The 115,343-nt window shown below is 36.3% G+C and carries 95 protein-coding genes and 2 tRNA genes (2 of these 97 only partly in view); 28 read left to right on the forward strand and 69 right to left on the reverse strand.

Annotated elements, in window-relative coordinates; all coding sequences use genetic code 11:
* The 3 genes from AC5P2S_RS12480 to AC5P2S_RS12490 all read right to left on the reverse strand — a co-directional run.
* On the reverse strand, positions 1-631 hold the 5' portion of the coding sequence (locus AC5P2S_RS12480) for a TIGR02757 family protein (RefSeq protein WP_494557032.1). The gene continues 134 nt to the left of window position 1, outside the view; only the first 631 of its 765 coding nucleotides appear in the window; it begins with the start codon at positions 629-631; its stop codon lies off the left edge, out of view.
* 161 nt (positions 632-792) lie between these two features.
* Positions 793-2,439: an alkaline phosphatase PafA gene (gene pafA / locus AC5P2S_RS12485; protein WP_494555078.1), complete on the reverse strand. Its 1,647-nt coding sequence runs from the start codon at positions 2,437-2,439 to the stop codon at positions 793-795.
* Between the two features lie 280 nt (positions 2,440-2,719).
* On the reverse strand, positions 2,720-4,843 hold the full coding sequence (locus AC5P2S_RS12490) for a TonB-dependent receptor domain-containing protein (protein WP_494555079.1): 2,124 nt from the start codon (positions 4,841-4,843) through the stop codon (positions 2,720-2,722).
* Positions 4,844-4,957: 114 nt separating this feature from the next.
* On the opposite strand from AC5P2S_RS12490, the gene AC5P2S_RS12495 reads away from it, so the two are divergent.
* The 3 genes from AC5P2S_RS12495 (at position 4,958) to AC5P2S_RS12505 (ending at position 6,604) form a co-directional block, all read left to right on the forward strand.
* On the forward strand, positions 4,958-5,533 hold the full coding sequence (locus AC5P2S_RS12495) for a YdeI/OmpD-associated family protein (RefSeq protein ID WP_494555080.1): 576 nt from the start codon (positions 4,958-4,960) through the stop codon (positions 5,531-5,533).
* A gap of 115 nt (positions 5,534-5,648) precedes the next feature.
* Positions 5,649-6,212, forward strand: a complete 564-nt coding sequence (locus AC5P2S_RS12500; protein WP_494555081.1) for a DUF4256 domain-containing protein — start codon at positions 5,649-5,651, stop codon at positions 6,210-6,212.
* A 14-nt stretch (positions 6,213-6,226) separates the two neighbouring features.
* A complete protein-coding gene (locus tag AC5P2S_RS12505) occupies positions 6,227-6,604 on the forward strand; it encodes an MmcQ/YjbR family DNA-binding protein (protein WP_494555082.1) in 378 nt (125 codons plus the stop codon).
* A gap of 4 nt (positions 6,605-6,608) precedes the next feature.
* Here the strand turns inward: AC5P2S_RS12505 and AC5P2S_RS12510 are convergent, their stop codons facing one another.
* On the reverse strand, positions 6,609-6,983 hold the full coding sequence (locus tag AC5P2S_RS12510) for a Fur family transcriptional regulator (RefSeq protein ID WP_494555083.1): 375 nt from the start codon (positions 6,981-6,983) through the stop codon (positions 6,609-6,611).
* A 106-nt stretch (positions 6,984-7,089) separates the two neighbouring features.
* Here AC5P2S_RS12510 and AC5P2S_RS12515 point away from each other — a divergent pair, with 106 nt between their 5' ends.
* Both AC5P2S_RS12515 and AC5P2S_RS12520 read left to right on the forward strand, forming a co-directional pair.
* Positions 7,090-7,998: an NAD(P)/FAD-dependent oxidoreductase gene (locus AC5P2S_RS12515; RefSeq protein WP_494555084.1), complete on the forward strand. Its 909-nt coding sequence runs from the start codon at positions 7,090-7,092 to the stop codon at positions 7,996-7,998.
* A 40-nt stretch (positions 7,999-8,038) separates the two neighbouring features.
* Positions 8,039-8,599: a hypothetical protein gene (locus AC5P2S_RS12520; RefSeq protein WP_494555085.1), complete on the forward strand. Its 561-nt coding sequence runs from the start codon at positions 8,039-8,041 to the stop codon at positions 8,597-8,599.
* A 67-nt stretch (positions 8,600-8,666) separates the two neighbouring features.
* On the opposite strand, the gene AC5P2S_RS12525 is transcribed toward AC5P2S_RS12520, so the two are convergent.
* Positions 8,667-9,593, reverse strand: coding sequence for a malate dehydrogenase (locus AC5P2S_RS12525; protein ID WP_494555086.1), 927 nt, complete (start codon positions 9,591-9,593; stop codon positions 8,667-8,669).
* Between the two features lie 216 nt (positions 9,594-9,809).
* On the opposite strand from AC5P2S_RS12525, the gene pfkA reads away from it, so the two are divergent.
* The gene (gene pfkA / locus AC5P2S_RS12530; protein WP_494555087.1) at positions 9,810-10,796 is read left to right on the forward strand and encodes a 6-phosphofructokinase; all 987 of its coding nucleotides are present in this window, start codon (positions 9,810-9,812) and stop codon (positions 10,794-10,796) included.
* A 48-nt stretch (positions 10,797-10,844) separates the two neighbouring features.
* On the forward strand, positions 10,845-11,849 hold the full coding sequence (gene gap, locus AC5P2S_RS12535; RefSeq protein WP_494555088.1) for a type I glyceraldehyde-3-phosphate dehydrogenase: 1,005 nt from the start codon (positions 10,845-10,847) through the stop codon (positions 11,847-11,849).
* 51 nt (positions 11,850-11,900) lie between these two features.
* Here gap and AC5P2S_RS12540 read toward each other — a convergent pair whose 3' ends face one another.
* The gene (locus AC5P2S_RS12540) at positions 11,901-14,390 is read right to left on the reverse strand and encodes a T9SS type A sorting domain-containing protein (protein ID WP_494555089.1); all 2,490 of its coding nucleotides are present in this window, start codon (positions 14,388-14,390) and stop codon (positions 11,901-11,903) included.
* A gap of 173 nt (positions 14,391-14,563) precedes the next feature.
* Between AC5P2S_RS12540 and recA the strand changes: the two genes are divergently transcribed.
* Positions 14,564-15,565, forward strand: coding sequence for a recombinase RecA (gene recA, locus AC5P2S_RS12545; RefSeq protein ID WP_494555090.1), 1,002 nt, complete (start codon positions 14,564-14,566; stop codon positions 15,563-15,565).
* 31 nt (positions 15,566-15,596) lie between these two features.
* On the opposite strand, the gene AC5P2S_RS12550 is transcribed toward recA, so the two are convergent.
* The 8 genes from AC5P2S_RS12550 to AC5P2S_RS12585 form a co-directional block, all read right to left on the reverse strand.
* Complete coding sequence (locus tag AC5P2S_RS12550; protein ID WP_283416730.1) at positions 15,597-16,250, reverse strand: porin family protein; 654 nt, start codon at positions 16,248-16,250, stop codon at positions 15,597-15,599.
* 95 nt (positions 16,251-16,345) lie between these two features.
* Positions 16,346-17,218, reverse strand: coding sequence for a succinate--CoA ligase subunit alpha (gene sucD, locus AC5P2S_RS12555; protein WP_283416729.1), 873 nt, complete (start codon positions 17,216-17,218; stop codon positions 16,346-16,348).
* Between the two features lie 110 nt (positions 17,219-17,328).
* Positions 17,329-18,231 (reverse strand): LpxD N-terminal domain-containing protein, encoded by a 903-nt coding sequence (locus AC5P2S_RS12560; protein WP_494555091.1) that lies wholly within the window; start codon positions 18,229-18,231, stop codon positions 17,329-17,331.
* Positions 18,232-18,428: 197 nt separating this feature from the next.
* Complete coding sequence (gene efp, locus AC5P2S_RS12565) at positions 18,429-18,992, reverse strand: elongation factor P (RefSeq protein ID WP_120214691.1); 564 nt, start codon at positions 18,990-18,992, stop codon at positions 18,429-18,431.
* A gap of 28 nt (positions 18,993-19,020) precedes the next feature.
* Complete coding sequence (gene lpxA, locus AC5P2S_RS12570; protein WP_283416727.1) at positions 19,021-19,809, reverse strand: acyl-ACP--UDP-N-acetylglucosamine O-acyltransferase; 789 nt, start codon at positions 19,807-19,809, stop codon at positions 19,021-19,023.
* Between the two features lie 3 nt (positions 19,810-19,812).
* Positions 19,813-21,207, reverse strand: a complete 1,395-nt coding sequence (locus AC5P2S_RS12575; protein ID WP_283416726.1) for a bifunctional UDP-3-O-[3-hydroxymyristoyl] N-acetylglucosamine deacetylase/3-hydroxyacyl-ACP dehydratase — start codon at positions 21,205-21,207, stop codon at positions 19,813-19,815.
* Positions 21,208-21,252: 45 nt separating this feature from the next.
* Positions 21,253-22,272 carry a UDP-3-O-(3-hydroxymyristoyl)glucosamine N-acyltransferase gene (gene lpxD, locus AC5P2S_RS12580; RefSeq protein WP_494555092.1) on the reverse strand — a complete coding sequence of 340 codons (1,020 nt, stop codon included), beginning with the start codon at positions 22,270-22,272 and terminating at the stop codon, positions 21,253-21,255.
* A 64-nt stretch (positions 22,273-22,336) separates the two neighbouring features.
* Positions 22,337-23,560: an HD domain-containing protein gene (locus AC5P2S_RS12585; protein WP_283416724.1), complete on the reverse strand. Its 1,224-nt coding sequence runs from the start codon at positions 23,558-23,560 to the stop codon at positions 22,337-22,339.
* A 137-nt stretch (positions 23,561-23,697) separates the two neighbouring features.
* Between AC5P2S_RS12585 and AC5P2S_RS12590 the strand changes: the two genes are divergently transcribed.
* Positions 23,698-23,892, forward strand: a complete 195-nt coding sequence (locus AC5P2S_RS12590) for a hypothetical protein (RefSeq protein ID WP_494555093.1) — start codon at positions 23,698-23,700, stop codon at positions 23,890-23,892.
* Between the two features lie 171 nt (positions 23,893-24,063).
* On the opposite strand, the gene AC5P2S_RS12595 is transcribed toward AC5P2S_RS12590, so the two are convergent.
* The 7 genes from AC5P2S_RS12595 to AC5P2S_RS12625 all read right to left on the reverse strand — a co-directional run bounded on the left by AC5P2S_RS12595 (position 24,064) and on the right by AC5P2S_RS12625 (position 33,165).
* Entirely contained in the window at positions 24,064-24,912 is an 849-nt protein-coding gene (locus tag AC5P2S_RS12595; RefSeq protein WP_494555094.1) for a diacylglycerol/lipid kinase family protein, read from the reverse strand.
* Positions 24,913-25,022: 110 nt separating this feature from the next.
* A complete protein-coding gene (locus AC5P2S_RS12600) occupies positions 25,023-25,469 on the reverse strand; it encodes a DUF6526 family protein (RefSeq protein WP_494555095.1) in 447 nt (148 codons plus the stop codon).
* A 1-nt stretch (position 25,470) separates the two neighbouring features.
* Entirely contained in the window at positions 25,471-26,268 is a 798-nt protein-coding gene (locus AC5P2S_RS12605) for an RsiV family protein (RefSeq protein ID WP_494555096.1), read from the reverse strand.
* 85 nt (positions 26,269-26,353) lie between these two features.
* The gene (gene gyrB, locus AC5P2S_RS12610) at positions 26,354-28,288 is read right to left on the reverse strand and encodes a DNA topoisomerase (ATP-hydrolyzing) subunit B (protein ID WP_120214683.1); all 1,935 of its coding nucleotides are present in this window, start codon (positions 28,286-28,288) and stop codon (positions 26,354-26,356) included.
* Between the two features lie 180 nt (positions 28,289-28,468).
* Entirely contained in the window at positions 28,469-30,169 is a 1,701-nt protein-coding gene (gene lysS / locus AC5P2S_RS12615; RefSeq protein ID WP_283416719.1) for a lysine--tRNA ligase, read from the reverse strand.
* A gap of 376 nt (positions 30,170-30,545) precedes the next feature.
* The gene (locus AC5P2S_RS12620) at positions 30,546-32,684 is read right to left on the reverse strand and encodes a glucoamylase family protein (protein ID WP_494555097.1); all 2,139 of its coding nucleotides are present in this window, start codon (positions 32,682-32,684) and stop codon (positions 30,546-30,548) included.
* A 100-nt stretch (positions 32,685-32,784) separates the two neighbouring features.
* On the reverse strand, positions 32,785-33,165 hold the full coding sequence (locus tag AC5P2S_RS12625) for a c-type cytochrome (RefSeq protein ID WP_283416717.1): 381 nt from the start codon (positions 33,163-33,165) through the stop codon (positions 32,785-32,787).
* A gap of 174 nt (positions 33,166-33,339) precedes the next feature.
* On the opposite strand from AC5P2S_RS12625, the gene dusB reads away from it, so the two are divergent.
* Both dusB and AC5P2S_RS12635 read left to right on the forward strand, forming a co-directional pair.
* Positions 33,340-34,326: a tRNA dihydrouridine synthase DusB gene (gene dusB, locus AC5P2S_RS12630; protein WP_494555098.1), complete on the forward strand. Its 987-nt coding sequence runs from the start codon at positions 33,340-33,342 to the stop codon at positions 34,324-34,326.
* A 163-nt stretch (positions 34,327-34,489) separates the two neighbouring features.
* Positions 34,490-36,115 (forward strand): M1 family metallopeptidase, encoded by a 1,626-nt coding sequence (locus AC5P2S_RS12635; protein WP_494555099.1) that lies wholly within the window; start codon positions 34,490-34,492, stop codon positions 36,113-36,115.
* A 71-nt stretch (positions 36,116-36,186) separates the two neighbouring features.
* On the opposite strand, the gene AC5P2S_RS12640 is transcribed toward AC5P2S_RS12635, so the two are convergent.
* The 14 genes from AC5P2S_RS12640 to AC5P2S_RS12705 form a co-directional block, all read right to left on the reverse strand.
* A complete protein-coding gene (locus AC5P2S_RS12640; RefSeq protein WP_494555100.1) occupies positions 36,187-36,549 on the reverse strand; it encodes a hypothetical protein in 363 nt (120 codons plus the stop codon).
* 83 nt (positions 36,550-36,632) lie between these two features.
* The gene (guaA, locus tag AC5P2S_RS12645) at positions 36,633-38,162 is read right to left on the reverse strand and encodes a glutamine-hydrolyzing GMP synthase (protein WP_494555101.1); all 1,530 of its coding nucleotides are present in this window, start codon (positions 38,160-38,162) and stop codon (positions 36,633-36,635) included.
* 18 nt (positions 38,163-38,180) lie between these two features.
* A complete protein-coding gene (locus AC5P2S_RS12650; RefSeq protein ID WP_494555102.1) occupies positions 38,181-38,945 on the reverse strand; it encodes a methyltransferase domain-containing protein in 765 nt (254 codons plus the stop codon).
* A gap of 266 nt (positions 38,946-39,211) precedes the next feature.
* Positions 39,212-40,450: a phosphoribosylamine--glycine ligase gene (purD, locus tag AC5P2S_RS12655; protein WP_283416711.1), complete on the reverse strand. Its 1,239-nt coding sequence runs from the start codon at positions 40,448-40,450 to the stop codon at positions 39,212-39,214.
* Positions 40,451-40,553: 103 nt separating this feature from the next.
* Positions 40,554-41,273 carry a pirin family protein gene (locus AC5P2S_RS12660; RefSeq protein WP_494555103.1) on the reverse strand — a complete coding sequence of 240 codons (720 nt, stop codon included), beginning with the start codon at positions 41,271-41,273 and terminating at the stop codon, positions 40,554-40,556.
* Between the two features lie 159 nt (positions 41,274-41,432).
* Positions 41,433-42,815 (reverse strand): MFS transporter, encoded by a 1,383-nt coding sequence (locus tag AC5P2S_RS12665; protein WP_494555104.1) that lies wholly within the window; start codon positions 42,813-42,815, stop codon positions 41,433-41,435.
* A 22-nt stretch (positions 42,816-42,837) separates the two neighbouring features.
* The gene (locus AC5P2S_RS12670) at positions 42,838-43,353 is read right to left on the reverse strand and encodes a nuclear transport factor 2 family protein (RefSeq protein ID WP_494555105.1); all 516 of its coding nucleotides are present in this window, start codon (positions 43,351-43,353) and stop codon (positions 42,838-42,840) included.
* Between the two features lie 7 nt (positions 43,354-43,360).
* The gene (locus AC5P2S_RS12675) at positions 43,361-43,834 is read right to left on the reverse strand and encodes a DUF1572 family protein (RefSeq protein WP_494555106.1); all 474 of its coding nucleotides are present in this window, start codon (positions 43,832-43,834) and stop codon (positions 43,361-43,363) included.
* Positions 43,835-43,911: 77 nt separating this feature from the next.
* The gene (locus AC5P2S_RS12680; protein WP_494555107.1) at positions 43,912-45,765 is read right to left on the reverse strand and encodes a glycoside hydrolase family 13 protein; all 1,854 of its coding nucleotides are present in this window, start codon (positions 45,763-45,765) and stop codon (positions 43,912-43,914) included.
* Positions 45,766-45,950: 185 nt separating this feature from the next.
* Entirely contained in the window at positions 45,951-48,107 is a 2,157-nt protein-coding gene (locus AC5P2S_RS12685; RefSeq protein WP_494555108.1) for a glycoside hydrolase family 97 protein, read from the reverse strand.
* Positions 48,108-48,277: 170 nt separating this feature from the next.
* A complete protein-coding gene (locus tag AC5P2S_RS12690; protein ID WP_494555109.1) occupies positions 48,278-49,717 on the reverse strand; it encodes a SusE domain-containing protein in 1,440 nt (479 codons plus the stop codon).
* Positions 49,718-49,729: 12 nt separating this feature from the next.
* On the reverse strand, positions 49,730-50,860 hold the full coding sequence (locus AC5P2S_RS12695; protein ID WP_494555110.1) for a SusE domain-containing protein: 1,131 nt from the start codon (positions 50,858-50,860) through the stop codon (positions 49,730-49,732).
* A gap of 20 nt (positions 50,861-50,880) precedes the next feature.
* A complete protein-coding gene (locus tag AC5P2S_RS12700) occupies positions 50,881-52,455 on the reverse strand; it encodes a RagB/SusD family nutrient uptake outer membrane protein (protein WP_494555111.1) in 1,575 nt (524 codons plus the stop codon).
* Positions 52,456-52,466: 11 nt separating this feature from the next.
* Positions 52,467-55,217, reverse strand: a complete 2,751-nt coding sequence (locus tag AC5P2S_RS12705; protein WP_494555112.1) for a SusC/RagA family TonB-linked outer membrane protein — start codon at positions 55,215-55,217, stop codon at positions 52,467-52,469.
* Positions 55,218-55,786: 569 nt separating this feature from the next.
* Here AC5P2S_RS12705 and metG point away from each other — a divergent pair.
* Positions 55,787-57,823 (forward strand): methionine--tRNA ligase, encoded by a 2,037-nt coding sequence (gene metG / locus AC5P2S_RS12710; RefSeq protein ID WP_494555113.1) that lies wholly within the window; start codon positions 55,787-55,789, stop codon positions 57,821-57,823.
* A 185-nt stretch (positions 57,824-58,008) separates the two neighbouring features.
* On the opposite strand, the gene AC5P2S_RS12715 is transcribed toward metG, so the two are convergent.
* Positions 58,009-58,713, reverse strand: a complete 705-nt coding sequence (locus tag AC5P2S_RS12715; RefSeq protein ID WP_494555114.1) for a class I SAM-dependent methyltransferase — start codon at positions 58,711-58,713, stop codon at positions 58,009-58,011.
* A 190-nt stretch (positions 58,714-58,903) separates the two neighbouring features.
* On the opposite strand from AC5P2S_RS12715, the gene AC5P2S_RS12720 reads away from it, so the two are divergent.
* Positions 58,904-60,043, forward strand: a complete 1,140-nt coding sequence (locus AC5P2S_RS12720) for a vWA domain-containing protein (protein WP_494555115.1) — start codon at positions 58,904-58,906, stop codon at positions 60,041-60,043.
* Positions 60,044-60,157: 114 nt separating this feature from the next.
* Positions 60,158-61,612 (forward strand): sigma 54-interacting transcriptional regulator, encoded by a 1,455-nt coding sequence (locus AC5P2S_RS12725; protein ID WP_494555116.1) that lies wholly within the window; start codon positions 60,158-60,160, stop codon positions 61,610-61,612.
* Positions 61,613-61,790: 178 nt separating this feature from the next.
* Here AC5P2S_RS12725 and AC5P2S_RS12730 read toward each other — a convergent pair whose 3' ends face one another.
* From AC5P2S_RS12730 to AC5P2S_RS12740, 3 genes are all read right to left on the reverse strand, one after another.
* Complete coding sequence (locus AC5P2S_RS12730; protein WP_494555117.1) at positions 61,791-63,194, reverse strand: efflux transporter outer membrane subunit; 1,404 nt, start codon at positions 63,192-63,194, stop codon at positions 61,791-61,793.
* A gap of 18 nt (positions 63,195-63,212) precedes the next feature.
* Positions 63,213-66,359, reverse strand: a complete 3,147-nt coding sequence (locus AC5P2S_RS12735; protein WP_494555118.1) for an efflux RND transporter permease subunit — start codon at positions 66,357-66,359, stop codon at positions 63,213-63,215.
* An 84-nt stretch (positions 66,360-66,443) separates the two neighbouring features.
* A complete protein-coding gene (locus AC5P2S_RS12740) occupies positions 66,444-67,592 on the reverse strand; it encodes an efflux RND transporter periplasmic adaptor subunit (RefSeq protein WP_494555119.1) in 1,149 nt (382 codons plus the stop codon).
* Between the two features lie 284 nt (positions 67,593-67,876).
* Here AC5P2S_RS12740 and AC5P2S_RS12745 point away from each other — a divergent pair, with 284 nt between their 5' ends.
* A complete protein-coding gene (locus AC5P2S_RS12745; RefSeq protein WP_494555120.1) occupies positions 67,877-68,716 on the forward strand; it encodes a DUF4886 domain-containing protein in 840 nt (279 codons plus the stop codon).
* Positions 68,717-68,728: 12 nt separating this feature from the next.
* Here AC5P2S_RS12745 and AC5P2S_RS12750 read toward each other — a convergent pair whose 3' ends face one another.
* From AC5P2S_RS12750 to gpmI, 7 genes are all read right to left on the reverse strand, one after another.
* The gene (locus tag AC5P2S_RS12750; protein WP_283416691.1) at positions 68,729-69,496 is read right to left on the reverse strand and encodes a class I SAM-dependent methyltransferase; all 768 of its coding nucleotides are present in this window, start codon (positions 69,494-69,496) and stop codon (positions 68,729-68,731) included.
* Positions 69,497-69,518: 22 nt separating this feature from the next.
* On the reverse strand, positions 69,519-70,328 hold the full coding sequence (gene map / locus AC5P2S_RS12755; RefSeq protein WP_283416690.1) for a type I methionyl aminopeptidase: 810 nt from the start codon (positions 70,326-70,328) through the stop codon (positions 69,519-69,521).
* Between the two features lie 91 nt (positions 70,329-70,419).
* The gene (locus AC5P2S_RS12760) at positions 70,420-70,851 is read right to left on the reverse strand and encodes a BT0820 family HAD-type phosphatase (protein WP_283416872.1); all 432 of its coding nucleotides are present in this window, start codon (positions 70,849-70,851) and stop codon (positions 70,420-70,422) included.
* A gap of 107 nt (positions 70,852-70,958) precedes the next feature.
* Positions 70,959-71,936, reverse strand: coding sequence for an acyl-ACP desaturase (locus AC5P2S_RS12765; protein ID WP_283416689.1), 978 nt, complete (start codon positions 71,934-71,936; stop codon positions 70,959-70,961).
* 133 nt (positions 71,937-72,069) lie between these two features.
* The gene (locus tag AC5P2S_RS12770; protein WP_494555121.1) at positions 72,070-73,452 is read right to left on the reverse strand and encodes a T9SS type A sorting domain-containing protein; all 1,383 of its coding nucleotides are present in this window, start codon (positions 73,450-73,452) and stop codon (positions 72,070-72,072) included.
* Positions 73,453-73,596: 144 nt separating this feature from the next.
* A complete protein-coding gene (locus AC5P2S_RS12775) occupies positions 73,597-75,066 on the reverse strand; it encodes a helix-turn-helix domain-containing protein (RefSeq protein WP_494555122.1) in 1,470 nt (489 codons plus the stop codon).
* Between the two features lie 89 nt (positions 75,067-75,155).
* Positions 75,156-76,682: a 2,3-bisphosphoglycerate-independent phosphoglycerate mutase gene (gene gpmI / locus AC5P2S_RS12780; protein ID WP_494555123.1), complete on the reverse strand. Its 1,527-nt coding sequence runs from the start codon at positions 76,680-76,682 to the stop codon at positions 75,156-75,158.
* A gap of 122 nt (positions 76,683-76,804) precedes the next feature.
* Between gpmI and AC5P2S_RS12785 the strand changes: the two genes are divergently transcribed.
* Together AC5P2S_RS12785 and AC5P2S_RS12790 are read left to right on the forward strand one after the other, a co-directional pair.
* A complete protein-coding gene (locus tag AC5P2S_RS12785; RefSeq protein WP_283416684.1) occupies positions 76,805-77,128 on the forward strand; it encodes a translation initiation factor in 324 nt (107 codons plus the stop codon).
* A 118-nt stretch (positions 77,129-77,246) separates the two neighbouring features.
* On the forward strand, positions 77,247-78,101 hold the full coding sequence (locus AC5P2S_RS12790; protein ID WP_120214643.1) for a nucleoside phosphorylase: 855 nt from the start codon (positions 77,247-77,249) through the stop codon (positions 78,099-78,101).
* Positions 78,102-78,155: 54 nt separating this feature from the next.
* Here the strand turns inward: AC5P2S_RS12790 and AC5P2S_RS12795 are convergent, their stop codons facing one another.
* Positions 78,156-78,716 carry a DNA-3-methyladenine glycosylase I gene (locus tag AC5P2S_RS12795; protein WP_494555124.1) on the reverse strand — a complete coding sequence of 187 codons (561 nt, stop codon included), beginning with the start codon at positions 78,714-78,716 and terminating at the stop codon, positions 78,156-78,158.
* 144 nt (positions 78,717-78,860) lie between these two features.
* Here AC5P2S_RS12795 and AC5P2S_RS12800 point away from each other — a divergent pair, with 144 nt between their 5' ends.
* The 5 genes from AC5P2S_RS12800 to argS all read left to right on the forward strand — a co-directional run bounded on the left by AC5P2S_RS12800 (position 78,861) and on the right by argS (position 85,311).
* Entirely contained in the window at positions 78,861-79,199 is a 339-nt protein-coding gene (locus AC5P2S_RS12800) for a hypothetical protein (protein ID WP_283416682.1), read from the forward strand.
* Between the two features lie 93 nt (positions 79,200-79,292).
* Positions 79,293-80,456, forward strand: a complete 1,164-nt coding sequence (locus tag AC5P2S_RS12805) for a M28 family peptidase (protein WP_494555125.1) — start codon at positions 79,293-79,295, stop codon at positions 80,454-80,456.
* 262 nt (positions 80,457-80,718) lie between these two features.
* A complete protein-coding gene (locus AC5P2S_RS12810; protein ID WP_283416680.1) occupies positions 80,719-81,903 on the forward strand; it encodes a sigma-54-dependent transcriptional regulator in 1,185 nt (394 codons plus the stop codon).
* 118 nt (positions 81,904-82,021) lie between these two features.
* Complete coding sequence (locus tag AC5P2S_RS12815) at positions 82,022-83,386, forward strand: MATE family efflux transporter (RefSeq protein ID WP_494555126.1); 1,365 nt, start codon at positions 82,022-82,024, stop codon at positions 83,384-83,386.
* Between the two features lie 161 nt (positions 83,387-83,547).
* The gene (argS, locus tag AC5P2S_RS12820) at positions 83,548-85,311 is read left to right on the forward strand and encodes an arginine--tRNA ligase (protein WP_494555127.1); all 1,764 of its coding nucleotides are present in this window, start codon (positions 83,548-83,550) and stop codon (positions 85,309-85,311) included.
* A 119-nt stretch (positions 85,312-85,430) separates the two neighbouring features.
* Here the strand turns inward: argS and AC5P2S_RS12825 are convergent.
* Positions 85,431-85,501, reverse strand: a tRNA-Gln gene (locus AC5P2S_RS12825).
* A 100-nt stretch (positions 85,502-85,601) separates the two neighbouring features.
* Between AC5P2S_RS12825 and AC5P2S_RS12830 the strand changes: the two genes are divergently transcribed.
* Both AC5P2S_RS12830 and arfB read left to right on the forward strand, forming a co-directional pair.
* Complete coding sequence (locus AC5P2S_RS12830) at positions 85,602-86,690, forward strand: AMP-binding protein (RefSeq protein ID WP_494555128.1); 1,089 nt, start codon at positions 85,602-85,604, stop codon at positions 86,688-86,690.
* 199 nt (positions 86,691-86,889) lie between these two features.
* Positions 86,890-87,282, forward strand: a complete 393-nt coding sequence (arfB, locus tag AC5P2S_RS12835; protein ID WP_494555129.1) for an alternative ribosome rescue aminoacyl-tRNA hydrolase ArfB — start codon at positions 86,890-86,892, stop codon at positions 87,280-87,282.
* Here the strand turns inward: arfB and AC5P2S_RS12840 are convergent.
* Positions 87,272-87,799 (reverse strand): hypothetical protein, encoded by a 528-nt coding sequence (locus tag AC5P2S_RS12840; RefSeq protein WP_494555130.1) that lies wholly within the window; start codon positions 87,797-87,799, stop codon positions 87,272-87,274. The genes arfB and AC5P2S_RS12840 overlap by 11 nt on opposite strands.
* A 78-nt stretch (positions 87,800-87,877) precedes the next feature.
* Here AC5P2S_RS12840 and cdd point away from each other — a divergent pair, with 78 nt between their 5' ends.
* Complete coding sequence (gene cdd / locus AC5P2S_RS12845; protein ID WP_283416674.1) at positions 87,878-88,357, forward strand: cytidine deaminase; 480 nt, start codon at positions 87,878-87,880, stop codon at positions 88,355-88,357.
* Between the two features lie 152 nt (positions 88,358-88,509).
* Here the strand turns inward: cdd and recF are convergent, their stop codons facing one another.
* Genes recF through AC5P2S_RS12870 form a run of 5 tightly spaced genes read right to left on the reverse strand, consistent with a single transcriptional unit; the run spans position 88,510 to position 92,744 of the window.
* On the reverse strand, positions 88,510-89,589 hold the full coding sequence (gene recF, locus AC5P2S_RS12850) for a DNA replication/repair protein RecF (RefSeq protein ID WP_494555131.1): 1,080 nt from the start codon (positions 89,587-89,589) through the stop codon (positions 88,510-88,512).
* The gene (locus AC5P2S_RS12855) at positions 89,586-89,894 is read right to left on the reverse strand and encodes a type II toxin-antitoxin system RelE/ParE family toxin (RefSeq protein ID WP_494555132.1); all 309 of its coding nucleotides are present in this window, start codon (positions 89,892-89,894) and stop codon (positions 89,586-89,588) included. The genes recF and AC5P2S_RS12855 overlap by 4 nt, the downstream gene beginning before the upstream one ends.
* Positions 89,882-90,121 carry a hypothetical protein gene (locus AC5P2S_RS12860; RefSeq protein ID WP_120214621.1) on the reverse strand — a complete coding sequence of 80 codons (240 nt, stop codon included), beginning with the start codon at positions 90,119-90,121 and terminating at the stop codon, positions 89,882-89,884. Before AC5P2S_RS12860 ends, AC5P2S_RS12855 begins: the two co-directional genes overlap by 13 nt.
* 43 nt (positions 90,122-90,164) lie before the next feature.
* Entirely contained in the window at positions 90,165-91,964 is a 1,800-nt protein-coding gene (locus tag AC5P2S_RS12865) for a hypothetical protein (protein ID WP_494555133.1), read from the reverse strand.
* A 9-nt stretch (positions 91,965-91,973) separates the two neighbouring features.
* A complete protein-coding gene (locus tag AC5P2S_RS12870) occupies positions 91,974-92,744 on the reverse strand; it encodes a UbiA prenyltransferase family protein (RefSeq protein ID WP_494555134.1) in 771 nt (256 codons plus the stop codon).
* A gap of 54 nt (positions 92,745-92,798) precedes the next feature.
* Here AC5P2S_RS12870 and AC5P2S_RS12875 point away from each other — a divergent pair, with 54 nt between their 5' ends.
* Both AC5P2S_RS12875 and AC5P2S_RS12880 read left to right on the forward strand, forming a co-directional pair.
* Positions 92,799-98,828 (forward strand): alpha-2-macroglobulin family protein, encoded by a 6,030-nt coding sequence (locus AC5P2S_RS12875; protein WP_494555135.1) that lies wholly within the window; start codon positions 92,799-92,801, stop codon positions 98,826-98,828.
* A 149-nt stretch (positions 98,829-98,977) separates the two neighbouring features.
* A complete protein-coding gene (locus tag AC5P2S_RS12880) occupies positions 98,978-101,230 on the forward strand; it encodes a zinc-dependent metalloprotease (protein ID WP_494555136.1) in 2,253 nt (750 codons plus the stop codon).
* A gap of 61 nt (positions 101,231-101,291) precedes the next feature.
* Here AC5P2S_RS12880 and AC5P2S_RS12885 read toward each other — a convergent pair whose 3' ends face one another.
* From AC5P2S_RS12885 to lpdA, 5 genes are all read right to left on the reverse strand, one after another.
* Positions 101,292-101,882: a porin family protein gene (locus tag AC5P2S_RS12885; RefSeq protein ID WP_494555137.1), complete on the reverse strand. Its 591-nt coding sequence runs from the start codon at positions 101,880-101,882 to the stop codon at positions 101,292-101,294.
* Between the two features lie 91 nt (positions 101,883-101,973).
* On the reverse strand, positions 101,974-102,654 hold the full coding sequence (locus AC5P2S_RS12890; protein ID WP_494555138.1) for a porin family protein: 681 nt from the start codon (positions 102,652-102,654) through the stop codon (positions 101,974-101,976).
* A 159-nt stretch (positions 102,655-102,813) separates the two neighbouring features.
* Positions 102,814-103,860, reverse strand: coding sequence for a 3-dehydroquinate synthase (gene aroB / locus AC5P2S_RS12895; RefSeq protein ID WP_494555139.1), 1,047 nt, complete (start codon positions 103,858-103,860; stop codon positions 102,814-102,816).
* Positions 103,861-104,008: 148 nt separating this feature from the next.
* Entirely contained in the window at positions 104,009-104,932 is a 924-nt protein-coding gene (locus AC5P2S_RS12900) for a proline and serine-rich protein 1 family protein (protein WP_494555140.1), read from the reverse strand.
* Between the two features lie 246 nt (positions 104,933-105,178).
* Positions 105,179-106,582: a dihydrolipoyl dehydrogenase gene (gene lpdA, locus AC5P2S_RS12905; protein WP_494555141.1), complete on the reverse strand. Its 1,404-nt coding sequence runs from the start codon at positions 106,580-106,582 to the stop codon at positions 105,179-105,181.
* A 208-nt stretch (positions 106,583-106,790) separates the two neighbouring features.
* Between lpdA and AC5P2S_RS12910 the strand changes: the two genes are divergently transcribed.
* Positions 106,791-107,447, forward strand: a complete 657-nt coding sequence (locus AC5P2S_RS12910; protein ID WP_494555142.1) for a YggS family pyridoxal phosphate-dependent enzyme — start codon at positions 106,791-106,793, stop codon at positions 107,445-107,447.
* 79 nt (positions 107,448-107,526) lie between these two features.
* Here the strand turns inward: AC5P2S_RS12910 and AC5P2S_RS12915 are convergent, their stop codons facing one another.
* The 10 genes from AC5P2S_RS12915 to amaB all read right to left on the reverse strand — a co-directional run.
* Complete coding sequence (locus AC5P2S_RS12915) at positions 107,527-108,621, reverse strand: glycosyltransferase family 4 protein (RefSeq protein WP_494555143.1); 1,095 nt, start codon at positions 108,619-108,621, stop codon at positions 107,527-107,529.
* Complete coding sequence (locus AC5P2S_RS12920; RefSeq protein WP_494555144.1) at positions 108,621-109,409, reverse strand: polysaccharide deacetylase family protein; 789 nt, start codon at positions 109,407-109,409, stop codon at positions 108,621-108,623. The genes AC5P2S_RS12915 and AC5P2S_RS12920 overlap by 1 nt, the downstream gene beginning before the upstream one ends.
* Positions 109,410-110,339 (reverse strand): glycosyltransferase family 2 protein, encoded by a 930-nt coding sequence (locus AC5P2S_RS12925; protein ID WP_283416657.1) that lies wholly within the window; start codon positions 110,337-110,339, stop codon positions 109,410-109,412.
* Between the two features lie 12 nt (positions 110,340-110,351).
* A complete protein-coding gene (locus AC5P2S_RS12930; protein ID WP_494555145.1) occupies positions 110,352-111,539 on the reverse strand; it encodes a glycosyltransferase family 87 protein in 1,188 nt (395 codons plus the stop codon).
* 49 nt (positions 111,540-111,588) lie between these two features.
* Complete coding sequence (locus AC5P2S_RS12935) at positions 111,589-112,401, reverse strand: 2,3,4,5-tetrahydropyridine-2,6-dicarboxylate N-succinyltransferase (RefSeq protein WP_494555146.1); 813 nt, start codon at positions 112,399-112,401, stop codon at positions 111,589-111,591.
* Positions 112,402-112,627: 226 nt separating this feature from the next.
* A complete protein-coding gene (locus AC5P2S_RS12940; RefSeq protein WP_494555147.1) occupies positions 112,628-113,167 on the reverse strand; it encodes a C40 family peptidase in 540 nt (179 codons plus the stop codon).
* Positions 113,168-113,496: 329 nt separating this feature from the next.
* A tRNA-Ala gene (locus AC5P2S_RS12945) sits at positions 113,497-113,570 on the reverse strand.
* A 127-nt stretch (positions 113,571-113,697) separates the two neighbouring features.
* Positions 113,698-113,925, reverse strand: coding sequence for a putative signal transducing protein (locus tag AC5P2S_RS12950; RefSeq protein WP_283416653.1), 228 nt, complete (start codon positions 113,923-113,925; stop codon positions 113,698-113,700).
* A 66-nt stretch (positions 113,926-113,991) separates the two neighbouring features.
* Positions 113,992-115,311: an L-lysine 6-transaminase gene (gene lat / locus AC5P2S_RS12955; RefSeq protein WP_494555148.1), complete on the reverse strand. Its 1,320-nt coding sequence runs from the start codon at positions 115,309-115,311 to the stop codon at positions 113,992-113,994.
* An 8-nt stretch (positions 115,312-115,319) separates the two neighbouring features.
* Positions 115,320-115,343 carry the end of an L-piperidine-6-carboxylate dehydrogenase gene (gene amaB / locus AC5P2S_RS12960; RefSeq protein ID WP_283416651.1) on the reverse strand. 1,515 nt of this gene lie beyond the right edge of the window, so 24 of the gene's 1,539 nt are visible here — the last part of the coding sequence; the start codon falls outside the window, past its right edge; the stop codon is at positions 115,320-115,322.

The raw sequence follows: 115,343 nt of genomic DNA on the forward strand, positions 1-115,343 counted from the left end.
TTCCTAATTTTCTGGAAATATTTGCCGTGTGAACATCCAAAGGAACAGAAAGATATTTTGCATCAATTTTTTCCCAAATTCCAAAATCAACGCCTTTTTTATCTTTCCGAACCATCCATCGCAAAAACATTATTAACCTTTTGGAAGCCGAATTTTTGTAAGGCGAACTGACGTGTTTTTGTCCACGATGTTTTTCAGAAATGAAATGATTACGGAAACGTTCAATCGAATGAGAAAAATTGGTTTCATTTTCAATAATTAGAAATACATCTTCCAGACTTTCAAATTGGTTATAAATTCTTTTAAAATTCTTCAGGAAGAAAATAAAATCTTCGTGATTGAAAGTTCTGTGAATAGCTTTTACAGGAATTTTATTCAAATCAGAATCTGTAAAATTCATTACGAAATCGTATGGTGAATTCCCCATCAATTCCATCATTTTATTGGCATCATTGATAATCGATTTTCGGTTTCCCCAGGCAATGCTTGCAGATAGAAACCCCGAAATTTCGATATCCTGCTTCAAAGAAAAACGATGCGGAATCTGAATGGGATCATTGGTAATAAAATCCGGTGAATTGTAGAGTTCTGCTTTTTCATTCAGCAAATCGAAGATGTCTTTTTCTTTCAAATTCATTATTCAAAAATACGAAATTGTTATATCGCAAAGTCGCAGGAAATTATTGTTATTATGCAAAAAAGTCGCAAAGTTCTTATTGAAAACATTTGCGACTTAATAAATTAATGATTTAAAATCTAATATCTAGACTCTAATACCTAACTTCTCTTTGTCTATCTTCCAATCACTTCAGTAATTGGTTTTCCAACGGCACCACTTGGGAATTCGATGTGAAGTAATGCGGAGATTGTTGGCGCAATATCTGTCATATAATAATCACCATTGCTCTCGCCATGTTTGATTCCCCAACCCATAAAAATCAATGGAATATGTGAATCGTAGGAATTCCAAACGCTGTGTGTTGTTCCTTTTTTAGCATAAGTCGGCAACATTCCATCGTGAGAAATGATTTGTATATCACCGCTTCTCTGCCAGTTATAACCATTAATCGCTCGGGATTTTATCGGTTCCGGAATCGCTGACGAACCAATCTTCTTCAAATCCACAGCGTACAAAACTCTTGGATCTTTGTTAAGATTGTCTATAATTGTAGCCTTGATAGCTTCTTCATCCAGATTTTTTTCTTTGATGAGACTCTGATTCAAATAGATCTGATAATTATCGATTCCGAGAATCAATTTAGAATTGGCATATTTCTTTTCCAATTCTGCTCCCAGATTTTTTTCCATTCCTTCATCAAAGAAACCGCCTAGAATTTTGTTGGCTCTCAGGAACCCTTCCGCATTTGCTCCACCATGATCAGCAGACAGAAAAATCAAATAATTGTTCTTACCAACTTTCTCATCCAACATTTTGAAAAACACCGCCAAATCTCTGTCCAATCTGATGTAAGTATCTTCCACCTCGATGGAATTTGGTCCATAAGAATGTCCTATATAATCCGTTGAAGCCAGGTTAATAGCCAGAAAATCTGTTTCAGTTCCTTTTCCTAAGGCATAATTATCCAAAGCCGCTTCAGCAAATTTTAGTGTCAAAGTATTTCCAAAAGGTGTCGTTCTGATAACGCCTTTTTTAGTCGCATAATCTGATAAAAGATTTTTATAAGGAAAAACCGGTTCTTTTGCCGTTCCTACAGGAAATTCCCACTCGACATTATCAACCGTACTTTCAGTATATTGATTAATTGGCAAAGCTGTTTCCCAACCGTTAGCCAATAATTTTTCCGGAACTTTCTGGTCGTTGAAAACTTTTACCCATTTTGGCAACTCATTCATATAATAAGAACTTGTGATGAAGTTTCCGGCAGAATCGTCAAACCAAAAAGCGCCAGTCGGATTGTGACCTGCCGGCAAAATCGATGCGCGGTCTTTCAAAGAAACGCCAACGACTTTTGACCTGAAATTACTTGCGATTCTTAGCTGGTCTGTAACTGTAGTTGACCAAAGATTTTTCGGAGAATGACTTCCATTTCTTCTATTATCCGTTCCAACGGGATTGACACTGTCATCGGTTGTACAATAAACGTTTTTTCCTGTCGCTTTATCCGTCCAGTCGTTCCCGGCAATCCCATGAATGGAAGGCACAGAACCTGTATAAATGGAAGTATGACCGATAGCTGTAACAGTTGGAATATAAGGAATATGAACATTATTGAATGAATAACCTTCTCCCAATAATCTCTTGAAACCGCCTTCTCCAAATTTCTTTTCAAAACGGTAGAGATAATCCCAACGCATCTGGTCGACGACTAATCCTACAACTAATTTTGGTCTTTCTCCCGAATTTAATTTTGATTTCTGAGCATTTATATTTCCAATTGTGGCCACCGCCAAAACGAAAATCTGAATTTTCCTGAACATTGATTTACTTTTAATTGAGTCCCAAATTTACATCTTTCAAAAGTTTTGGGATGTGAAATTTTATTAAAGTTTAGTTGAAAGTTTTACACAAAGGCACAATGCATCATCTTAAATCAAATGTTTTAAGGCACAACGGACTCCAACTTCGCTCAGTCTGACAGCTTTGATACAATTTAATTCTACATTTTATCAATCTGAGCGGAGATGGAGATTTTACAATAGTCCAAAAATAAAAAGAACGAGCAATTGCCCGTTCCATTAAATATAAAATTTAACAATTCTATTTTCCGCCGCCTGAGTTTTTCTCGACATCGGTTTTAGTATTTTCTTTTACCTTTTGATTTCCGAAACGTTTTACAAAGGTGAGCGAGAATCCATACCAATCCCATTTGTTGTAATTTCGAATCATCCCTGTTGAACTGTAAGTCGTATTGTCTACACTTGGCCTTTTAAAAATGTTCATCAACTGTAAGCTGGTTTCGATTTGAGAATTCGGGAAAATCTTGGTTACAGAGATGTTATGAAAGAAATTGTATTTATTCGCAACAGAGTTTCCGTAATTCTGATTATCAACACTGAACCATCCACTGATATTGATGTTCTTATTGAATAGATTAGTATAAGAAAGATTGGTAGAACCACCGATATAACTGATATAGTTGTTTTCCTGATTCAGTTCATTTTTTCTATTGAAATCGCTGTTATCAATATAATACCAACCGATTCCGAAATTGACATTCAGTTTATTTTTGAATAGGTTCTGATTCGTATTGGCAAAAAGATAAAATTTCTCAACCTTTCCTTTGAAATTTTCCGAGACTGAAATTGTTTTTCCGTCTTCTTCTACAAATTTGTTCCAATAATCCTGGTCTGTAAACATATATCTTGCTGATAAAAAATACTTTTTGAATAAACCGAACTTCAGTACTACTCTATCACTTGGATTAGGAAGCAAGTCCATATTTCCTCGGTAGTACATCCCATTATTTCCGGGCAAAACAAACGGGTTGAATTCCGAATACCAAGGTCTCCAAAGGCTGTGATTGTATGTCAGACTCAAATCATAGTTCGGTGAAAAAGCATACTTCAGTAAAAGATTGGGCATAAAAGTTCCGTAAGAATTTTTTCTTTCATTAGCATTTTCACTGATTTTGTAATCAATATGCTCATATCGCAAACCTACCCGTGTCTCAAGCTTTTCAAAAAAGGTTTTGCTATAAGTGAAATAAAGTGAATTGATATTGTCTTTATATTGGAAATCACTGATTGCATTATTAGTATTATTCAAAAAATCAAAATAATTATTTGGAATTACATTATTATTAAAATCAATTTTCCCACCAACTTCCAGGGTTCCGCCATTTTTCCCCAAAGGTGTTGTATAATCTACCTTTACGTAATAATTCCTGGTCTGATTATAAGAATCGATTCTATAAAAATTTGGAATCAAAGCTGTTTCATTGAAAATAGTATTTCCGTTATCAGAATCATAATTGATTCCTAAGTTGACATCCAGAATTTTATTTTTCTCCTTGTCGTAATATTTGTAGAAGAGATTGGTACCAAGCGTTTTCGCAACTGAAGATTTTGTTAAATCCTGAACAAAAGTATCTTGTAAAACATTATCTACATAAGTTGTACCTCCGGAATTGGAAGTAGAGTTTCTTTTTCCCTGATAATATTCCAGCACAAGCCCTACATTATTTTTATCATTGAGCTCAAACTCTGAAGTTGATGATACCGAAGGATTTTTATTTTTAAAGATACTTTCTGCATCAATATTTTTTACTGTTTTGGTATCATAAATAGTATTGACTGAAGAATTTTGTGTGATAAAAATATTGTCTCCATAACTTCCTCCAAACGTCTGGGTGAAATTCTTTTTATGGTAATTAAGATTCAAACTTCCGTATTGGTTGTTTTTCGTATTCTGAGTATTGGTCAAGGAAATACTTCCCTTCATACCTTCATCATCGCGTTTTTTCAGAACGATGTTGATCACTGCGCCGGTCGCTTCATAACGGGAAGAAGGACTTGTAATGACTTCAATTTTCATTAGGTTGTCTGCAGGAATTGTTTTGAGATATTCCTTCAGTTCCTTACCTGTAAAAACCGATTTTCGGTCGTTGATGTAAACCGTCACAGATTCTCCTTCCGCTCTCACATTATCATTGTTATCGATGCTAACCAGCGGCGTCATTCTCACAATATCCCAAGTGGTATTTCCTGCCAGAATAGAACTGTTTTCGACATTAAACACGGTTCTGTCGGCTTTACTTTGGACAGTCGGTTTTTTGGCGATAACGGTGACAGCTTCTATTTCTTTGGATTTGAGAGTATCTTTGTTTTGTGCGAAAGAAATTGTAATTGATAATAATCCTAATAAGGATAAGGCTGACTTCATTGTTATTTTGTTTTAGTTATAAGACAACTACTTTACCATATTTGTTACATCTAGAATCAATTAAATTTATATTAATTCGAATTTTAATTAAATTTGGAAAAACATATTCTTAAAATGAATTCAAAAGTTGACGAACACATCAATCAGTCCAAACAATGGAAAGACGAGATGAAGGCATTGAGAACTATTATCCTGGATTGCCAATTGACAGAGGATTTCAAATGGGGAAAACCCTGTTATTCTTTTCAAGGTAAGAATATTGTAATTATACAAGGCTTCAAAGATTACTTTGCACTTTTGTTCTTCAAAGGCGGATTAATGAAAGATTCCGGACATCTTCTTGTGAAAATGGGAGAAAATACGCAAGCTGGAAGACAAATGCGGTTTCAAAATGTTCAGGATATTTTGGATAAAAAGTCAATTATTAAAGATTATATTTTTGAAGCTGTTGAAATTGAAGAACGTGGCGAAAAAGTGGAAATCAAAAGAGAAGCAACACCAGTTCCCGAAGAATTTCAAATCAAACTAAATGATAGCCCCGAGCTGAAATCTGCGTTCGAATCTTTGACACCCGGAAGACAACGAGCTTATCTTTTTCATTTTTCCGCACCAAAACAATCCAAATCAAGAGAATCCAGAATAGAAAAATCAATCCCAAATATATTGAAAGGTAAAGGGATGAATGATTGACAATATTTTAAGTCTCGCTGATTTTTCAAATTTTGCAGATTTACAAAAAACTAAAGTTTTGCTTAATTCATTAAATCTGCGAGAGAAATATTTTTATCTAACACAATTAATCAATATGAAAAATAAACCTCAGCTTTCAGCAGAAGAACAGAAAGAATTAATCAAAACATTGAAAACCCGTTTTGAGAAAAATCCGAAGCGCCACGAAAATATCCAATGGGAAAATGTTCAGAAAAAACTAGAATCTAATCCCGGAAAATTGTGGTCACTTAACGAAATGGAAAGAACCGAAGGCGAACCAGATGTTGTTGGTTACGATAAAAAAACAGACGAATATCTTTTCATAGATTGTTCTGCAGAAAGTCCAAAAGGCAGACGAAGTCTTTGCTATGACCGAGATGCGCTGAATTCCAGAAAAGAACATAAACCTGTGAATAGTGCAATAGATATGGCCAATGAAATCGGAATCGAAATTTTAAATGAAGAACAATATCGCCAATTACAAACGCTTGGCAATTTTGATTTGAAAACATCGAGCTGGCTAAAAACACCTGACAACATCCGAAAACTAGGTGGTGCTGTTTTCTGCGACAAACGCTATGATACAGTTTTTCTCTATCATAATGGTGCAGAATCTTATTACGCTGCGAGGGGTTTCCGTGGGGTTTTGAAAGTTTGAAACTAATATAAATTATGAAGCCGTTTAATTATAATTATTCTGATTTCGATCTTGTAAAAACTATTGCGCTCACTTTTCCCGGCACCGAAGAAAGTATTTCTCACGAAGCAACACCTTCGGTAAAAGTGAAAGGAAAACTAATGTGCCGGCTTCACGACAGCGGTCAATTTATTCCTATCCGTATCGGCTTTGATGCAAGAAATCATTATCTGGAAAGATTTCCTGAAATTTTTCATTTGCCTGATCATTTTAAAAATTACCCATATATATGTATGTGGAAAGATTGTCACGATAAGAAACTTATCGCAGAAGTTTTGGAAATTTCGTGGCGATCTTTGGCTACAAAAAAGCAGGTTAAGGATTTTGACACAAGCAAAAATTCGCTTGGCTAAATCATTAAGCACAATCCTTACAAACTCCTGTCAAAATACAGTTCACACTTTCCACAGAATAGCCTTTTTCTACAGAAAACTGAACAGCGACCGGCAAGCATTCTATCGTTTCGCATTTTGTACATCTAAAATGAAAATGGTGATCTGCAAGCTTTTTTTCATCACATTTGATGCAAACTGCGAAATACTGTTTCCCATCTTCAGCGACAATTCGATGGAGAATTCCGTCTTCGCAAAATCTATTTAAGACACGATAAACCGTTGCTCTGTCGATATTAATATTGACATTTTTCATAATAGCTTCCTGACTCATTGCTTTTTTCGAATCTGCTAGAACATTTAGAACGGCATCTTTTGTTGGTGTATTTCGTCTTTTCATCTTTATTAATGCGATGTGGTTGCAATAATAAAAATTAATCCTAACTTTGACAAGAAATAAGCATTTAAATTTTCATCCCGAAAAATATTTACCATAAAATCAAAATATGAAACAGGAAAATTCATTCGATGTCATTATAGTTGGCGGAAGTTATGCAGGTCTTTCTGCAGCAATGTCTTTGGGAAGGTCATTGAGAAAAGTTTTGGTCATCGATAGTGGAAAACCTTGTAATATACAGACACCATATTCTCACAATTTTCTGACGCAGGATGGAAAAACGCCAAAAGAAATTTCAACCATCGCAAAAGAACAAGTAAAAAAATATGATACTGTTGAGTTTTATGAAGGACTCGCAACAGAAGGCAAGAAGACAGAAAATGGATTTGAAATCAGAACAAAACGAGGTGAAGCATTCGAAGCTAAGAAACTCATTTTTGCAACAGGAATTGTAGATGATGTTCCTAATATCAAAGGATTTTGGGATTGCTGGGGAATTTCTTTAATCCATTGCCCTTACTGTCACGGTTACGAATTCAGAACTAAGAAAACCGGAATTATTGCTAACGGCGACCGTGGTTTTCATATCGCATCATTAGTTAATAATCTGACCAATGATTTGACAATTTTAACAAGAGGAAAAGCCGAATTCTCGGAAGAACAAACTCAAAAACTGAAACAAAATAACATCAATATCATCGAAACAGAAATAGATGAAATCCAGCATCAGAAAGGATATATAGAAAATTTGATTTTATCAGATGGCAAAAAACTGAATTTCGATGCAGTTTATGGTGCATTTCATTTTAAACAACATTCTGATATTCCCGGTGCTTTGGGCTGTGAATTTACTGAACACGGACATATTAAAATCGATAACTTGCAAAAAACAACTATTCCCGGAATTTTTGCCTGTGGTGATAACTCCTGTCCGATGCGTTCCGTTGCCAATGCTGTTTACACAGGCAATCTCACAGGTGCGATGGTTAATATGGAATTGACAAATGAAGGTTTTTAGTTCGGGACATTTGTGTAAATTTGGATTCAAACAATATTGAATGAAAAATACATTTTTATTTATCGCAGTTTCTATTGCTTTCACATTTTCTTGCAGTAAGGACAATAAAGAAACAATTGAAAATCCCAGAACCAATCCAGACAACAAAACAGAATTAAAAGCTGTAGGAAAAGCAAATTTAAAAGAAGAACCAACGATTAACTTATCAGAATACAGCAAGCTTACACCGATTGAAATCAAAGATTCTAAACAGAAAAATGTCTTCAAAAAATACGGAATAGAGTTCGGTGGCGTTTGTTATTCTTGCGACCTTGCTATTTTTAAAATTAATAAGAAGAGTTTTGATATTGTGGAACTTTGTGATGAGAAGAATGTCCACAGTTATAAGGATTTCAGTTATGAAAAGAAAGGAAATAGTTTAAAAATCAAAACACCGGAATCTACTTTTATTTTTACACAAGTTGAAAACGAACCTATTTATCAGCTAAAAATTGAAGGTCAAAAACCTGAATTCAAAAATATGAGAATCTCAGAATTTTATACTCAGGAAAGCCTGATTGAAAAATTTGAAGAACACGATTGTGGCGATTTTCAAGGATAATTGAATTAATTAAAAATAAAAAACCATCTCAAATTGAGATGGTTTTAATTTATCTGGAATCTTAAGATTAAAACTTAAGATCTCCGTTAACTTCTCTTACAGCTTGTGCTGCTTCAGCAAATTTCAATTGCTCTTCAACAGTCAAAGTGATGTTTACGATTTTCTCAACCCCGTTTTTCCCAATGATCGCTGGAACACCAAGACAGATATCATTCTGTCCATATTCTCCCTCAAGCATCAATGAGCAAGGAATCATTTTCTTTTGGTCACAAAGAATAGACTGAACCATTACAGAAACAGCCGCACCTGGTGCATACCAAGCAGAAGTTCCTAACAATTTTGTCAATGTAGCGCCGCCAACTTTAGTTTCTTCAATCACAGAAGCTCTTTGCTCATCAGTCAAGAATTCGGAAACCGGAACACCGTTTCTTGTCGCTTTGCTGAATAGTGGCAACATTCCTGTATCAGAATGCGCAGCGATTACCATTCCGTCAACATCAGAAATTGGACTTTCCAACGCTTCCGCTAATCTGTATTTGAATCTCGCTGAGTCCAAAGCACCTCCCATTCCGATGATTCTTTCCTTTGGAAGACCTGATGTTTTGTGAACCAAATACGCCATTGTATCCATTGGGTTAGAAACCACAATGATGATGACATCTGGCGAATGTTTTACTAAGTTTTCTGTTACTTCTTTTACAATTCCGGCATTGATTCCGATTAGTTCTTCTCTTGTCATCCCTGGTTTTCTAGGAATCCCGGAAGTGATCACCGCTACTTTTGAACCTACAGTCTTGGAATAATCTCCGGTAGTCCCTGTGATTTTGGTATCGAAGCCATTAAGGGAAGCTGTCTGCATCAGGTCCATTGCTTTTCCTTCTGCAAATCCTTCTTTGATATCCACCAAAACAACTTCTGAAGCGAAGTCTTTCATCGCGATATATTCTGCACAGCTTGCTCCTACTGCACCAGCTCCAACTACGGTAACTTTCATAATGATAATGTATTTTTTATTAGTTTAAAATTCTGTTTTGTATTGCTCGTAAATATAATAAACTTAATTATTTCCTTAATCATATTCAGTTTGATTTTTGTCATATTACCGTATTATTAATTCTGTTATCCTATGATATATTTATCCATCAAGACCATTATGAGTGTTAAAATATGGTTGATTTTTCGTAAATTTGCTTAGAAAAAAATTAAAAATATGTCAGAAAACAACATAAAATCTATTGCGGTTTTGACCTCAGGAGGAGATGCTCCGGGGATGAATGCCGCTCTTAGAGCAGTTGTAAGAACAGCAAATCATTTTAACATAGACTGTTACGGAATTCGTGAAGGTTATAATGGATTAATTGCAGGTGATGTTACGAAAATGGGACCTCGTTCCGTAAAAAATATAATCAATCAAGGAGGAACAATTCTGAAATCTGCAAGATCAAAAGAATTTATGACAGCGGAAGGAAGAAAAAAAGCTTACGAACAATGTCAGAAACTCGGTATTGACGCTTTGGTTTGCATTGGTGGAGACGGAAGTTTTACCGGTGCCAAGATTTTCAATGAAGAATTCGGGATCAAAGTAATCGGCATTCCGGGAACTATTGACAATGATATTTTTGGAACTGATAACACAATCGGTTACGATACAGCTCTTAATACAGCTATGGACGCTATTGACAAAATCCGTGATACAGCCACTTCTCATAACCGAGTGTTTTTTGTGGAAGTAATGGGCAGAGATGCCGGATTTATAGCGCTTAACAGTGGAATCGCGACAGGAGCTCTTGACATTCTGATCCCTGAAAGAAAAGACAGTATGGAAGACCTTTTCAGCACTTTCCGAATGGCGGAAAAAGTGGGTAAATCATCCAGCATAGTCGTTGTTGCTGAAGGCGAAGAATTAGGAAGTATCTATGATCTTGCCAAAGCAACAAAAGAAGAATTCCCATCTTATGACATCCGTGTGACTATTTTGGGACATATCCAAAGAGGCGGTTCTCCAAGCTGCGCAGACCGAGTTCTTGCCAGCAATCTTGGTTACGGAGCAGTTATAGGACTAATGCAAGGCCGAAACAAAGTAATGGTTGGGATGCAGTCAAACAAAATCACCTATACCCCAATAGAAGAAGCTATTAAAAAGCATAACGAAATCGACAAAAACTTACTTCAGATCGCTGAGATTTTGGCGATGTAATTTTTAATCAAAACAATAATAAAACAAAACCTTAATTTTTTAAATCATATGTCAACAATTAAAGTAGGAATCAACGGATTCGGTAGAATCGGACGTTTAGTTTTCAGAGCAATGGCTGAAAGAAGCAACATCGAAGTTGTAGGTATCAATGACCTTATCGATGCTGAATATATGGCTTATATGCTAAAATACGATTCGGTTCACGGAGCGTTCAAAGGAGAAGTATCAGTACAAGGAAACAACCTTGTGGTTAACGGAAAAACAATCCGTGTAACAGCTGAGAAAGATCCTAACAACCTAAAATGGAACGAAGTTGGTGCAGAATATATCGTAGAATCTACAGGATTATTCCTTTCAAAAGATTCGGCTCAGGCTCACATCAACGCTGGTGCTAAGAAAGTGATCCTTTCTGCTCCTTCAAAAGATGATACGCCAATGTTCGTAATGGGTGTAAACCACAAAGAACTGACTGACGATATTAAAATCTTCTCAAACGCATCTTGTACGACTAACTGTCTTGCACCTTTGGCAAAAGTAATCCACGATAACTTTGGTATCGCTGAAGGTCTTATGACAACTGTACACGCAACTACTGCTACCCAGAAAACGGTAGACGGACCGTCTGCAAAAGACTGGAGAGGTGGTAGATCTGCGCTTAACAACATCATCCCTTCTTCTACAGGTGCTGCAAAAGCGGTAGGAAAAGTAATCCCTTCTCTTAACGGGAAATTGACCGGTATGTCTTTCAGAGTTCCAACTGCTGACGTTTCTGTAGTGGACCTTACTGTAAAGTTGGACAAACCGACTTCTTACGAAGAAATCTGTGCTGCTATCAAAACGGCATCTGAAGGTGAATTGAAAGGAATTCTTGGTTATACAGAAGATGCTGTAGTTTCTCAGGATTTCGTAAGCGATGCAAGAACTTCTATCTTCGACAAAGAAGCTGGAATTATGTTGAATCCAACTTTCGTTAAACTAGTATCTTGGTACGATAACGAGTGGGGTTATTCTAACAAATTAGCAGATATGCTTGTTCATTCAGCTTCTTTGTAATCTGAAACTGAATCAAAATAAAAACCTCTGAATTTCTTCAGAGGTTTTTTATTATTCAATTATGAATTTAACAGTTTGAACTTTTTGATTCTTGTCAATTAATTTCAAAATGTAAATTCCTTTTTTTAGATGATTAACTTCTATACTCTTATTTTTATTATAAAAGGATTTGTCCAATAATTTTTTCCCAGAAAAATCAAAAATCTCATATCTTATTAGCTCCAAAGATGATGAAACAAATAATTTGTCCGATGTTGGATTCGGATAGATTTTGATTTTGGAATCAATAAGGTTATTAGTTGTCAGATGTTCTTCTTCTCCTCCAAAAATTCTTGTAATCCTGTTTCTGCCGACATCATTATAAGAAGTAAAATCTCCAACTGCAATGAATTTCTCATTCTGATTAATAATTTTATACACTGCTTTATTGGCTCCGGCCGCTGTCTTATTGAATGTATCATCCAAAGTTCCGTCAGCTTTAAGTCTGGCAATATAATTTCTATTGATATTATTGAATTTGGTAAAACTGCCTCCGATTAGAATTTTACCATTGGCTTCAAGTGCCAAAGTTTCTACAGAAGCATTAGCTCCAGCGCCGCTTGTAAAAGTCGTATCTCTACTACCATTGGCATTAAGTCTGGCAATTCGATTTGAAGAAGCACCTGCAATAGTTGTAAAATTGCCACCAATAATGATTTTCCCATCTTCCTGAATCAATACACTGCTTATTGTATTATTAGCTCCGGTTCCGATTGTAAAAGTTGTGTCCAAGGTTCCATCAGAATTTAATCTGGCAATCCTGTTTCTTGCAACGCCATCATAAGTTGTGAAAGTTCCTGCTATTACAATCTTATTATCAGGTTGTAACCTCATAGAATATATTGCATTATTAGCACCGCTTACGGGAGAAAAACTGCTATCGATAGTACCATCAGGATTCAATCTAATAATTCGATTAGCCGTTTTCGTATTAAAAACAGTGAAATCCCCGCAAATCAAAATCTTACCGTCTGGCTGAACCAAAATTTCCCTTACAGGATCTGTTGGCCCAAAACCGATTGCAAAAGTATTATCCAGACTTCCAGTAGAAGTCAATCTTACCAAGTATGATTTCTGAAGATTATTAAACGTTGAAAAATCTCCCCCTACAAGAATTTTTTCATCAGGTTGCAATGCAACGGTCCGAACTAACTGATCCGGGCCAATCCCAACCTGCAAAGTTATATCTACATTACCATCTGCATCAATCCTGGCAATTCTATTATTGAGATTATCATTAAAACTATTGAAGTTACCTACAATAACCATCTTTTTATCCGGCTGGACTGTAATAGATCTAACTGTTCCGTCGGCAGCATTTCCGGGATTGAAGCTTAAGTCCAGACTTCCATCAGAATTAATCCTTGACACATATCGCTTAACATTATTATTAAAAACAGCATAGCTTCCGCCGATAATCAATTTTCCGTCCGTTTGTTGCTGAAAACTTGTTGTGCTTCCTCCAAAACCTTTCCCAGGATTAAAGCTAGTATCAATTGTCCCATTTTCATTAATTCTGGCAATGTAATTCCTAGTTACATTATTATAAGAGATAAAATCTCCAGCAAGTAAAAGTTTATTATCATTGAGAATTAAAATATTTCTCACAATATTATTAGCACCAGTACCAATTGTAAAGCTATTATCTATTGTACCGTCATCATTCAGTTTTACAATTGAGTTTTTAGTAACGTTATTATATTTAGTGAATTTACCTCCCAAAAATATCTTTGCGTTATTTGCAATTAATATTTTGTAAATGATATTATTAGCGCCTGTTGAAGCAAAAGATTCATCAATACTCGCATCAGAATTCAGCCTGATAAGATAATTTTTTGTAACGGAATTATATGTGGTAAAATTACCTCCAGCTAATATTTTTCCATCAGTCTGAACAGCCAATGAGTAAACATGAGAATTGAAGCCTGAACTTGTATCAAAATCCATATCCAAAGATCCGTCCGGATTAAGCCTTGCCAGATATTTCCTGTCAACACCGTTATATTTTGTAAACTGTCCACCGATAAGGATTTTACCATCATTCTGTAAAGTGACACATTCGATAATTCCATCTGCGCCGGTTCCAATCACAAAGCTGTTATCCGTACTTCCATCAGCATTCAATCTTACAATTCGATTCTTTGAAATTCCATTGAATGTTGTAAAATTTCCGCATACAATTATTTTTCCGTCCGGCTGAAACATTAGGGAAGAAACGTAATTATTGGCGCCCGAACCTATAAGAAAAGTATTATCGAAACTTCCATCTGCATTAATTCTTGCAAGTGATTTTGCATTATTACTATTATATGTTGTAAAATCACCGCCAATAATGATCTTACCGTCCGGCTGAATCAAAACATCTTTTACATAGTCATTAGCGCCGTCGCCCCACCCGAATCCGAGGTCTGAAGTATTAAAAGTTGTATCTACACTCCCGGGCTGCTGAGCATAAAGAACAAATACAAAAAAAGAAAATATAATTGATAAACTTTTTTTCATCCTTAAAAAATATCTACAAATTTAGTTGATAATTTGGAGATTAGAGCATTTTATTATTTGTAAGACATTAAGAAAATTTTAAACTTCATCTCTTTATTTTAATTTTTATAAGAGAAAAAAATTAGGCTTTCATGTTTAAAATGATTATTTTTGAGAATAATTTTTTTCAAACAATGAGTAGTACAGACGATAAGAAAAAAGCACTGCAGCTGGTGCTTGAAAAACTAGATAAAACCTACGGAAAAGGAACCGTAATGACCTTGGGAGAAGACTCTGTGGACACGACTATCGAAGTAATCCCTTCAGGATCTTTGGGAATTGATTTGGCTCTAGGAGTTGGTGGATATCCAAGAGGGAGAATCATAGAAATCTATGGTCCCGAATCTTCCGGTAAAACAACACTTACGCTTCATGCTATTGCGGAAGCTCAGAAAGCTGGCGGTATTGCTGCATTTATAGACGCAGAGCATGCGTTTGACAGAAGCTATGCAGCAAAGCTTGGAATTGACCTGGAGAATTTGATTATTTCTCAACCTGACAACGGTGAACAGGCTTTAGAAATTGCAGACAACCTGATTCGTTCAGGAGCGATCGATATTGTTGTAATTGACTCCGTTGCAGCCCTGACTCCAAAAGCAGAAATAGAAGGGGAAATGGGTGATTCCAAAATGGGTCTTCATGCAAGATTGATGTCACAGGCTCTTAGGAAACTAACTGCTACAATATCAAGAACGAAATGTACTGTGATTTTCATCAACCAACTTCGTGAAAAGATTGGCGTAATGTTCGGAAATCCTGAAACTACAACAGGAGGTAATGCTCTTAAGTTTTACGCTTCCGTAAGAATCGACATAAGAAAAGCCAGTGCTCCAATCAAAAACGGAGACGAAGCTATCGGTAGCCGGGTGAAGGTAAAAGTCGTGAAAAATAAAGTAGCGCCGCCTTTCAAACAAGCAGAATTTGATATTATGTACGGAGAAGGTGTTTCCAAAGTTGGGGAGATCCTTGATACTGCCGTGGATCTAGATGTTGTTAAAAAAAGCGGATCCTGGTTCAGCTATGATGACACAAAACTGGGACAAGGTCGTGATGCTGTAAAAGATGTTTTGAGAGATAATCCTGAATTATCCGAAGAAATCGAAAATAAGATCAAGGAACTGATCAAACAAAAATAAAAAAAGGCTGTGAAAATTTCACAGCCTTTTTTTATTTAAAGAAATAAGTTAAACCTAAACTTAATACCTGTTCCGATTTTTTCTTTGCAGTCCCGGCGTAACCAATTTCGGACGGACTGTTTTTAAGATTCGGATATGTATTTGATAATCCAATATCATATTTCAAAGCAAGTTCCAATTGCCTTTTGTAGCTGTAACCGACACCTGCTCCTACTCCAAAATTAAATGAATTAGCTTTTCCATAGCTATCCTTTTCATATTCCGGTTTATTGGTATTCTTAACCGTTTGATTAATCAGAAAATTAAATCTGGGACCTATTACTCCAAAAAACTCAGATTCGGCCTCAGAAAAATAGCCTTTGAAATTAAATGGTACACTCAGATAGTTATTAGCATAAACAGCATCATAGCCAGGCCTACCTTTAGCATCTTTCGCCTTTCCGGATTCGCCTGCTCCAAAATATAAAGCTTCTACCTGGATGTAAAACTGCTCATCAACACCAATTGGCACCTGCGCTGTAAGACCTCCCAAAACAGAAAATCTCGGTCCTGAAGGATTGTGGGCATTTCTCACTCTGGAGTAAGTTCCTCCTGCAACCAGACCAAATTCTGTAGATCTAAAATCAATCTGTGCCTGAGATAAAAAGGATAACAAAAATAGAGACCCGAAAAGGATTTTTTTCATATTAGTGTGTTTACAAATTTCGTTCAAATTTAGACAAAAAAAATGAGAAGCTCAGACAAGAGCTTCTCAAAAATATATTTTAATAAGGTAATATCTTATGCTAAAACTGAAGCAACAGTTTTACCGATCTCTGCCGGAGAATCAACAACATGGATACCGTTCTCCTTCATAATAGCCATTTTTGCCTGAGCCGTATCATCAGCACCTCCAACAATAGCACCTGCATGACCCATAGTTCTACCTTTTGGAGCCGTTTGCCCGGCGATGAAACCTACAACAGGTTTTGTCGAACCACTAGCTTTGTACCATCTTGCAGCTTCTGCTTCCAGAGATCCACCAATTTCTCCAATCATTACAACGGCTTCCGTTTCAGGATCGTTAATAAACAATTCCAAAGCTTCTTTTGTAGTTGTTCCAATGATTGGATCTCCACCAATTCCGATAGCTGTAGAAACTCCGAAACCAGCTTTCACAACCTGATCAGCTGCTTCGTAAGTTAAAGTTCCAGATTTGGAAACGATACCAACTTTTCCTTTTTTGAAAACAAAACCTGGCATAATTCCAATTTTAGCTTCGTCAGAAGTAATGATACCAGGACAGTTTGGACCGATTAAACGAACGTCTCTGTCTTGGATATAATCTTTTACTTTTACCATATCAGCAACAGGGATACCTTCTGTAATACAAACGATTACTTTGATACCTGCTTCAGCAGCTTCCATCACAGCATCTGCCGCAAATGCAGGCGGCACGAAGATAATACTTACATTAGCTCCCGCTTTTTCTACAGCTTCAGCAACCGAATTGAATACCGGCTTACCCAGATGCTCAGTGCCTCCTTTTCCCGGAGTTACACCGCCAACAACGTTGGTTCCGTAATCTATCATCTGACCTGCGTGAAAAGTACCTTCGTTACCTGTAAACCCTTGTACGATAACTTTAGAATCTTTGTTTACTAATACTGACATTTTTTATTGTAATTTATTGATTTTGCAAAAATTTTGTTATTCGCAAAAATAACGATAATAATTCAAAACTTTCTCGCTATTGTAATTTTTTTGAACGTTAAAAATATGATTTACTTCAGATTTTTGACTTTAACTTCTTTTCTGAGATAATCTCTGAATTCTTCTGCAATTGGTCCAAAATAAGTTCCTTTTTTGAGATCTCTGTTCACGCCTGTTTTTGCCAATAGAATCGTACCTGTTGCGATCCTCACTCCCGAAGCCATACCAACTTGTCCCCAAATCGTTACTTCGTCTTCTATGGTACAGCATCCTGCAATTCCGGTTTGGGAGGCGATGAGACATTTTTTACCAAGAATTGTATCGTGTCCAATCTGGATCTGATTATCCAGGATACTGCCTTCGCCAATGATAGTAGAAGCGGTTACTCCTCTGTCTATTGTGCAGCAGTTCCCGATTTCTACATTATTTTCAATAATAACATTACCCACGGAAATCAATCTGTCAAAATTGCCATTCAGTTTTCTGTAATAGAAAGCATCACCTCCGATTACTGTATTAGCCTGTATCACAACATTATCGCCGATTACTGTTCTATCACCGATTACAACATTGGGGAAAATGTGGCAATTCTTTCCTATTTTAACGTCATTTCCGATAACAACGGAAGGATGAATAAAAGATCCGTCTTCAACTTCGAGATCATGAAGTTCTTCTTTGAAATTCGAAATCCTGGTAAAATGCGTATTGATTTTATTAAAATCCCTGAAAGGATCATCGGAAACCAAAAGCGCTTTGCCTTCCGGGCATTCTACTTCTTTATCAATTAATATAATGGTTGCAGCAGAATTAAGTGCTTTGTCGTAATATTTTGGATGATTGACAAAAACGATATCTCCGGGACGAACCATGTGGATCTCGTTGGTTCCAAGAACCTGGAAATTGTCATCTCCTATATATTTTGCGCCAATAATATCTGCAATTGTTTTTAGATTTTGTGGCTGATTAAAAGTCATAACTAGATATAAAATTTAGATATTAGATCGATTTGTAAATTGGTAATTTTGAAAATACGAATTACAAAGCAGCCCGACCTGAGTGGAGCTCTTTTTCTTTTTTTGCAAAAAAAGAAAAAAGCGGGAACGGAGGGCGGATAAAGCTGCCCAAATAAAAAATGGAAGTGTGAAGATCAACTCCAGACTTCCATCTTATATTATTTTACTCTTTCCAGATAAGAACCGTCTTCTGTATTAACTTTGATCTTATCTCCCGGCTCAATGAAAAGCGGAACCATAACTCTTGCGCCTGTTTCCACAATTGCATTTTTAAGAGCGTTGGTTGCTGTATTTCCTTTTACACCAGGATCAGCTTCGATAACTTCCAGATAAACTGTTGGCGGGATTTCAGCAGATAAAGGCACTTCATCAGCTTCTTTCAGTATAATAGTGACTTCTTCCCCGGCTTTCATAAATTGTGAGTTCTCAATCATCTCTTTGTTCAAGTAGATTTGAGAAAAGTCATCATTATTCATAAAGTGAAATCCGTTATCATCCTCATATAGGTATTGGAATTTTCTGGTAATTACTTTTACTTCATCGATCTTGTGACCTGCAGAGAATGTATTATCTACAACTTTCCCGTTGGTTACAGATTTTAGTTTTGTTCTCACGAAAGCAGGACCTTTTCCTGGTTTTACGTGCAAAAATTCGATCACTTTGTAAATGTCATTACTAAATTCTATACAAAGTCCTTTTTTGATATCGTTGCTTGTTGCCATTAGCTATTTATAAACTTATATTATTTTATTATTCTTTTGAAGAGCCATATCCTTTTACGATACCTCTTGGTGAATTCTGGATAAAAGTGATGATCTCATCTCTTTCCATGGTTGGAAGCATCTCTTTCTCGATATATTCTATCGCCTGAGAGACATTCATTTTCATCTGGAAAATATAACGGTAGATCTTCTGTATCTCAAAGATTTTATCATTGGTGAAGCCTCTTCTTCTTAATCCTACAGAATTAATCCCGGCATAAGAAATAGGTTCTCTTCCCACTTTGATGTAAGGCGGAATATCTTTTCTGATTAATGAACCTCCGGAAATCATCGTGTGCTTTCCTATTTTTCCAAATTGCTGTACTGCAGACAAGCCGCCCATAACTGTAAAATCTCCGATCTCTACGTGACCAGCGATTCCGCAACCATTTGCAATGATGACATTATCTCCGATGATGCAATCGTGTGCAATATGGGAAGTTGCCATAATCAAACAGTCACTTCCTACTTTGGTATAACCAAGTGCTTTTGTACCACGGTTGACAGTTACACATTCTCTAAGCGTAGTATTATCGCCAATGATAGTCTGGGTATCTTCTCCGTCAAATTTCAGATCCTGAGGAATTGCAGAAATTACAGTTCCGGGAAAAATCTTACAGTTCTTTCCGATTCTCGCACCATCCATTATCGTAACGTTAGAACCAATCCAGGTTCCTGCGCCAATAACAACATCCGAAGAAATGGTAGTAAAAGGTTCAACAGTTACATTTTTACCAATTTTCGCACGTGGATCTATTGCCGTAAGTTGGTGAATCATAAATTAAATTTTAGTTTTTGCGACCTGAGCCATCAATTCGGCTTCTACAACTACACTGTCACCAACATATCCATATCCTTGCATATGCACGATTCCTCTTCGGATCGGTTCGATCAGTTCAATTTTAAAAATCACCTGATCACCCGGAACTACTTTTTTCTTGAACTTAACATTATCCATTTTCACAAAGTAAGTAGAATAATTTTCCGGATCCGGAACATTAGCCAAAACCAAGATCCCTCCAACCTGAGCCATTGCCTCGATTTGTAAAACGCCCGGCATTACCGGTTCTTTTGGAAAATGTCCTACGAAGAAAGGCTCGTTCATAGAAACATTTTTAAGTCCAACCACGTGAGTGTCAGAAAGCTCCAAAATCTTATCTACCAGCAAAAACGGAGGTCTGTGCGGCAATAGTTTCATAATTCCATTGATATCGAAAACCGGCTCTGCCTTTAGATCGAAATCGGGAACATTTTTTCTTTTTTGCAATTTGTATTGTCTGTTTAGTTTTTTTGCAAACTGAGTGTTCACAAAGTGTCCTGGTTTGTTGGCTATAATTCTTCCTTTGATTCTGACACCTACCAAAGCTAAATCCCCAATCACATCAAGCAATTTGTGCCTAGCAGCTTCGTTGGTAAAGTTAAGTGTAAGATTATCAAGAATACCATTAGGACGGATAGAAACTTCATCCTTACCAAAAGCAACCTTCAGTTTTTCCAGAGTATCTGCCGTCAATTCTTTGTCAACATAAACAATCGCATTGCTGATATCACCACCTTTGATAAGGTCAGCATCCAAAAGCTGCTCAAGCTCGTGTAAAAAGCTAAATGTCCTTGCCGGAGCAATCTCTTCCTTGAACTCAGAAAGGTTTTTCATACTGGCATTTTGAGTTCCCAATACTTTGGTTCCAAAATCCACCATTGTAGTGATCTCGTAATCGTCAGCAGGAATTACAGTCAGTTCTGATCCTGTAGCAGGATCGATGTAATTCATCACTTCTTTAATCACCAGATATTCTCTTGGAAGATCCTGTTCTACAACACCTACTTTCTCGATTGCTTCAACAAAATATTTGGAAGAGCCGTCTAAAATTGGCGGTTCTGCGCTGTTCATTTCCAGAATAGCATTGTCAATATCCATCCCGACAAGAGCAGCTAAAAGATGCTCACAAGTATGGATTTTAACGCCCAGTTTTTCCAGAGTTGTACCTCTTTCTGTGGTTGTTACGTAGTTTACATCCGCTTCAACTTGCGGACGTCCTTCGAGATCTGTTCTTACAAATACAAATCCGGTGTTTTCTTTTGCCGGCTTGATTGTCAAATTAACTTCTCTCCCTGTGTGAAGACCTATTCCTGAAAGGTTGATATCTTCTTTGATTGTTTTTTGTTTATCGCTCATTGTATTAGTTTTGAGGTGGAAGAATTGCTTCTTTTCCTGATACTTTTACTCTGATTTTTTATTTTCTAAATCGTTTATTCTTTTGACTATATCTGTAAAATTACGGAAATGAACGTAGTTCCTTCTGTAATCGCTATAGTTGATTGCCGGCGAGCCGTACAATGTTTCACCATCTTTTGCGGATGAATTAACACCACTTTGCGCCTGGATTTTCACCTGGTTTCCTATTTTGATATGACCAACAATTCCTACTTGTCCACCAATCTGATTCCAGTCTCCAATGATTGTAGATCCTGCAATTCCAGCTTGTGACGCAATAACATTGTGTTGACCAATCTTTACGTTATGAGCAATCTGGATCAGATTATCAATCTTAGTTCCTTTTCCAATAATTGTAGAACCGATTGTTGCACGATCTATACTACAGTTGGAACCAATCTCAACATCATCTTCAATAATCACATTTCCTAATTGAGGAATCTTCTTAAATCCGTCTGCTGTTGGCTGGAAACCAAATCCGTCGCCGCCAACAACTGTATTGGAGTGGATCACACAATTATCACCAACTATGCAATAATCATAGATTCTTGCACCACTGTCAATTTTACAATTTTTCCCTATTTTAACACCTTTCCCGATGTAAACATGAGGAAAAATCTGTGTGTTGTCTCCAATTTTTGCTTTTTCAGAAACGTAAGTGAACGCGCCAATATAAACACCTTCACCAACCTGTGCAGTATCATGAAAGAATGAGCCTTCTTCTATTCCTGTTTTCCGTCCCTGCATCTCCTGATAAAGATTCATCAGAACCTGAAAAGAAAGATAAGCATCTTCAACAGCAATAATAACGGGTTTGTAGTCCCTGTCCTCCAAAAGATTTTCAGAAACGATCAAAACGGCACATTCTGTTGTATCTATATGATTAGAAAAACGACTTTGACCAACAAAAGACAAATGTCCTTGCTGTCCGTTTTCTATCGGAGAAACGCCTGTTATAACAGTCTTTCCGTCTCCAATGATTCTCCCGTTTATCAATCCTGCAATCTGTTCTGCACTAAATTCCATAGTTTGCAAAGATAAATATTTTATTAATTAAGTTTTAATTTTTTATGACGAATCAAAACCGCTTTTACTTTAATGATTCTATTTCTCTTGGATAATAGATAATATATTTTTTGGTCGCGTTCTCCATACAACCGAATAGAATTTGATTCTCAGACTCTTCCAGTTTCAGCTTTCTACCCGATTTTTCCAACAGATAAATCGGTTGTTTCTCTGTATCATAAGGCAATAATGACCTAGAGATTTGTCCGACTAATTCTTCTCCGTTTTCTATATTGAAATATTGGTTGACTTTTTCTACTTTTTGTTTCAAAACTTCTTCAGAAAATGGTTTGGACGAAATAATACTTTTCGGAAATTCTCTGTAAATAACCGTTCTGCAAAGCCTCGCCAAAATGAAATCATCATTTTCTGTCCAGACTTTAATTGCCTGAAAAACATCCATATCATCAAGCATCGTAAATCTTCTGATATCTTCTTCTGTCGCTTCATCAAACTTATTTTTAACCAAAAAATATTTAAGGTTTGAAGGCGCTTCCAGATCAATATTCTGTGAAACCAGATATTTAGCACGATTAAGAATCTGAACCAAAATGTGTTCGCCCAAAGCGGCTGTTTTATGGTAATAGACCTGCCAATACATAAACATTCTGGCAGTCAGATAATTTTCTATCGAGTAGATTCCTTTTGCATCGATCACCAACTCATCATCGCTCACATTCATCATCGAGATGATTCTTTCTACATTCACGCTTCCCTCTGAAACGCCTGTGTAAAAGCTGTCGCGTTTAAGATAATCCATCCTGTCAACATCCAATTGTGATGAAATCAACTGATTGAAAAACGGCCTGTGATATTTCCCCTGGAACATCTCGATTGCCAAATTCAACTTACCTTTGAACTCTTTGTTCAATCGGTTCATTAGCAGAATCGAAATTTTCTCGTGGTGCCAGTCATCCATCAGCATATTTTCCAAAGCGTGTGAAAACGGACCGTGACCAATATCGTGAAGTAAAATCGCCAGCATTGCCGCTTTCTCTTCTTCTTTTGATATTTTTACACCTTTCAGTTTCAAGGTTTCCAATGCTTTGAACATGAGATTCATTGCACCAAGAGCGTGATGAAACCTCGTATGTTTTGCGCCGGGAAATATGAGTGATAAAAGTCCTGTTTGTGAAATCCTTCTGAGTCTTTGGAAGTAAGGATGTTCTATAATATCGAACAAAATCTCATGGGGAATTTTGATAAAACCGTGAACTGGGTCGTTGATAATCTTGAGTTTATTCTGCACCTTTTATAGTTGATGATTGATACAAAAATAAGGAATTTTAATTGGTTTTTATGTCAGAAATAATATGTCAGAAAATTATATTTTAAGATTCATTTGTACATTTGACTAAAGAGCTTCTGAAATTTAAATATTAAAAAATGACAATAGAACAAATAATGACAGGAATTGGTTTAATTGGAATTGGTGGACTTTTAAAGAGTTCATTTGATTATTTAATATCAATTCAAAGACAAAAAATTGAGGCAAAAAATAATTTTAAAGAAATTAGGTACAAATCAATCGTTTTACTTTGTTATGCGTTAGCAAATTTTGAAAAAGAAAAACATCTTTAATAATAAATAGGCCTGATTTGACTTCTAAAAAAACTTTAGAAAAAATGAACTTCACGCAGAATTTATAAATATGTCATTATTTGCTTCAGATAAAGTAATTCTAGCTATGAAATTATTTCTTGAAAATCCTTGAAATTGTAAAACCGAAGAATTAAAAATCAATTTCATAAACTAAACCAAAATCCTCAAACTTTTAGGCAAAACTTTGATATGAATCGGTGATTTGATTTTCTTGAATTCCCCATCGATGTGCCAGGTTTTCGTGTTGACTTTGAATTCGATTTCTGAAACCGGGAGATAAGTCACATAATCATCATCCTTCAGACGTTTGGTGAACATCCGGAACGCAAAAAAAGGCGAATAGGTCAATGGAAACTTCTTAACCAAAACCAAATCTACCAAACCGTCACTTTTGCTCGCCATTGGTGCAATGTAAGCGTTGTTACCGAACTGTCGCGTGTTGGCGATATTCAGCATTAGGTATTTGCCATTATATTGTTTGTAATTTTCTTCTGAGAATTTGATTTTTATCGGTTTATAATTGAAAAAAGTTTTGATAGAAACTTTGATGTAATTCTTAAAACCGCGATTGGTTTTCTCAAATTCTTTTACCACTTTTCCGTCAAATCCTGTTCCTGAAACATTAATAGAAAAATGTTCATTTACCATAAACGTATCAATCTCACGGGATTTTTTAGCTTCGATTTTTTCTAAAAGACGGGAAATATTTTTGTTAAAATTAGTTTCATTAGAAAAACCATTACCCGAACCCGCAGGAAAAACCGCCAGAATCTTTTGTGTATTAATCAATTTCTGCGCAACAACCGAAATAGTCCCGTCACCGCCAACTGCAACAAAAATATCCACATTATTCCAGTGTTTTTTGATAAATTCATCCGTATCTTCTAAAGATCTGGAAATGATATAAAGCGGATTATTCACCTTTTTGGTAAGACTATCCAAAAAAGGCTGATAATTTTTTTTCGAAGAATAGGGATTGATGATGAATGCAAATTTCATAGCCCAAAAATAAAAATACTCTGAAGATTTCAGAGTATTTTTTATTATAAATGAATTATTTTGTTTTCGAGGCATCAAAAACCATAGCAAGACGTCTCTGCTGATTTAATCTAAATCCGTTTATTGTCCGCATTCCAGTTTTTGATATTTTGTTTGATAACAGAAGGCGACCAGTCATTTTGCGCCGTTTGATGCATCATTTCCATCAAATCTTCATCCTGAGCAAACCTCAGCGCAAAAATCTGGGCGTCGGAAAAATGATAGGTCGAATTTTCCAATCTGTTTCCTGTCATAGCAAAATATCGGAATTTAAATTCATTAATAATGATCCTGTCCTGTAAACTCAATGCATAATGCTGACGAAGCATGAATGATAAAATAATCATCAAAATAATGGCAGCAGAAATTGCAATCCAAATCCAGAATAGATTCTCATCCACATCCACAAAACTGAAAATTTTAAAAACTGAAAACACCAGCAAAACCAAAGATAACGGATAGAAAATAAAATGATGTAACGGGTAATATTTCCTGTGATTTTTCAGATTCTGGTCCATGTTATTTGATTTTATATCGGCTTATAAATTCTGGTTTCAGCTGCTCCTTGATATCTTTGAAATTTAAAGTAATATAGACCACACCAGCAGCATAGGCTGTAATCTCGTACTGATTATAGACAAATGTAATTTTGTTCTGGTCAAAATAGAAATTGTTGTTCAGCTCGATTTTATCTACAAGCATCATCTCCTTTTGATCTTTCTCTACAAAATTGTTTTTTAAGATTTTATCCCAATTACTATCTTCCGGGTTTTTGAAGATATCATTTTGAGAAATTACCTTATTATCCTTCAGATCCAGTGTTTTATAATTTTCAAAATAATAACCATGCGCACCGCCTGTATAACCGCTTCCGGAATATTTCAGAGTCAGGACATCATCATTGTGAGAAACAACCTTCATATCTGACATCTCATCCCAGGTTTGCTTAAAATCAGGCGACCATTCTTTTGAGCTTTTCTTAGTATCGTCAAAACTTTTTTGCATCTGTTGAGTTAGAAATGATTTCAATGAGTTAGCATCATATGCAGATGTTTTCACATTAGCTTCTTTGTAGATACTATCCAGAACCGTTTTATTTTCAATGGATGGAAAAACAAGTAGTTGCTTGTTGAAAGAAGCTGTAAGATTTTTGTTAATTACCAAAGAATCCTGAACACGAACAGAGTCAATAACGAATTCCTTTTTGGATTCCAAGCTATCAGATCTGGTAACATTAATGTTGATTTCTTTGTTTTCGGTTTTCGAGCAGGAAGTCAGTAAAACTCCAACTGAAAGAATGATACACAGTTTTTTCATAGTATTTATTATTTAAAATGGTTATTTTTTCAAAGGTTTATAATAACAAAAAACCTTCCAAAAATTGGAAGGTCTGATTTTATGATTATGCATCAATTCTTGCATAAACTGCATTTTTTTCGATAAATTCTCTCCTCGGCGGAACTTCGTCTCCCATCAGCATAGAGAAAGTTGAATCTGCCTCAACGGCGTTATCAATCGTTACTTGCTTCAGAATCCTGTGTTCCGGATTCAGAGTTGTTTCCCAAAGCTGTTCAGGATTCATCTCTCCAAGACCTTTATAACGTTGCACTTCTACGCCTTTTCCGTCGGGTGACATTTCTAAAGTAAACTCTTCACGCTCCTTTTCGTTGTAAGCATATTGTTTCTTATTTCCTTTCTTTAGCAAATACAAAGGTGGTTGGGCGATATAGATATATCCGTTCTCAATCAGCTCTTTCATATATCTGAAGAAGAAGGTCAGAATCAACGTCGAAATGTGGGAACCGTCGATATCGGCATCGGTCATAATGACGATTTTGTGATATCTTAATTTGGCCATATTCAACGCTTTGGAATCTTCTTCTGTTCCAACAGAAACACCAAGCGCTGTGTAGATATTCTTGATTTCCTCATTATCATAAACCTTGTGAAGCATTGATTTCTCAACATTCAGAATCTTACCTCTCAGTGGAAGAATCGCCTGGAAATGGCGGTCACGGCCTTGTTTTGCCGTTCCACCTGCGGAATCTCCCTCAACCAGAAAAATCTCGGATTCAGCCGGATCTTTTGAAGAACAATCAGATAATTTCCCTGGCAACCCAGAACCACCCATCGGCGATTTTCTCTGAACCATTTCACGTGCTTTCTTCGCAGCCTGTCTGGCTTTTGCCGCTAAAACAACTTTCTGAACAATTGTTTTTGCCTCGTTTGGGTTTTCCTCCAGGAAATTAGTCAGCATTTCACCCACGATTTTATCAACCGCGCCAGAAACTTCTGAGTTACCCAACTTCGTTTTAGTCTGACCTTCGAACTGAGGCTCCATAACCTTTACAGAAACCACTGCTGTCAAACCTTCGCGGAAATCGTCTCCTGTAACTTCTACTTTTTCTTTTGCAGGAAGTCCTAACTCATCGGCATATTTTTTCAAAGTTCTTGTCAAAGCTCTTCTAAAACCTGCCAAGTGTGTCCCACCTTCGTGGGTATTGATATTATTAACGTAAGAATGCAAGTTCTCGTTGAAAGACGTGTTATAACGCATCGCCACTTCCACAGGAATATCATCACGCTCACCTTCCATAAAAATCACGTGCTCCATTATAGATTCGCGGTTTCCGTCGATATATTCAACAAACTCTTTTAATCCGCCTTCCGAATGGAACACTTCTGATTTGAAAGAACCGTCTTCCAGTTTTTCTCTTTCGTCGGTTAACGTAATTGTAATCCCTTTATTAAGATAAGCCAACTCTCTTAATCTGGTTGCCAACGTATCATAATTGTAAACTAATTCAGTAAAAATAGAATCATCCGGCTGGAAAAACTGTTTCGTTCCTCTGTAATCGCTGTTGCCTATCTCTTCAACCCCAGTTTGTGCTTTCCCTCGGGAATAAACCTGCTGATAAACATTCCCATCTCTGTAAACAGTTGTAATCATTTCGTTGGAAAGTGCGTTAACACAAGAAACCCCAACCCCGTGAAGACCTCCGGAAACTTTGTAAGAATCTTTGTCAAACTTACCACCGGCTCCGATTTTGGTCATTACAACTTCTAGCGCAGACTTCTGTTCTTTCTCGTGAAAATCGACCGGAATACCACGACCGTTATCCATAACTTCGATCGCATTACCTTCTTTTATCGCGACAGTAATTGTATCACAATATCCGGCTAAAGCTTCATCGATAGAGTTATCCACGACTTCATAAACCAAATGGTGGAGACCTCTGACTCCTACATCACCAATGTACATCGAAGGACGCATACGAACGTGCTCCATTCCTTCCAATGCCTGAATACTACTTGCTGTATATTGTTTTTGACTCATATTATTCTTATAATCAGCACTTAGCCGATAATTTTACAAAGTGTTATTTCTATTAAAATGCTCACAAATATCGTGAAAAAATTCGAGATATGAAAGCTAAAAAATGGGTTAGTTTTCAACAGCAATGCAAATAAAAAAGCGAACTACACAGTCCGCTTTTAATTTATATCCAATGAGAAATTAAACCAGTTTCATCAACAAAACCTCATCAATTTTCTCAACTTTCACCAAATTATTTTTAGTTAAAGTTTTAGAAGCCTTGTCCCATTTTTTACCGGAAAGCTGAGAACGATTTTTTACTTCATTCAGTTCCATTGCCTCTTCCTGTGAATTAAGGATTTCAAGAATCACTTTTTCATCTTCTCCCAATTCAACTGCCGGAGTTTTTTTCTCAGGTCTCATTTGCGGGAAGAAAAGCACTTCCTGGATTGATGGATTGTTAGTTAGGAACATAATTAATCTGTCCATACCGATTCCTAAACCAGAAGTTGGCGGCATTCCATATTCCAAAGCTCTAAGGAAATCTTCATCAATAAATTGCCCAGCTTCATCATCCCCTTTTTCTGATAATAATAATTGATGCTCAAAACGTTGTCTCTGGTCGATTGGATCATTCAATTCCGAATAAGCATTCGCGATTTCTTTTCCACAAACCATTAATTCGAAACGCTCTGTCAAACCTTCTTGACTTCTATGTTTTTTGGTCAATGGCGACATCTCAACAGGATAATCTGTAATGAAAGTCGGCTGAATGAAGTTTCCTTCACACTTTTCTCCGAAAATCTCATCAATCAGTTTTCCTTTACCCATTGTTTCATCCACCTCGATTCCGATAGATTTTGCGAAGTCAAATAATTCCTGCTCAGATTTTCCAGTGATGTCAAATCCTGTATATTTCAGAATCGCTTCTGTCATAGAAACTCTTGGGTAAGGTGCTTTCCAACTGATGGTGTGTTCTCCGAAAACAGATTCCGAAGTTCCGTTGACCGAAGTCGCACAGAATTCCAACAATTTCTCCGTGAAATCCATCATCCAGTTGTAATCTTTGTAGGCCACATAGATTTCCATTGCCGTGAATTCCGGATTATGTGTTCTGTCCATCCCTTCATTTCGGAAGTTTTTCGAGAATTCATAAACACCATCGAATCCACCAACAATGAGTCTTTTCAGATATAATTCGTTAGCAATTCTAAGATATAAAGGAATATCCAAAGCATTGTGATGTGTGATAAATGGTCTTGCTGCAGCTCCACCAGGAATGGATTGTAAAATAGGCGTTTCGACTTCGAAATAACCTGCATCATTGAAGAAAGTTCTCATCGCATTGAACAATTTTGTTCTTTTAACGAAGATTTCCTTCACATGAGGGTTCACAACCAAATCCGCATAACGCTGTCTGTAACGCAATTCTGCATCTGTGAAGCCATCGAAAACATTACCTTCAGCATCTACTTTTGGAAGCGGAAGTGGACGAAGCGACTTTGTCAATAAAGTGAAATTTTTCACCATTACCGTCATCTCTCCAACCTGAGTTTTGAACAATTCACCCTCTATCCCGATGATGTCACCGATATCTAAAAGATGCTTGTAAACTTCGTTATATAAAGTTTTGTCTTCACCAGTACAAATCTCGTCACGGTTAAAATAAACCTGAATCCTCCCTTCGGAATCCTGCAATTCTGCAAAACTTGCCTTTCCCTGAATTCTTCTTGACATCAAACGTCCGGCAATCACCACCTTCTTCCCTTCTTCGAAATTCTGTTTTATAGATTTGGTGGAATCAGTGATTTTGTATTCAGCGGCAGGGAATGCATCGATTCCCAGATCGGTCAATTTTTGTAATTTTTCGCGACGGATAATTTCCTGTTCTGATAATGACATTTTAATTCAATTTTTTCGAATTGCAAAAATAGTGATTTTTAAATGGTTGTGGAAGTTAAATTTTGACATAACCACAAAAGACACAAAAGGAGATTCTTTGGATTTATTTTAACGCAAAGGGTGCAAAGTTTTTTTATTTATTGAGGATATTTTAAGATTCGCAAAGTCGTAAAACTCATCAAAGAAATAAACATAAACTTTGTCATTCCGTAGGAATCTTTGTTATTTAAGCTTCTACGGAATGACAAAGTGGTATTTTTAGGAAAACCTTTATTTTGCCGGCGAATTTGCAGCCCGGCTTGAGCGGAGCTCCTTTTTACGCAACGCAGTGAAGTGAAAAGAGCGTGAGCGGAAGACGGAAAAAGCTGCCCAAAAGTTACTTCTCTTTATTCAATTTTTCTATGCCGGCTTTCACGTCCGGATGGCTCATAAATAATTTCCAAATCAAACCTGTTCTGTGATTTTCCATCATCACGGTCATTGGCGCCTGATTCAGTCCCATAAAAATCGGAGAACACCAGTTGTTATTTAAATCAAACGAATCCCGGAAACCATATTCACCCCAAAGAAAATCGCCGTAATTGAGATAGAAATTTTTCAAAACTGCCATCGATTCGGTTGGTGTATAAGGAAAAGAGGCAATTGCGCCAGTCGGAGTCAATTTGCCTGTATCTTCTCTTTCCACAGGCTCATCAGGATTGTAGCCGTTTGGTCCGTCCGAAGCTGTTAAACCCCAACCGTCTTTACCATAACCCTTTTGTTTTTTCGGATTTTCGACACAATACAGGTAATTGATTTTGGCAATATTCTGATTATTTTTGAAATAATTGGTGTATCGGTCCGTCAATCCGTGCGGGTCATATCCCATAAATGAATAATGTGCGAAAAAGAGCGGACCGCCTTTGTTGACGCCAACATCCAGTTTGATTCCGTAATAGGTATTTCCGTTGGTGTACATTGAACCTTCATCAGATTTTCCCCAATCTTTCCGGTAATCCTGAGCAATTTTATCCTGACTTGCCCAACCCGAATAATACATACTCGCCGGAACCGAATGTGTTGGTGAAGCTATAGCCATCAAATAAGTTACCATCGTCTCATTCCAGCCAATCAGACGGTGATTGATTGTCCAAGCCTGGTCGGGCGACCAATGCCAGTAGAGAAATTTGCTATCTGGCGTTTGTTTGAACCAGTTCCACTCGATTCCTTTCCAGAACTTGTCGATTTTTTGTCTGATATTTTTCTCTTCCGCATTGTCTTTGTTAAAATATTGATGAGCCGCTAACAACCCCTGAACGAAAAATGATGTTTCCACCAAATCGGCTCCGTTATCTCTCTTTCCGAAAAACGGTTCGGTTTTCCCCGTTTTTCCGTCAATGAAATGCGCTACTGCGCCGTGGTATTTGTCTGCTTTTTCGATGAAATTAACAATCCTAGTAAAACGTTCCACAGATTCTTTTCTTGAGATAAATCCCCGTTCAGTTCCGGCAATCAGAGCCATAATTCCAAAACCTGAAGCGCCGGTTGCAATCATATTTTGTCTTCCGTTGGTATTTTCTTTTGACAAGCCGCTTTCCGGTTCTGCGCCGTCCCAATAATAATTAAAAGACGCTTCCTGAACCATCGTTATCAGTTCTTCATCAGACATATTTTTGGTTTCAGTTGAAGCGATTTCTGATAATTTTGATTCGTTGAAAAGCTTGTCGAGGAAACTAATTTTATAGGAATATTTCTTTCCGGTTTCATTAGTGAAATCAGCAAATCTATCAATATAAGCATCCTGAATTCCGACCGGTTTGAAATCTTTTCCATTTTCGGAGCGGTAGATTTTCACATATCTGATATTATTGTCTTTGATTGGACTCCATTTCAAATCTACGTGTTTCATGTAACCTTTAGCGAATGAAATTTTTGGAATTTCAGCAATCTTCTTCTTTTCTCTTGAATCAATGAAAGCAATATCGTCTAACCAAATTTTGTTATTAGAATCAGAGTTTTCAGGCTGAGTGAAAACAATCGCTTTAACGGATTTAGGATTATCCTTCACAGAAGCATCCATATTTGAAATGTCAATCAAAACATTTTCCCACTGATTATTTTTCACCAGCTTAAAAGTAATCGGTTTCGAAAAACCGCCGTCGGTTTTCTGAAGTTTTACAGTTGGCAGAATATTAGAATCATTTTTTTCAGATTTAATCCAAAAACTTAGGAAATTGGCTTTGGTAAAGAAATCTTTTCCTCTCACATCTTCATATTCTAATGATGCTTCCCATTTTCCGTCTTTTGCATTTTTATAATCCAGCAAAAGTGAATTTCCAGGCGAGTGAAATTCATTTTTATCAACCAATAATTTATTATTCTGATTTTTCACAGAAGCTGAACCTGAAGATTTTACATTTCCATAAAAGAAATTATCTTTCATCAAACTATTTGTGAAAAAAGTATAATCATATTGATATTCCTGCGCACATAATGATGCGGAAAAAAATAGAGCAGAATACAAGATAGATTTCATAGATTTTATTTTTGAAAAGATAATCATTTTCTCCAAAAGAAGCATAAACGAAAAAAGACAGTTCAAAACTGCCTTTAATCCTTATAGTCAGAGCTATAAATTATTTTGAAGATAAAATATATTGCGCCATAAATTTCGCATTTTCTTTGCTCAATCCATTGTGAGCCGGCATTGGAACATCACCCCAAATTCCGGAGCTTCCTTTTATGATTTTATCTGCCAGCAATTCTACATTCTCCGGCGTGTTTTCATATTTCGCAGCCACTTCTTTATAAGACGGGCCAATCATTCGTTCATCCACTTTATGACATCCTAAACAATCTGCGCCTTCCACTAAAGACTGACCTTCAGCAATTGGGTCCGTCACAACTTTTGGTGCAGCTTCGGGTTCTTGTTTCAGAACATCTTTGTTTCCTGAATTATCACTTTTCGAACAAGCCACAATTGAGGCCAGAGCAAACGCCAGAAATAGTCTTTTCATATGTAGATTTTATTATTTTTTAATGGTCATATGTTATCGCCTATCTTCCTTGGTGTTTGTTTGCAAACTTGTTAATGGCGATTTCATATCCATTGATTTATCCCGCAAATTTACCGAATAAGGAATTAAGACTGAATTTAAATTAGAAATAATAGGAATGATTATCTTTGCAGAATGGTAAAAATTGGCAACATAGAACTTCCGGATTTTCCGCTTTTGCTGGCACCGATGGAAGATGTAAGTGATCCACCTTTTAGAAAACTGTGCAAAATGCACGGCGCAGACCTGATGTATTCTGAGTTTATCTCTTCGGAAGGATTGATTCGTGATGCAATTAAGAGCCGCAAAAAGCTAGATATTTTCGATTACGAAAGACCTGTCGGAATCCAGATTTTTGGTGGTGATGAGGAAGCAATGGCAATGTCTGCCAGAATCGTGGAAACAGTTGAGCCAGATTTAGTGGATATTAATTTTGGTTGTCCTGTAAAAAAAGTAGTTTGCAAAGGCGCAGGTGCAGGCGTTTTGAAAGACATCGATTTGATGGTTAGATTAACCAAAGCTGTCGTGAATTCTACACATTTGCCGGTTACTGTAAAGACCAGATTGGGCTGGGATGACAGCAGTATCAATATTGATGAAGTTGCCGAAAGATTACAGGATGTTGGAATCAAAGCCTTAACCATCCACGCCAGAACACGTGCTCAAATGTACAAAGGCGAGGCGGATTGGGAACACATTTCCAGAATCAAAAGCAATCCGAATATCGAAATTCCGATTTTTGGAAATGGCGATGTCGATTCTCCCGAAAAAGCTTTGGAATATAAAAATAAATACAATTGCGACGGAATAATGATTGGTCGTGGAGCGATTGGTTATCCCTGGATTTTCAATGAAATCAAACATTTTTTTGAGACCGGAGAAATTCTTCCTGAGCCAACTATTGCAGAAAGACTGGAAGCCGTGAAAAACCACGCTCTTTGGTCTGTGGAATGGAAAGGCGAACGTCCAGGAATTGTGGAAATGAGACAACATTACAGCAATTACTTCCGCGGAATTCCGCATTTTAAAGAATTTAAGACTAAGTTTCTTCAGGCTTTGACGCTTGAACAAATTGACGAAATTATTGAAGAAACGAAACATTTTTATCAGGAAAAATGTTAGCTAATTTTTTTTAAACACGACGCTCACAAGGCTTTTTCACAAAGGTCAAAAATTATTATAGTGATCTTTGTGAACATCTTTGGGTCCATTGTGGTAAATATTATTCAATCTCTGTAACTTTTAACATTTAAATTCCAACTTATCAGACCTCAAATAATTAAAAATGAAAAAATTATTACTTCTCTCCATATTAATCTCCGGAGTTTCACAGGCTCAGTTTTTTGAGAATGCAAAACCGACCAAAATCGATACGCTAAAAGGTTCTAATACAGAATTCAGGAACTTTTGGGATGTTAAGAAATATGATATTGTCCTGGAACCGAACTTTGAAACGAAAAGTATCAAAGGAAGTAATAAAATCAGTTTGACAATTGAGAAAGATGTCAGAAACCCGACTTTTCAAATCGATTTGCAAAAGCCAATGAAAGCCGATAAAATATCGGCCAGCTTTCCAATTGCCGAGAAAAAAATTGACGGAGATTTTATTTTCCTAACGACAAAAAAGAATTTCAAAAAAGGAGAAAAATATACAATTGATATAGATTATTCGGGTAATCCGCAAATTGCTAAACACGCACCTTGGGACGGCGGCTGGATTTTCACAAAGGATAAAAACGGAAATCCGTGGATGACTGCGGCTGACGAAGGAATTGGTGCGAGCATTTGGCTTCCTGTAAAAGATATCTGGAGTGATGAGCCTGATAACGGCATAACGTTCAAAATCATCACACCAAAAGACCTTGTTGGCGTCGGCAACGGAAGATTAATCAAAGAAGAAAATCTAGGTGATAAAAAATCCTGGCTTTGGGAAGTGAAAAATCCGATTAATGATTATTCCATTATTCCATCCATCGGGAAATATGTCAATTTCAAAGATACTTTCAACGGCGAAAAGGGAAAACTGGACTTGGATTATTGGGTTTTGGATTATAATCTCGAGAAAGCAAAAAAACAATTCGAGCAGGTAAAACCAATGTTGAGCGCTTTCGAATATTGGTTCGGACCATATCCTTTCTATGAGGATTCTTACAAAATCGTGGAGTCACCGCATCTGGGAATGGAGCATCAAAGCAACGTCGCTTATGGAAATAATTATGGCAACGGCTACCTTGGAAGAGATTTATCAGGAACGGGTGTCGGGCTGAAGTGGGATTACATTATCATCCATGAGTCGGGACACGAATGGTTTGCCAACAATATCACAGCCAAAGACCAGGCCGACATGTGGATCCATGAGAGTTTCACGATGTATTCTGAGCCATTGTTTGTGGAAAAATATATGGACAAAGACTCGGCTGACAAATACATCCAGGGTGTTCGCCAAATGATTGCCAATGACAAGCCAATCATCGGAACGTACGGCATCCGGAATGAAGGCAGCGGCGATATGTATCCGAAAGGTGCGAATATGATTCACACAATTCGCCAGGTGATCAATAATGATGAGAAATTTCGCCAGATTCTGAGAGGTTTAAATAAAGATTTTTATCATCAGACTATGACCACACAACAAGTAGAAGATTATTTCATTCAAAAATCCGGAATTGATTTGAAGTCGATTTTTGACCAATATCTGAGAACTGTTAAAATTCCGACTTTGGAGTATAAACAAAACGGAAATCAATTGACTTACAGATGGACAAACGTTGTTCCTGATTTTAAATTACCGATCAGACTGGCTGACGAGCAAGAACTGAAACCAACTGAACAATGGCAAACCACGACTTTAAAATCAGACAAGCCTGTTGAGTTTAATAAGAATTATTACGTGGTTTATTCGAAACAATAAGTTATTAAACGAAAAGACCTGTTCAAATTTGAACAGGTCTTTTTTCAACAATATATGATATTATTGATTTTCTATTTTGGAACTTTAAATAACAAAATCATAGCCCAAATCTGTAAAATAGTTTGTACAATATTAATTATCCCTAAGACTAAATCATTCTTAAGGTTCTGAACTATAAAAGGCAAGCCGATTATTCCAAAAAATAAAAGTACCGCAAGAACATACTTCATCCATACTGCTCCTTTATTTACAAAATAACCAAGTACGAAGACGAAACCTACAGAAATTATTGCAATGAATATTTTCAAGCCATTATCTAAAGTCTCGTATTTCCAAATTAAATTCCCGATTCCCAAAGCACCAGAAAGGTAAATTAAATCCGCAGCTTTTTTATAGTTTGGAGAAATCTGAGATTCTTGATGATTTTCGTTCATTTATAATATTTTTTAAAATCAAATATAGTGTTACTGCAGAAAAAGCCAGCAGAATTGCTGGTTTTTCATTTATAACTTATCATCTATTCCCACTCAATCGTTGCTGGCGGTTTTGAACTGATGTCATAAGCCACTCTGTTGATTCCTCTAACCTCATTGATGATTCTGCTGGAAACGGTATCCAAAAACTCGTAAGGCAATCTGCTCCAGGTTGCCGTCATAAAATCAATTGTGTTGGCAGAACGAACAACGGCTGTATATTCATAAGTTCTTTCATCACCCATTACACCAACGGATTTTACCGGAAGAAGAACCACGAATGCCTGAGAAACTTTCTCATACAAATCATTTTTATATAATTCTTCGATGAAAATATCATCAGCTTCCTGCAAGATTCTAACTTTTTCAGCATCAACTTCTCCCAAAACTCTGATTCCCAAACCTGGACCAGGAAACGGATGTCTGTAAACCAACTCGTGTGGAATTCCCAACTCCTCGCCTACTTTTCTCACCTCATCTTTGAACAATTCCCTCAAAGGTTCCAACAGTTGGAATTCCATTTCTTCGGGAAGCCCACCAACGTTGTGATGAGATTTGATAACTGCAGAAGGTCCTTTCACAGATTGTGATTCGATAACATCCGGATAGATAGTTCCTTGTGCCAAGAATTTCGCACCTTTGATTTGTTTTGATTCTTCATCAAAGACGTGAACAAATTCGTTACCGATGATTTTACGTTTTTCTTCAGGATCACCTACTCCTGCTAATTTGGATAAGAATCTTTCGGAAGCATCTACCATTTTGATGTTCATATGGAAATGTTTGCCGTAATTTTCCATTACTTTTTTGCCTTCGTCTTTTCTCAAAAGTCCCGTATCTACGAAGATACAATTCAGCTGGTCGCCGATGGCTTTATGAATCAAAACTGCTGCTACGGACGAATCAACACCTCCAGACAATCCAAGAATCACTTTTTGATCGCCTACTTTTTCTTTGATTTCGGCAACGGTTCTCTCGATGTAATTTGTTAGTTTCCAGTTTTTGTCAGCTTTACAAATTCCGAATACGAAGTTCTCCAGCATCTTTCCACCTTCTTCAGAATGCGAAACTTCCGGGTGAAACTGTACGCAATAGATTTTTTTCTCAGGATTTGAAATCGAAGCGATAACACCTGATTTTGCATTGAGTTCAAAACCTTCCGGTAATTCTGCAACCTCGTCAAAATGGCTCATCCAAACGATGGAATTCTGATAGACACCTTTCAGTAATTCGTTTTCTTTTACAATTTCAAGGTGAGCTTTTCCATACTCGCCTTTTTCTCCTTTGGCCACTTTTCCGCCCAAAAGATGAGCTGTTAATTGCATTCCGTAGCAGATTCCTAAAACCGGAATTCCTTGTTCATACAATTCTTTTTCTACAAGGTGCGCATTTTCTGCATTCACAGAACTTGGCCCACCGGAAAGGATGATTCCTCTTGGTTTTTTCTCAAGAATTTCTGCTAATGGTGTGTTGAATGGTACTATTTCCGAATAAACTTCCATTTCACGGATTCTTCTTCCAATGAGTTGATTGTACTGTGAACCGAAGTCTAAAATGATAATTCCGTTTTGCATATAATGTTGTAATATTTTTTAAAATTGTGCGTAAATAAAAGTTCTTTTGAATGGATAAAAGACCGGCGAACCTGTAAAAACTTTTCTAAGTTCTTCTTTATAATCCTGTTTGTACTGATTTTTCAATTCATCCGGCAGTTTTTCAACAAACGGAATCATTGCTGTTCCTGAAGCCCAGTCAAAAACGGCATCTGCATCTTTCATAATGTGCGGATAAACTTTTTCGAAGACATTGATTTTTCTACCTTCGTTGTCTGACAAAATCTTGGCATAATCTTCTATATTAAGAACCGAATATTTTCTTTTCCAACCATTGAAATGTTTCTGATAAACCTCGTGTTCTGCAACGACTGATAACAACTGATGAACGATGAAATTATGATTCGATGGAACTTGTACGGCTAATTGCCCATCGGGATTCAGTTTTGAAATCAGTTTTGGAAACAACTCCTGATGATTATCGCACCATTGCAAAGAGGCGTTGGCAAGAATTAAATCAAATTTATCTTTCAATTCCACCTGCTCCTCTACGCTTCTTTGGAAAAACTGCAATCTTTTTGTTGCGTATTGCTCTGCTTTTTGAAGCATTTCTGCAGAAGAATCGATGCCGATGATTTTTGAATTTGGAATAAAATCTAAAAGTCCAGAAGTCAATTCGCCAGTTCCGCAACCTAAATCGATAACAGACATATCAGATTCTATTTCAATCAGTTTTATTAAATCAAAATATGGTGCTGAACGTTCTTTCTTAAACTGGTCATATATATCCGGATTCCAAGGCATTTTTTAGTAATTAATGATTAATTGTTAATTATGAGTAGACACTTCGACGAGCTCTGTGTGACAAATCTAATACTGAATTGCAAACTAGCCCCGATTGCAACGGCATCCTTTTTTGTCATTGCGATTGCTGACTTGTTCAACAGATTGCTTCACTTCGTCCGCAATGACAAAAAAGATATAGCACTTCGACTTCGCTCAGCATAAATTACAAGAGGGAAACAGCTCCTAAAAAAAAGAGACATTGGTCGCCCAACATCTCTATATATTTAGAATTTCGCAATATCGTCTCGGTAAAATCCGTAGTCAAAATCTACTGCAATAGCATCCTCATAGACTTTTTTGCGTGCTTCTTCGAAAGTGTCTCCAAGCGCTACCAAGTTAAGAACTCTACCTCCCGTAGAAACGACTCTGTCTCCTCTTGAATCTGCACCAGCATAAAGCAACGTGCTTCCCTTTACTTTTTCTGCCCCTGTAATCTCGAAGCCTGTCTCGTGATTCTGAGGATAACCTCCCGAACAAACCACAAGACAAACTGCTTTTTTATTTTTAAATTTCAGTTCCAGCTCCTTACCGTGAAGACAATCCTCGATAACATCTACCAAATTGTTCTCTAACAACGGTAAAAGCACCTGAGTTTCCGGGTCACCCAATCTCATATTATATTCCAGAAGATAAGTTCCGCTTTTCGTCACCATTAATCCGAAGAAAATAAATCCTTTGAAGCTAAGACCTTCTTTTTTAAGACCTTCAACAGTTGGATTCATAATATTCTGAACAAAGTCCTGAAAATGTTCATCCGTGAATTCCGGACTTGGCGCTGCAGAACCCATTCCTCCTGTGTTTGGGCCTTTGTCTCCGTTTCCGACTTTTTTGTAATCTTTTGCAGGAATAAAAGGGAAAATCTTTTCACCGTTGGAAACACCGATGATGGATGCTTCGAAACCTTGCAAAAATTCTTCGATAATAACCTGAATCCCGGCGTCGCCAAAGATTCTTTTGATCATAAAATCGTGGATTGTACCTTCTGCATCTTCGAGATTTTCAGCAATGACAACACCTTTTCCGCCAGCTAAACCACTTGCTTTGATTACCAAAGGAAACTTTTGTTTCTGTAAATATTCCTTAGCTTCTGCATAAGAATCAAATGTTACGGATTGTGCCGTTTTGATTCCGTAAGTTTTCATAAACTTCTTAGAGAATGCCTTGCTGCCTTCCAATGAGGCTGCTTTTTTTGCAGGACCAAAAACCTTGAGGTCAACTTTTTTAAACTCATCCACGATACCTTCTACAAGAGGTGCTTCAGGACCAACAATAGTCAAATCCACCTTGTGTTTGATTGCAAAATCTCTCAGTGCAATGATGTCGGTTTCGTTGATATTTTCTCCCAGTTTTTCGGTAGTGGCATTACCAGGTGCAAAGTACATCTTCGTAATTCTGTTGTCTTCGCTTAGCTTGGTAGCCAAGGCAGAAGCACGTCCACCGTTTCCTACAATAAGTAATCTCATATTATGTTTTCAGTTTAACTTTTTAAAGTGCCAAATTTAAGATTTTTTGAGGACAAATCTTATACCGAGTCTGATGTATTTTTCTTAAAAGTTTATTAAAAAATTAAGATTGTGGTAATTGCATTGGAACTTCCATTAACAATATTTCGGAATTTTCTTCAGCTTCTAGCACAAAATTTTCTGTATCCCAGATCCCAAGACCGTCTCTTTCATCAAGGATTTGGTCGCCGATTTTTGCCTTTCCTTTGATGACAAAAACATATATGCCATTTCCTGATTTATGGATGTTGTATTCTTTAGAAAAACCTTTGTCAAATCTTGCCAAACTGAACCATGCATCCTGATGAATCCACACACCTGCATCATCAGCATTAGGAGAAAGAATCTGCTGAAAATCATTCTGTACAGATTGTTCCTCGATGTTGATTTGATCGTATCTTGGTGTAACATCAGTTTTGTTTGGAATTACCCAGATTTGTAAGAATTTGACAGGTTGTTCGGTGGCGTTTTCCTCGCTGTGCATAATTCCGGTTCCTGCAGACATCACCTGGATATCGCCCTTTTTGATAATTCCGGAATTGCCCATATTGTCGCCGTGTCGCAAATCGCCTTCCAAAGGAATCGAGATGATTTCCATATCGCGGTGCGGATGTCTCCCGAATCCCATTCCACCTTCTACAAAATCGTCATTCAAAACTCTGAGAACACCGAAATGCGTTCTTTCCGGATTGTGATAATTGGCAAAACTAAAAGTGTGATGACTTTTTAACCAACCATGGTTAGCATAACCTCTGCTGTCTGATTTGTGATATACTGTTTTCATTATAAATTGATTTTAATTGTTAGGCTTTTTTGTTGATACAAATTTCCAGCTTTGAAAACTCTTACACATTGACGTAGGATAAGAACGAAAAATCCACCGATTTGGTGGATTTAATATTTAGACACTTCGACAAGTTCAGTGTGACAATTCCGTATGAAATTAGAAATGAACCTGCTGGATTTCTTCTTCGATTTCTTTTGGTGTTTCATCATCTGATTTGATGAAAATCATCGTGACAACTGCACCAATCAGCATACAGATTCCACCAACAACAATGTAATCAATTGCCATTTTTCCAAAAACATTGGAAACAATTGGGCCTCCGAAAATCCCGTTGATGATTTGAGGAATGACGATAAAGAAATTAAAAATTCCCATATAAACACCCATTTTTCTTTGCGGAATCACTTCAATCAACATCGCATAAGGCATTGCTAAAATACTTGCCCAGGCAAATCCCAATCCTATCATAGAAATCCAAAGCAACGATGTGCCCTTAATAAAATACATCGAAATTAATCCCAGTCCTCCTGATAACAAAGCCAAAGCGTGTGTTTGTTTTTTGCCTAAGAATTTGGCAATCGGTGTTAATAAGAATGCAAACGGAATCGCCCAAAGATTGTATATCCCAAATAATTTTCCGGTCAAATCCCCGGCATTATTAAAAGCTTCCGAGTGTGTATCTTCCGGAGACAACCCAAAGTGATGTGTAGCCAAAGCACTTGTGGTGAAAACCCACATCGTAAACAGTGCAAACCAAGAGAAAAACTGAACGACGCCCAATCTTTTCATCTGAGTAGGAATGTTCGCAAAATCTTTGAAGATGTCGCTAAATCTAGAAGGTTCTTCCACAATTTCTTTTCCGTCTTCAAAAGCTGCAAACTCTTCAGGTGAATATTCTTTCGTCGTCAGAATCGTGTACAGAATAGTCAACAGTAAAAATCCGGCACCAATATAAAAAGAAAAAATCACGTTATCTGCTACAAAACCTTCTGGTGCAACATTCGAGATTCCTAATTTCGTAAGCCAATCAGGAAGATAAGAACCGATTACAGCTCCAATTCCTATCAAAATTGTTTGAACAGAAAACCCAATCGTTCCCTGATGTTTTGGAAGCATATCTCCGACCAGAGCCCGAAAAGGTTCCATTGCCACATTGATAGATGCATCCATCATTGCCAGGAAAATCACGGCTAGTAATAACACATTGGCTGCAATAAGATGAGTCACAGAAGCGGCGTTTGGAAGGAGAACCAATCCGATGGCACATAAAACTGCACCAATCAAAAAATAGGGTTTTCTTCTTCCCAATGGACTCCATGTGTTATCTCCCATATGTCCTATAATGGGTTGAACGATTAATCCTGTTACAGGTGCAACCAACCAAAACCAAGACAACTCGTGAACATCAGCGCCAAGATTTGCTAAAATTCTACTGGCATTTCCGTTCTGTAAACCGAAGGCCATTTGGATTCCCAAAAATCCCATACTCATATTGATAATCTGAGCGATGGAAAGATTTGGTTTAACTTTTTTTGTCATTTATTTTTAAGGTATTTATATATTATTTTAATTTCTGAATCAAAGCATCCTCGATTGGCGTTTTGATTTTGGTGACTTCATCAACAACTTCATTGGGAACTGTTACCGAAAGAACGTATTGCTTCACTTTCCATTTACCGCTGATTTTTTCGAGAACACCCGAACCTCGGCAGATTTTCATCTGCGTGTCCAGAATCTCATCAAACCAGGCATAGTTACCATCTTTGCTAAAGTAGATATTCCGTTTTAAGGATTTGAAATTCCAGGCTTTTCCTTTATCAAAAAACGGTCTAGCCCATTCCATAAATTCCTTTTTGTTCCAAACTTCCGTGGCATCTGTCCCGATAAAAGTTGATTCTTCTGCAAAACAATCAAAATAATTTTTATAATCTGCATTGGCAGCAAATGTATTGAAATCGTCCAGTAATTTGTTAATATTCTTTTTCTGCACATTCTCGTAAAATCCCTTTTTCTGAGCACAAACAGGAATCGAAAATATCAAAAAAGATAATATAAAAATGGAAATTATTCTTTTCATTTCGGGCTTATTTTTGAGTTTCTATTATTTTTCTGATTAATACAATCTGACCGAGGTGATAATAACTATGTTCTATCATTCCGTCAAGATTTCTGATGTAAGTTCCGTACTTCTCATCAACAAAATCAGTATTGAGTTTTTCTTCCGGCAACGTTTCTATCAATTTTGCAAATTCTTCAGAATCTTTCCAAAAATCATTAAGAAAATTTTCCCATTGCTGCTGAGATTCTATAAGTGGAAAGTCAAAACTGAATTTATCTCTGATTTCCAAATCGCCACCAAGCAAAACATTTTTAATTCCTTTAATATAATAATGAATATGTTGTGCAAGAACAGCAATCGTATTCAAATTCTGAAACTTAACCGTAGCCAATTTATAATCCAAATTTTCCAGCTGGTCCTTGAAATTGGTGTTTGCAATCCAGGTTCCATTCAGGATAACTTCCCGAAAACGATTGGCCAATTGCAATTGATTTTTCATATTCAAAATATAATTTAAACGAATGTAAAAATTTGTCTGGAAAATTAATTACATTCTATTGATTTTGAAGACATTATTTATTTTAATTCTAAAATTAATGAAGATTTTGCACCAACTAAAAGTTTTGTGTTTGGAGATAACGAAATTTCACTTCCAGTAATTACATCATTACCTTTAGTATTTCCCTTGATTCCTTCAGAAAATCTTGTTAAATCTAACAACTGATTTTCCTTGTTGTTATTGATAACCACCATTACTCTTTTGTTATCGGTATAACGAAAATAAACATAAACGTTATTTTTTGGTATGTAATGCAAAGTTTTTCCAGTGTGAACCGCTTCGTTTGTTTTTCTCCAGTTCAGAAGTTTTTTGGTGTAATCGAAATATTCATTTTGAGAAGCTGTTCTTCCTGATTTTGTGAAGGCATTATTCGTATCGCCAGCCCAACCACCTGGAAAATCTTTACGGATTTCGCCATCGCCGCCGTTGTTTTTGTCGCCAGCCATTCCGATTTCGGAACCATAGTACAATTGTGGAATTCCACGAATGGTCAAAATCAAACTCATTGCTAATTTGTAATCTTCAACTTTGGGAAAAATCTGATTGAATCTATTCGTGTCGTGATTCTCAGCAAAAACCAACAGATTATTGATATTCGGATAAAGAAAATCATTCGCCAGATTGTCATAAACTCTCTGCATTCCGGAATCCCAACCAGAATCTTCACGGAAAACCTGACCAAGAGCGTCGTGAAGTGTAAAATCCATCACAGAAGGCAGATAAGAATTGTAACCTTCTATCGCTGAAATTTTGGAATCCTTCTGCCAATAAGACATCTGCGCCTGGTCGTGCATCCAAACTTCGCCTACAATATTGAATTTCGGATACTCATCGGTGATTCGTTTTGTCCAATCAGCGATGCCTTTTTTGTCGTTGTAAGAATAAGTATCCACACGGAAACCATCCAGACCGGCATATTCAATCCACCAAATGGCGTTCTGAGCCATGTAAGTCACAACCATCGGATTGCTCTGATTCATGTCAGGCATGGTAGTATCAAACCAGCCATCCATACATGCTGCTTCATCAACTTTCGCAGCGTTGGTATCAAACTGCGTTGTCATTCTGTAATTACTCCTTTGGAAACCATTTTCCTGTCCGTTCCAATAATGAATCCAATCTTTTGAAGGCAAATCTTTGATAATCCAACTTTTTGAACCCCAGTGATTGGTCACATAATCCATCACGAGTTTCATTTTTCTTTTATGAAGTTCATCAGCGAGGTTTTTGTAATCCTCGTTGGTTCCGTAACGTGGGTCGATTTTGTAGTAATCGCTTTGCGCATAACCGTGATAAGAATAGGAAGGTTCATTATCTTCCAGTAAAGGCGTGTTCCAAATCGTGGTAACACCTAATTCCTGAAGATAATCCAAGTTCTTGACGATACCGGCAATATCTCCACCGTGTCGACCACCGGTTTTGCTTCGGTCAGCTTTTTCAGCCGTGTCTGGCGTGTTGTCGTTTTTTGGATTTCCGTTCGCAAATCTATCAGGCATTATCAGATACATGACATCCGAAGATGTGTAAGAATCTCTGTTCGCTGAATTTTGTTGTCTTTGCCTAAATTCGTAATCAATAGTTTTAACGGTTTTGTTTCCGTTTTTGAAGTTCAGTTTTGTTTTTTGTGGCTGAACGCCGTTTGTGTCGATGGTTACGAAAAGGTAATTCGGGTTTTCAACTTTTTTGACTTCTTTGATTTTGATTCCGCCTGAGAATTCGGGTTGGAGATTTTGAATATCTTTTCCGTAAACTAATAATTGAAGTTCAGGGTTTTTCATTCCGCTCCACCAAAATGCAGGCTCTACTTTTTGAACCTGAGAATAAAAGATGGAGGAAAGTATGATTGAAGAAAATGTGATTATTTTTTTCATAGTGTAAATTTTAGGAAAAGACTTTGTCAAAGTGTGAACCAATGACAAAGTCCTGATTGGTGTTGAAAGCCATAGCCCCGATTGCAGTGGAAATCCTTTTTTGCGTGGACTCTGAGAGCCTCAGCCTGACAAAAGGTGTGGCAAAAAAGATTGCAACGGAAAGCGGGATTAAGCTCCTAAAAAAATTATTTAACAGGCTTCACAGAAATTGCATAGCCGCCGCTTCTTACCAGGTGAACCGGCAGTTTTGTTTTGCTGTCAACTGTTTTTTTGTAGATATGATAACTCTGTGGATTATTTACATAATCAGCGTCTTTTCCATCTTCATAGATCGTTGCTTCATATTTTCTACCCTTGTCCAGAAATGAAAAGTCTACTGTAAAATCTCTCGGGTTCTCATCTGTAACGCCACCTACAAACCAATTGTCTGTTCCTTTTGCTTTTCTGGCTGTATGGATGTAATCTCCAGGTTCTGCCGAAAGGATTTTGGTGTCATCCCAATCCGCAGCCACATCTTTTATAAACTGGAAGGCATCCATATGTTTTGCGTAATTTTCCGGTAAATCTGCAGCCATTTGTAAAGGCATATACATCACGACATAAAGCGCTAATTGCTTAGCCAAGGTTGTCTGTACAAATCTCTTATCTCCCGGGAAATAATAATCCAGTTTGGTTTGGAAAATCCCCGGCGTATAATCCATAGAACCACCCATCCATCTTGTAAAAGGGAGAATTGTCTGATGATCCGGTTTGTTACCACCAAAAGCTTCGTACTCTGTCCCACGCGCAGCTTCTGCAGATATCCAGTTTGGATAGGTTCTGCTTTCTCCGCCAGGACGAACCGACTCGTGAGAATTCACCATGATTTTATAGTCATTTGCTTTTTCAGCAATTCTGTAAAAATGGTTGATTGTCCACTGAGAATAATGGTGTTCCCCTCTTGGAATAATATCGCCTACATAACCCGTTTTCACCGATTTGTAACCGTATTTGTTCATCAATTGGAATGCCTGATCCGCCCATCTTTCGTAGTTGGTTGCTGAACCGGAAGTCTCGTGGTGCATAATTAAATTAATTCCTTTCGAATGTGCATAATCATTCAACATTTTGATATCAAAATCGGGATAAGGTGTAATGAAATCGAAAACAAACTCCTTAGAATGTCCGAACCAATCTTCCCAACCCGTGTTCCAGCCTTCGATAAGCAAACCTTGGAAGCCGTTTGCAGAAGCAAAATCGATGTATTCTTTAACTTTTGTATTGTTGGCAGCGTGTTTGCCATTCGGTGTTAATTTAGAAAAATCGGTTTTTCCAATGTGCACGTTTTCGGACGTAGAATATGCCCATTGTGATTTCCCGATGATCATTTCCCACCAGACACCCATGTATTTCGTTGGTTTGATGTAAGATGTATCTTTATATTTTGTAGGTTCGTTCAGGTTGAACATCATTTTAGAATCCATTACGTCTTCTGCTTTGGGAGCAACGATAATTGTTCTCCAGGGTGTTACAGTAGGTGTCTGGATGTAACCTTTAGCTCCTTGTCTATCAGCTGTGAGGTGGGTTTTGAATTTGAAATTCTGAGCATCTACTTCCAGGTGTGAAGCTGGATAGTCCAGAACTGCCGCTTCTCCTACATTGACATATAACTGATCTTTCCCTTCCTTTTTCAACATCAAAGGTGATTGAACAGCATTCTTGATCAGTTTTTGAGATGCATTGGAATCATAAGCCTTGGGCCACTGATTCGGAATTTCGGAGATTTTTGTGGTTTGATATTGATATTCCTGAGAGTCGTAATCTGCAACAATCCACCAAGCTTTCATATCTGTAGGAAAATCAATTTCAGAATCTTCTTCTCTGATGACAAAATAATTCAGATTTTTTTGTTGAGGAAATTCGTATCTGAAACCTAAACCGTCATTAAACAATCTGAATTTCACAACAATACTTCTATCTGTAGAAGCTTGATTAAGTGTAATAGCTAATTCATTATAATTGTTAATATAGTTCTTTTTTTCTCCAAGAATTGGCTGCCAGGTTTCGTTTTTTGAATCTCTTTTTTCAGCCGTCTTTGTAAAGCCATTATTAAGATCAAAACCAGCATCTTCGGGTTTTGCAATTTCGGAAGCAAACTTGATAGAAGAATCTTTGAATAATCTTAATCCTAATTTAGAATCCTCTACAACCACATTACCGTTATATTTCAGGTTATAAAATGGCACTCCATTTTTCAGTTGGAAATTAGCTTCGAATTTTCCGTCCGGAGACTTTAGACTTTGAGCATAAACGCCGTTAAACATCATAGTAAGCAAAGCTGCTCCAATGGTGAATTTTTTCATTTGACTAAATTTATTTTTTAAAGGTCAAATGGAATCGTTTATCAACTTTTGTATTAATTAAATAATAAATTGGCCAATGACGATTTCATTTTTCTAAGGTTTATATATGTTGTACAATATAAAAAAAGTGCTGCGAAACCGCAACACTTTTTTGTTATAATTAGAGAATTTTACAACTTCACTAGCTTGTAAGTTCCCATTTTCAAATCTACAGTAATGGTATAGAAATTATCGCCTCCACTAAATTTGATATTTCCATTAGCATCATTTATACCAAGATATCCGGTATTTCCAATGTTATCTTTACCAATATTCCCCCACTCTTTTCCAGACCAATCCTGCTGACCCAGGAATTTGAATTCTGCATTATCAGGAATCTGCCTGATCATTTCGAATTTGCCATTTCCAAGAGAATTGAACTGTTCTGCTGCTCCAGCATTCCAACCTTGTAGAGATCCCACCAAATACAGGTTCGGAATATCCCAAACACCTGCAGTAGCAGTAGCGGTCAAAGACTTAACCCCAAAATCTGCATTAATAACAACATGATAAATCCCTGCTGTTCCGGTGAATTTCATATTTTCATGATCCCCAAATTCAATATTAGATGATACAGTCTTGAAATATCTTTTTTCTGCATCAGTTCTGGAATCATCAATACTATAATTAAGAGGATTCCAGTCTTGTTGACCTAAAAATCTAAAATTTTCAGGTTGCAAATATGTATAGATTTCAGATATATTGTCATGCTTGTATAGCTTTTGAGATCCTGAAGCATTCCAAGAAACCGCTGATGCCGCTCCAACCAAGAAAAAGTCAGGATAATCAACCTGATATGGTTTCATTTTAGCGGTGACAATAGCAGATTTTAGTTCAATGGCAGGAGTAGAAAAGCTTGTTTTTGCAGTAACTCTGAAATCAAATTCGCCTTCAGTATTAACTATTCCCCCAGCTGTCAAAGCTGCAGTATTAAGATCCTTATTTGAAATAGCCAAAGATTTTGAGTTTGTAACTACACCTAGAGAAGAAAAAGTTGCAGAACCTTTCTTAGCAATTTCTACCGTATAAGTCACCGGTGATCCATAGTTAGAATAGTCATTCCAAGTAATTGTTGTAGCAATTGCAGACTGATCAGCAGAATTAAGGGTGATTGTACCTCCATTTGTCGGAGCTGTAATTATAGGCCCATTAGTTGGGTAAACAGTTACTGCAAAACTAATCGCATTTGAAACTTCAGACCCCGCTTCTATTCTGATAAAAACATTTTTTGATGAATAAGGAGAAAAACCTGCTTGCAAAAGTTTGCTGTTTACGTCACCAACTGTTGTCACAAAATTTGTAGTTGTAGAAGTACCTAGAGTTGCTTTAGTAGCAAAATCTGCCGTTGTAGAAAACACAATTGTATATTGCGATGATCCTGCTTTATCCCAAGTTAATGTAAAGGGATTATTTTTCATTGTTTCATATAGTACATTACTACCTAAAGTAGTATTATACAATTTGAAGCTTGCTTCAGGTGATGTCCAATCCTTATCAGCATCATCTCTACAGGATGCAATTGTCAGGACAACAAGTAAAGATGCCAGAAATATTTTTATTATATTTTTCATTTTGAATAGAAATTATTGTTTAACAATAGTGTAAATACCTGCTTTGATATTTACTGTAATTTTATAAGTGCTTCCATCACCAGCAAATTTAATATTTCCATTATCACCTTTAGGACCTATAAAACCTGTATTCCCTGCTTCGGAAATATTACCCCAGTCAAGACTTCCAAAAGATTTCTGACCTAAGAATTTGAACTCAGCATCAGCAGGTAATGTTGTTGTATATTCGAAAACACCTGTTCCTGTTTTTGTCATAGATATAGCATTTTCTGCTGACCAACCATTACCTGCTACATTACCAACTAAGTAAACTTGAGGGATGTCGAAGTTTGGAATTGGAGAAGAAGTAGCAGTTAGAGATTTAACATCCTTTTTTGCATTAATCACAACTTTATATATCCCCGAATCTCCGTTAAAAACCATATTTTCATTATCTCCATTTGCTTTAGCAATATTATCTGACACCTGATTAAAATACTTGTATTCATCTTTAATACCATCAGCATTTATACTGTAGTTTATTGGATTCCAATCTTTCTGACCAAGAAAACGGAAGTTTTTACCTTTTTCTAAATAAGTATATATAGAAATTATATTATCTATTTTATATAACAGCTGAGCAGAGCCTGCATTCCAATCGACATATGAGGCAGCACCAACAAGATAAAAATCAGGATATACAAGCTTATAAGGTGTAATATCAATTGATGTAATATTGGAAACGGCAGAGAGATCATCTGTCCCTAAAAAAGAAACTACTCTTAGGTACATTTTATTTGATACGAATGGCGTCAGTCCAATTGCTTCCGATGCACTGTTCATTTGAGTCGTGGTAAAAGTCATCGCTTTTTGCGAACTATTTACCGTACCTATTACATATGGTGTTTTAAATGTTTGATCTTTGGAAGCTTCTATTCTGTATTTTCCTTCAACCGGTACAGAATATCCGGCAGGATACCAAGATATGGTTATAGCGGGATTATCAGGAAAATTTACATCAAGAAATAATGTTTGTTTTGAGAGATCCATAACTATTGGAGAATTTTTACTCTCTATAGTTACAATTTCTCTATCATCGCACGATGTTAATCCCAAAATCATCACGATGAGAAGAAATATTTTATTTAAAGTTATATTTTTCATTATATGAAATTTTATTGATTTTAGTAACCCGGGTTTTGGATTAAATTAGGATTTACAACTAACTCGTTATTTGGGATAGGAAATAAGTTTCTATAACCTTCGACAGCAGTTCCATCCTTTACATTTCCTTTCCAAGGCCACAAATATGATGCTGTGGTGAATTTGTCAAATCGAATCAAATCAGATCTTCTTGTCATTTCCCAAGATAGTTCTCTAGATCTTTCATCCAAGATAAAATCTAAAGTAATCGCAGTTACATCACCAGAGGTATTCCCAAATGCTCTTTCACGTATTTTATTTACATACGAAATTGCAGTTGACATATTTCCATTACCTCCTCTCAAAACAGCTTCAGCATACATTAGGTAAACATCTGCCAATCGGTAAACTGGTAAATCAGTCTCCACCCAATTGGTATCTACCCCTGGTGTGCCATCACTTTTTATATTTTTATATTTTATAAATGCATAGCCGTCCGTAAAACTTCCTAAGTCATTTATTTCTAAATTCTGACCATTTGTAAAAAAACGCCCCCTTTGATCACCAGAAGTAAATTTTTGCACAAAAGCTTTCGTTGTCCTAACTCCTCCCCATCCTGTGTTGATCCCAAATTCTGCAGGATTCATTTTTCCTCCTACAGTTGCATGTGTCAAATATGTCGTTCCACCATTTGTTTGAGTTTTACGGCCATCATAAACAATTGAAAAGATATTCTCCGGATTGTTAACATTATTATCTGCCAAAAACAAATTTTCATATTTAGGATTAAGCGTGTAACCGGCAGAAATAACTTTGTTACAATAAGTAATAACATCATTATTTCTTTCAGCACCAGTATAAACTTTTGCATTTAAGTATAATCTAGCAAGCAGTGTCCAAGCGGCAGCTTGATCTACTCTTCCATACTCATTACTTTTTGGAGCTTTTAATTCATTCGACGCATTAAGTAGTTCGGATTCTACATATTTAAACAATTCACCTCTTACTATTCTCTTTGGAACCTGACCCAAAGTAGTTTCATCAACGAATGAAACATTACCATACATATCCAATAAATGATAATAAGATTGAGCTCTTAAAAATCTGGCTTCAGCTCTCATTTTTTTTGCCTCTTCCAAATTAGCTCCTGTAATACCATTGCTTGAAAGCTTTTCATCCGTTGTGTTCCGTATAAACTCATTACAAAAAGCAATTTCGGTATAAAGCCTATAATACATCGCATTGTTAAACTCATTTGCAGGTGTCCAGATCATCTTATGAAATTCATGCAATGTTCCATCATTCCAAGCTATGACAGCTTCATCTGTTGTTATAACATTTAGTGTATATAACAATCTCATATAATTAGAAAAGCCTCCATCAATATCAGTAATATCTCCATTACCATCACCTCCAGATTGTCCTCCAACAGCAAGACCGCCGTACAGCTTTGCTAAAAGATTAGGGTATTTTGAAAAATCTTTATAAAGTCCCGCAGCAGTAACATCTGTAATTGGCTCTTGTTTAAGATCATCAGTACAAGAGCTTAATGACAGCATGAGCCCAAGTATAAAAGCGGCTTTAGATAAATTTTTTATTTTTATATATTTTCTCATTTTTTATTTAGTTAGAATTGAACATTTAAACCCAAGGAATAGATTCTTGGTCTTTGATAGAATCCGTTGTCAATATTCCCAAATATTTCGGGATCAACCCCTGAGTACTTTGTAATTACAAATACATTTTGAGCCATTCCAAAAACTCTTAGGTTACCTGAATTGTTAAAAACTTTTCCAAAATTATAACCTACTGACAGATTATCCATTCTTAAAAAAGTAGCATTCTCAACAAATATATCACTCCAATATTGAGGTGTTTTAAAACCATAATTTGCAGTTGTTGATGATATATTTTGCATAAACTCATTAGTTGTGACACTTTGTGTAGTGGATTGAGATGCAAAATTATTATACACATAATTTCCTATTACTGCTCGAAGAGCTGTTGAAAAATCCCAGTTCCCATATCTCACTTTTGTTGAAAAGCCAAGAACAGCATCAGGAGTTGTTGATTTATAAAAATACTTGTCTTTACTATCAATTTTCCCATCACCATTCCTATCAACATACACACCTTCCAATGGTTTTCCATTATTATCATATACTTGCTGATAAACCCAGAAGCTATTTGGAACCTGACCAACTGTGTGAGCCTGAACTGTATTACCTACACCACCAGAAATATTTCCAACTTGTACAATGTAGTCTTCTGCAACTTCTTGAGAAAATGATTTTATTTCAGGTCGGTACATAGAGGCATTGAAACTAAAATCCCAGGTAAGGTTTTCCTTTTTTACAGGCACAACATTAATTAAGAACTCTATACCTTTTGTTTCCATTTCTCCTAGATTCTTCCAATTCTTATTACTGAATTCTCCAGCCGGAACTTGTACATACGCTAATAAATCTGTTGTTTTTTTCTTAAACAGGTCAATAGCACCTGTAATTCTATTATTCCAAAAGCCATAATCTAATCCAAGGTTTATAGTTTCTGTAGTTTCCCAAACTAAATTTGGATTATATTGGTTAGGTCTGTACATAAAATAAAAATTATCTCCAAAACCATATTGTGCTTGAGCTTCTGAAATATTATAGGCAGGGAACGAATTGTACCAACTTCCAAATTCCTGCTGACCTGTTTCACCATAACCAGCTCTTAATTTTAAATCAGATACTGTTTTAACATCCTTAAGAAAGCTTTCATTTTTCAACTTCCAAGCAACTGAAACTGAAGGAAAAGTTCCCCAAACATTGCTTAAATCATCAGTCCCATTGTAATATCTTGATGAGGCATCCCTTCTAATTGCTCCTGTTATTATATATTTATCTGCAATAGAAAAAATTGCTCTTCCATAATAACTCAACAGCACTAGATTTGCTTCAAAATCATTACTTGGAGTTGGGAGTTTAGCTGGATTACCATAATATGTGGATGCTGCAGGAACTTTATTATTAAATTTCTGATAAGAATATCCTGCCATAATATCTATTTTAGTATTAATAGCATCAATCTCTTTTACATAATTTAAATAAGTTTCTAACAGTTTGTTTGATTTTTCCTGCTCATAATCTCTTCTCGTACTCCAGTTATCTGAGACTACAGTCCCTCTATAATTCGGATATTCAGTGGTGGCTCCTGTACCTTTTTGATAATCGTAGCCAGCATTTATATTCCAATGCAAGTCTGGAAGAAAATGAAACTTATAATCTACTTGCAAACCTGCTATTCCCCTGAAAACTGTTGACACATCTCTTCGTCCGTACAACATGCCTAAAGGATTACTCGTAGCATTTCCATTTAAAGCTCCCGTGTTGAGTCTCCATTCCCAATAATTGCTAACCGTATTGCCCTGAGGACTATAATCATATACAGACTGTGTAGGATCAAAATATTGTGCTGCTCCGATTACCCCTCCTGTCGGAAAACGGTTTTCTGTCATAGACCCTTTAACATTTGCATTTACAGATAAATGATTATTAAAAAATTTGGGCGATAAGTTTAAACCTATAGAGGTTCTTCGAAATTCGTTAGTCTTTACGATTCCATTTTGTTCATTATACCCTAATGATAACCTATATGGTAAGCCTTTTATTCCTCCTGATACTGATAAGTTATTATCGGTTCCCCATGCTTTTTGATAGATTAAATCCTGCCAATTGGTATTCGATTTTCCTAATTTATTTATATAGTTCTGATTTCCAGTTGAGTTAACAAAAGCTCTGAATTCATCTGGTGAAAGAACCTTCAAGTTATCCATCTTAGTAGAAACCGATGCTGTAGAAGAAAAATCAATCTTTAGCTTCCCTGCAGAACCTTTTTTTGTAGTAATAAGAATTACACCGTTTGAAGCTCTGTTACCATAGATAGCAGCAGCAGAAGCATCTTTTAGAATATCAAAAGATTCAATATCATTTGGGTTAATAAGTGCTAATGCGTTGGAAGCCCCAGAAACTCCGCTGAAGTCCATTGGTATCCCATCAATAACTATTAAAGGATCATTACTTGCATTCAAGGATGCACCTCCCCTAATTCTTATTGTTGAACCTGCACCCGGGTTACCGCCATTGCCTGTAATAGATACACCCGCTGCTTTTCCCTGAATCAATTGATCTGCAGATGTGGAACCGCCATTAAAATCTTTGGAAGTAACCGAAGTAATAGACCCCGTAAGATCCGTCTTCTTTTGCTTACCATAACCAATCAGCACAACCTGCTCGATTTCGGTTTCTTTTTTGGCCGAATCACTTTGTTGTGCATGTAACATTGATCCGAGCAATAGAAATGCTGGAGCAATTTTTAATACATTATAGTTTCTCACAAAAAATAAATTTTTAAGGTTTATATTATTATTTTCAAATCATTAAGATATACACTATCTCTTGTTTCGCAATTTATAAAAAAATCGATATTCTGTTAAAATAATTTTAAAATCATCACAATTCCACCTAATTTAATGCTAAAAAAAACAAACACAAACAAATAAAACACTGAAAAACAGAAACTTAAACTTATGTTAATTTTTTTAACAAAAACTGTTTTTGCAATGTTTTTCATGAAATTTTAACAATTTTTCTTCTTCTAAATTAACCAATATTAATCCTATATTAATCAAAAATGAACTTTTTGGAATTTTATCGATTTTCATGTAAAGAGAAAAACACAAGTATTTACGGTGATTTCAAAAAACAAATAAATTACATTAATAACCGTCAAAAAATTATTTTTTTCAACAATAAATAACAAAATAATTAAAAACCATCAAAGCCAATTTGAAGAGACATTTAAATGGATAAGGTTAATGAATATTTTTCCATTGGCCTATCATTTCTTTTATTAACAATCTAAATGAAAATCGTAATTTTGCAATTCAAATTTTTTATTTATAAAATGTCAAACAGAAAGATGATTACGGCAGCTTTGCCTTATGCAAACGGACCGGTTCATATAGGGCATTTGGCGGGTGTATATATTCCTGCGGATGTTTACGCAAGATTTCAGAGAAGATTAGGAAAAGATGTAGCGTTTATCTGTGGTTCGGATGAGCATGGGATTCCTATTACCATAAGAGCTAAAAAAGAAGGAGTTACGCCACAGGATATTGTTGATAAATACCATGAGATCATCAAAAAATCTTTTTCGGATTTGGGAATTTCATTTGATGAATATTCCAGAACAACTTCTAAAAATCATTATGAGACCAGTCAGGATTTTTTCAAAGTTCTTTATGAAAAAGGAAAGTTTACGGAAGAAATGTCTGAGCAATATTTTGATGAACAGGCTAATGAATTCTTAGCCGACAGATATATTGTAGGAACCTGCCCGAATTGCGGAAACGAAAATGCATACGGAGATCAGTGTGAAAGATGCGGAACTACCCTTTCTCCATCTGAACTGATCAATCCGAAATCAATGTTAAGCGGAAATGTTCCTATTTTAAAAGAAACAAAAAACTGGTATTTACCGTTAAACGAATATGAAGACTTCCTGAACGAATGGATCATTGAAGGTCATAAAGACGACTGGAAACCCAATGTTTACGGACAGGTAAAATCATGGTTGAATGACGGCCTGAAACCCCGTGCGATGACCAGAGATCTGAACTGGGGAGTTCCGGTTCCGCTTTCAGGTGCAGAAGGAAAAGTTCTGTATGTTTGGTTTGATGCGCCAATCGGCTATATTTCTTTCACGAAAGAATGGGCAGAGAAAAACGGAAAAAACTGGAAAGATTACTGGCAAAGCGAAGATTCTGATTTGGTTCACTTTATCGGAAAAGATAATATTGTATTCCACTGTATTATTTTCCCTTCGATGATGAAGGCTCACGGCGATTTCATCATGCCGAAAAATGTTCCTGCCTTTGAATTCCTGAATCTTGAAAACGATAAGATTTCAACATCAAGAAACTGGGCAGTCTGGGCACATGAATATGTAGAAGATTTCCCGGGACAAGAAGACGTGCTAAGATATGCTCTTCTTTCATCAGCTCCGGAAACGAAGGACAATAATTTTACCTGGAAAGATTTTCAGACGAAGAATAATTCTGAATTAGTTGGTATTTTTGGGAACTTTATCAATAGAGTTGCTGTTTTAATTCATAAATATTATGATGGAGTTGTTCCTCAAGGTGATGCAAACAGTCCTGAATTAAATGAAATCAACAAAGCAGCGAAAGAAATTTCAGGGTTTTTAGAAAACTATGAATTCAGAAATTCTCTAACAGCTCTGATGAATTTAGCTCGTTTTGGAAACCAATATCTTCAGACAGAAGAACCTTGGAAAACCATTAAAGACAACCCTGAAAAAGCGGCTCAGTCTTTATTTGTTGGAGCTCAGATCGCGGTTGCTTTAGCTCAGCTATGCGAACCGTTTATGCCTTTCAGTTCAGAAAAATTATTGAACATGTTCAATGTGCAGAGGTCAGGTTGGAATGATATTGAGACAAAATCTGTTTTAATTGAAACGGGTCACAAAATTAATGAAGCATCTCTTCTTTTCTCAAAAATTGAAGACGATGTCATCGAAGCCCAAATCCAGAAATTGGAAAACACAAAGCAAAACAATAAAAAAACAAACCCTAACGCCAATCCTATGAAAGAAGAAATCACTTTTGATGATTTTACAAAAATTGACTTGAGAACAGCTACCATTTTAGAAGCTGAAAAAGTTGAAAAGGCAGATAAATTACTAAAACTTACTGTGGATACAGGTGTTGACGTAAGAACTGTAGTTTCAGGGATTGCGGAAAGCTTCACTCCAGAAGAAGTAGTTGGAAAACAGGTGATGATTTTATTAAACCTTGCTCCAAGAAAGATCAGAGGAATTGAATCTCAAGGAATGTTGCTATTAACAACAAAACCGGACGGAAAATTATCTTTCGTAACGCCGGATGACAGCAATGTTGAGAATGGTATTGAGATTGGATAATCTTCAATATTTCAGATAAAGAAATCCACATGAATTTCATGTGGATTTTTTGTTTTTTAAAAGATGCTTCGACAGGCTCAACATGACATCTCTAATACTGTCAAAAAGCGTTGTAAAGTTTTGCAATAAAAAAGCAATTAGTATTCACGGTGTCATACTGAGCCTGTCGAAGCATCTCCAATTCATTATTTTTTAATCAATCTCGCTAAATAAGCATCTTCATCCTGCAAAATCTTTTCAATCTTAAAACCGTTATTTTCCGCAGCATTTTTCAAGGTATTGAAATCCAGATACAGCCATTTAATTGGATCTTCAGATTCACCTTTGTAATGAACAATATAATCCAGTTCTCCGTAATATCCTTCTGCAGGAATATATACTCCGCCGTCTTCATCCTTGTCGAACATATATAAAATATCGGTGCTGTCTATCAGAATCTGCCCTTTTTCATTTAATAAAGAATAAAGTTTCTTTAGGTAAATATCAATAACATTAAGACTCTGGAAAATCCCGGTTCCGTTCATCAATAGCAAGATTGTATCGAAAGTCTCTCCTTCAAAGTGAAGCATATTTTCTGCAATCGCTTTTTGAATTCCTCTCAATTGACAAACTTCAATGGATTTTGGTGAAATATCCAATGCGGTGACATCAAGATTTCTTTCATTCTGAAGGTATAAAGTATGTGAACCCGCTCCAGCTCCAATATCCAAAACTTTTCCTTTGGATAATTTTAAGGCTTTCTGTTCAATATCATTCATATCTTCAAAATCACGGAAAAGATAATCTACCGGAAGCTCGTCCAGTTCAGAAATTGAAGTTTCAGTCTGCAGATCTTTCGGATTTTCATTATGATAATAATCCCAGATAGCGCGTCCCATTAAATCTTTCATAGCTATAAATATGGTTGCAAAGATACTGCGTTCCAAAAAGAAACGAAAAATATATTCTTAATTAAGAGTATTATTTCTTTTAAAATCATTTTAAATACTTTATAAGCATCATTAACATTTTCTATTTTTCCGGCACTATTCTTCTTACAATATTTCCTAACTTGTCTTTTTTAAATACAAGAACAACCTCATGACAAATAAAAGTTTTAATGTTCATCAGGGTTTTACTTTCAGTAAGCATGTTCCGGAGGAAATTTCTAATTTCGACAGGGTTTTCGATGTATTCAGAGATTTGCTCATCCACACTTCCGGCGATCTTGAGGAAGCTTTTGAATGGCTTGATATGCTCGACAGAGAATACAATATTTTCGATGATGAATACACCCGTGAAGATTTTGAAGAAGATCTGAAAAAACGCGGCTATATCAAAGCAGAAGATCCTGAAGACGGCAATTCCGGAACCGGAAAAGGTAAAAACGTGTTGACTGCCAAACTGGAAGCTGCCCTTCGTGAATATGCCCTGGATCAGATTTTCGGGAAGCTCCAGAAAAGTGGTATCGGAAATCACCGCACAAGCAAAACGGGAATCGGTGACGAGCGCGATGGTGAACACCGAAATTTCCAGTATGGAGATGATTTATCAGCTGTAAATATGACTGAAAGTTTGAAAAACGCCCAGATCAACAATGGAATTTCAGATCTCAGAATGACGGAAGATGACCTCATCGTGGAAGAAACCAAACACAAAGCTCAGATGAGCACGGTTTTAATGATAGATATCAGTCACTCTATGGTTCTGTATGGCGAAGACCGTATTACTCCTGCCAAAAAAGTAGCCATGGCTCTGGTGGAATTAATCAAAAGAAAATATCCGAAAGATTCTATTGATATTATTGTTTTCGGAAATGAAGCATGGCCGATTAAAATTAAAGATTTGCCTTATTTGCAAGTTGGACCGTATCATACCAATACGGTTGCCGGGTTGGAATTGGCAATGGATATTCTGCGAAGAAAAAGAAATACCAACAAGCAGATCTTCATGATTACCGACGGAAAACCAAGCTGTCTGAAGTTACCGAACGGAGAATATTACATGAACAGTGTAGGACTCGATGAAAGAATTGTTTCCGAATGTCTTCATAAAGCAGCACAGGCAAGAAAACTGAAAATTCCGATCACTACTTTTATGATTGCACAGGATCCTTATCTCCGAAAATTTGTAGAAATCTTTACCGCTCAGAATAAAGGAAAAGCTTTCCTTACAGGACTTTCAGGATTAGGACAGATGATTTTTGAAGATTACGAAAAGAATAGGATTAAAAGGATTTGAGAAAGAGCCAAGGAAAAAGTAAAAAGATAAAAGTTAAATGTCTTTACAAACCAAAATAAAGCAGTTAGTTAGACCTATTAATACTGCTATATAACACATTATATGACTAGACAAATGAAAAACGATACAACATTTAAAGAACTAAAAAATTCAGGGTATACTCATAAAACCATCAATCAGGAAATTCAGGCTAATCTGATTGCTAAAATTAAAGCTAAAGAACCTGTTTTTGAAGGACTTTACGGTTATGAAGATACCGTAATTCCGCAATTGAAAAAAGCAATTTTGGCGGGTCATCACATTAATCTTTTAGGATTACGCGGACAGGCAAAAACAAGAATTGCCAGAAGCATGGTCAATCTTTTGGATGAGTATATGCCGATTGTAAAAGGTTCTGAAATTAACGACAGTCCGTTTCATCCGATTTCAAAATATGCGAAAGACCTGATTGCAGAACTTGGTGATGAAACTCCGATTTCATGGGTTCACCGTTCAGACCGCTTTTTTGAAAAACTGGCAACGCCTGATGTAAATATTGCAGATCTAATTGGAGACATTGATCCTATTAAAGCAGCGACTTTAAAATTACCTTATTCTGACGAACGCGTTTTACATTACGGAATGATTCCAAGAGCCAACCGTTCTATTTTTGTTTTGAATGAATTACCCGATCTGCAGGCCAGAATTCAGGTTTCTTTGTTCAATATTTTACAGGAAGGTGATATTCAGATCAGAGGTTTCCAATTGAGAATGCCTTTAGATATTCAGTTTGTATTTACTGCAAACCCGGAAGATTATACCAACAGAGGAAGTATTGTAACACCTTTAAAAGACAGAATTGGCTCTCAGATTTTCACTCATTACCCGAAAAGTGTTGAGCTTGCCAAGCAGATTACCGAGCAGGAAGCTTTGATTTCTCCTGAAGATCGTGACAAAATCCAGATCTCTGATTTAGCGAAAAATCTTTTGGAAGAAGTCGCTTTTGTAGCCAGAGACAGTGAATATGTGGATGCCAAAAGTGGAGTAAGCGCAAGATTAACGATTAGTGCCATGGAAAATCTTTTTGCAGCGGCTAAACTGCGTCTTTTGGAAACCGGTTCAGAAAAAACAAGCATTCGTCTTTTAGATTTCATGTCTATTATTCCTTCCATTACCGGAAAAATCGAATTGGTGTATGAAGGAGAACAGGAAGGCGCAGATCATGTTGCCAAAATTCTTATCGATGATGCAATTATGGTTCAGTTTGAAAGTCTTTTTCCCCGAATTCCCAAGCTGGAAAAAGAAGGACTGAAAACACCTTACACCGATATCATCCAATGGTTCAACAGCAATCATCTTGAACTGAATTATGCTGATACAGACAAAGAATTTTATAAGAAACTGAACAGTATAAAACCTTTGACAACTTTGATTGAAGACAATGTTCCTGAATTGGATGAAAACGAACAAAACTTCTGCAAAGAACTTGTCCTTTGGGCTTTAACCATAAGCAAAAAGCTTGACAAGTCCGAGAATACTTCAGCTTTCAATTTTGAATCTGCCGGAATCGGGCAGTTTTTCAGAAGTTAAAAATTACCGGGAAACTTACGTTAAAAAAAGTATTCATGTCATCAAAGCAACAACCTCAGATTAATCGTCTGAGGTTGTTGTATTTATAGCCCCGATTGCAGTGGAAATCCTTTTTGCGAGAGGCTATGCCGAGCAAAAAGATTATAACGAAAAGCGGGATAAAGCTTCTAAAAAATATTTAAAACTGTCCGCCTCCGAGTGCTCTGTAAAATTCGGTTACGGCCTGTAACTGTTGTAGTTTGTCGTTAACAGCAGACAATTTTGCAGCCAATAAAGATTGTTCGGAAGTCAAAACATTCACATAGTTGGTGTTGGAAGAATAGGTCAATAATTCTTTGTTGAATTCAACAGCTTTCTCCAGAGACTGGATTTGCAGCTGTCTTGTCGCTTCCTTCTCCTTCGCTTTTTGGTAAGATAATAAAGAGTTGGAAACCTCGGAACCAGCCGTCAGTAATGTTTTTTCAAAGGTATAATAAGCCTGCATTTTTCGGGCTTCCATTATTTTGACCTGAGCTTTTCTGTTGCCCATCTGGAAAATATTCTGTGTTAGAGTACCGCCAACCGTATAAAATAAAGAGTTGGTGAAGAAATTTTCCAGAATTCTCGATGACAAACCTAAAGTTCCGGTAATGTTTAATGTAGGATACACCTGTGCCATTGCCATATTTTTATTTTCGAATGCCTGGCGGAAACCCAGTTCTGCGGCCTGCACATCCGGACGGTTTTTAAGTAATGAAACAGGAATACCGGTCTTAAGGTCACTGTAAACCACCTGCGAATCGATAGTATTTCTGTCAATCGATTGTGGATTGTCATTCATCAGAATGCTTAATGAGTTTTCTGTCTGCTGAATCTGCAATTCCAAATCCGGTACCGTCAATTGCGCTGAATACAGATTGGCCCTGCTCTGCTCCACATCTGCACCCGTGAGATAGGCTGCTTCCATAAGAGCTTCCACTGTTTCCACATCTTTTTTCCTAAGCTCGATGGTTTGTTTTGTGATCTCAAGCTGCTTATCTAGCGAAATCAATTGGTAATAAAGATTGGCAGCCTGTGCAACCAGCTGAGTCTGAATAGCACGTTTTGCCGCATCGGTTTGAAGAAAACCTGCATAAGCTGATCTTTTCAAAGACTTGATCCTTCCCCAGATGTCCACTTCCCAACCTGTGGATATCCCTAATCTGTAAACCAACAGATCCGGCATTATAAAGTTACCGCCCTGAGCAGCTGCACTGTTCTTGGTTTCTGTCACAGAAGCAACACCATCCAGACTTGGCAGATTCTGTAATTTTGATTGTTTGAACACCGCATCGGCTTCCTGAATTCTTGCAACGGCAAGCTTCAGGTCAAGATTATTCTGAATAGTTTTATTAATGATATTCTGAAGTTTCTGATCAGTGAAAATCTGATTCCATGAAATGTTTGCGATAGACGTACTGTCATTACTTGTTTTCTGGCGGAAGAGATTATCCTGTCTGCTTTGTTCTATCTGCGGATCCTGATAAGTATCCGTCACTTTACAAGAGTAAAAGAAACCTACGATACCTGCCAATAGAACTAAATTTATGATTTTAATTTTCATCTGTAACTTTAATTTGGGTTATTCGCTAAGTTCTCCTTCGTATTTTTCAAGATCTTTTTTACCGCTTATTTTTTCCTGCAGATACATAAACACAGCAAATAAAATCGGGATAAAGAACACGCCGAAAATAGTTCCAAACAACATTCCTCCAATGGCTCCAATACCAATCGATTGGTTACCTACTGCTCCGGCTCCCGTTGAAATCGCTAACGGAATCAAACCGAAAATGAAAGCAAATGATGTCATCAGAATTGGGCGAATCCTTTGTTTTGCACCGCTAATAGCAGCGTGACCTATTGAGTAACCTTTTTTCCTGGCATCCAAAGCAAATTCTACAATCAGGATCGCATTTTTCGCTAATAGTCCAATCAACATAATGAGTGAAATCTGAGTATAAATATTGTTAGAGCCTCCAATCCATGCACTAAACATCATTACTCCCGCCAAACCGACAGGTAGTGATAGCATTACCGCAAATGGTAACAAATAACTTTCGTATTGTGCAGCCAGAAGAAAATAAACAAATACACAGCAAAGAATAAAAATAAATACCGTTTGGCTTCCTGCACTAACTTCTTCCCTTGTCAAACCGGAATATTCGTAACCGTAACCCTGAGGAAGCGTTTGACCCGCAACTTCCTGAACGGCATTAATTGCATCTCCCGAAGAGAATCCCGGATTTGGTGTTCCATTGACGGAAATTGCTGTAAATAAGTTGAAACGCCCAATTGCCTGAGGTCCGTAAACTCTTTTTGCCGTTATAAATCTGCTAAGCGGCGCCATTTCCCCGCCTGCATTTCTTACCTTAATCATATTGAAACTCTCCAAGTTCTCTCTAGCTTCATAAGGCGCCTGATAAATCACGCGATATTGTTTCCCGAACAAGTTGATGTTGGACGAATATACTCCACCATAATAACCCTGCATCGTACTCAAAATATCGGACACCGAGAAACCGGCAGCTTTTGCAGCAGGAATATCAATATCAATCATGTATTGAGGATAATTCGGGTTGAAAGAAGTGAATGTTTTCTGGATTTCCGGGCGTTGGTTCATTTTATCAATGAAATCATTGGTCACCTTATTAAGATCGCTCACACTTCCTCCTTTCTGATCCTGTATCTGCAATTCGAAACCGGCAGCATTACCAAACCCTTGCAAAGTCGGTCTTCCGAAGAATGTCATTTTTGCATCTTTGATTCCGGCTGTTTCCTTGTACATTTTTGCAACGAACGATTGTAGATCCTCACCTTTTTTGGTCCTGTCTTTCCAGTCTTTCAGTTTTACAATCAACATCCCATTATTAGACCCTGTTCCACTAATCATTCCTCTTCCTGAAACTTTGAAAACGTGAAGAACTTCGGGTTGCTTCTCAACAATTTTTTCAACTTTGGCAAGAACTTCTTTCGTTCTATTTTCGTTGGAACCAATCGGAAGCGAAATATCCATAAAAATCCCGCCCATATCTTCACTAGGAACGAAAGACTTAGGTGTCGTATTCATTAACCAGACAAAGATTCCGGCAAAAACTGCAAGTCCGGCAAATGCCATCCATTTTTTTCTCAGTAAAAATAAAACACCTCGTGAGTATCGTTTTACAAAAGCATCGAAAATGATATTGAAGTTTGTGAAAAATCTCTGTATAAAATTCTTTTGCTTTTCTTCATGGGAATGAGGTTTCAGGAAAATTGCACATAATGCAGGACTCAGTGTCAATGCATTAACGGCAGATAATACAATCGATATCGCTAATGTCAACCCAAACTGTTTATAGAAAACTCCTGCGGAACCGGTAATGAAACTCACAGGAATAAAAACCGCAGCCATTACTAATGTTATACTGATAATCGCTCCACTGATCTCATCCATTGCATTCACCGATGCTTTTAAAGGAGATTTTTCACCTTGCTCCAGTTTACTATGGACTGCTTCTACAACTACAATTGCATCATCCACAACAATTCCCACCGCCAAAATCAATGCAAAAAGCGTCAAGAGGTTTATTGTAAATCCAAATATACTCAGGAAGAAAAATGTACCAACAATTGCAACCGGAACCGAAATCGCAGGAATCAATGTCGAACGCCAATCCTGTAAGAATAAGAAAACAACAATAAATACAAGAATGAATGCTTCAAATAATGTATGGATAACTTTTTCTATAGAAGCATCCAAAAAATCATTTGCGTTAACAAGTGCCACATACTTTACACCTTTTGGAAAAGATTCTTGAGCCTTATCCAAAACCGCAATCGATTGATTGATTACATCCTGGGCATTGGAACCAGCAGTCTGCGCAACAGCCATACCAATGGCAGGATGTCCATCCGTAACACTGCTACCTGTGTAATCCTGCGCACCAAGCTCTACCTTTGCAACATCTTTCAGCCTTAAAATCTGACCATTTTCTGTTGCCTTAATAACAATATTATCAAATTCAGGAATCTCGGTCAGTCTTCCTTTGTATTTCAATGTATAACGGAAGGCCTGATTACTTTCGTCACCTAAACTTCCGGGAGCGGCTTCGATATTCTGTTCAGCTAAAACCGCCCTGATATCAGAAGGAACTAATCCGTAAGAAGCCATTTTGTTCGGATCCAGCCAGATTCTCATCGAGTAATCTTTGGTACCGAAAACCATTACATCACCAACTCCTGTTACCCTTTTAACCTGCGGAATGATATTAATATTGGCATAGTTTTGCAGGAATGTCATATCGAATTCCGGATTCTCACTATAAAGCGAAAAAATTAAAACATTGGAACTCTGTCTTTTGGTAGTTGTAACTCCGGCCTGTGTAACTTCGGCAGGTAACAATGGCGTTGCTCTGGAAACCCTGTTCTGGACATTAACGGCTGCAATATCCGGATTAACACCCTGTTTGAAATACACTGTAACAGATCCGGTTCCATCATTGGTTGCGGTAGATGTCATATACGTCATCCCTTCTACCCCATTGATCTGCTCCTCTAACGGAACAATAACACTTTTTAGAATAACATCAGCGTTAGCACCCTGATAACTTGCACTTACAACGACCGTTGGCGGGGCAATATCAGGATATTGAGAAACCGGTAAAGTCACGATTCCCAAAACACCGAGAATCACAATGATAATGGAAATTACGGTGGATAATACCGGGCGTTCTATAAATTTTTTAAACATAAATTTTTGGCTAGAAGAAAAAGATGAAAGAGAAAAGATTTAAACAGAATCTAATTCTATCTATCTTTCAAATTAATACTAATATTATTTTTTGTTGATGACATTTTGTAAAGTCGTTTCCTTTGGAACAACCTCAGTATCATCTTTCAAAAGACCAATACCTTCAACTACGACTTTATCACCTTGCTTAAGACCAGAAGTTACAGCATAAGTCAATCCGTCCGGAAGATTTTCAACTTTGATTTCCGTAGATTTTACTTTGTTATCATTTCCGATGACATAAGTGAAAACCTTCCCTTGCAGTTCATATGTTGCAGATTGCGGAATTACAATGACATTTTCCAAGTTATTAGGTAACTGTACAGTTGCACTGTATCCGCTTCTCAAAATTCCTTTTGGATTTGCAAATGTTGCCCGCATAGAAAAAGAACCAGTATTGGGGTCAACCAAACCACTGATAGATTCTATTTTTCCTTTTTCGTCATACTTGCTCCCGTCAGATAAAATCAAATCAACCAAAGGTGAATTATTAATTTTTTCCTGAATTGTTGCTCCTGTTGAATGTTTAAAAAAATCAAGCTGCTGTTTTTCATTAATTGAAAAATAAGCAAATATCTTGGAAATATTGGAAACTGTCGTCAAAGGTTGTGCAGTAGCACTGCTGATATAACTGCCAGCTTTATAAGGAAGCGTACCGATAACGCCATTCACAGGGCTGTATAGTCTGGTATAACCTTGATTCACTTGTGCATTGGTCAATTGTGCTTGAGTCTCAGCCAAGGCCGCTTTTGCAGATTTAAGTGCTAATTCAGCTGCCTGAAGTTCGTAAGCAGAAATAATCTTTTTATCTACCAAAGGTTTTGTTTTAGTGACCTGCATCTGAGCAGTGGCAACTTGTGCTTTTGCACTATTCACAGTCGCCTGCGCAGCTAAAACGGATTGCTCGTATTGAGGATTTCTTATAAGAAACAAAAGCTGTCCTTTACTCACCTGACTACCTTCATCTACATAGATTTTTTCAACAAATCCGTCAATCTTTGGACGGATCTCTACATTTTGTATACCTTCTAATCTTGCTGGATATTGGGTAAGATTTTCTGCAGATCCACTTTTCGCAACAATATACTGATATGGTTGTGGTGGCAATTCTTTTTTGCTGTCTTTATTTTCTGACTTTGAACAAGACGTCAAAAGACCTAAAACAACAAAAAAGCTTAGCGCGATATTCCTCATAAATACTATTTTTTAGATATGTTTTTCAAACAAACGTTCAAATTTATTGATTAATTATGCATTCCACAAAATGTACCAATTAATAAAATTAATCAAATATAATCAACAAAAACTATTATTATTGAAAACCAAATAGTTAATAATTATTTTTAAAGAATATTTAACACAAACCTATCAAACAAATGTTTGAAAAAAATGTCTAGTTTTATAAGTACTTTAATGTAATCATTTTATATTTTCATTAAATTTAACAATAATATATTTTTCAAATTTTACACTTAAGAATGAAAAACACTGTACTAATATTAATAACATCAATCCTATTGAGTTGTAAATCTCAGAGCAAAAATACAGGAAATGAAATATACGTTTTATTCATTGGAAATAGTTTAACCTATTTTCACAATATGCCACAAACTCTTCAGGAAATGATAAATGAGACTAATCCTAATATTAAAATTGAACAAAGTACATTTCCCGGAATGCCTCTAAATGGACATCTGTCAGAAATAATTACCTCTCGCACCGAAAACGAAATTAGTACAAGAAATAAAAAAGAAAGTGAAAAAACTGAAACAGAAAAAAAAATTGCGGAAAAAAAGTGGGATATTATTGTTTTACAAACAGGTTCAGTAAGTGTTTTGATACCCGAAAACCGTGAGTTTAAAATAAACAAAGCAATTTCTGATATAAAAAAGATAGTTGCTAATCCCAGATGTAAATTCATACTTTTCAATACCTGGCCTTCTAAAGATAGATATCCTAAAGAGTATTGCTATCCTGCAATACTTATTGACAAATCTATAGAAAAGTCAAAATGCTGCTCCCCAATTATGGAAAATTTAAGGCAAGAAGTAAATGTTATCAACAAATCATACGAAACACTTGCAAAAGATAACAATCTTATCAAATCCTCAAATGGAACAAAATTCTTTGAAGTCATAACAAAATATCCTGAAATTGAACTTTACGACGATGATAGTCATCCTAGTAAATATGGCTCTTTTTTGAATGCTTGCATATTTTACCAAATGCTGACTGGGAAAAAAGCATCTGAGTTAACTTTCAATGGAGGAATAGAACCAGAAAAAGCGAAATTATTAAAATATATTGCTGATAAATAATTTAATGTAAATTTAATTTTTCCTCACAACAGGAAGAATTTCATTTTTATTGAGACCAAATCTTTTGATATCAGCTTCGGAAAATTTTTGAGAATAGAAATTGATTTCAGTTTCAAAACCGACATCGTTTAAACGATCAAAATAATCCATTCCGTACCAGCGAACGTGGTCATATTGTCCAAAATGTTTCTGACGCTCTTTTGGATCTGTAATGGTAAAATCTTCGTAAGTTTTTTCGAGAGAATTTTTCATTGGAACCTGAATTATTCCCCAGCCTTTTGGTTTCATTACACGATAAAGCTCAGACATTGCCTTTTTATCGTCAATAATATGTTCCAGAACATGATTGCAAATAATGACATCAAAGCTGTTGTCCTCAAAAGGTAAATCCAGAATATCAGCCTTCACGTCCACAATCGGAGAAAATAAATCTGCAGAAGTGTAATCTAGATTATCCATTTTTTTGAATTTTCTTAAAAATTCCTGTTCGGGAGCAATATGAAGGACTTTTAGTTTTTCAGAAAAAAAATTGGTTTCATTCTGAAGATAAAGCCACAGTTGACGGTGTCTTTCTAAAGATAAAGTTCCGGGAGACAAAGCATTAGCCCGCTGTTTACCATAACCATAAGGCAAAAATTTGCGATAGGATCTGCCGTCAATGGGATCGTAAAAATTATTCCCTTTAAAAACCTGATATATGATCGGTCGTGCCAAAATGCTCAATTGTATAAGAGCAGGTCTTGGAATTGTATTCAGCAGAAATTTGGCTACTTTTTTCAAAACGGAATCGAAGTTAGCTTAATTAAAACTCAACCTGAAAAGCTTTTTCCTCATCAGATTTAATTCCTAAAGCATCATAAATGTACTGATAAGTTGAAAGTAAAACCGGTTTTCCGTTATAGATACAAACATCGTGTTCGAAATGCGCAGAAGGCTGATTGTCCAGAGTGGTCACAGTCCATCCGTCATTATGAAATTTTACTTTTTCCGTTCCAAGATTAATCATTGGCTCAATGGCAAGGCAAATCCCATCTTTGAGTACTTTCCCACTGCCAGGTTTTCCGTAATTCGGAACTTGTGGATCTTCGTGCATTTGTCTTCCAACACCATGTCCTACCAATTCGCGTACAACACCATAACCTTCTTTTTCGCAATGTTTCTGAATCGCATTAGAAATATCTCCAACACGTTTTCCTCTGACACATTGTTCGATGCCTTTGTATAATGATTCTTTTGTAACCCTTAACAGCTTCTTGATCTCATCAGAAACTTCACCAACTTCAAAAGTATAAGCATGATCTCCAACAAAGCCATTCCAAAAAACACCACAATCTACTGATAAGATTGTACCTTCTTTGATAGGCTCAGAATTTGGAATCCCATGAACAACCTGCTCATTCGGAGAAATACAAAGTGATGCCGGGAATCCGCCATATCCTAAGAATGCAGGTTCTGCACCGTGGTCTTTGATAAAATCATATGCCAGTTTATCAAGATGCAAAGTTGTAACGCCCGGCTTAATTTCTCCTGCCAACATTCCCAAAGTTTGTGAAACCAATCTTGCGCTTTGCTTCATCAATCGAAGCTCATCTATATTTTTAAGTTGAATCATTATTATATTTAGATGTTAGAAGTTAGGCTCTAGAATTTAGATAAAATAGAAATCTAATTTCTAACATCTAATCTCTAAATTCTTATTCTGTTTACCAGAATAATCCTCTTTTCTTTTCTTTTTTCATTTTGGAGTAAGCGTGAACTTCACCTCCTGCTACTTGGAATTCGATTCTTTCATTAATAATCTGATAAATTTCTCCCCAACCCGGGAATCCACCAAGATTTCTGTCATCAATGAATAGATCCGCATCAATTTTTCTAGACTGGGTTTCCGAATCGAAAATCTCACCTTCAAAACTTGAATTAACAGCATAAAATTCGATGCCGTTTTTCCTACAGAATTCTACAGCTTCTTCCAAAGTTTTACCATGACGGTAAGTCCAGAGAATCAATCTGTAACCTTCTCCCTGAAGTTTCTTCAAAGTCTCAAAAGCAAATGTTTTAGCCTTTCCAATTCCTGGATAAGCATCATCTACAATCGTTCCGTCAAAATCGATAGCTAGTTTTTTATTACTTTTTATCATCTGGTTTTATATAAAAATATCCGCAAATATACAAAATATTAAAATGTGATTTCTTGATATTTTTTACAAAAAAATGCACCATTTTTGGTGCATCAGATAATTATTTAACTCTTAACCCATTTGAAACTGTAAGGTAACTGTGGTGTTGCTATTCTGTCTGAGATTCTCTGTAGCCTGTCCGGTAATTTCATCAGATAATCTCTTGCACGTTCTGCTTTATCATTCAGGTTTTTCATGCCTTCGATTTTCCACTCATCCAAGAGATCTTTCAGAATATTGATATAATCTTGTCCTGTATACACCATTGCACGCTGTGCTGCATCAGAAAAATGTTCCCAAAGTTCGCCGGCTTTTTGCCCGGATTCTCTTAAAAGATGCGCCGGCATTACGATCTTTCTTCTCATCATATCTTCGAAGGCAAGCATCATTCCGCTGGCATCCATTTCAAAAATTCTGGACGAAAAATCTTTGTAAGCTTTGGCGTGTCTGGCTTCATCAGCGGCAATGACACCACACATCTGTGCCAACTTTTTATTACCGGATTGTTTAGCTAAAGTTCCTACTCTTCTGTGAGAAATATTAGTTGCGGTTTCCTGGAAACTGGTATAAACAAAATTCTTGTAAGGATCTGAGCTGGTTCCGATGTCAAAACCGTCATTTATCAAATGATGCGTGGTGATTTCCATTTCACGCATATTGACGCGTCCGCATAAGTAAAGATATTTTCCCAAAAGATCACCGTGCCTGTTTTCCTCAGCTGTCCAGGCTCTCACCCACTGTGTCCAGCCGGTTCTTTTCTCCTGGTCCACACCTTCCAGTCCCATCAACCAGGATTCATACGTTGGTAAAGCTTCCTCCGTAATACAATCTCCGATAAGTGTGACGAAAAGGTCATAGGGCATCTCTCTGGCAAAAGTCTGAAGTTCTTCGATTTCGTATTTGAAATTTTCGCTCGAACTGTCCGGAAGAAAATCGGACGGCTGCCATATTTTATCTATTGGAGTAAGATATGAGCTGATAAATTCGTCCATATTTTGCTCCAAAGTCTTCATTACCTCTAGCTGTAATTCTTTCTCGTGCATCAATTAATAATAATTTAAAGCCGTAAAGATACAATAAATTAAAATTATTCATCGCATAACTTATTGAACTTTAACATACAATAAGACCTGAACACATCATTCAGGTCTTAAATATTTGATATTCTAACTATTATTATTTTTTGATGACTCTGAAAGTTTTTGATTCACCATTTTCAGAAATCGTACTGACAAAATAAACACCTTTTGACAACCCCGAAACTTCAACTTTGTTATCCTGAAGGTTAGTTATTGTTTTCACAATCTGACCAGCAGGATTATAAATAATCACTTTGGAAATCGAATGATTTGAACTGATGTTAAGTATATCCGAAACCGGATTCGGGTAAACAGAAATATCACTTTTCTTTACATCTCCAACACTAAGATAAGGATTGGTAAAGCCTGAAACCTCGAAGACATAATTATAACCCGCATTTGACTCCCAGCTTTCTCCACCATCAAATGAAACAACAGAATCCAGATCATTACCGGCATTGGGCGTCACTTCCCAACGTTGATAATCTGTGAACGGAAACGGTGCTGCAATCACTTCTATAAAATACCTTCCCGGCAATAACTCAACAGGTTGATTCCAATTAAATTCCACATCTGCAGCCACAACGTCCAGCGGAAATCCTGCAACCGGGTGATACCCATAGAAATTCTCAGTGGTCGCCCCAACATTTTCAAATGTATGAAGAATCTCGCCTGGCAAATCATTTTCAGACTTACGGATATTGATTGTTGCATACTTGATATTCCCAAGTTGTAATGTGGAAATTTTGAATTTTGTAAAAATAAATTTCTGTCCTTCCGGAACTACAAAATCATCTGCCAACGATGTCCAGACCATATGAACGCCGCCCTCATGGGAATCTCCCGGATTACCTGTTGAGAAAGGTGTTCCTGTTGGCTGCTCTTCGCCTGTATCGTTACAGTTTCCAACAAGCTCGAAAACATGATCATAATAAGAGAACCCTCCAAACCAAGGATCACTGTCAAATTTTGTAAAATCGAAACGACCTAATTTTCTTGTAGTTTCTTTATTGATTTCCCAGAACACTGATGTTCCGTCTGCTAAAGCAGCTTTTAACTGGATATAATATTTTCCTTTTGGCAAATCAAAAGAAGTAGGAAAATCGATGCTGATTTTATAAACATCAACGTCTTCCACAGTCGAATTGTACTCTAAAACTTGAGATGTAGGAATCAGATTTGTGAAAGTGTGAATCACATCACCGGGCATTCCCTGGTTTTCTTTCAGGATATATACATTGACATAGCTCACAGGTGATGAACCTTTCATCACATTAAAAGACAATTGTTTCGCTGTCAAAATTTTTCCGGAAACAACGTCAAAATCTGTTGCTGCGCTATAATCAAAATTGCCACCCGTCGTGATATTCTCGCCATTAGAAGTCCGGTCTGAGATCACACTGTAATTGCAATCTGAACCTGTCTGACCAAATCCCAAAATTCCGGATAAAGCAAAAACCAAAAGTAAGTTTCTTTTCATTTTAATCTTCAAAATATTATTTGATGCTAAACTATGGCACAACATCGGCAAATCCAATTATAATACTTTTGAAATCCCTGATTTTTAAAACAGAAAAATCAAATCAAAATACTGGTTACCAATACATTAAAATTTAAAATATGCCTATTGCGAAGATTGGCTTTTAGAAGCTTCGCGAATAAAAACTGAGGGCGAAATGCCAGTAATATTTCGGAAAACGGTCGCAAAAGAACTGTGCGAAGTGAAACCGCTTTCTTCGGCGAGATAACTGATTTTGTAATTCTGATACTCTTTATGATTATAAATTTTCTGGCAGATATAGGCAATTCTCAGCTCATTAATGTAAGTGTTGAAATTCTTGCCTTTGTATTTATTAATCACTTCGGAAAGATAGCTCGTGTTGGTTTTCAACTGAAGCGCAAGGCTTGCAATAGTTAATTTTGAATTGGTAAATTTTTGCGATTCTTCAAACTTTTGGAGTTTCTCCAGCAAATCCTTTTCGACAGGATTAGGAATCTGAATCATTGATTCTTTTTGAATTTCCACAGTGGACTCCGGAAGATTGTCTTCGACTAGATTTTTATCAGATTCCAATTTTTCAATGATGTTTTCGAAAACTTTCCTTTCCTTTTTTCGTCGGTAAAGCAAAAAGATAATTGCTAAAGCCAGAATCAAAACGAAGATTGTCGCAATGATCACAACACTTTTCCTGGAACTGTCCGCATCGGAAATCGCTTCCTTATAATCTTTCTGTTCAGCATTAATAGCGGAAGAAATGGCCTTCATTTCACTTTCCTTAATCGCCCGGCTCAGCGTGATGTATTGTTCGTTATAAAACGAATATTGATTCTGGTCATTCAGCGCTTTGTAATCCTGAGAAAGATTATAATAAATGTCGGAAAGCAAACGCGTATCCAGATCATTCTTATGCTTAAGTACAATCTTCAAAGTATCAATTGCTCTTTGATAATCTTTCCTTTCCGCATAAACTTGTGACAAAGCGTTATAAATGAAATAATTAATTTCCCGGTTGTAATTACTCTTGATTAATAAAGCTTTATTCAGATAGATTTCTGCAGAATCATTTTTGAGATAGTAGTAAGAATTGCCGATATTATAGAGCGAACGCCTGTGATGATAAATCGTCTGGTCGTCAGGATTTTTCACCAGTTCAATTTCTTTAAGCGATTTTTTATAAAATTCACTGGCTTTTTGATAATTTTCTTCGTCAAACTCGATATTACCGATTTCCAGATAAGACAAGGTTTTCAGCAGTTTTTTCTTATCGCTTTCAGGTAACTTGTTGATTTGTTTTATGGCATTATCGAGATAGAATTTTGCTTTATCATTCAGATTCAATTGGACATATTGATGAGCGATTGAACCATTCATCCTGGCAATCAAAGCATAATCATCGGTTTTTTCTGCATATTCTTTAGCTTTGAAAAGTAATTCCGTCGATTTTTTAAGATCATTCTTTTTAAAATACGATATCGCTAAAGAAGCTAGCTCTTCACTTTTCTTAGTATTGTAATCAGTATCATCAGGCAAAATATTTTGTCCAAAAACAAGATTTACAATCAAAATACAACAGAAAAGCAGTCTGCCAGTCATAATTATTTATGAATTAATAAAACGAATTTACACCAAAAATTAAAAAAGCCGGTAAAAAACCGACTTTCAATTTTTATTTATATCAGGCTTTAGTTAGCCAAAACATTTCCTGTCATTTCTTCGGGAATATCAACACCCATTACTTTCAGAATAGTTGGTGCGACATCGCCTAATTTTCCCGGTGTCAGATTCCAGGTGTGGTCTTTATCCATCACAATGAAAGGAACAAGGTTTGTTGAATGCTGCGTGTTTGGACTTCCGTCCGGATTGATCATTACATCAGAGTTACCGTGATCTGCCAAAATGAAAACCGCATAGCCGTGCTCATAAGCCGTTGTTGCAACTTTCTGGATGCATTCGTCCACCACTTCTGCTGCTTTCACCGCCGCTGAGAAAACGCCGGTGTGACCAACCATATCTGTGTTTGCAAAGTTAAGACAGATAAAATCCGCAGATTCTTTCTCCAGTTCCGGGACAATGGTATTCGTGATGTCATAAGCAGACATTTCCGGTTTCAGATCGTAGGTCGGAACATCTTTCGGGCTTGGGCAAAGCAAACGTCTTTCCTGAACGAATTCTGCTTCGCGACCACCTGAGAAAAAGAACGTTACGTGTGGATATTTTTCCGTTTCAGCAATTCTGATTTGAGATTTACCAGCCGCTTCCAAAACTTCGCCCATTGTTTTCTGAAGAACATTTTCATCAAAAACAACTCTTACATTCTGGAATGTCTTATCGTAGTTTGTCAAAGTCACATAATATAGATCCAGCTTCTTCATTCCATATTCCGGGAAATCCTGCTGAGAAAGCACTTCTGTAATCTCGCGACCTCTGTCTGTACGGAAATTGAAACAAATGACAACATCGTGGTCTTCGATCTTCGCAATAGGGAAATGATTCTGAACTCCGACAATAGGTTTGATGAATTCATCCGTCACATCTTCGTTGTAAGACTCCTGAATCGCCTGAACAAAATCCTTGGTTTCTTTCCCAACGCCATTTACCAGAAGATCGTAGGCCAGCTTTACACGTTCCCAACGTTTGTCTCTGTCCATAGCATAATAACGGCCGATAACTGAAGCCAGTTTTCCTGTAGTGGACTTCATATGATTTAATAAATCTTCTATAAAACCTTTCCCTGACTTTGGATCACAGTCACGGCCATCTGTAAAAGCATGAACATAAACCTTGTCCGTAAATCCAAACTCGTGAGCTGCCGTCAGCAATCCTTTCAGGTGGTTGATATGAGAATGCACACCGCCATCAGAAACCAGACCGATGAAATGTACTTTTTTGTTGTTCGCTTTGGCATATTCAAAAGCTTGTTGAATTACAGGTTCTTTTCCAAGGCTTCCGTTTTCCACAGCCATATTCAGTTTTACAAGATTTTGGTAGACTACACGACCAGCACCCAAATTCATATGCCCTACTTCTGAGTTCCCCATTTGTCCGGCCGGCAATCCAACCGCTAATCCGCTCGCTTCAAGTGTTGTATTGGGAAAAGTTTTCAAGGCATAATCCATAAAAGGCGTTTTGGCCTGAGCAATGGCTGAAACTGCAGGATTTGGCCCGATTCCCCAGCCATCTAATATTGCAAGAATTGCTTTTTTTGACATTGTTGATTTTGTTTTGTTATTACAAATTTACGAAATGGAAAAGCATTGGTAAAATTTCTCAACTTATTTTTTGCAGATTGATAAATATGATTAACTTTAGAGCCCTTTTTTAAAAAATTAAAATGGACTTAAGAGATCAACTGAAAAACCTTTTCCCTGACCACGAAGAGCAGGATTTTGAAATGCCGAAAGAAGTGTTCAAACAGAAAGAACCTTTGGTCTGCAAATTCGAAAAGAAAGGCCGGAACGGAAAACCGGTAACTTTGATAGAAGGTTGGGAAGGCGATGATGAAGGATTGAAAGAGATTTCGAAAAAAATCAAAACAACACTTGGAATTGGTGGCTCGGAAAAAGACGGCATCATCATCATCCAGGGTGACAACCGTGACAAAATAATGAACATCCTAAAAGATATGGGATATAAGACCAAACGTGTCGGAGGATAAACAAAATGATGAATTATAGATTATAAATTTTAAATGATAAATGTTTCACTTAACCAAACACTCAGAAATTGTAATCTTTAATTTAAAATCTAAAATTTAAAATTATAATATAAATAATATGATTAACAAACTAGCAGCTTCTGAATTGGTTCTAAATGACGACGGAAGTGTTTACCACCTTAACCTTCTTCCGGAAGACCTTGCAGACAAAGTACTTCTTGTAGGCGATCCTGACAGAGTTCCGAAAGTTTCTAAATTCTTCGATACTATCGAAATTAAAAAGAACAAAAGAGAATTCTATACGCATACAGGAACTTTGCGTGGCGAGAGAATCACGGTAATGTCAACGGGAATCGGGACAGAAAACATTGATATCGTGATGAACGAATTGGATGCTTTGGTCAACATCGATTTGAAAGAAAAAGAATTCAAAAAAGAACATAAATCGCTGGAGCTTTTCCGTATGGGAACTTGCGGCAGTGTGAATCCTGATATTGAAGTGAATAATATGCTGGTAACAGAAAACGTAGTAGGTCTGGATGGACTGATGCACTTTTATCAGGATTACAATTTTGAGAATGAATTTAGTAAGAATTTCCTTGAAAAATTCCCTTACGAGAGAATCAAGCCAATGTTGTATTTCTCCAATTATGCAGAAGATATTGCAGATTATTATGCGGATGCTAAATATAAAGGCAACACAGCTACTTTCCCTGGATTCTATGCACCACAAGGCCGCCAGTTGAGACTGAAAGCTTTGGATGACCAATTCCTTGAAACATTGAATGACCTCGGTGTTTCCAACTTTGAAATGGAGACTTCGGCAATCTATGCGTTATCAAAACTACTAGGACACAAAGCAATCACTGTGAATTGTGTTATCGCCAACAGAAGACGTGGCGAATTTGCAAGCGACCATCACGCTTCTGAGAAAATGATGATAGAATGGGTACTTGACAGAATCATAAAATAACCATATCAGACTAATCAATGAAAAGCAATATTCAGATGAATATTGCTTTTTGTTTTACTCAGTCCTTACAAAACAACTTTCTATATGGTCATCTACGATTCCCGTTGCCTGCAGATGGGAATAAATAACAGTTGAGCCCAGAAACTTAAAACCTCTTTTCTTCAAATCCTTGCTGATGGCATCAGACAACTCTGTCGTTGCAGGCGCTTCTGTGTGAACCTTCCACGTATTTACAATCCGGTTTCCATCTGTGAATGTTGAAATATAATCATAAAAACTCCCGAATTCCTTCTGAAGTTCTATAAACTTTTGAGCATTGGAAATGGCCGCATTGATCTTCAATCGATTTCGAACGATTCCCGAGTCTTGCATTAATTCTTCGATTTTATATTCTCCGTATTTCGCAATTTTCTTATAATTGAAGTCATCAAATGCTTTCCTGAATGTTTCTCTTTTCCTCAGAATAGTAATCCAGCTTAAACCTGCCTGGAAACTCTCGAGAATCAGAAACTCAAACATTGTAGCATCATCCGTCACCAATCTCCCCCATTCTTCATCGTGATATTTTTGGTATAACTCGTCGGTTCCGCACCACGCACATCTGATTTTTTCCATTGCTTTTAATTTTGATGTCAATTTAGTAAACATTATAAATTCAAAACAAAAGATTAACGTTCATTAAGACTTTGCGGCATTCTAATTGAATAATTGAGTAACATCAAATCAAATTTTTCAATATTAACCCAAAAACAAAATATTATGAGTACGCACGACGAAAAATACAATGATGCAGAAAGAGCTGTTAACAAAACTGAAAATTCTTTAGAAAATGCAGCCGACACAGCTAAAAACAAAGTGAATGAATATGCAGACAGAGCGAGGAATTATATTGATGAACAAAAAAGAAAGAACGAAGAGCCGACGAGAGAAGGTTTCTTCGATAATCTAAAATCAAATCTTTCCGATGCTTGGGAAGATACCAAGGATTTTGCTGATAAAGCGTGGGAAACCACCAAAGACACAGCTTCTGATGCATGGGAAAAAACCAAAGATGCTGCAGAAGATGTAAAAGCTGAAGTAAGAAAAGCAACCAATTAGTTTTTAAGTTAGTAATAGTTTTTCACAACGAAAGGAGAAGATTTTTATAAGTCTTCTCCTTTTTATTTTATATTTGTCAATTATTATTACGTAATGAAAAAACGTCTTTTATTTGGTTTGTTTTTACTTGGATTTTTAGCAAATTCTCAAACATTCAATCAGGCTTACGCCGATGTCAGTAATCAGGTTTCCCAAACCAATATCAATACTTATCTGCAGGAATTTGAAGGCTTGGGTGTAAAAACCACGGGGTCTACCGCCAATAATAATGCTTATACCTGGCTCAGAAACAAATATATTTCTTTTGGTTACACCGATGCTGAAATCACAAAAGACACTTTCACTTACAACGGACAATCAACATCCAATATCATCGTTACAAAACAAGGAACCAAATATCCCAACACTTACGTTATTGTCTGCGGCCATTATGATACAATTACCGGAACCGGAACCAATGACAACGGAAGTGGTGTTTCTGTAATCCTGGAAGTTGCCAGACTTCTAAAAAATGTTTCAACGGATTATTCTATCAAATTCATCAATTTTTCCGGTGAAGAGCAAGGTTTACTAGGTTCCGCTCACTATGTTTCAAGTGTTGTGAATGCAACCAGTCCGAAAATGAGCATCCGGTTGGTTCTTAACATCGATGAAGTTGGTGGAGTGAAAGGAAAAACCAATGATATCATCACCTGCGAGAGAGACGAATCTAATAGTCCTAGTTCCAACAATTCGGCTTCCAATACTTTTACACAACAATTGATGAATTGCGTGACTTTGTATTCGCCGCTGAAAACCAATCTGAGTTACGCGTATGCTTCAGATTATATGCCTTTCCAGGCCAACGGAGAAATCATCACCGGCTTATTTGAGTATAATGAAACGTCTTACGCCCATACCGTTAATGATAAATACGTCAATCTGGATCCTGTTTATATCTACAACATAGCAAAAGCTACAACAGGAGCAGTTCAGCATTTTGCGGTTGCAGGTCAGACTTTGGATGTATGCACGCCCAGAGAAATCGCAATGAGCTTCAGATTCTACCCGAATCCGGCAAAAGATTATCTGCAATTGGAATTTCTAAACAGCAAAACCCAACGTTTCAGCTTTACCATTACAGATTTTGAAGGCAAAATCCTCAGCAAAACAGAAAATCAGACCAGAATTGACATTTCTACAATTCCGAAAGGGATTTATTTAGGAACATTTAAAGTAGAAGATCAGCAGATTACCAAGAAATTGATTGTAGATTAATTATCATTCAGCAATTATAAACATAGGGGCAATCCCCTCGCCCATGCATTTGCCACAGCTCGGGTCGCGCTATCCACTATTATCTTTTGTCTTGTTTTGCAAAACAAGACAAAAGGATAACCGTTACTATCGCTATTGCGGAGGCTTGAACCATTAGCGAAAAAATTCGGCAGAGAATTTGCTATGAAGTTTTCGAAATTTGAAAAATAATCAACCGTAATTAATTCGTTTTACGAAATCTAAAATCACTATATTTGCGCCTATGCAGAAAATCTTAATAGTAGAAGACGAAAAAGCAATATCCGGAGTTCTACACAGTATTTTATCAGACGAGCTTCCTGACTACCAATTCGAAATTGCCGAAGACGGTTTGGAAGGATTCAAATTCATAGAAAAAGATGATTTTTCTTTGGTGATTTCTGATATCAAAATGCCAAAAATTTCCGGAACCGAACTTCTGAAACAAAGCCTCCAGCTAAAACCGGAGACAACATTTGTGATGATTTCCGGTCACGCAGATATTGATACTGCCGTTAGCTGTCTGAAAGAAGGAGCTTACGATTTCATTTCCAAACCTATTGACATCAACAGGCTGATAACAAGTGTAAAAAACGCATTAGACAAAGGCAATCTGCAAAAAGCAAATTCTAACCTGAAGCAGGAAAATTCTCAGCTCAAGAAAAAAGTCAACAAAAAATATCAGATGATTGGGGAATCCACTGCGCTTAAAAGAATCCAGGAAATCATCGATAAAGTGGCGCCTTCTGACGCAAGAGTGATGATCACCGGACCAAATGGTGCTGGTAAAGAATTGGTAGCGCACGCGATTCATTCACAAAGCGAGCGTTCCAGAGGACCAATGGTTGAGGTGAATTGCGCCGCGATTCCGTCCGAACTGATTGAAAGCGAACTATTTGGACACGTAAAAGGTTCCTTCACGGGTGCCATCAAAGATAAATCCGGAAAATTTGAGCAAGCAAACGGCGGAACTATATTCCTTGATGAGATTGGAGATATGAGTTTAGTGGCTCAGGCTAAGGTATTAAGAGCTTTACAGGAAAACAAAGTTTCCCCTGTTGGAAGTGATAAGGAAATCAAAGTGGATGTACGGGTCATTGCAGCAACCAACAAAAATCTGGCTAAGGAAATTGAGCAGGGAAAATTCAGGGAAGATTTGTATCACAGGCTTTCTGTAATTGAAATCAACGTTCCGTCTTTGAACGACAGGAAAGAAGACATTCCTTTGTTAGTAGAATATTTCACGCAATTGATTGCGAACGAAAACGGAACTTCGGCAAAGAAATTTGATGAAAAATCTATCAAGGCTTTACAGCAATTTGACTGGACAGGAAACATCAGAGAACTTAGAAATGTAGTGGAAAGATTAATCATCTTAGGTGCAGATCCTGTAACTGCTGACGACGTAGCTAATTTTGTAAAGAAATGAGATTAAATAAATAAAAATATTTAACCGTCTCGTTCTTTTCAACGAGACGGTTTTTTTTGAATAAAAATGAAAGGTTTGCGATTATGACTTTTCTTTTAATAAAATTATATGAAATAAAATGAACTTTTTAAACAAACAATATACGCAGGAAGGTCTGAAGTTAGCACTTCCTGTAATGCTGACACAAGTTGGGCAAGTTTCTGTAAACCTGTTCGATAACATTATCGTTGGTAAACTTTTGGGCGCTCAGGCTTTGGCTTCTGTGTCTTTGGGAAATGCATTATTCTTTTCCATTTTCGTATTGGCGTTAGGATTTTCTTTCGCAATTCCGCCTTTGGTTTCGGAAGCTAATTCTCAAAAGAAACACGATGTGATTAATTCCGTTTTCAGACACGGATTTGTAATTAATCTGGGAATCGGAACATTACTGATGATTATTTTGTTATGCGGACTTCCATTGATTTATCATATGGATCAGCCGAAAGAAATTATCCCAAACACTATTAGTTTCCTTAGCATAATGGCATTTACGATGATCCCATTTATGATGTTCCAGACTTTGAGAGAAGTTTCGGAAGGTTTGTCGTTTACAATTGGAGTTACCAAAGCCACCATTATTGCAAACATAATTAATATCGTCCTGAACTATGTCTTCATAAAAGGGATGTTTGGATTACCGGCAATGGGCGTTCAGGGTTCTGCATTAGCAACCTTGATTGCCAGAATATTTATGGTGGTTTTCTTGTATTTTGTTTTGGTAAAAGAGCCCAAAACAAGACGTTACATTAAAGAATTCTCTCTGAAAATCAGTCTTTTCACAAAGGAGATGTTCAACAAAATGTTCAAGCTTGGCTTACCTACAGCTCTTCAAATGTTCTTTGAGGTAACCGCTTTTGCGGCGGCTGCTTTCATTTGTGGATTGATAAGCTCTACGGATATTGCTTCGCATCAAATTGCGTTGTCTATGGCTTCGTTTACATTCAACCTTTGTATTGGATTCAGTGTGGCTTCTACGGTTATGATTGGTAATAAAATGGGTGTTAAAGACTTTGACGGATTGAGAAGAATCGGGATTAATAATTTCAAATTAACCTTAATTTATATGGGCTTCTGTGGATTGATGTTTATTCTTTTCAGAAATGTTCTGCCCCACTTTTTCACAAAAGAAAGCGATGTTCTGGTCATCAACTTAGCTTCTAAACTGATGATTATTGCCGCACTTTTCCAATTATCAGACGGAATTCAGGTGACAGCTTTAGGTTGTCTCAGAGGGATTCAGGATGTGAAAATCCCGAGTGTCATTACCTTCTTAGCTTATTGGGTTTTCACAATTCCGGTTGGTTATTTTCTTTGTGTGACTTTGAAAATGGGAGCATTTGGAATGTGGATCGCCCTTGGTGTTGGTCTTACAATTTCAGCAGTTTTACTGGTAATTAGATTTTTGAGACTGAGCAAGAGGAAAGCTTTGGCTACAGCTAATTAATAATGAAAGAATTAACAATTAATTTAGCTGACTATTAAGCATTTTTGTCATTCCGTAGGAATCTCAGCAGTCTAGATTCCTACGGAATGACAAACTTTATGTAATAATTTTATTACATAAACCTATTTTAAATTTTTAAATTTGCAACACAAAATTTCGAAATGAATATTAAACAAAATATACAGTCAAAAATAACCGAAATCATCGCTCAGCTCTACGGAATCGAAGGCGTAACGCTAGAAGTCCAGAAAAATAAAACTGAGTTTGAAGGTGATTTCACTATCGTCATTTTTCCTTTGGTAAAACAGGCGAAAAAAAGTCCGGATGTTATCGGAAACGAATTGGGCGAAGAAGTAAAAAATCAAATTGATTTTGTTGAAAACTTCAACGTGGTAAAGGGTTTTCTTAATTTGAAAATCAAAGACCAATTATTCGCTGAACAATTATCTGAAATCAGTAATGATTTTGATAACATAACGCCGAAAAATCAAACGGTAATGGTGGAATATTCTTCGCCAAACACCAACAAACCGCTCCATTTGGGACACATCAGAAATAATCTTCTCGGTTTTTCTGTTGCCGAAATTCTGAAAGCGGACGGCTATAATGTTATCAAATCTCAAATCATCAACGACCGAGGAATCCACATCTGCAAATCTATGTTGGCTTGGGAAAAATTTGGAAACGGAGAAACGCCAGAATCTACAGGTTTGAAAGGCGATAAATTGGTCGGAAACTATTATGTGGAATTCGATAAATTGTATAAATCCGAAATCAAGGCAATGGTTGCTGACGGCATCGATGAAGAAACAGCGAAAAAACAAGCGCCATCTATCATCGAAGCTCAGGAAATGCTTTTGAAATGGGAACAAAACGACCCAGAAGTTCGCAAACTTTGGGAAATGATGAACGAATGGGTTTATGCAGGATTTAATCAAACTTACTCCAGATTGGGCGTTAATTTTGACCAGGTTCAGTATGAGAGCAATACTTATATTCTTGGAAAAGATTTGATTCAGAAAGGTTTGGAAGATGGGATTCTTTACAAAAAAGAGGACGGTTCTGTTTGGTGCGACTTGACAGACGAAGGACTTGACCAAAAACTGTTGCTGCGTTCTGACGGAACTTCGGTTTATATGACTCAGGATTTGGGAACAGCTGTGGAGCGTTTCAAAGATAATGATATTCAAAAACTGATTTATACGGTTGGAAATGAGCAGGATTATCACTTCCAGGTTCTTTTCAAAATTCTGAAAAAATTGGGTTACGAATGGGCTGACCAGCTTTTCCACTTATCTTACGGAATGGTAGAATTACCAGAAGGAAAAATGAAATCCCGTGAAGGAACAGTGGTTGACGCTGATGATTTGATTCAGGAAATGTACCAGACTGCGAAGGAAAAATCTCAGGAACTAGGCAAGTTGGAAAGTTTGAGTGATGAAGAAAAAGAGAAGTCTTATGAAACTGTTGGATTGGGTGCTTTGAAATATTTCATCCTGAAAGTGGATCCGAAGAAAAAAATGCTTTTCAATCCTGCAGAAAGTATTGATTTTAATGGAAATACAGGACCTTTTATTCAATATACTTATGCGAGAATTCAGTCGCTTTTGGCTAAGGCTGATTATTCTGCAAAAGATGATTTGGGGACATATCTTCCGAATGAAAACGAGAAGGATTTGATTATGCTTTTGTCCGAATCCAAAGATGTTGTGAGCAAAGCCGCAGATTCTCTAAGTCCAGCTTTAGTCGCTAATTACGTTTATGAATTGGTAAAAACTTACAACTCTTTTTATCAAAACAATCCAATCTTAAATCAGGATGATGAGCAAGCGAAACAGTTCCGTCTTCAGTTGTCTGAATTGACCGGAAAAACGATTAAGAAATCATTATCCATGTTAGGAATTAATGTCGTAAACAGAATGTAAATTGTGCTTAGAAATAAATAAAAACTCTGCTTTTTCGGTGGAGTTTTTTTTGTTTTTTTTGTAATTAATCAAATAAAAAAGCAACCAACTGAAATTCAATTGATTGCTATTTTACAATGTAGACCCACAGGGATTCGAACCCCAGATGACTGAACCAAAATCAGTAGTGTTACCGCTACACCATGGGTCTGTTCTTTTAAGTGGTGCAAATTTATAGCTTTTTTTTTAACTTCCAAACTTTTTCTGAAAAAAAATCAATAATTTTATAAAATAAATTTTCGCTCAACCTAATGTTAATCGACCTTTCCAAAGCATTACGCATTAACCCGGACTCATCTAATGAATTTGAAACCAAAGTTTTAGACTTTATAAAAGAATGGTTTTCGGAGTCCAAAACGGTAAAAGTTCAGAGTTCCGGTTCTACAGGTAAGCCTAAAGTGTTTGATATCGAAAAATCAAAAATGTTGAATTCTGCTGAGATGACTTGTGATTTTCTAGGTTTAAAGGAAGGAGATCTGGCACTACTCTGTCTTCCGATTGAATATATCTCAGGCAAAATGATGGTTGTAAGAAGCATTTCACAACAATTAAAACTAAAAATTGCTCAACCTTCTCTCAAACCTTTAGAAAATCTTAAAGAAGAAATTGATTTTTGTGCAATGACACCTTTGCAGGTTGAAAATTCTTTGGACAAAATTCACTGGATCAAAAATCTGATTATCGGTGGCGCCACAGTTTCAGAAACTTTAAAAACTAAAATCTATCAAACTCTTCAACGCTCCAATTCCCAAACACAAATCTTCGAGACCTATGGCATGAGTGAGACGCTTTCTCATATAGCTTTGAAAAAAATTTTTCCCAGTCAGGAAGATTGGTTTACGGTTTTTGACGGTGTTGATATTTCTTTAGACGAAAGAGGTTGCTTAAAAATATTTGCACCCCAACTGAATGCGGAAGTTTTGCAGACCAATGATTTGGTTGAGCTGAAAACCAAAAAACAATTCAGATTTTTGGGACGATTGGATAACGTAATTAATTCCGGGGGAGCAAAGATTTTTCCGGAGGAATTGGAAAGATTAGTCAAAAAAGAGATTCCAAATGAAGCTGTTTTTCTTGGAATTGAGGATGAAAAATTAGGACAGAAATTAGTTTTGGTGATTGAAGATAAAAGATACAAGATGCAAGGCTTAACAAATGATGATTTAAATCCCGAGTTACAAAATTTTAAGTCTCAAATCTCAAATCTTAAATTCGAAAAGTCATTTCATAAGCCAAAAGAGATTATTTTTGTTGAACAAATCCCAAGAACGCCGAACGGAAAGGTGAACCGTTCCGAACTCCGACAACTGGTGAAAGAAATGACACACGGTTTGCAATAGTGATAGTAGCAGTTATCCTTTTGCTTGCCTTGCAAGGCAAGCAAAAGATAATAGTGGATAGCGCGGTGACACAGATTAGGATTGGATTTGCAGTGGGAAATCTGTGGCAATTGCCCAAAATATATTAATAAACTACCTCGTCAAATTTTTCAAGAAAAATTTGCCACCCCTCCAAAGGAAGGGAATTTTGAAAAACTAAATGAAAGATTTTTCTACCGAGATCAGTTATAAAACTTCCCGCTCTTCCGGAGCTGGCGGACAAAACGTGAATAAAGTAGAAACAGCTGTGACAGGGATTTGGAATGTAATGGAAAGTCAGTTTTTTTCTTTTGATGAGAAAATGCGGATCTCGGAAAAGCTGAAAAACAGAATCAATTCCGAAGGGTTGCTGCAAATGACCTCGTCGGAAAGCCGAACACAATTACAGAACAAAAAAATTGTGACAGAGAAAATGTCGGAACTTGTGGAAAAATCACTCTTTGTTCCAAAAAAACGTATTGCTACAAAGCCTTCAAAAGGTCAAGTCCAGAAACGCATCGACAACAAAAAGAAGTTGTCCGAGAAAAAAGAAAATCGAAAATTCAGATTTTAAAGTCTGACAATTTTTCTATTTCCTGATTGATTTTCTCACTGTACTCCAATTGCTTCTCACGAATTCTCCCGTGATTGGTAACCGTTTCATAATCCTGCTGAAAATCTTTATAAGCCTCATAAACATTAGTATAATGCTTTTGAAGTGTCTTTGCGTCGAGTATTTTGTCGCTGATTAATTTCCTGAATCTTCTCGCAAACAGTTCGGCAATGTCAAAGTGACTTTGTTCGTGCATCAAAACCAAATCCGTTTTGTGGTCACTGTGCGCCCACGATTTTGAAGGCACAAAAAAAGATTCGATCTTAACTTCTTTGGAACTGAATTTTTTGGTTGGGCTATTCAACAAATAAGAGATTCCACAAAAGGTTGTAGCAGCAGCTTTGGAAGTGTTCGGCTGGTTTTTTGACTGAAAATCTTCCCAGACCAGCTTTCGGTTTTCACTCCAAAAAATCTTGTCCTGAGCTTTCGTCAGTCCAATAACAAACATAAGAATAGCTGCTAAAAATATTCGTAACATATCTGTTAGATGTTTTTTTTCAATTAATGTTAATTTATTTCCACAAAAAATGTATTTTTACCTCCCTCATTTTAAAAAATGGAAAAAGAGATAAAAATCAACTTTGAAGTGATCCCGAGTTACGAAAAACTCAATGATATAGAAAAAATACTTTTTGACAAAGCTAAAACCATCCGCGAGCAGGCTTATGCACCTTATTCCAATTTCCTGGTCGGCTGTGCGGTTCTGCTGGAAAATGGCGAAATCATCACAGGGAGCAATCAGGAAAATGCCGCGTATCCATCCGGACTTTGTGCGGAAAGAACCACAATTTTTTGGACTTCGGCCAATTATCCTGACGTGAAAATCAAAAAACTTTTTGTTATTGGTGCACCAAAAGATGCGTTAACTTCTACTCCAATTCCGCCTTGTGGTGCTTGCAGGCAATCAATTCTGGAATATGAGTCCAAACAAAAAGAGGAAATCGAAATCTACTTTGCATCGCTTGACGGGGAAATACTGAAAACAAAATCCATTCGGGATCTGTTGCCGTTTTCTTTTGATGCAAGTTTTTTATAATTTTTCAGGAGCAAACCGTTAGTTCTTCGGCAGAAGGTTCCAGCCTGCTAGCCTGCTGTCCACTGTATCTTTTTTGTCCGTTAAAAACAGACAAAAAAGGATGCCGTTCCCATCAGGGCTATGTTGAAGGTTAGTCTTTCTTTTCAACGTTTTCAAATTTCAAAGATTCTACTCTCTTCGTTGATCCTTCTCACCACATTTTCTGTCCGCTCTTTGTGCGTATCCGTAATGAAAATCTGCCCAAAACTCTCTTTGTTAACTAATTCGATTAGTTGAGAAACTCTGGTATCATCCAGTTTATCAAAAATATCGTCCAGAAGAAGGATTGGAGACTTTCCTGTCAATTCTTTGATTCGGTTGATCTGAGCTAATTTTAGTGAAATCAAGAAAGATTTCTGCTGGCCTTGCGAACCGATTTTTTTGATAGAATTCCCATTCATCTCGAACAGCAAGTCATCTTTATGTGTTCCTTTGGAAGTGTAGGTCAAAGCTCTGTCTTTATCAATTGAACCAGATAAAAGGCTGTGAAAATCTTCAGTCAAAAGATGCGATTCATAGATAACATTCACGATTTCTTTTCCACCGGAAATGATTTCGTAAAAATGCTGAACAATGGGATTCAGTTTTTCAACAAACTCTTTTCTTTTCTCAAAAATCCTTGTTCCGAAATTGGAAATCGGCTCGTCATAGATCTCCAAAGAATCCTTGTCGAAGACTCTGTTCTTCGCAAAATATTTCAGTAAAGCGTTTCTCTGCTGGATAGTTTTCTGATATTGGATCAAATCAAAAAGATAAGAAGAATCGGTTTGCGAAATCATCGCATCCAAAAATTTTCTTCGGCTTTCCCCGGAATCGGAAATCAGATTGGAATCGTAAGGTGAAATCATCACACTCGGTAAATAGCCAATATGGTCGGCTAATCTATCGTAATTTTTATCATTTTTCTTGATGATTTTTTTAGATTCTTTTGGCTGAAGAATTTTAATAATATCCTCTTTCTCTTCATTCTGAATTTCGGATTCAATAACAAAAAAATCTTCATCAGATTTCACATTATTAATATCAGAATTTCCAAGAAAGCTTTTCCCTACAGAAAGATAATGAAGCGCATCCAGAACATTAGTCTTCCCTACGCCATTATTCCCGACAAAACAATTGATTTGAGGAGAAAATTCGAAAGCTCTTTCCGAGTGGCTCTTAAAATTGATGAGTAAAAGTTTGTTGATAATCATAATCCCAAAAGTTTTTTCAGTTTACTCGGATTTTGCCGATTATCCCACAAAGAAATAATGTAGAGTAAATCTTTTTCTAATCTATAGACCAATCCGTAATTTTCAAAATGCCGAATTCGGTATGGTTCGAAATTGGTTTCAATACCACTTAAAGGATTAGACTTTAATAAATCAATTTTTTGATAAATAGTAAGGTTTAGTTTTATAGAATAACGATTACTTTTATTTCTATTATTCCAGTAATCGAAAATGGCGTTTCTCTGTTTTATTGCAAGCGTTGTCCAAATGACCTTTACTTCATCCATTCTTCATCCAATTTTCTTAACTCCTCGTCGGAAATAGTTCGCCCATATTTAATATCCTCTTCCGCAACTAGAATCATTTCTTTTTGACTTTTGGACAAAATATATTTTGCATCTTCTTCAGGCTGAACAGACAAAAAAAGATTTTCAACAGCTTGTAAGAAATTGACATTCGTAGTAGAAAAGATTCTTTCTACCAGTTTGCTTCTTAATACTTCAATATTTTCCATCCCTCAAAAATTTATGTAAAGATAAAACTTCTTAACAAAAAAATCAATTTCCGAAGTTCACAAAATGCGGAATATCAGCCGCAAAATTATTCATCGGCATCATATTGTTTCTATAGCTGTTGAAATCAAAAACAGAACTATTGTCAAATGGCACCTTCGGATAATACATAAAAGAAACCTGAATCCTGTTGAAAACCAGATAAGGATTGTTGATCAGAACCCCGATTCCAACTTTTGTATTGATACTGGTTTTCAATAATTTCTCATCCGGCATTCCCAGCCAACCAACAGCCGTTGTCAAATATGGACTGAAATGAAAATTTTTCCAGGTTTTGCTGATGAAAAACTGCAATTGGTATCTCAAAACAAGCTTTTTTGTCCCGATATAATCATAATTATAAACAGGAAATTCATCATTAGCAGAAAGGTTGATCCGGTCTTTGTAGGAATAATTATTTTGTGGATTACCCAAAGCCAGAGTCGGCGAAAAGAAATGACGGACCTTGGCAAATTTCCAGTCCATAAGGTTGGTAAAATATGTTCCATCGACGCGAAATGCATCACGGTTAATTCTTTCTTCATTAAAAAACCGTCCGAACTGTGCTTTGATATTAAAATATCCTATTTTCGTGAAGTCACCATAAGCCGCAGAAAGCCCGGCATAGGGAACAACTTCCTTACTTCTGGAGAGTAAACCGGCTGTAACATTAAATGCATTTCCGTAAGGAATATCTTCAGGCAAATCGTATTGGAAAACCTGTTTCTCCACCGAGAATTTTCTCTGGATAAATCCCGCCGAAGCCAAAAAACTATTATACGAACGGAAATACTGAAACTGATCAATGCCCGGACTGTCTTTATACTGATAATTCTGGAATCGACCTATTAAAGCAATATTACTGGAGATTCTTTCAGCAGGATTAGACGAAACGGGTATCTGGTAACCACCCCACAAATCCTGACTGTAAACTTTGATCTGAACTTCCGGAAACTCTGTCAGATCATCCATTGGCAAGGTTACATTTCGCATAAAATATTCGAAAGTGAAACCTCCTGCCCATTTTGTCAAAGGCGAGAAAAAATCACGTCTTGCACTCAGGTTGATGCGCTCATTTTTCAAAAAATCTTTTTCTCCCAAAATTTGTGCAGTAATATAACTTCCAAAAAGATTATTCGCCGTATAACTTCCATAGAAATAATCCTGTTTTTCTTTGGAATCATTCCTGTAAAGAAAGTCCGCTTCATGGCCAAGACCAAGGAAATTCTCTTCTGTTACACCTAATCCTATTTTGCTACCGGAATAGCTTAATCTTGGTTTCAAACTCCAGGAATCCAAAACTTTCACAACAACATCAATTGAGTCGTTAGAACTGTTTTCAACTGCAATTTTTACACGGTTGACAAAAGGCATTTCTCTCAGCAAGCGTTCGGATTCATAGAGTTTTTGTGCATTATAAGCTTCACCTTTTCTGAAAAGTAAATAATTGTTAACCGTCGAGATTCTGGTGTTGGAATGGAGATGATTCGTGAACCAGTCGTACCATTTCGCTTTCTCTTTTTTTTCTTTGGTGTTGTATCCAAACGGGTCGATTGTTTCAATTTTTATATCCCGAATAAATTTTCCATCATAAGATTCCTGAGATTGCTTTTCCGTTCTTGTAGCAACTGACGCAGAATCAGCTTCCCGACGAAATATAAAGCGGTGAATGAATCTTGTAAATTTTCTTTTATCTGAAAATTCTTCAATCTTATAATAAATCGAATCTTTTTTCTCCTGCGCCTCAGCAACGGAAAAGAAACTTAAAAAGACAATAATCAGGAGAATAGATTTGTTATTGAACATTCGGAGATTTTAACAAAACTGCAATATCAATTTGTAAGCCAAAAGACATATCAAAGGAAGTCCACTACAGCTTTCCACCCAAAAACTAAAATAAGCTTCCCGATTATTATTTTCTGAAAAATAAATTAATAAAAATGTGATAATTGTAGTCAGGAAAAAACATATTGCAAAAGCAAAATCCAGGTAGAAAACACTTAACAAGCCTGAGATACAAACTAATAAATATGCCAGGAATTTAGTTTTCTGGACGCCAATGAGAATCGGGAAAGTCACTACATCATCACTGTTCATATCTCTGATATCAAAAGGCAAAACCAAAGCTGAAATAAATAACCAGGTAATCATAAAAATCTCCCAATCAAATTCCGGAAGAATGAGCCAGGAATTGATTAAAGCCCAGGTTAATCCAACATAAAAAACCTTTAGCAAAGGAATTTTGCGTATAAATTTTTCCAAAAAAAAGGAATTGTAAAGCAATCCGAGAATAACAATAATTGCCCATTTCAAAAGTCGTATTTCGTTATGATTCCTGAGAATCAGAATCACACTGACAATCCCACAAATACAATTGAAAATCAGAATCTTAAAAAATGTTTTCTTATCGTACTGATATTTGGTGTAAAGGTAACCGCTGAAAAAAGTAATAAAAATTAAAAGTAAAGTCGGCCAACGGAATATGTTTTGCTCCAGCATAAAATAGGCAGCCAAACAGGTTCCCATCAAAGAAACATATATCTGACTGTCAATAACATATTTTTTTGTTAAATTTAAAATCGACATTTACTTTAACAAATGTCGGAAAAAACTATCTTACACAAGAGAAAAAATAAACTTATGAAAATCTTAAAGTCCTTATCAATTTTCTTATTGATATTTATCACTATGAATTTTTCTGCACAAAACTACTACGATCAGCAATGGAAAAAAATCGAAGACAATTATAAAAAAGGAACTTACAAATCCAATCTTCCCATCATTCTGGACATTCAGAATCAGGCTTTGAAGGATAATAACGCGATACAAATTATCAAATCTCTAAAAGCTGAATTCAGTATTACAAAACAAACTTATGACGATGTAAAAAATGATGAAAAATCTGTTTTTTTTGCCAAACTGAAAAGCATTGAACCCAAACTGAAAGGTGAAGAAAGGCAATTATTTCGTCTGTTGACTTTGGAATTTATCAGAGATTATTACCAAAGCAACTCCTGGAAAATCAATCAGAAAACCAATATAGACAACGTAGATTTGTCGCAAATCGAAACCTGGAGCAAGCTGGATTTTAAAAATTATTTGTCAAAGAATTATTCGGATCTGGAAAAAGACAATGCTGCTTTGAGAAAAATCCAGATGAAAAAATACAGCGAAATATTTGATACGACGGACAATTTTGAATATTTCCCGACACTTGCCGACTGGTACAATTATAATTATATCGATTTTCTTACCAATCAGAACATTTTCACACCGAACGAACTGAAGATCAATTCAACGAAAATCAATGATATTTATGACTCGGAAATTGCTTCGCTGTCAGGAAATGCTCAGTTGTATTTTAAACATCAGAAAATCAATTATAACTGTGAAGCGAATCATTGCAAAGACCAATTCGCTCAACTTGAAAAACTGGTTAAAGACGAATCTGCAAAAGGCGATTACAAAGTTCAGATTATTAATGATATGATTGGAATCCTTCAGCAAAAGCAGGATTACAAAGCAGCTCTAATTTGGATTGGTGATGCAAAGAAACTTTATCCAAAATCGAAATTCCTTAATAATGTCATAAATAAGGAAAATGACATCAAAAATCCGCAACTGATTCTTTTTTATGAGAACGAAACACAGAGCAATAAACCAATTCATATTGTTGCGGAAGGAAAAAACCTCACAATGTTTTCTTTGAATATCTATGAACTACAAGACAATTATCAGAGTTTCCTCAATTATGTTACTAATTCCTATCAAAAGCCGTTTTCAAGCGTTAAAAAATCTTTGATAAGAACAGAGCAATTCAGTTTGCCACAATCTCCTGATTATAAAACACACAGAACATCTTTAGAAGTAAAACCTCTTCCACCAGGAATTTATCTGGCAGAATATGTTGTGGGAAATTCTGTCCAAAGTAATTTTTACTTTATCGTTTCTGACACCAAGATCATTTATTCCAAAAAGAATGACAGCGGTTCCAATCCGGATATTATGAAATTGGTCAATAATGAGAATGGAAAAGCTTTTATGAATGAAAATCTTGAAATTACAGAATTTACCGAAGGTAATTCGGCAAAAAACTATACTGCAAAAACGGATAAATTGGGTAATTTTCAGTTTCCAAAATCGCTTGACGACAACTATTACAGATACTACCTTGTTAAAAAAGGAAATAATGTTGTGATGATTGATGTTTACGGAAATAACCGATATAATAGAAAACAATCTGAAAATCAGGAAACAGCACAAATTTTCCTCGACAGAAAAATCTACAGACCTGGACAAATTGTTTATTTTAAAGTCATTGCTACAGGAATCAACGGAGAAACCCAGAAAGTGAAAACATTAGAAAAGGTTCCGTTGAATATTATAATTCACGATACCAATGGTGAAGAATTACAAACTTTGAAACTGACGACCAACGAATTTGGTTCTGTCAACGGCAGCTTTACACTTCCAAAAAATAAATTGAATGGGAACTTTAACATTCAAGTAGAGGAAAACGATAATAACTCGGATTATAACATTTCCGGCTACGCGGATTTCCAGGTTGAGGAATACAAGCGTCCGAAGTTTGAAGTGACTTTTGAGCCAATAAAAGAGGAGTACAAATACGGCCAAACTATTGAATTGAAAGGAAAAGCAACGATGTTTTCCGGTGTTCCTTTGAGCAATTCAACAGTGAATTATGAAATTAAAAAACAGAATATCCGTTGGAGATATTTTTGGTGGTATCCTCGTGAAAATGACAATGAGAATTCGATTCTTGGAGATGTAAAAACCAACGAAAAAGGAGAATTTACTATCAAAATTGAGTTGAAAAAAGATGAAACGTTGGAAGGAATCCAAATTGATAATTATGCAATCAATGCTTCTGTGACAGACATCAATGGTGAAACGCAATCTGCCAATACCAATGTGAAAGTCGCTTCGGTTTCTCATTATATCACTGCCAACGAAATTGGAAATACATTTTCTGACGAAGATGTGAAGTTGAATGTTGACACCAAGAATTACAACGACCAAATTCTTAAGAAATCATATAACCTAAAACTGGAAAAACTGGAAGAACCGAAACAGATTTTCAGAAAGAATTTTGCTTCTGTAATTCAGGATTTGCCACAATTATCAAAGAATGAATTTGTACAGAAATTTCCTCACGACAGATTTGATAAAAATGATGATGTGAAGAATTGGAAAGTTTCTTCCGTCATTCTTAATGAAGTGAAGAATCCTGTCATCCAGAACCAAGCGAAGCGCAGTGAAGAATCTAAAGATTCCTCGTCCCTCGGAATGACAAGCGAACCGCTTAACTTAGGAAAATTAAATGCCGGCACTTATAAACTTCAGCTTTACAATATTGAAGGAAAAGATACGATAAAAACAGAGCAATTTTTCAAAGTTTGGGATAAAAAGTCGTTGGGTGAAAATCAAAATCCATTCTTGGAAGTGATTAAACCAACTCAGGATTTCAAACGGAGAGAAAAAGCAAAAGTGTTTGTTTATTCTGCGATTCCGGATGCTTTGGTCAATATTTTCATTCAAAATGGAAAAGGTGAAACCGTGACTGAAACCAAATCTTTCAAAAATGGAATTCTGGAATATGAAACAGTAATTCCAACAGGTGAAAGTATCTCGAGAGTGAATTTGCAGTTCCAACTGGTCGCTTTCAATGATGTGAAAACCGAATCGGTTGATTTGAAAATTGCAGACAGCAAAGATGATTTGAAAATTGAAACGGTGACTTTCCGGGACAAATTACAGCCTGGACAAAAAGAAAAATGGACAATCAAAATTTCTGGTGCTGATAAGGAAAAAATCAACGCGGAAGTTTTGGCAAATATGTATGATAAATCACTTGATCAGTTCGCAGTGAATTCCTGGAATTGGCAGAAATTTCATTCGGCTTTTTATGAAAGTTCTTATGCTATAGGAAATTATCTGCAACAGCAATATTATCGGAATTATTTTACTTACCAGAGCAATTATTACATTCAGTCACCTGATTTTAATTGGTTTGATGGCAGAATATATTATGGTTCAAACCTGGATACAGATGGCGACGGCATTCCAAATTCATTAGATGCTTGTCCAACAGTTCCCGGAACATCTCAATATCAAGGTTGTCCAAAACCAGCTATGGCTTATGCAAGCGAGGTTGAAATGTCAGCACCAGTTGCAAAACTCCAAGGCAAAGCAGCAGGGATAAATTTACAAGATTCTACAAATAAAAACCTTGAAGAGGTTGTAATAGTTGGTTATTCTGAAAAGAAGAAGACAGCGGAAAATATAGACAAAATCCCAGTTCGTCAAAATCTCAATGAAACTGCATTTTTCTATCCAAATCTTCTTACAGACAAAGATGGAAATGTATCGTTTGAATTCACTTCTCCGGAAGCTTTGACACAATGGAAACTGATGTTTTTAGCTCATACTAAAGACGCGAGAGCAGCAATTCTGGAAAAATCTGTGGTTACTCAAAAAGACTTTTCGATTACGCCTAATTATCCAAGATTCTTGCGAGAAGGCGACGAACTGAATCTTCAGACAAAAATTTCAAGTTTAATTAATCAAAAACTAACTGGCTTTGCACAATTGCAGATTTTGGATGCTTTTACCAACGAGGATGTTACAGATAAATTCGGAATTACTCAATTAACGGCAGTTTCCGGATATAATAAGGAACAAAGTTTTTCATTAGCTGAAAATGGAAACACATCTGCAACCTGGAAATTGAAAGTTCCAAACAATGTTTCTTCGATTATTATTAAAATTGTTGCTAAAGCCGGAAACTTCTCTGACGGCGAACAAAAGGCAATCGCAGTTCTTCCGAACAGAATGTTGGTAACCGATGTACTTCCGATTTTTGTGAAAGAAGGTCAGACGAAAACATTCACTTTAGACAATCTGAAAAATTCCAATTCTAAAACTCTGACCAATGTTTCCAACACTCTGGAACTGACGACGAATCCGATCTGGGAAATTATGTTTACATTACCGAGTTTGAAAGATGATATCAATAATTCGGCAGATGTTGTTTTCAACAAATGGTTTGCAGATGTCCTGGCTTCGGAGATTTTCAAAGCGAATCCAAAGTTGAAAACTGTTTTTGATGAATATCAATCCAAAGGTCTTTTGATCTCGAATCTTGAAAAAAATCAGGAGTTGAAACAGTTGTTACTGGACGAAACGCCTTGGATTTTAGAATCGAAAAATGAAACGGAACAAATGCAAAAACTGGCAAGATTATTCGATGCGAATACGATGCGAAATTCTATTTATGAAGATTGGTCAGAATTGGTAAAACTTCAAAACCCTGATGGTGGATTTAGCTGGTACCAAGGTTATCCGAGCTCTTATTACACTTCGCTTTATATTCTGAAAAACCTTGGCAGAATTAATGAATGGCTGAAAGGAAATCTTTCTGATTACCAAAGTTCCGAACAAAAAGAAATGGTCAAAAAACTGGTTTCTTACGTGGATAATGAAGTCAATAAATATTGGGACTCTTTGACTCCACTCAGAATGACAAAGGAGAATATTTGGAATAATTTTGTTCTCGATTATCTTGACACAAGGCATTATTGGGAAAAAGAATATGCTTTGAAGGCAAAAGGTGCCACTTTGAAAACTTCGGTTATTTCAAAAGCGAAAACAGCAAAAATTACCGATTTTACTTTCTTTGGATTGCATCGTTCGGCTTTATTATTTAACAATTATGGATTGAAAGATGTTTCGAAAAAACTGATGACTTATCTGAAAGAAACGTCAACAGAAACGGAAACGCAAGGCGTTTATTGGAAACAGAATCTGAACGACTGGGGTTGGTATTCTTCAAAAACCGTAAATCACGCAGGTGCTTTGGAAGCCTTCCAAAAACTGACTCCACAAGATGAAAATTTCATTGAAGAAATTAAAATCTGGCTAATCACTCAGAAAGAAGTGAATTCTTGGGGAAATTCGAGAGGAACTGCAGAAGTTATTTTTACGATTTTAAATTCCGGGAAATCTTGGACAACTACAGAATCTGACAAAGCACAAATCACTTGGGGCGGAAAACCACTGAATCCGCAAGAACAAGCGACTGGCTATGTAAAACAAACTGTAACTTCAGATAATATTGACAAAAATCTGTCAACAGTTACAATCAAAAAAGAAAGTCCTGGAATTGTTCAAGGAGGTCTGTTCTGGCAATATTATGAAGACCTTGATAAAATAAAATCTTCGGAAAGTTATATCTCGATTTCTAAGGAATTGTACAAAAAAGTGAAGACTGAAAATGGCGAACAATTAATTAAAATCAATGAAAACTCACCTGTTAAAGTTGGAGACAAAGTAACTGTGAGAATGATTCTCAACACCGACAGAAATATGGAGTTCATTCATCTGAAAGATATGCGAGCAGCCGGATTCGAACCTTTGGATGTTATTTCCGGTTATCAGTGGAAAAATAATCTGGGATACTATCAATCCACAAAAGATGCTTCAACTAATTTTTACATCGAATATATGCCAAAAGGAAAATATGTTTTCGAATATGATTATGTTGCCAATGCTAGTGGAAAATTCAGTAATGGAATTACAACTTTGCAGAATTATTATGCGCCACAAATGAGTGCACATACACAGGGAACAAAAGTCAAAATAAACGAATAACAATTATTCCCGAATGTTAAAAAAGCAATCAGATAGCATTATTTGATTGCTTTTTTTTATTTTTACCCAGCTATTAATATTAAAGAGTTTAAAATTATTTAATATTCTTCAAGAAAAAAGAAATTCAATTATAGTAATACAATTTAATTATGATCAAACATTTATTAACGGCAACCGGTATCATGGCTTCCATGCTATTGAGTGCACAAAAAAACTTCTGGACTCCTGTACAAAATTTAAGCGTTGCAGGAAAATCAGGACTAAAAGACAGAAAAACCCTTCCTACTGAATACAAAATTTTCAGTTTGAATGTTGATGGAATAAAATCAGAATTAGACAAAGCCCCAAACCGTGGAACTCAGAATGAGAGTCTTGTTTTAAAATTCCCTAACGCTTCAGGAAAACTTGTTGATTATGTGATACAGGAAGCGGCAGTTATGGAAAAAGAATTATCTGACAAATATCCCGGCATCAAATCTTATTTGGGATATCAGAAAGATAATAACAACAACACGATCAGGTTCAGCATCTCTCCTTTTGATGGGATGAATGTGATGTATTTTGATAATTGGGAAGTAAGCTATATGGATTCTTATTCTAACGATCTATCCAATTATATTGTTTACAAAAGGGCAAGCTTACCTGCTGATCCGGAACGCTTCAACTGTGATTTTGAAAAAGTTAATCTGCCAGAAAGTATAACTACTCCGATTTTATTAAAAGCACCTCTTGTTCAAGACGGAATGTTCAGAAAATATAGATTAGCACTCTCTAGTACTGTTGAATATTCTAACTATCATATCAATAGAGCAGGTCTTTCTTCAGGTACTACTGAACAAAAAAAAGCCGCAGTGTTAGCTGCTATGAATACAACAATGACAAGAGTAAATGGAGTTTATGAAAAAACGGTTTCTCTTACGATGGTTATGATTGCTAATAACGATTTATTACTGTCTATTGATACAGATGCATATGCACCTGGATTCTCAAACGACAACGGAGTTGCATTGTTGGATGAAAACCAAGCATTTGTAGATCAAACTGTTGGAAACAATTCTTATGATATAGGCCACATCTTCAGTACTGGAGGCGGTGGTATAGCACAGCGACCATCAGTGTGTGCTAGCAGCGGAAAAGCAAGAGGGGTAACAGGTTCTACTGTCCCAAGAGCTGATGCTTATGATATTGATTATGTAGCTCATGAAATAGGGCATCAATTCGGCGGTAATCATACTTTCAGAGCCAATACTGGCTCTTGTCAAGGTAATGCAAACAATTCAACTGCAGTAGAACCTGGAAGTGGAAGTACAATTATGGCTTATGCTGGTATCTGTACCTCTACAAATAATGTTCAAACTCACAGTGATGCTTATTTTCATTCTGTAAATGTTGTAGAAATATACAATATAATTACCCGAACAACAGATTGTTCTGCAAAAACGGCTAATAATAATGGAGTACCAACAGCTGATGCAGGACCGGATTACACTATTCCTTACGGAACCGCATTTGTATTAACGGGTGCAGGCACAGATCCTGATGGTGATGCTTTAACTTACCTTTGGGAACAAACAGATTATGCTTCTCTTTCAGCGACTAATCCTCAACCTCCTGTAGCCACTGCAACCGGTGGAACAGTTTTCAGATCTTACAACCCGACAACATCTAATCAAAGATATTTCCCGGCAATGGCTTCTGTTGCGGCAAATACATTAACTCCAAAGTGGGAAGTTATACCAAACGTAGCAAGAACACTTAATTTTTCGTTATTGGTTAATGATAACAAAGCAACAGGAAATCAATCCGCAAGAGATCTAATGAAAGTGACAGTTGCTAATACCGGGCCTTTCAAAGTTACATCTCAAACCGTAGCTGCTAATTATACCGGTGGTTCTCAGATAACCGTAACATGGGATGTAGCCGGGACTAATGCTGCTCCAATCAATACCCAAGATGTTCAGATTTTATTATCATCTGATAATGGACTTACATTTAATACGGTATTAGCTGATGCTCCTAATACAGGTAGCGCAGTTGTTACTCTTCCAAATGAAAGCAATGGGAATGCAAGAATCATGGTAAAAGCGGTCAATAACATCTATTTTGCGGTCAATTCTGCCAGATTTAATATTAATAAAAACCTTGCTGTCGATGAATCTGCTTTTAACAAAGGATTCGCAATCTATCCAAACCCAGCAAAAGGGGAAGTTAACATTTCTTTGAATAGCATAACAAAAGGTGCTACTTATCAGATCGTTGATCTTTCGGGAAGATTAATTTCCAACGGATCTTTAGAAAATGAGAAAACAAAGGTTAATATTTCTAATTTGAAATCAGGAACTTATAAGATTGTAATTTCCAACAACGGAGAAACTACAAGTAAAAATCTTATTGTTAAGTAATTTATCTAATAAAAATAATATCAACAATAAGCCCCAACAAATAAGTTGGGGCTTATATTTTTTAGAATCCGTATTGAAAGCCTATTTGCAATCCATTATTTCTTAATTGCTTGTCATCATTATTCCAGCTTGTAGAGCCGGATTTTTTAATATCGGTAAAGCCAAACAGATATCTCGCACCAACTGACATATTATTAAATCTAAATCCCAAACCTAAGCCTGCGCTCAAATCGAGCTGATTATAAGCATCTTTATCCTTCTCAATAATTGTCTTATTGCTGCTCTCATATTTGTTTTTATTTCCAACCAGATAAGAAAACTGCGGACCAGCTTCAAAATATAATCTTGGGATTGGCTCAAACTGAAACATAACAGGCATCGCAAGATAATTCAGGTTCAGAGTATGAGTTGTATTTGCATTTTCATATTTCACACCCATATTATTATAAATCAGTTCCGGCTGAATACTCAAAATACTATTTACAGAAGCATGCATGTAAACACCTGCAAAATATCCGATCTTGGCATTCGTATCATTCCAGCCATTATCTTTGCTGATAGTCGATACATTCAAACCTCCTTTTACACCAAACGATTGCGAGTATGCTAACGACATCATTGTTAGTCCAAACAATCCAAAAATTTTCTTCATATATAATCGTTTATGAGTGACAAAAATAAAAATTATACAATAAAAAAGACCGAATTAATCGGTCTTTTAAAATATTTTAATATTATGCTTGTTAGAATTTGAAATAAACTCCTGCTTGGAAAGTATTATTTCGATTTTTGTTTCCATCATTTTGAAGAGAAGTATTACCATCTGTATTACTATCTTTCTTATTGATATCAGTGAAACCTGCTACATATCTAGCATTAATACCAAAATTAGGTGTAATATCATATCCAAGTCCTAAAGCAGCACCCATATTAAATCCTGAAAAAGAATCTTTCAAATCCTCAGATGTAGAAGATGAAGTATTAGTAGTAGAACCATTAACTACTGTTGTATTCACATCCTTAGCTTTTGCACTTGTTAAGAAACCGAATTCTGGGCCAGCCTCAAGATAGAATGCTGGTGTAGCTCTGAATTGAAACATAATTGGAACTGTAATATAATCCAAATTAAGTTTTGCACTAGAAGTTGCCTCGTATGTATTACCAGCTATGGTTGTCGAATATTTATTAGTCACTTTTGAACCTAATTGGCTATACATCACTTCTGGTTGGATGCTGAATTGTTCAGACACCGGAACATTCATAAATACTCCTCCTGAAAATCCTGCTTTGGATTTTGTATCATCATAACCATCTTTTGAAATAGATGATACGTTAACACCTGCTTTTAAACCGAACGACGGACTAGTTTGTGCAAATGCAAATGTTCCTGCTACTAAACCTAATCCTAAAAATAACTTTTTCATAATTTCAAATTTTAAATTTTGTTTTACGAGTTGGGTAATTCCAAAATCTTTGCCAAAATTTAAAAATTTGATATTTATAAAGACTTATCAATTAACAAAAATCAAAATAAGATATTTATTATCAGCGAATTAAAAACATTATTCATTAAATAATAACATCTATTTTTTTTTTAGATCTTTATAGAAATTTAAAGTCAAAATTATTTGTTCAGCACTTAGTTTTTGATCATAAAGGCAGGATCCGATCCCGTTAATCAATGAAAAATTGATATTTCCATCCTGATTTTTCTTATCATTAAACATCAGATCCATGATAGCACCGTTTTTGAATTCGGAGATATCTATATAAGGAAATAATCTTTGGATCTTACTGATGATAACAGATGAAACCTCTACATCTATCAATCCGCAGAGAAATGCTAGATGCGTCTCACAGATCATTCCCAGAGCAACCGCTTCTCCGTGAGGAATCAGATTCCCTTTTTTAAGGAACAGGCTTTCTACGGCATGACCAATCGTGTGTCCAAAGTTGAGCGTTTTTCTCACATTTTCTTCCTTGAAATCTTTGGAAACCACTTCATTTTTAATTGCCATACTTCTATTGATAAAAGGTGTAATAGATTCAGGAGTTATTTTATGCAATGAACTCAAATCATTCCAATGAGCTGCATCAGCAATCAGACCGTGTTTCAGCATCTCTGCAAAGCCACTTCTCAGTTCTTCCAACTTTAATGTTTCAAGAAATCCCGGATAAAAGAAAATAGCCTCCGGCAAAGCAAAAGTTCCAATGATATTTTTAAGATACTGATGATCAATTCCCGTTTTCCCGCCAATCGAAGCATCACACATCGATAATAATGTGGTCGGAATATTAATAAATTTAAAACCTCTTTTATAGGTTGATGCCACAAAACCGCCTAAGTCGGTAATAACGCCGCCGCCAAGATTAATCAAAAGAGATTTTCTGTCAGCTTCCATTTCCGAAAAAATCTCCCAAAGCTGCGTTGCTGTTTCGATATTCTTATGTTCTTCGCCTGCTTCTATTTCTATAACTTCAAAAGGAGCATCAGTTTCCAGATTCGGGAGCAAAACCGGTAAGCAGTGATTATGTGTGTTCTCATCAACCAGAATGAAAATTTTGCTTGGTTTGATTTGATCTATATATTCGTTAAGGCTTGTAAAATCCTTATCCAGTTCCTTGATCATAACTAATGTTTTAACAAAAGTAAGAACAAAATAGGAATAATCGGTTTTAATTAGACAATGTTTGTATCACTTAACTCTATCAAATTGATGTGCCAGCTATTCAATTAAATAAAAAAGAGAAGCTCAATCAATGGCTTCTCTTAATTTTTTATAATCTTGATATATAATCCCGCAATTCCTGGGCAGAACTTTGAAATTGAAACGAAGGATAGATCACAAAATAATTGTTTGGATCTGCACATCGGGAATAAGCATATTTTGCAACATCTAATCTGTCTTTATCATAGTTTAAGGTTTCTATAAGTATTTTAATCTGTTCAGAAGTCACCATTGTGTTTCTTAATTGTTGCTTGATAACAGATACCTTATCACTGTCGAAGTTTGTTTTCCTGACAACCTGTAAAAAAGAATTAAACATCGTACTGTTCATGACATTTCCATAATTTCCCTGGTTATTATTGTTTCCGTAAGAACCATTCTGCGTACCATAAAAAGGATCCCATTGTCCCGGATTGCCATTATTATATGGTGAATTCCACATATCGTTCCAGATATCACCATAATTGCCATAAGCCTGGTTTTGAAGCTGGTAAGTCCCTAAAAGATATAATCCACGAGTACTGAAGAAGTCCAAAACCAATCTGGAATTATTCCGAACATTAATTCTTGTTCTGTAAAGCAAATACCCGTTTGCATAAACAGAAATGGGAACTAGACCGGGAATGATGTCAAAGAACCTGTATTTTCCTGATGAATTGGCAGACATCTGATCACCAACTTCTACTGTGTAAAAACCTCGTTCAGGAATTCTTAAAAATATCTCTGCATAACCGTAACCATAATTCTGATTCCAGTTATAACCCGAATTGTTACTCCCTCTGTTGTTGCTGTTTTGATTATTCCTGTATCCCGAATTGTCGAGCGTACCTTCTTTTTTGCTGCTATTTCCGTTTCTTTGGGACATTTCGCTTTTGGAAGCTTCATTTTTCAGTAGTTCACCAGCTTTTCCTGCCTCTTGCCCGAAAGAAATAATACTGAAAACTAATAAACAAGTAGTAAAAATATTTTTCATAAATAATAGTTTAATAATATTCTAATCAAATCTACTATTATGCCAAAATAAAAATCAATTAAAATAATATTTAAAAAAAAATACATTTAATAATTTAAATAGATTTATATTTTTAATTTCATTTAATATAGCAATTTTAGATTTAGAAAAGATGAAAAAGTTAAATTAGCCTTGTTTTTTTACATTGATAAAGGTCAAAAAAAAGAGAAGCTTGCGCTTCTCTTTTTATATAATCTCCATAATCTATTACATATGAATAGAACGCTTATCCGTTGCATCCAAAGCAGCTTCTTTTACGGCTTCTGCATAAGTCGGGTGCGCGTGAGACATTCTTGAGATATCTTCTGCACTTGCACGGAATTCCATGGCTGTAACACCTTCTGCAACCAAATCTGCAGCTCTTGCCCCGATCATATGAAATCCTAAAACTTCGTCAGTCTTTGCATCAGCTAAGATTTTTACAAATCCGTCCGTGTCACCACTTGCACGGCTTCTTCCCAAAGCTCTCATTGGGAAATTCCCTACTTTGTAATCTACACCTTCTGCTTTCAGTTGTTCTTCTGTTTTACCAACACCTGCAACTTCCGGCCAAGTGTAAACAACGCCAGGAATCAGGTTATAATTGATATGTGGCTTTTGTCCTGCCAAAGTCTCAGCAACAAAAGTTCCTTCCTCTTCTGCTTTGTGAGCCAGCATTGCACCTGCAACAACGTCTCCGATTGCATAGATATTAGAAACGTTAGTCTGAAGGTGGTCATTGGTTTTCACTCGTCCTCTTTCGTCCAGTTCCACACCGGCTTTTTCCAATCCAAGGCCGTCTGTATAAGGTCTACGTCCTACTGAAACAAGAACATAATCTCCGTCAAAAGTTACCTCTTCTCCCTTTTTATTTTTTGCAGTTACTTTCACAGAATCTCCATTTCTCTCCACTGCAGAAACGGCTGTAGAAAGCTCGAATTTCATCCCTTGTTTTCTAAGGACTTTTTGCAATTCTTTTGACAGACTTCCGTCCATTCCCGGGATAATCCTATCCATAAATTCCACAACAGTCACCTGAGAACCTAATCTCAAATAAACAGAACCTAATTCAAGTCCGATAACACCGCCACCTATAACCACTAAATGCTTAGGAATTTCTTTCAAATTCAAAGCTTCTGTGGAAGTGATGACTCTTTCTTTATCTAAAGTGATGAATGGCAAACTGGATGGTTTTGAACCGGTTGCGATAATAGTGTATTTTGAATCGATGGTTTCTGAAGAACCGTCGTCTTTCGTCACTTTGATTTGTGTTGCAGACTCAAAGCTTCCAACACCTTCAAAAACAGTGATCTTGTTTTTGTCCATCAGGAAGTTGATTCCTTTTGTCGTTTGTTCTACAACACCGTTTTTACGCTCAATCATTTTTGCCAGATCCACTTTCGGCTCGTTGATAATAATTCCGTAATCCGCAAATTCGTGTTTTGCCTTTTCAAAATGTTCAGAACTATCCAACAACGCTTTTGAAGGGATACAGCCTACGTTAAGGCATGTTCCGCCCAAAGTAGGATATTTTTCAATAATTGCTGTTTTGAAACCCAATTGCGCAGCTCTGATTGCTGCAACATATCCGCCAGGACCGGAACCGATAACGGTTACATCAAATTGACTCATATTTTTTGTGATTATTATTCGAAAAAAATTTCCTCAAATTTACGAATTTTAGAGCAATTTTAGAATATAATTTTAACACAAGGAGTACGAAGTTGTTGTCAAAAAGAACACCATTTAATCGATTTCATTTTTGTGTTCTTTATGAAAGCTTTGAGACTTTGTGGTTAATAAACTATTTTTGCATCAGATTTTTCAAAATTGATTTACAATGTCGCTCGAGCAAAATTATCAGAACATCCTTTCTCAGCTTCCGCAAAATATAAAGCTGGTTGCAGTTTCCAAAACCAATCCTGCTTTTAAGATCAAAGAACTTTATGATTTGGGACAAAAAGCTTTTGGAGAGAACAAAGTTCAGGAATTACTGGAAAAACAACCCGTTCTTCCCAACGATATTGAGTGGCATCTGATTGGTCATCTACAAACCAACAAAGTGAAGTATATCGCCGGTTTTATCACAATGATAGAAAGTATCGACAGCGAAAAACTATTGAAAGAAGTTGATAAAGAGGCTGCAAAAAACAATAGAAAAATCAATATTTTACTCCAGGTCAAAATCGCAAAGGAAGCCACAAAATTTGGGTTAACAACAAACGAAGCCAAAGACATTTTCAGCCAATATCTAGCAGGAAATTTTCCTAATGTTGAAATCAAAGGGTTAATGGGAATGGCAAGTTTTGTGGATGATGAGACTCAAATCCGTGAAGAATTTTCTATTCTGAAAAACCTTTTTGACGAATTGTCTCAATTGAAACCATTAGAAACCCTATCAATGGGAATGAGCGGTGATTTTCCGATTGCAATAGAATCGGGGTCTAATTCGGTAAGAGTTGGTTCAGCAATTTTTGGGGAACGGAATTATGTTTAAACACAAAGTTCACCAAGCATTAACACGATGTTCACTAAGAAACTTGTGCGCTTTGTGAATCGTTGTGTCTTTATGGTTTTTATAAACCTTCATAAACTTTCATCAAATCTTTTGCAATCACATCATCATTGAATTTCTGTGCAAACTGCAACCCCTTTTCCACACGGCGTTTTCTTTCAGATTCGTTGTCCCAGAGGAACAGGATTTTAGCTTTGATATCATCTACATTGTCAGGATTGACATAGACAGAATCCGGACCGCCGGCTTCTGGCAGACAGCTTGTATTACTTGTAATTACAACAGTTTCTGAAAACAAAGCTTCTATGACAGGAATCCCAAAACCTTCAAAAAAACTTGGATAAATAAAAATATCCGCCAACCTGTAAACCGAAGCTAATTCTTCCATAGAAACATCTTGAAGAAAATAAACTTCTACTCCATTTTTTCTGATTTCAGACTCTATTTTTTTTACATATTTTTTTTTCTTTCTGCTTCCCACAACTACTAATGGAATATCAGAATCCTTAAGAGCTTTTACAACATTCAAAAGGTTTTTTCTTTCTTCGATAGTTCCGACATTCAGGAGAAACCTATCAGGAAGATCGAATTTTTCTTTAACCTGTTCTAAAAATTCGTCAGTTGGCTTTTCTTTGAAACCGGCGTGACAGCCTTGGTAAACGACATCAATTTTATTTTCTTTGATTTTCAGAAAATGGATAATATCTTCTTTAGTCTGCTGAGAGATTGCAATAATTCTATCCGCTGTATTAGCCGCTTTTCTGAATTTCCAAAAATGGATTTTTCTATCAAACCAAGTGTAATATTGGGGAAATCTTACAAAAATCAAATCATGGATCGTCACCACTTTTTTGATTGGCTTTTTGTTCCATTTCAAAGGCAATTCACCGGATAATCCGTGAAAAATATCCGCACCTACATTTTGTGCATCTTTTCCCATTTTGAATTGTCTGGACATTGTCCCATCGGAAGTTTTCACAAAAGAAACATTGGGCAAGTCCAAGATATCTCTACCTCGTTCCGACTTGTTCTTGTTAAGAAGAATATATTGATTCTGTGGATAAAACTCAGCAAGAATCCTAACCAGGTCACGAGAATAGTTTCCTAATCCAGATGTGTTATGAAAAAAACGTTTCGCATCGTAAGCAATCTTCATCAATTCTTATTTTTTTGAGTCCAATTTTCTAAAAAATCCCTGGTTGTAGAAAACTGATAATTATTTTTTTTTGCCCATTTGATAAAATCATCAAACCGCTTTATCATTACTTCATTCGTATTTTTGAAAGTAAAAGCCGGTAGTTTATATTTTGGATCCGATATATCCGCAAATTCCCAGGGATGAAAATAGATGTTCAAAAATCCTGTGGAACTTAATGATAATCGAGACAACAATTTATAAATCCAAAGTGGAAAGTTATGAAAACTTAACCAAAATAAAGGAATCCTGAATATTGTAGAAACCGAAGCAGGAAATTGTAAGACCTTTTTTTGCCAGAATGGTTTTCTGCTGACGCTGAAGTTGTTATATCTCCCAGGCAGATAAGTCGGGTTAATGGAAGAATTATAAAAATAGCCTGCATTAGAAACAGCATCTTCCGACACGGGACTCATTCTCGGCATCCTTAGCCCTACTACTTTTGTATCGAATAATTGTTCTAATTCCTTTCTGGACTCTGACAGATGCTTTTCCACAAAATCCGAATGAAACCAAGTGTGAGAAGCCAGCTCGTGGCCTTCGGAAAGTAATTGCTGAATCAAATCTTTATTATTTTCCGCAAAAACAACTGTGGAAAAAAAAGTAGCTTTGATATGATTCTCATTCAAAATCATGAGAATATTTTGCAATCCTTTCCTGGAAACAGCCAATTGCTCTTCCAAAGCAATCTCGCCATTATATTCCAAAGGCATATCAAACTCTTCGATATCGAAACTTAATAGAATCATTTATAAATTTTTTGAACGAATGATGTAATTAGGCCTTTCTTTTACCTGCTTGAAAATTTTACCCAGATAAATTCCGAAAATCCCCAGGATAATCAATTGTAATCCGCCAAAAAAAACAATCGTCATAATGAGTGATGCCCAGCCGGATATTTCCGTTCCGGAAACAAAAGATTCGATGACATAAATTCCATAGCCGACAACAGAAAGCACAGAAAACATAAATCCCAGATAAGCCGCAAGATAAAGTGGTTTTACACTGAAGGCTGTAATTCCTGTAAATGCAAACTTCATCATTTTCTTGATATTATAACTGCTTTCGCCAGCGTTCCTCTCACCAGCTAAAAAGTTGACCGATGCCTGCCTGAAGCCCATCCAGCTTGTTAAACCTCTTAAAAACAAATCGTCTTCGTTAAATTTTTTGAAGACCTCTACCACACTTGCATCCATCAATCGGAAGTCAGAACCTCCACCTTTTTTCAAATCGACATCAGAAATCCTGGACAGAAATCTGTAAAAAATCTCCGATGTTTTTTTCTTGAAATAGGAAATCTCCTTGGGATATTTTCTGCTGGTCAAAACCACATCAAAACCTTCCTCCCATTTCCGGATCATTTCGGGAATAAGTTCCGGTGGATGTTGCAAGTCGGCATCCATAGAAATCACGGCATTCCCGTCTGCAAAGTCCATCCCGGCTTTAACAGCCGGCTGATGTCCAAAATTTCGTGAGAACTCTATAAACTTAATTTCGCTGTGATTTGTAGCAAGTTCCTCTAAAATCAGTTGTGTTCTATCCCTGCTACCGTCATTGACAAAAATGATTTCGAAATAATAATCTTCAAGCTGCGAAAAAACAGTCTTTATTCTCTGATAAATAAGAGAAATATTGCCTTCTTCGTTATGAGCGGGAATTACAACCGAAATTTTTTTCATTGGAGCATGTCTTTAATCTAATTTATAATCCTTTTCAAAATCCCGGGTTAACAATTCGTATATAACCCTGAACCAAACTAAAATGCATGGAATTGCTTTTGTAGAATATTTAACAAAAACATTTTCTTTTATAGATTTTGGAAATAAATCTGAAAATGCGAAACAAGTAAAAATCATTACAAAAATCAATAACCCTATATCCAATTTTGAAAATCTCTTTTGCATCAGAAACCAAAGCATAACACCAGCAATTGCAATGATATAGGTCGGACTTTCTGAACCCGAGCTGAAAAGAACAACAAACAATAATGTTGACGCTAAAATCATCAGTTGAAATGGCAAATGTTTGTACTGTTTGATCCTGAGATAAGGCAGCATAAAAATGATAGCTCCCGGAATCAGAAAAACCAGATTTGAAATGCTTGCATTCTGTAAAATCCTTCTCACAACACCCATTAACGAATAATCCTGACGTGTTCCCAAGGCTTGATTTTCAAGATTTTTGCCTGACAAAGAAGTATACCAATCGAGGTATGATTGAATTCCAAATTTCGGACTGGAAATCAGCATTGGTAAAACAAAGAACAGGATTGCAAGGATTATAAAACTCAGAATAAACCGAAGTTTGTTTTTAATAAAAAAGAATGCGGAAAGTCCTACAATGCCGTAAACTTTCACAAAAGTTCCGATGAGAATTGAAAAGGCAGATTGGGTTTCTTTTCTTTCGTAAATATAAATTGCAGATAACATCAGCAATCCTGTCAAGATAATATTGAACTGGAAATATGTTGCAGCCGTAATGAATTCCTGCAGGCAAAGCCACGCAAAAAAAGATTTCTTTTTATCCGAAAACGGAAGTTTATAAACTGCATAAAGAAAAACTGATGTGATTGCCATATTCCATAGAACACAGCCTAGCCAATCCGGCATCATTGCAAAAGGTGCAATCAGAAGGCTGAAAAAAACACCATAGTGATTGCTGTCAAAAAATAGATCCGGATATTGCAGGAATATGTTTTTCTCTTGCAAAGTATTATAAAACACACCTTTGAAAATCAGGTAATTATTATAACCACCAGTTCCTCTCTTGTATTTGCTGTAAGCAGTAACGCCTGCTACAATAATATAGATTACGAAAATGATTCTGTAATCTGAGATAAATTTTAAGAATTTTTGTTTCACAAAATTGGCTATTAGCATTAGATAACTGCCTATCAGATTTGACAGGCAGCTTTTATTTTTCTAAATCCTAAACCGCAACATTATTTTCCCTCAGCGCATCATTCAAGGATGTTTTCTTATCTGTAGATTCTTTTCTTTTACCGATGATCAAAGCACAAGGCACCTGATATTCTCCGGAAGGAAATTGTTTGGTATAACTTCCCGGAATCACAACAGAACGCTCTGGCACATAACCTTTCATTTCAACAGGTTTGTCACCAGTTACATCAATAATTTTGGTAGACATTGTCAAACATACATTTGCGCCCAAAACTGCTTCTTTGCCAACACGAACGCCTTCTACCACGATACAACGCGAACCGATGAATGCATCATCTTCAATAATAACCGGAGCCGCTTGCAATGGTTCCAAAACGCCTCCAATTCCTACACCTCCACTCAGGTGAACATTTTTACCAATCTGAGCGCAGCTTCCTACAGTTGCCCACGTATCAACCATTGTCCCGGAATCCACATAAGCTCCAATGTTAACATAAGAAGGCATCATAATCACCCCGCTTGCAACAAAACTTCCGTGTCTTGCAATCGCATGCGGAACTACTCTTACGCCTTTTTCAGCATAGTTTTTCTTCAAAGGAATTTTATCATGGAATTCGAAAGGACCAACTTCTATGGTTTCCATTGTCTGGATCGGGAAATACATTACCACACCTTTCTTTACCCATTCGTTAATTTGCCACCCGTTTTCCGTTGGCTCAGCTGTTCTCAGCTCTCCTGAATCCAGCTTTGCAACTACTTCTCTTACAGCATTCTGATATTCTTCTTCTTTCAATAGTTCGCGGTTATCCCAAGCTTTTTCGATTTTTTCCTGTAAAGACATTTTTATTTTTTTAATTAAATTTTATTCTAATGATGAGATTAATAACAACGAATTGCACGCAGCCCGACCTGAGTGGAGCTCTTTTTCTTTACAAAAAAAAAGAAAAAAGCGGGAACGGAGGGCGGATAAAGCTGCCATAAAATTTATCACCCAGCATTCCAACAAAAAAGTCCAATAAAAAATTATTGAACCTCATCATTACATATCTCCCGACAAAAATAATAAATTATAGAACACTTCTTGCAAAAAGAAAAGCTTTATTCCAATAAGCTTCGTTAAGGGACGAAATTATAACGCCTTTGGTTGTAGAAGAATGGATGAATGTCACCTCGCCAGTATTCATCACGTCATGAACAATACCGACATGGGTAACTGCTGAACCGCCTGCTGTTGCAAAAAATAACAGATCTCCGGGTTTGACTTTTGAGATATCTATGGAAACGCCTGCTTTTCCCTGATCCTGAGAACGTCTGGGCATTTTCATATCGTTCTCGTCAAAAACTTTGCAAACCAAACCGGAACAATCAAAACCGGCTTTTGTATTACCGGCATACTTGTAAGGTGTTCCCAAATAGTTTTCCGCATCACTGATAACAGAGGCTCTTTTGCCGGAAACTGAGCCAGAATAAGTGGAATTTAGTTTTTTAAGATTGCTGGTCTTGGTTGTGGTTGTTGGCCTTTTGTAGGTGTATTTTTTTACAGGCTTTGAAGCACCGCAAGAAACCAGAATAATTGAAAATATAATTACCAGTACAGATTGTTTCATCTAATCAAATTTAAATAGTAATTGTTTCTCAATAAGAATTTTTCTCTGTTATCTACACAAAAATAGCTTAGATTATTTTTCTAAACAAGCATTTAAGCTAAAAAACACAGAATTTTCACAAAGAAAAAGAGAAGCTTATAAAAACTTCTCAGGCTAAATTATCAATTTGACTAATTATTTCAAAAAATTAAGAGGGCAACGAGTGCCCCCTTTAATCAATAATCAGGTTCTATGAACTTGATTATCTTATGTTTTACACATCAAATTTTTTGCCAAAATAAAAAAATCAATCTCCTGAAAGTCAGAAGATTGATTGGACATATTGCTTGTGGAGAATACGGGGATCGAACCCGTCACCTTTAGACTGCCAGTCTAACGCTCTAGCCAAATGAGCTAATCCCCCAATTGGTATTGCAATGATAAGGATTTTGTCTGAACATTTTCTAAAAAAATTTAATAAAAATAAAAAAATCGGGCTCAAATAAATTTGGACCCGATTTCTGTAAAACGTAAAATTTAAAAATATGAAATCAATTTTGGTTTGATTTTAAATATTCATCGATGATGTCAAAGGATTTTTTTTCATCCCTGATATCAACTTTAATAAAAGTATTGGTTGCAGTGGGAGTCGAAAGAAAACTAAGATAAGAATTCTCAACATCACATTTTATTCCTGCATCTTCCAGCTTAGATTTGATGAGCTGGATCTCCTGTGGGCTGCTGCTTTCATACACAGCGACTCTTGTTGTTGCATCCATAGATTTTCAGATTTTGATTTTTTAAGCAAAGCAATTTACGAAAAAAATATCATAATCCGAAATTCTTTATATTAAATCCTCAAATATTGAATTTATTTTATCTAAAATGACCTGAATTTCTTCTTTTGTTACATTAAGATGTGGACGAAACCTAAGTGACTGATCTCCACAGGTTAAGATGATAATTCCTTCATCGTAAAGTTTGCTTCTTAACCATTCCCTGCTTTCACCGTCTTTAAGATCAAATGCACACATCAATCCCTTTCCTCTTGCAGCAGAGATGTGATCCGGAAACTTTTGTTCCAATTTCTTTAATCCGTTCAAAAGGAATTCTCCCACAACTCTGGAATTCTCAACCAGATTTTCATTTTCAATGATTTCCAAAACCAATTGGAAACGTAGCATATCGATAAAATTACCTCCAAAAGTAGAATTGATTCTTGAACTTTCCTTGAAAACATGATGTTCTACTTCGTCCAGTTTTTCTTTATTTGCCAGGATTCCGCAAACTTGTGCTTTTTTACCAAAAGTGATTACATCTGGAATAATATCCAAGTGTTGGAACGCCCACATTTTTCCAGTCATTCCTATTCCTGTTTGTACTTCGTCCAGGATCAAAAGGATTTCATTTTCATCACAGATACGTCTCAGTTCTGTAAAGAATTCGTTTCTGAAATGGTTGTCGCCGCCTTCAGCCTGGATCGGCTCGATAATCACACAGGCCACCTCATCCGGATGAGATAAGATCGCTTCCTGAATATGCAACAAAGCTAACTGTTCGTGTTTGATTGTTTCTTCCAGATTTTCCTCCGTAATTGGGAAGTTCAGTTTTGGATTGGTGATTCTTGGCCAATTGAACTTTGGAAAATATTGATACTTTCTTGGATCGGAAGTATTGGTTAAAGACAAGGTATAACCGCTTCTTCCATGAAAGGATTGTTTAAAATGAATCGCAATTCCCGCTTCTTTATCTATATCTTTTTGCCAATTTTTTCTGGTTTTCCAGTCAAAAGCTGTTTTCAAAGCATTTTCAACTGCCAAAGCACCGCCTTCTATGAAAAAGCAATAAGGCAGTTCTTTCGGAATTGCAACTCTGGAAAAAACTTCCATAAAGTCTGCATATTCCTGAAGATAAACATCACTTAAAGTCGGTTTATAAATTGCCATTTTTCCAAGCCAATTGGCCTTTTCTGCAATATAAGGATGATTGTATCCGACAGATGCTGATGCGAACATGGAGAACATATCAAGATATTTTTTTCCTGTCAGCTTGTCAACAATGTAAGAGCCCTGAGATGCTTCATAATCCATTACGAAATCAAAACCATCTGCAAGAATATGTTTACCTAATGTTTCTTTTACTTTATTTTCTGTAGTTGTTATCATATTGTTTTTTATAAGTCAAACTTAATCCCTTG

It is taken from the genome of Epilithonimonas sp. 33E, assembly GCF_059372615.1.

Bases quoted from the DNA above. Each gene is read 5' to 3' on its own strand.
- AC5P2S_RS12670 (WP_494555105.1), bottom strand. From the start codon at position 43,353: ATGAAAAGAATAATTTCCATTTTTATATTATCTTTTTTGATATTTTCG.
- gyrB (WP_120214683.1), bottom strand. From the start codon at position 28,288: ATGAGTCAAAAACAATATACAGCAAGTAGTATTCAGGCATTGGAAGGA.
- metG (WP_494555113.1), top strand. From the start codon at position 55,787: ATGTCAAACAGAAAGATGATTACGGCAGCTTTGCCTTATGCAAACGGA.
- lpdA (WP_494555141.1), bottom strand. From the start codon at position 106,582: ATGAGTCAATTTGATGTAACCGTTATCGGTTCCGGTCCTGGCGGATAT.
- AC5P2S_RS12515 (WP_494555084.1), top strand. From the start codon at position 7,090: ATGAAACAGGAAAATTCATTCGATGTCATTATAGTTGGCGGAAGTTAT.
- AC5P2S_RS12830 (WP_494555128.1), top strand. From the start codon at position 85,602: ATGTTAATCGACCTTTCCAAAGCATTACGCATTAACCCGGACTCATCT.
- AC5P2S_RS12725 (WP_494555116.1), top strand. From the start codon at position 60,158: ATGAAAAACGATACAACATTTAAAGAACTAAAAAATTCAGGGTATACT.
- efp (WP_120214691.1), bottom strand. From the start codon at position 18,992: ATGGCAACAAGCAACGATATCAAAAAAGGACTTTGTATAGAATTTAGT.
- map (WP_283416690.1), bottom strand. From the start codon at position 70,328: ATGATTCAACTTAAAAATATAGATGAGCTTCGATTGATGAAGCAAAGC.
- AC5P2S_RS12805 (WP_494555125.1), top strand. From the start codon at position 79,293: ATGAAAAAACGTCTTTTATTTGGTTTGTTTTTACTTGGATTTTTAGCA.
- AC5P2S_RS12600 (WP_494555095.1), bottom strand. From the start codon at position 25,469: ATGGACCAGAATCTGAAAAATCACAGGAAATATTACCCGTTACATCAT.
- AC5P2S_RS12815 (WP_494555126.1), top strand. From the start codon at position 82,022: ATGAACTTTTTAAACAAACAATATACGCAGGAAGGTCTGAAGTTAGCA.
- AC5P2S_RS12715 (WP_494555114.1), bottom strand. From the start codon at position 58,713: ATGAAAGATTTAATGGGACGCGCTATCTGGGATTATTATCATAATGAA.
- AC5P2S_RS12925 (WP_283416657.1), bottom strand. From the start codon at position 110,339: ATGAAAAAAATTTCGGTTGTAATTCCCGCTCATAACGAAGAAGGCAAT.
- AC5P2S_RS12605 (WP_494555096.1), bottom strand. From the start codon at position 26,268: ATGAAAAAACTGTGTATCATTCTTTCAGTTGGAGTTTTACTGACTTCC.
- AC5P2S_RS12860 (WP_120214621.1), bottom strand. From the start codon at position 90,121: ATGGAAAATATTGAAGTATTAAGAAGCAAACTGGTAGAAAGAATCTTT.
- gap (WP_494555088.1), top strand. From the start codon at position 10,845: ATGTCAACAATTAAAGTAGGAATCAACGGATTCGGTAGAATCGGACGT.
- AC5P2S_RS12910 (WP_494555142.1), top strand. From the start codon at position 106,791: ATGTCGCTCGAGCAAAATTATCAGAACATCCTTTCTCAGCTTCCGCAA.
- AC5P2S_RS12595 (WP_494555094.1), bottom strand. From the start codon at position 24,912: ATGAAATTTGCATTCATCATCAATCCCTATTCTTCGAAAAAAAATTAT.
- AC5P2S_RS12500 (WP_494555081.1), top strand. From the start codon at position 5,649: ATGAAAAATAAACCTCAGCTTTCAGCAGAAGAACAGAAAGAATTAATC.
- AC5P2S_RS12875 (WP_494555135.1), top strand. From the start codon at position 92,799: ATGAAAATCTTAAAGTCCTTATCAATTTTCTTATTGATATTTATCACT.
- AC5P2S_RS12800 (WP_283416682.1), top strand. From the start codon at position 78,861: ATGAGTACGCACGACGAAAAATACAATGATGCAGAAAGAGCTGTTAAC.
- AC5P2S_RS12930 (WP_494555145.1), bottom strand. From the start codon at position 111,539: ATGCTAATAGCCAATTTTGTGAAACAAAAATTCTTAAAATTTATCTCA.
- AC5P2S_RS12685 (WP_494555108.1), bottom strand. From the start codon at position 48,107: ATGAAAAAATTCACCATTGGAGCAGCTTTGCTTACTATGATGTTTAAC.
- AC5P2S_RS12730 (WP_494555117.1), bottom strand. From the start codon at position 63,194: ATGAAAATTAAAATCATAAATTTAGTTCTATTGGCAGGTATCGTAGGT.
- AC5P2S_RS12740 (WP_494555119.1), bottom strand. From the start codon at position 67,592: ATGAGGAATATCGCGCTAAGCTTTTTTGTTGTTTTAGGTCTTTTGACG.
- AC5P2S_RS12940 (WP_494555147.1), bottom strand. From the start codon at position 113,167: ATGAAACAATCTGTACTGGTAATTATATTTTCAATTATTCTGGTTTCT.
- AC5P2S_RS12770 (WP_494555121.1), bottom strand. From the start codon at position 73,452: ATGAAAAGAAACTTACTTTTGGTTTTTGCTTTATCCGGAATTTTGGGA.
- AC5P2S_RS12745 (WP_494555120.1), top strand. From the start codon at position 67,877: ATGAAAAACACTGTACTAATATTAATAACATCAATCCTATTGAGTTGT.
- AC5P2S_RS12855 (WP_494555132.1), bottom strand. From the start codon at position 89,894: ATGGATGAAGTAAAGGTCATTTGGACAACGCTTGCAATAAAACAGAGA.
- AC5P2S_RS12890 (WP_494555138.1), bottom strand. From the start codon at position 102,654: ATGAAAAAGTTATTTTTAGGATTAGGTTTAGTAGCAGGAACATTTGCA.
- AC5P2S_RS12880 (WP_494555136.1), top strand. From the start codon at position 98,978: ATGATCAAACATTTATTAACGGCAACCGGTATCATGGCTTCCATGCTA.
- AC5P2S_RS12790 (WP_120214643.1), top strand. From the start codon at position 77,247: ATGATTAACAAACTAGCAGCTTCTGAATTGGTTCTAAATGACGACGGA.
- AC5P2S_RS12490 (WP_494555079.1), bottom strand. From the start codon at position 4,843: ATGAAGTCAGCCTTATCCTTATTAGGATTATTATCAATTACAATTTCT.
- sucD (WP_283416729.1), bottom strand. From the start codon at position 17,218: ATGTCAGTATTAGTAAACAAAGATTCTAAAGTTATCGTACAAGGGTTT.
- AC5P2S_RS12915 (WP_494555143.1), bottom strand. From the start codon at position 108,621: ATGAAGATTGCTTACGATGCGAAACGTTTTTTTCATAACACATCTGGA.
- AC5P2S_RS12735 (WP_494555118.1), bottom strand. From the start codon at position 66,359: ATGTTTAAAAAATTTATAGAACGCCCGGTATTATCCACCGTAATTTCC.
- AC5P2S_RS12625 (WP_283416717.1), bottom strand. From the start codon at position 33,165: ATGAAAAGACTATTTCTGGCGTTTGCTCTGGCCTCAATTGTGGCTTGT.
- guaA (WP_494555101.1), bottom strand. From the start codon at position 38,162: ATGCAAAACGGAATTATCATTTTAGACTTCGGTTCACAGTACAATCAA.
- AC5P2S_RS12695 (WP_494555110.1), bottom strand. From the start codon at position 50,860: ATGAAAAATATAACTTTAAATAAAATATTTCTTCTCATCGTGATGATT.
- gpmI (WP_494555123.1), bottom strand. From the start codon at position 76,682: ATGTCAAAAAAAGCAATTCTTGCAATATTAGATGGCTGGGGAATCGGG.
- AC5P2S_RS12700 (WP_494555111.1), bottom strand. From the start codon at position 52,455: ATGAGAAAATATATAAAAATAAAAAATTTATCTAAAGCCGCTTTTATA.
- lpxA (WP_283416727.1), bottom strand. From the start codon at position 19,809: ATGATTCACCAACTTACGGCAATAGATCCACGTGCGAAAATTGGTAAA.
- lat (WP_494555148.1), bottom strand. From the start codon at position 115,311: ATGATAACAACTACAGAAAATAAAGTAAAAGAAACATTAGGTAAACAT.
- aroB (WP_494555139.1), bottom strand. From the start codon at position 103,860: ATGATCAAGGAACTGGATAAGGATTTTACAAGCCTTAACGAATATATA.
- AC5P2S_RS12650 (WP_494555102.1), bottom strand. From the start codon at position 38,945: ATGCCTTGGAATCCGGATATATATGACCAGTTTAAGAAAGAACGTTCA.
- AC5P2S_RS12560 (WP_494555091.1), bottom strand. From the start codon at position 18,231: ATGACTTTTAATCAGCCACAAAATCTAAAAACAATTGCAGATATTATT.
- AC5P2S_RS12495 (WP_494555080.1), top strand. From the start codon at position 4,958: ATGAATTCAAAAGTTGACGAACACATCAATCAGTCCAAACAATGGAAA.
- AC5P2S_RS12525 (WP_494555086.1), bottom strand. From the start codon at position 9,593: ATGAAAGTTACCGTAGTTGGAGCTGGTGCAGTAGGAGCAAGCTGTGCA.
- AC5P2S_RS12785 (WP_283416684.1), top strand. From the start codon at position 76,805: ATGGACTTAAGAGATCAACTGAAAAACCTTTTCCCTGACCACGAAGAG.
- arfB (WP_494555129.1), top strand. From the start codon at position 86,890: ATGAAAGATTTTTCTACCGAGATCAGTTATAAAACTTCCCGCTCTTCC.
- AC5P2S_RS12550 (WP_283416730.1), bottom strand. From the start codon at position 16,250: ATGAAAAAAATCCTTTTCGGGTCTCTATTTTTGTTATCCTTTTTATCT.
- AC5P2S_RS12870 (WP_494555134.1), bottom strand. From the start codon at position 92,744: ATGTCGATTTTAAATTTAACAAAAAAATATGTTATTGACAGTCAGATA.
- AC5P2S_RS12885 (WP_494555137.1), bottom strand. From the start codon at position 101,882: ATGAAGAAAATTTTTGGATTGTTTGGACTAACAATGATGTCGTTAGCA.
- AC5P2S_RS12950 (WP_283416653.1), bottom strand. From the start codon at position 113,925: ATGGATGCAACAACAAGAGTCGCTGTGTATGAAAGCAGCAGCCCACAG.
- AC5P2S_RS12765 (WP_283416689.1), bottom strand. From the start codon at position 71,936: ATGCACGAGAAAGAATTACAGCTAGAGGTAATGAAGACTTTGGAGCAA.
- AC5P2S_RS12540 (WP_494555089.1), bottom strand. From the start codon at position 14,390: ATGAAAAAAAGTTTATCAATTATATTTTCTTTTTTTGTATTTGTTCTT.
- AC5P2S_RS12690 (WP_494555109.1), bottom strand. From the start codon at position 49,717: ATGAAAAATATAATAAAAATATTTCTGGCATCTTTACTTGTTGTCCTG.
- AC5P2S_RS12575 (WP_283416726.1), bottom strand. From the start codon at position 21,207: ATGAGCGATAAACAAAAAACAATCAAAGAAGATATCAACCTTTCAGGA.
- AC5P2S_RS12935 (WP_494555146.1), bottom strand. From the start codon at position 112,401: ATGTCTTTACAGGAAAAAATCGAAAAAGCTTGGGATAACCGCGAACTA.
- AC5P2S_RS12720 (WP_494555115.1), top strand. From the start codon at position 58,904: ATGACAAATAAAAGTTTTAATGTTCATCAGGGTTTTACTTTCAGTAAG.
- AC5P2S_RS12520 (WP_494555085.1), top strand. From the start codon at position 8,039: ATGAAAAATACATTTTTATTTATCGCAGTTTCTATTGCTTTCACATTT.
- argS (WP_494555127.1), top strand. From the start codon at position 83,548: ATGAATATTAAACAAAATATACAGTCAAAAATAACCGAAATCATCGCT.
- AC5P2S_RS12635 (WP_494555099.1), top strand. From the start codon at position 34,490: ATGAAAAAATTATTACTTCTCTCCATATTAATCTCCGGAGTTTCACAG.
- lpxD (WP_494555092.1), bottom strand. From the start codon at position 22,272: ATGGAATTTAGTGCAGAACAGATTGCAGGATTGATAAACGGGAGAATC.
- AC5P2S_RS12900 (WP_494555140.1), bottom strand. From the start codon at position 104,932: ATGAAAAATATTTTTACTACTTGTTTATTAGTTTTCAGTATTATTTCT.
- dusB (WP_494555098.1), top strand. From the start codon at position 33,340: ATGGTAAAAATTGGCAACATAGAACTTCCGGATTTTCCGCTTTTGCTG.
- AC5P2S_RS12505 (WP_494555082.1), top strand. From the start codon at position 6,227: ATGAAGCCGTTTAATTATAATTATTCTGATTTCGATCTTGTAAAAACT.
- AC5P2S_RS12510 (WP_494555083.1), bottom strand. From the start codon at position 6,983: ATGAAAAGACGAAATACACCAACAAAAGATGCCGTTCTAAATGTTCTA.
- AC5P2S_RS12775 (WP_494555122.1), bottom strand. From the start codon at position 75,066: ATGACTGGCAGACTGCTTTTCTGTTGTATTTTGATTGTAAATCTTGTT.
- AC5P2S_RS12660 (WP_494555103.1), bottom strand. From the start codon at position 41,273: ATGAAAACAGTATATCACAAATCAGACAGCAGAGGTTATGCTAACCAT.
- cdd (WP_283416674.1), top strand. From the start codon at position 87,878: ATGGAAAAAGAGATAAAAATCAACTTTGAAGTGATCCCGAGTTACGAA.
- pfkA (WP_494555087.1), top strand. From the start codon at position 9,810: ATGTCAGAAAACAACATAAAATCTATTGCGGTTTTGACCTCAGGAGGA.
- recF (WP_494555131.1), bottom strand. From the start codon at position 89,589: ATGATTATCAACAAACTTTTACTCATCAATTTTAAGAGCCACTCGGAA.
- AC5P2S_RS12810 (WP_283416680.1), top strand. From the start codon at position 80,719: ATGCAGAAAATCTTAATAGTAGAAGACGAAAAAGCAATATCCGGAGTT.
- lysS (WP_283416719.1), bottom strand. From the start codon at position 30,169: ATGTCATTATCAGAACAGGAAATTATCCGTCGCGAAAAATTACAAAAA.
- AC5P2S_RS12640 (WP_494555100.1), bottom strand. From the start codon at position 36,549: ATGAACGAAAATCATCAAGAATCTCAGATTTCTCCAAACTATAAAAAA.
- purD (WP_283416711.1), bottom strand. From the start codon at position 40,450: ATGAGATTACTTATTGTAGGAAACGGTGGACGTGCTTCTGCCTTGGCT.
- AC5P2S_RS12665 (WP_494555104.1), bottom strand. From the start codon at position 42,815: ATGACAAAAAAAGTTAAACCAAATCTTTCCATCGCTCAGATTATCAAT.
- AC5P2S_RS12865 (WP_494555133.1), bottom strand. From the start codon at position 91,964: ATGTTCAATAACAAATCTATTCTCCTGATTATTGTCTTTTTAAGTTTC.
- AC5P2S_RS12920 (WP_494555144.1), bottom strand. From the start codon at position 109,409: ATGATTCTATTAAGTTTCGATATCGAAGAGTTTGATATGCCTTTGGAA.
- pafA (WP_494555078.1), bottom strand. From the start codon at position 2,439: ATGTTCAGGAAAATTCAGATTTTCGTTTTGGCGGTGGCCACAATTGGA.
- AC5P2S_RS12840 (WP_494555130.1), bottom strand. From the start codon at position 87,799: ATGTTACGAATATTTTTAGCAGCTATTCTTATGTTTGTTATTGGACTG.
- AC5P2S_RS12675 (WP_494555106.1), bottom strand. From the start codon at position 43,834: ATGAAAAATCAATTGCAATTGGCCAATCGTTTTCGGGAAGTTATCCTG.
- AC5P2S_RS12795 (WP_494555124.1), bottom strand. From the start codon at position 78,716: ATGGAAAAAATCAGATGTGCGTGGTGCGGAACCGACGAGTTATACCAA.
- AC5P2S_RS12680 (WP_494555107.1), bottom strand. From the start codon at position 45,765: ATGAAAAAAATAATCACATTTTCTTCAATCATACTTTCCTCCATCTTT.
- recA (WP_494555090.1), top strand. From the start codon at position 14,564: ATGAGTAGTACAGACGATAAGAAAAAAGCACTGCAGCTGGTGCTTGAA.
- AC5P2S_RS12590 (WP_494555093.1), top strand. From the start codon at position 23,698: ATGACAATAGAACAAATAATGACAGGAATTGGTTTAATTGGAATTGGT.
- AC5P2S_RS12620 (WP_494555097.1), bottom strand. From the start codon at position 32,684: ATGAAATCTATCTTGTATTCTGCTCTATTTTTTTCCGCATCATTATGT.